This window comes from Paenibacillus xanthanilyticus (assembly GCF_042682185.1).
Lineage (GTDB): Bacteria > Bacillota > Bacilli > Paenibacillales > Paenibacillaceae > Paenibacillus_Z > Paenibacillus_Z xanthanilyticus.
The window spans coordinates 1,330,001-1,445,343 of the sequence record NZ_JBHUHA010000001.1; the positions used below are offsets into that span (position 1 = coordinate 1,330,001).

General features: G+C 58.1%; 96 protein-coding genes, 2 pseudogenes and 2 riboswitches (2 of these 100 running past the window's edge). Of the genes and pseudogenes, 18 read left to right on the forward strand and 80 right to left on the reverse strand.

The features are described 5' to 3' along the window. The 4 genes from ACFSKT_RS05450 to ACFSKT_RS05465 form a co-directional block, all read right to left on the reverse strand. Positions 1-25, reverse strand: partial view of an HD domain-containing phosphohydrolase gene (locus ACFSKT_RS05450; RefSeq protein ID WP_377717989.1) — the 5' portion only. It extends 1,373 nt beyond the left edge of the window; 25 of the gene's 1,398 nt are visible here — the first part of the coding sequence; the start codon lies at positions 23-25; its stop codon lies beyond the left edge, outside the window. A 797-nt stretch (positions 26-822) separates the two neighbouring features. Then, positions 823-913, reverse strand: a riboswitch (cyclic di-GMP riboswitch). 54 nt (positions 914-967) lie between these two features. Further along, complete coding sequence (locus tag ACFSKT_RS05455) at positions 968-1,279, reverse strand: STAS domain-containing protein (protein ID WP_377717990.1); 312 nt, start codon at positions 1,277-1,279, stop codon at positions 968-970. Positions 1,280-1,289: 10 nt separating this feature from the next. Continuing rightward, positions 1,290-3,383, reverse strand: a complete 2,094-nt coding sequence (locus ACFSKT_RS05460; RefSeq protein WP_377717991.1) for a flagellar assembly protein A — start codon at positions 3,381-3,383, stop codon at positions 1,290-1,292. 60 nt (positions 3,384-3,443) lie between these two features. Beyond that, a riboswitch (cyclic di-GMP riboswitch) is annotated at positions 3,444-3,526 on the reverse strand. Between the two features lie 15 nt (positions 3,527-3,541). Then, a complete protein-coding gene (locus ACFSKT_RS05465; RefSeq protein WP_377717992.1) occupies positions 3,542-4,675 on the reverse strand; it encodes a SpoIIE family protein phosphatase in 1,134 nt (377 codons plus the stop codon). A gap of 360 nt (positions 4,676-5,035) precedes the next feature. Here ACFSKT_RS05465 and ACFSKT_RS05470 point away from each other — a divergent pair, with 360 nt between their 5' ends. Continuing rightward, the gene (locus ACFSKT_RS05470; protein WP_377717993.1) at positions 5,036-6,748 is read left to right on the forward strand and encodes a methyl-accepting chemotaxis protein; all 1,713 of its coding nucleotides are present in this window, start codon (positions 5,036-5,038) and stop codon (positions 6,746-6,748) included. 75 nt (positions 6,749-6,823) lie between these two features. Here the strand turns inward: ACFSKT_RS05470 and ACFSKT_RS05475 are convergent, their stop codons facing one another. From ACFSKT_RS05475 to ACFSKT_RS05515, 9 genes are all read right to left on the reverse strand, one after another. Beyond that, complete coding sequence (locus ACFSKT_RS05475; protein WP_377717994.1) at positions 6,824-8,041, reverse strand: response regulator; 1,218 nt, start codon at positions 8,039-8,041, stop codon at positions 6,824-6,826. Continuing rightward, positions 8,038-9,879, reverse strand: coding sequence for a cache domain-containing sensor histidine kinase (locus ACFSKT_RS05480; protein WP_377717995.1), 1,842 nt, complete (start codon positions 9,877-9,879; stop codon positions 8,038-8,040). The genes ACFSKT_RS05475 and ACFSKT_RS05480 overlap by 4 nt, the downstream gene beginning before the upstream one ends. A gap of 49 nt (positions 9,880-9,928) precedes the next feature. Further along, entirely contained in the window at positions 9,929-10,945 is a 1,017-nt protein-coding gene (locus ACFSKT_RS05485) for a substrate-binding domain-containing protein (RefSeq protein WP_377718147.1), read from the reverse strand. Positions 10,946-11,084: 139 nt separating this feature from the next. Continuing rightward, positions 11,085-12,248 carry a multiple monosaccharide ABC transporter permease gene (gene mmsB, locus ACFSKT_RS05490; RefSeq protein ID WP_377717996.1) on the reverse strand — a complete coding sequence of 388 codons (1,164 nt, stop codon included), beginning with the start codon at positions 12,246-12,248 and terminating at the stop codon, positions 11,085-11,087. A 6-nt stretch (positions 12,249-12,254) separates the two neighbouring features. After that, on the reverse strand, positions 12,255-13,778 hold the full coding sequence (gene mmsA, locus ACFSKT_RS05495; protein WP_377717997.1) for a multiple monosaccharide ABC transporter ATP-binding protein: 1,524 nt from the start codon (positions 13,776-13,778) through the stop codon (positions 12,255-12,257). Between the two features lie 97 nt (positions 13,779-13,875). Next, positions 13,876-15,018, reverse strand: coding sequence for a multiple monosaccharide ABC transporter substrate-binding protein (chvE, locus tag ACFSKT_RS05500; protein ID WP_377717998.1), 1,143 nt, complete (start codon positions 15,016-15,018; stop codon positions 13,876-13,878). A gap of 188 nt (positions 15,019-15,206) precedes the next feature. Next, complete coding sequence (locus tag ACFSKT_RS05505) at positions 15,207-16,604, reverse strand: ABC transporter substrate-binding protein (protein WP_377717999.1); 1,398 nt, start codon at positions 16,602-16,604, stop codon at positions 15,207-15,209. Between the two features lie 38 nt (positions 16,605-16,642). Next, the gene (locus ACFSKT_RS05510; protein ID WP_377718148.1) at positions 16,643-17,485 is read right to left on the reverse strand and encodes a carbohydrate ABC transporter permease; all 843 of its coding nucleotides are present in this window, start codon (positions 17,483-17,485) and stop codon (positions 16,643-16,645) included. 35 nt (positions 17,486-17,520) lie between these two features. Continuing rightward, positions 17,521-18,402, reverse strand: coding sequence for a carbohydrate ABC transporter permease (locus ACFSKT_RS05515; RefSeq protein ID WP_377718000.1), 882 nt, complete (start codon positions 18,400-18,402; stop codon positions 17,521-17,523). A 345-nt stretch (positions 18,403-18,747) separates the two neighbouring features. On the opposite strand from ACFSKT_RS05515, the gene ACFSKT_RS05520 reads away from it, so the two are divergent. Further along, the gene (locus ACFSKT_RS05520; protein WP_377718001.1) at positions 18,748-19,467 is read left to right on the forward strand and encodes a hypothetical protein; all 720 of its coding nucleotides are present in this window, start codon (positions 18,748-18,750) and stop codon (positions 19,465-19,467) included. A gap of 385 nt (positions 19,468-19,852) precedes the next feature. Here ACFSKT_RS05520 and ACFSKT_RS05525 read toward each other — a convergent pair whose 3' ends face one another. The 5 genes from ACFSKT_RS05525 to ACFSKT_RS05545 form a co-directional block, all read right to left on the reverse strand. Continuing rightward, positions 19,853-20,746, reverse strand: a complete 894-nt coding sequence (locus tag ACFSKT_RS05525) for a carbohydrate ABC transporter permease (RefSeq protein ID WP_377718002.1) — start codon at positions 20,744-20,746, stop codon at positions 19,853-19,855. 27 nt (positions 20,747-20,773) lie between these two features. Next, entirely contained in the window at positions 20,774-21,664 is an 891-nt protein-coding gene (locus ACFSKT_RS05530; RefSeq protein ID WP_377718003.1) for an ABC transporter permease, read from the reverse strand. Positions 21,665-21,676: 12 nt separating this feature from the next. Further along, on the reverse strand, positions 21,677-23,407 hold the full coding sequence (locus ACFSKT_RS05535; protein ID WP_377718004.1) for an extracellular solute-binding protein: 1,731 nt from the start codon (positions 23,405-23,407) through the stop codon (positions 21,677-21,679). Between the two features lie 136 nt (positions 23,408-23,543). Next, positions 23,544-24,935 carry a response regulator transcription factor gene (locus ACFSKT_RS05540; protein ID WP_377718005.1) on the reverse strand — a complete coding sequence of 464 codons (1,392 nt, stop codon included), beginning with the start codon at positions 24,933-24,935 and terminating at the stop codon, positions 23,544-23,546. Further along, entirely contained in the window at positions 24,932-26,683 is a 1,752-nt protein-coding gene (locus ACFSKT_RS05545; RefSeq protein WP_377718006.1) for a sensor histidine kinase, read from the reverse strand. Before ACFSKT_RS05545 ends, ACFSKT_RS05540 begins: the two co-directional genes overlap by 4 nt. A 203-nt stretch (positions 26,684-26,886) precedes the next feature. On the opposite strand from ACFSKT_RS05545, the gene ACFSKT_RS05550 reads away from it, so the two are divergent. Beyond that, a complete protein-coding gene (locus ACFSKT_RS05550; RefSeq protein ID WP_377718007.1) occupies positions 26,887-27,681 on the forward strand; it encodes an alpha/beta hydrolase in 795 nt (264 codons plus the stop codon). Positions 27,682-27,919: 238 nt separating this feature from the next. On the opposite strand, the gene spoVG is transcribed toward ACFSKT_RS05550, so the two are convergent. The 17 genes and pseudogenes from spoVG to ACFSKT_RS05635 form a co-directional block, all read right to left on the reverse strand. Beyond that, on the reverse strand, positions 27,920-28,207 hold the full coding sequence (gene spoVG, locus ACFSKT_RS05555; protein ID WP_377718008.1) for a septation regulator SpoVG: 288 nt from the start codon (positions 28,205-28,207) through the stop codon (positions 27,920-27,922). Positions 28,208-28,375: 168 nt separating this feature from the next. Beyond that, a complete protein-coding gene (locus tag ACFSKT_RS05560; RefSeq protein WP_377718009.1) occupies positions 28,376-29,017 on the reverse strand; it encodes a nitroreductase family protein in 642 nt (213 codons plus the stop codon). A gap of 122 nt (positions 29,018-29,139) precedes the next feature. After that, the gene (locus ACFSKT_RS05565) at positions 29,140-29,613 is read right to left on the reverse strand and encodes a hemerythrin domain-containing protein (RefSeq protein ID WP_377718010.1); all 474 of its coding nucleotides are present in this window, start codon (positions 29,611-29,613) and stop codon (positions 29,140-29,142) included. 55 nt (positions 29,614-29,668) lie between these two features. After that, complete coding sequence (locus tag ACFSKT_RS05570; RefSeq protein WP_377718011.1) at positions 29,669-29,854, reverse strand: hypothetical protein; 186 nt, start codon at positions 29,852-29,854, stop codon at positions 29,669-29,671. Positions 29,855-30,103: 249 nt separating this feature from the next. After that, positions 30,104-30,658 carry a ribosome hibernation-promoting factor, HPF/YfiA family gene (gene hpf, locus ACFSKT_RS05575; protein ID WP_377718012.1) on the reverse strand — a complete coding sequence of 185 codons (555 nt, stop codon included), beginning with the start codon at positions 30,656-30,658 and terminating at the stop codon, positions 30,104-30,106. 125 nt (positions 30,659-30,783) lie between these two features. Further along, entirely contained in the window at positions 30,784-31,497 is a 714-nt protein-coding gene (locus tag ACFSKT_RS05580; protein WP_377718013.1) for a Crp/Fnr family transcriptional regulator, read from the reverse strand. Positions 31,498-31,541: 44 nt separating this feature from the next. Beyond that, positions 31,542-32,363: a uroporphyrinogen-III synthase gene (locus ACFSKT_RS05585; RefSeq protein ID WP_377718014.1), complete on the reverse strand. Its 822-nt coding sequence runs from the start codon at positions 32,361-32,363 to the stop codon at positions 31,542-31,544. Positions 32,364-32,385: 22 nt separating this feature from the next. After that, the gene (locus ACFSKT_RS05590) at positions 32,386-32,703 is read right to left on the reverse strand and encodes a nitrite reductase (NAD(P)H) small subunit (RefSeq protein ID WP_377718015.1); all 318 of its coding nucleotides are present in this window, start codon (positions 32,701-32,703) and stop codon (positions 32,386-32,388) included. Between the two features lie 29 nt (positions 32,704-32,732). Then, on the reverse strand, positions 32,733-35,162 hold the full coding sequence (gene nirB / locus ACFSKT_RS05595; protein ID WP_377718016.1) for a nitrite reductase large subunit NirB: 2,430 nt from the start codon (positions 35,160-35,162) through the stop codon (positions 32,733-32,735). Positions 35,163-35,329: 167 nt separating this feature from the next. After that, a complete protein-coding gene (locus ACFSKT_RS05600; protein ID WP_377718017.1) occupies positions 35,330-35,887 on the reverse strand; it encodes a DoxX family membrane protein in 558 nt (185 codons plus the stop codon). A gap of 293 nt (positions 35,888-36,180) precedes the next feature. Continuing rightward, a pseudogene (locus ACFSKT_RS05605) lies at positions 36,181-37,350 on the reverse strand (right-handed parallel beta-helix repeat-containing protein); the annotation flags it as partial. A gap of 99 nt (positions 37,351-37,449) precedes the next feature. Further along, a pseudogene (locus tag ACFSKT_RS05610) lies at positions 37,450-38,055 on the reverse strand (LamG-like jellyroll fold domain-containing protein); the annotation flags it as partial. 191 nt (positions 38,056-38,246) lie between these two features. Continuing rightward, a complete protein-coding gene (locus tag ACFSKT_RS05615) occupies positions 38,247-39,095 on the reverse strand; it encodes a carbohydrate ABC transporter permease (RefSeq protein WP_377718018.1) in 849 nt (282 codons plus the stop codon). 1 nt (position 39,096) lies between these two features. Further along, on the reverse strand, positions 39,097-40,023 hold the full coding sequence (locus ACFSKT_RS05620; protein WP_377718149.1) for a carbohydrate ABC transporter permease: 927 nt from the start codon (positions 40,021-40,023) through the stop codon (positions 39,097-39,099). A gap of 131 nt (positions 40,024-40,154) precedes the next feature. Beyond that, entirely contained in the window at positions 40,155-41,543 is a 1,389-nt protein-coding gene (locus tag ACFSKT_RS05625) for an ABC transporter substrate-binding protein (RefSeq protein ID WP_377718019.1), read from the reverse strand. A gap of 173 nt (positions 41,544-41,716) precedes the next feature. Further along, positions 41,717-43,345, reverse strand: coding sequence for a response regulator (locus ACFSKT_RS05630; RefSeq protein WP_377718020.1), 1,629 nt, complete (start codon positions 43,343-43,345; stop codon positions 41,717-41,719). Then, a complete protein-coding gene (locus ACFSKT_RS05635) occupies positions 43,338-45,071 on the reverse strand; it encodes a cache domain-containing sensor histidine kinase (RefSeq protein WP_377718150.1) in 1,734 nt (577 codons plus the stop codon). Before ACFSKT_RS05635 ends, ACFSKT_RS05630 begins: the two co-directional genes overlap by 8 nt. A 468-nt stretch (positions 45,072-45,539) precedes the next feature. On the opposite strand from ACFSKT_RS05635, the gene ACFSKT_RS05640 reads away from it, so the two are divergent. Beyond that, positions 45,540-46,328, forward strand: coding sequence for a TerC family protein (locus tag ACFSKT_RS05640; RefSeq protein WP_377718021.1), 789 nt, complete (start codon positions 45,540-45,542; stop codon positions 46,326-46,328). A gap of 166 nt (positions 46,329-46,494) precedes the next feature. Here ACFSKT_RS05640 and ACFSKT_RS05645 read toward each other — a convergent pair whose 3' ends face one another. From ACFSKT_RS05645 to cysC, 3 genes are all read right to left on the reverse strand, one after another. Beyond that, positions 46,495-50,148 carry a family 14 glycosylhydrolase gene (locus ACFSKT_RS05645; RefSeq protein ID WP_377718151.1) on the reverse strand — a complete coding sequence of 1,218 codons (3,654 nt, stop codon included), beginning with the start codon at positions 50,146-50,148 and terminating at the stop codon, positions 46,495-46,497. Between the two features lie 417 nt (positions 50,149-50,565). Further along, positions 50,566-51,945: a copper amine oxidase N-terminal domain-containing protein gene (locus ACFSKT_RS05650; protein WP_377718022.1), complete on the reverse strand. Its 1,380-nt coding sequence runs from the start codon at positions 51,943-51,945 to the stop codon at positions 50,566-50,568. Positions 51,946-52,534: 589 nt separating this feature from the next. Further along, positions 52,535-53,173: an adenylyl-sulfate kinase gene (cysC, locus tag ACFSKT_RS05655; protein WP_377718023.1), complete on the reverse strand. Its 639-nt coding sequence runs from the start codon at positions 53,171-53,173 to the stop codon at positions 52,535-52,537. Between the two features lie 180 nt (positions 53,174-53,353). On the opposite strand from cysC, the gene ACFSKT_RS05660 reads away from it, so the two are divergent. Next, positions 53,354-54,187: a DUF4915 domain-containing protein gene (locus ACFSKT_RS05660; protein ID WP_377718024.1), complete on the forward strand. Its 834-nt coding sequence runs from the start codon at positions 53,354-53,356 to the stop codon at positions 54,185-54,187. Positions 54,188-54,282: 95 nt separating this feature from the next. Here the strand turns inward: ACFSKT_RS05660 and ACFSKT_RS05665 are convergent, their stop codons facing one another. The 4 genes from ACFSKT_RS05665 to ACFSKT_RS05680 all read right to left on the reverse strand — a co-directional run bounded on the left by ACFSKT_RS05665 (position 54,283) and on the right by ACFSKT_RS05680 (position 57,680). After that, positions 54,283-54,810, reverse strand: a complete 528-nt coding sequence (locus tag ACFSKT_RS05665) for a DUF5381 family protein (protein WP_377718025.1) — start codon at positions 54,808-54,810, stop codon at positions 54,283-54,285. 271 nt (positions 54,811-55,081) lie between these two features. Then, the gene (locus ACFSKT_RS05670; protein WP_377718026.1) at positions 55,082-56,005 is read right to left on the reverse strand and encodes a nuclear transport factor 2 family protein; all 924 of its coding nucleotides are present in this window, start codon (positions 56,003-56,005) and stop codon (positions 55,082-55,084) included. Between the two features lie 87 nt (positions 56,006-56,092). Beyond that, positions 56,093-57,163, reverse strand: coding sequence for a DUF4179 domain-containing protein (locus tag ACFSKT_RS05675; RefSeq protein ID WP_377718027.1), 1,071 nt, complete (start codon positions 57,161-57,163; stop codon positions 56,093-56,095). Beyond that, positions 57,144-57,680 (reverse strand): sigma-70 family RNA polymerase sigma factor, encoded by a 537-nt coding sequence (locus ACFSKT_RS05680; protein WP_377718152.1) that lies wholly within the window; start codon positions 57,678-57,680, stop codon positions 57,144-57,146. The genes ACFSKT_RS05675 and ACFSKT_RS05680 overlap by 20 nt, the downstream gene beginning before the upstream one ends. Positions 57,681-57,984: 304 nt before the next feature. Between ACFSKT_RS05680 and ACFSKT_RS05685 the strand changes: the two genes are divergently transcribed. Both ACFSKT_RS05685 and ric read left to right on the forward strand, forming a co-directional pair. Continuing rightward, positions 57,985-58,566 carry a hemerythrin domain-containing protein gene (locus tag ACFSKT_RS05685; protein WP_377718028.1) on the forward strand — a complete coding sequence of 194 codons (582 nt, stop codon included), beginning with the start codon at positions 57,985-57,987 and terminating at the stop codon, positions 58,564-58,566. Then, positions 58,563-59,261, forward strand: coding sequence for an iron-sulfur cluster repair di-iron protein (ric, locus tag ACFSKT_RS05690; protein WP_377718029.1), 699 nt, complete (start codon positions 58,563-58,565; stop codon positions 59,259-59,261). The genes ACFSKT_RS05685 and ric overlap by 4 nt, the downstream gene beginning before the upstream one ends. 41 nt (positions 59,262-59,302) lie before the next feature. Here the strand turns inward: ric and ACFSKT_RS05695 are convergent, their stop codons facing one another. The 4 genes from ACFSKT_RS05695 to ACFSKT_RS05710 form a co-directional block, all read right to left on the reverse strand. Then, positions 59,303-61,645: an ABC transporter permease gene (locus tag ACFSKT_RS05695; protein ID WP_377718030.1), complete on the reverse strand. Its 2,343-nt coding sequence runs from the start codon at positions 61,643-61,645 to the stop codon at positions 59,303-59,305. Continuing rightward, positions 61,645-62,349: an ABC transporter ATP-binding protein gene (locus tag ACFSKT_RS05700; RefSeq protein ID WP_377718031.1), complete on the reverse strand. Its 705-nt coding sequence runs from the start codon at positions 62,347-62,349 to the stop codon at positions 61,645-61,647. Before ACFSKT_RS05700 ends, ACFSKT_RS05695 begins: the two co-directional genes overlap by 1 nt. A 363-nt stretch (positions 62,350-62,712) precedes the next feature. After that, the gene (melA, locus tag ACFSKT_RS05705; RefSeq protein ID WP_377718032.1) at positions 62,713-64,221 is read right to left on the reverse strand and encodes an alpha-glucosidase/alpha-galactosidase; all 1,509 of its coding nucleotides are present in this window, start codon (positions 64,219-64,221) and stop codon (positions 62,713-62,715) included. A gap of 126 nt (positions 64,222-64,347) precedes the next feature. Beyond that, positions 64,348-65,235 carry an AraC family transcriptional regulator gene (locus tag ACFSKT_RS05710; RefSeq protein ID WP_377718033.1) on the reverse strand — a complete coding sequence of 296 codons (888 nt, stop codon included), beginning with the start codon at positions 65,233-65,235 and terminating at the stop codon, positions 64,348-64,350. 109 nt (positions 65,236-65,344) lie between these two features. Between ACFSKT_RS05710 and ACFSKT_RS05715 the strand changes: the two genes are divergently transcribed. Further along, positions 65,345-65,563 carry a small, acid-soluble spore protein, alpha/beta type gene (locus ACFSKT_RS05715; RefSeq protein ID WP_377718034.1) on the forward strand — a complete coding sequence of 73 codons (219 nt, stop codon included), beginning with the start codon at positions 65,345-65,347 and terminating at the stop codon, positions 65,561-65,563. 123 nt (positions 65,564-65,686) lie between these two features. On the opposite strand, the gene ACFSKT_RS05720 is transcribed toward ACFSKT_RS05715, so the two are convergent. Next, the gene (locus tag ACFSKT_RS05720) at positions 65,687-65,815 is read right to left on the reverse strand and encodes a hypothetical protein (RefSeq protein WP_377718035.1); all 129 of its coding nucleotides are present in this window, start codon (positions 65,813-65,815) and stop codon (positions 65,687-65,689) included. A gap of 144 nt (positions 65,816-65,959) precedes the next feature. On the opposite strand from ACFSKT_RS05720, the gene ACFSKT_RS05725 reads away from it, so the two are divergent. Further along, positions 65,960-66,583: a hypothetical protein gene (locus ACFSKT_RS05725; protein ID WP_377718036.1), complete on the forward strand. Its 624-nt coding sequence runs from the start codon at positions 65,960-65,962 to the stop codon at positions 66,581-66,583. A gap of 135 nt (positions 66,584-66,718) precedes the next feature. On the opposite strand, the gene ACFSKT_RS05730 is transcribed toward ACFSKT_RS05725, so the two are convergent. After that, entirely contained in the window at positions 66,719-69,520 is a 2,802-nt protein-coding gene (locus ACFSKT_RS05730) for a glycoside hydrolase family 3 N-terminal domain-containing protein (protein WP_377718037.1), read from the reverse strand. A 196-nt stretch (positions 69,521-69,716) separates the two neighbouring features. Between ACFSKT_RS05730 and ACFSKT_RS05735 the strand changes: the two genes are divergently transcribed. The 4 genes from ACFSKT_RS05735 (at position 69,717) to lspA (ending at position 75,179) form a co-directional block, all read left to right on the forward strand. After that, the gene (locus ACFSKT_RS05735) at positions 69,717-71,453 is read left to right on the forward strand and encodes a sensor histidine kinase (protein ID WP_377718038.1); all 1,737 of its coding nucleotides are present in this window, start codon (positions 69,717-69,719) and stop codon (positions 71,451-71,453) included. A gap of 17 nt (positions 71,454-71,470) precedes the next feature. Then, positions 71,471-73,090: a response regulator gene (locus ACFSKT_RS05740; RefSeq protein ID WP_377718039.1), complete on the forward strand. Its 1,620-nt coding sequence runs from the start codon at positions 71,471-71,473 to the stop codon at positions 73,088-73,090. A gap of 6 nt (positions 73,091-73,096) precedes the next feature. Beyond that, a complete protein-coding gene (locus ACFSKT_RS05745; RefSeq protein WP_377718040.1) occupies positions 73,097-74,611 on the forward strand; it encodes an ABC transporter substrate-binding protein in 1,515 nt (504 codons plus the stop codon). A gap of 106 nt (positions 74,612-74,717) precedes the next feature. Further along, entirely contained in the window at positions 74,718-75,179 is a 462-nt protein-coding gene (gene lspA / locus ACFSKT_RS05750) for a signal peptidase II (protein ID WP_377718041.1), read from the forward strand. Positions 75,180-75,289: 110 nt separating this feature from the next. On the opposite strand, the gene ACFSKT_RS05755 is transcribed toward lspA, so the two are convergent. Continuing rightward, positions 75,290-76,261, reverse strand: a complete 972-nt coding sequence (locus ACFSKT_RS05755) for an aldo/keto reductase family protein (RefSeq protein ID WP_377718042.1) — start codon at positions 76,259-76,261, stop codon at positions 75,290-75,292. 307 nt (positions 76,262-76,568) lie between these two features. Between ACFSKT_RS05755 and ACFSKT_RS05760 the strand changes: the two genes are divergently transcribed. Beyond that, the gene (locus ACFSKT_RS05760) at positions 76,569-76,943 is read left to right on the forward strand and encodes a MerR family transcriptional regulator (RefSeq protein ID WP_377718043.1); all 375 of its coding nucleotides are present in this window, start codon (positions 76,569-76,571) and stop codon (positions 76,941-76,943) included. A gap of 81 nt (positions 76,944-77,024) precedes the next feature. Here the strand turns inward: ACFSKT_RS05760 and ACFSKT_RS05765 are convergent, their stop codons facing one another. Both ACFSKT_RS05765 and ACFSKT_RS05770 read right to left on the reverse strand, forming a co-directional pair. Next, complete coding sequence (locus tag ACFSKT_RS05765) at positions 77,025-77,948, reverse strand: DMT family transporter (RefSeq protein ID WP_377718044.1); 924 nt, start codon at positions 77,946-77,948, stop codon at positions 77,025-77,027. 225 nt (positions 77,949-78,173) lie between these two features. Next, positions 78,174-79,541, reverse strand: a complete 1,368-nt coding sequence (locus ACFSKT_RS05770) for a cytochrome P450 (protein ID WP_377718045.1) — start codon at positions 79,539-79,541, stop codon at positions 78,174-78,176. A gap of 297 nt (positions 79,542-79,838) precedes the next feature. On the opposite strand from ACFSKT_RS05770, the gene ACFSKT_RS05775 reads away from it, so the two are divergent. Further along, on the forward strand, positions 79,839-80,021 hold the full coding sequence (locus ACFSKT_RS05775) for a hypothetical protein (RefSeq protein ID WP_377718046.1): 183 nt from the start codon (positions 79,839-79,841) through the stop codon (positions 80,019-80,021). A 338-nt stretch (positions 80,022-80,359) separates the two neighbouring features. Here ACFSKT_RS05775 and ACFSKT_RS05780 read toward each other — a convergent pair whose 3' ends face one another. From ACFSKT_RS05780 to ACFSKT_RS05865, 18 genes are all read right to left on the reverse strand, one after another. Continuing rightward, the gene (locus tag ACFSKT_RS05780; RefSeq protein ID WP_377718047.1) at positions 80,360-82,390 is read right to left on the reverse strand and encodes an ATP-binding protein; all 2,031 of its coding nucleotides are present in this window, start codon (positions 82,388-82,390) and stop codon (positions 80,360-80,362) included. A 492-nt stretch (positions 82,391-82,882) separates the two neighbouring features. Next, positions 82,883-84,373, reverse strand: a complete 1,491-nt coding sequence (locus tag ACFSKT_RS05785) for a glycoside hydrolase family 43 protein (protein WP_377718048.1) — start codon at positions 84,371-84,373, stop codon at positions 82,883-82,885. A gap of 182 nt (positions 84,374-84,555) precedes the next feature. Next, positions 84,556-85,380: an MbnB/TglH/ChrH family RiPP precursor modification enzyme gene (locus ACFSKT_RS05790; RefSeq protein WP_377718049.1), complete on the reverse strand. Its 825-nt coding sequence runs from the start codon at positions 85,378-85,380 to the stop codon at positions 84,556-84,558. Next, the gene (locus tag ACFSKT_RS05795; RefSeq protein WP_377718050.1) at positions 85,377-86,165 is read right to left on the reverse strand and encodes a hypothetical protein; all 789 of its coding nucleotides are present in this window, start codon (positions 86,163-86,165) and stop codon (positions 85,377-85,379) included. Before ACFSKT_RS05795 ends, ACFSKT_RS05790 begins: the two co-directional genes overlap by 4 nt. Positions 86,166-86,552: 387 nt before the next feature. Further along, positions 86,553-87,131 (reverse strand): response regulator, encoded by a 579-nt coding sequence (locus ACFSKT_RS05800; protein WP_377718051.1) that lies wholly within the window; start codon positions 87,129-87,131, stop codon positions 86,553-86,555. Between the two features lie 362 nt (positions 87,132-87,493). Next, positions 87,494-89,461 (reverse strand): sensor histidine kinase, encoded by a 1,968-nt coding sequence (locus ACFSKT_RS05805; protein ID WP_377718052.1) that lies wholly within the window; start codon positions 89,459-89,461, stop codon positions 87,494-87,496. A 151-nt stretch (positions 89,462-89,612) separates the two neighbouring features. Continuing rightward, positions 89,613-90,311: an ABC transporter permease gene (locus ACFSKT_RS05810; protein WP_377718053.1), complete on the reverse strand. Its 699-nt coding sequence runs from the start codon at positions 90,309-90,311 to the stop codon at positions 89,613-89,615. After that, a complete protein-coding gene (locus tag ACFSKT_RS05815) occupies positions 90,304-91,227 on the reverse strand; it encodes an ABC transporter ATP-binding protein (RefSeq protein ID WP_377718054.1) in 924 nt (307 codons plus the stop codon). The genes ACFSKT_RS05810 and ACFSKT_RS05815 overlap by 8 nt, the downstream gene beginning before the upstream one ends. A 456-nt stretch (positions 91,228-91,683) precedes the next feature. Continuing rightward, entirely contained in the window at positions 91,684-92,619 is a 936-nt protein-coding gene (locus ACFSKT_RS05820) for a sensor histidine kinase (protein ID WP_377718055.1), read from the reverse strand. A gap of 2 nt (positions 92,620-92,621) precedes the next feature. Next, positions 92,622-93,320 carry a response regulator transcription factor gene (locus ACFSKT_RS05825; RefSeq protein ID WP_377718056.1) on the reverse strand — a complete coding sequence of 233 codons (699 nt, stop codon included), beginning with the start codon at positions 93,318-93,320 and terminating at the stop codon, positions 92,622-92,624. A 145-nt stretch (positions 93,321-93,465) separates the two neighbouring features. Continuing rightward, entirely contained in the window at positions 93,466-93,876 is a 411-nt protein-coding gene (locus tag ACFSKT_RS05830) for a DUF6157 family protein (RefSeq protein WP_377718057.1), read from the reverse strand. A gap of 132 nt (positions 93,877-94,008) precedes the next feature. After that, positions 94,009-94,638 carry an ABC transporter ATP-binding protein gene (locus tag ACFSKT_RS05835; RefSeq protein ID WP_377718058.1) on the reverse strand — a complete coding sequence of 210 codons (630 nt, stop codon included), beginning with the start codon at positions 94,636-94,638 and terminating at the stop codon, positions 94,009-94,011. Continuing rightward, positions 94,628-95,554: an ABC transporter ATP-binding protein gene (locus tag ACFSKT_RS05840; protein WP_377718059.1), complete on the reverse strand. Its 927-nt coding sequence runs from the start codon at positions 95,552-95,554 to the stop codon at positions 94,628-94,630. The genes ACFSKT_RS05835 and ACFSKT_RS05840 overlap by 11 nt, the downstream gene beginning before the upstream one ends. Before the next feature lie 19 nt (positions 95,555-95,573). Next, positions 95,574-96,389: an ABC transporter permease gene (locus ACFSKT_RS05845; protein ID WP_377718060.1), complete on the reverse strand. Its 816-nt coding sequence runs from the start codon at positions 96,387-96,389 to the stop codon at positions 95,574-95,576. Continuing rightward, positions 96,386-97,387 carry an ABC transporter permease gene (locus ACFSKT_RS05850; RefSeq protein ID WP_377718061.1) on the reverse strand — a complete coding sequence of 334 codons (1,002 nt, stop codon included), beginning with the start codon at positions 97,385-97,387 and terminating at the stop codon, positions 96,386-96,388. The genes ACFSKT_RS05845 and ACFSKT_RS05850 overlap by 4 nt, the downstream gene beginning before the upstream one ends. Further along, positions 97,387-99,009 carry an ABC transporter substrate-binding protein gene (locus ACFSKT_RS05855; protein WP_377718062.1) on the reverse strand — a complete coding sequence of 541 codons (1,623 nt, stop codon included), beginning with the start codon at positions 99,007-99,009 and terminating at the stop codon, positions 97,387-97,389. The genes ACFSKT_RS05850 and ACFSKT_RS05855 overlap by 1 nt, the downstream gene beginning before the upstream one ends. Positions 99,010-99,097: 88 nt before the next feature. Beyond that, positions 99,098-99,571 carry a nickel-responsive transcriptional regulator NikR gene (gene nikR, locus ACFSKT_RS05860; RefSeq protein WP_377718063.1) on the reverse strand — a complete coding sequence of 158 codons (474 nt, stop codon included), beginning with the start codon at positions 99,569-99,571 and terminating at the stop codon, positions 99,098-99,100. Positions 99,572-99,817: 246 nt separating this feature from the next. Then, a complete protein-coding gene (locus ACFSKT_RS05865) occupies positions 99,818-101,218 on the reverse strand; it encodes an MFS transporter (RefSeq protein ID WP_377718064.1) in 1,401 nt (466 codons plus the stop codon). A 116-nt stretch (positions 101,219-101,334) separates the two neighbouring features. On the opposite strand from ACFSKT_RS05865, the gene ACFSKT_RS05870 reads away from it, so the two are divergent. Continuing rightward, the gene (locus ACFSKT_RS05870) at positions 101,335-102,249 is read left to right on the forward strand and encodes a LysR family transcriptional regulator (protein ID WP_377718065.1); all 915 of its coding nucleotides are present in this window, start codon (positions 101,335-101,337) and stop codon (positions 102,247-102,249) included. A 4-nt stretch (positions 102,250-102,253) separates the two neighbouring features. Here ACFSKT_RS05870 and ACFSKT_RS05875 read toward each other — a convergent pair whose 3' ends face one another. The 3 genes from ACFSKT_RS05875 to ACFSKT_RS05885 form a co-directional block, all read right to left on the reverse strand. After that, complete coding sequence (locus tag ACFSKT_RS05875) at positions 102,254-104,764, reverse strand: hypothetical protein (protein WP_377718066.1); 2,511 nt, start codon at positions 104,762-104,764, stop codon at positions 102,254-102,256. Positions 104,765-104,915: 151 nt separating this feature from the next. Continuing rightward, complete coding sequence (locus ACFSKT_RS05880; protein WP_377718153.1) at positions 104,916-105,626, reverse strand: response regulator transcription factor; 711 nt, start codon at positions 105,624-105,626, stop codon at positions 104,916-104,918. A 271-nt stretch (positions 105,627-105,897) separates the two neighbouring features. Beyond that, positions 105,898-107,034, reverse strand: coding sequence for a DUF2264 domain-containing protein (locus ACFSKT_RS05885; RefSeq protein ID WP_377718067.1), 1,137 nt, complete (start codon positions 107,032-107,034; stop codon positions 105,898-105,900). Between the two features lie 126 nt (positions 107,035-107,160). Between ACFSKT_RS05885 and ACFSKT_RS05890 the strand changes: the two genes are divergently transcribed. Continuing rightward, the gene (locus ACFSKT_RS05890) at positions 107,161-107,943 is read left to right on the forward strand and encodes a helix-turn-helix domain-containing protein (RefSeq protein WP_377718068.1); all 783 of its coding nucleotides are present in this window, start codon (positions 107,161-107,163) and stop codon (positions 107,941-107,943) included. 7 nt (positions 107,944-107,950) lie between these two features. Here ACFSKT_RS05890 and ACFSKT_RS05895 read toward each other — a convergent pair whose 3' ends face one another. Together ACFSKT_RS05895 and ACFSKT_RS05900 are read right to left on the reverse strand one after the other, a co-directional pair. Then, positions 107,951-109,171 (reverse strand): MFS transporter, encoded by a 1,221-nt coding sequence (locus ACFSKT_RS05895; protein ID WP_377718069.1) that lies wholly within the window; start codon positions 109,169-109,171, stop codon positions 107,951-107,953. 114 nt (positions 109,172-109,285) lie between these two features. Then, the gene (locus ACFSKT_RS05900; RefSeq protein WP_377718070.1) at positions 109,286-109,867 is read right to left on the reverse strand and encodes a LysE family translocator; all 582 of its coding nucleotides are present in this window, start codon (positions 109,865-109,867) and stop codon (positions 109,286-109,288) included. A gap of 127 nt (positions 109,868-109,994) precedes the next feature. Between ACFSKT_RS05900 and ACFSKT_RS05905 the strand changes: the two genes are divergently transcribed. After that, a complete protein-coding gene (locus ACFSKT_RS05905) occupies positions 109,995-110,873 on the forward strand; it encodes a LysR family transcriptional regulator (protein ID WP_377718071.1) in 879 nt (292 codons plus the stop codon). Positions 110,874-110,984: 111 nt separating this feature from the next. Here the strand turns inward: ACFSKT_RS05905 and ACFSKT_RS05910 are convergent, their stop codons facing one another. The 6 genes from ACFSKT_RS05910 to ACFSKT_RS05935 form a co-directional block, all read right to left on the reverse strand. Continuing rightward, the gene (locus ACFSKT_RS05910) at positions 110,985-111,350 is read right to left on the reverse strand and encodes a hypothetical protein (protein ID WP_377718072.1); all 366 of its coding nucleotides are present in this window, start codon (positions 111,348-111,350) and stop codon (positions 110,985-110,987) included. Positions 111,351-111,367: 17 nt separating this feature from the next. After that, positions 111,368-111,814, reverse strand: a complete 447-nt coding sequence (locus tag ACFSKT_RS05915) for an acetyltransferase (RefSeq protein ID WP_377718073.1) — start codon at positions 111,812-111,814, stop codon at positions 111,368-111,370. A 40-nt stretch (positions 111,815-111,854) separates the two neighbouring features. Further along, positions 111,855-112,769: a GNAT family N-acetyltransferase gene (locus tag ACFSKT_RS05920; RefSeq protein ID WP_377718074.1), complete on the reverse strand. Its 915-nt coding sequence runs from the start codon at positions 112,767-112,769 to the stop codon at positions 111,855-111,857. Positions 112,770-112,974: 205 nt separating this feature from the next. Beyond that, a complete protein-coding gene (locus ACFSKT_RS05925; RefSeq protein WP_377718075.1) occupies positions 112,975-113,133 on the reverse strand; it encodes a dienelactone hydrolase family protein in 159 nt (52 codons plus the stop codon). A 153-nt stretch (positions 113,134-113,286) separates the two neighbouring features. Continuing rightward, a complete protein-coding gene (locus ACFSKT_RS05930) occupies positions 113,287-114,336 on the reverse strand; it encodes a glycoside hydrolase family 76 protein (protein ID WP_377718076.1) in 1,050 nt (349 codons plus the stop codon). After that, positions 114,333-115,343, reverse strand: partial view of a glycoside hydrolase family 76 protein gene (locus ACFSKT_RS05935; RefSeq protein ID WP_377718154.1) — the 3' portion only. Its footprint extends 60 nt past the window's final position; only the last 1,011 of its 1,071 coding nucleotides appear in the window; its start codon lies off the right edge, out of view — the gene reads right to left on this strand; it ends in the stop codon at positions 114,333-114,335. The genes ACFSKT_RS05930 and ACFSKT_RS05935 overlap by 4 nt, the downstream gene beginning before the upstream one ends.

The window sequence follows — 115,343 nt, forward strand, 5'->3', positions numbered from 1 at the left end:
ATTCCTCGCTCGTCTTCTTTCTCAACTTCGCCTGGCGCAAGTATCCGCTCGAGAACAATAATACAATAGTAAGAAAGAACAGCGAATAGATCACTTCTCTATATAGGCTGATCACGTCGGTTTTATCGATGTAGTTAGGGACAACCAACATGCATATACCAATTGGAATAATCAGCTCAGCCAGCTTTTCCCTTTTCATCTTGGTACCGTACGCCGTATTTAGACCGAAAGTTGTCATGAGGATGCGTACGTATTCGAAGACGAAGCTGCCGATCAAGATGTGGAGAATTGGGTTACCCTCTGGCAAAAGCCCAACAAAGAAAGCAGAGGCTAAGACGCAAACCTTGTACATCCCCATCGTGGAGAACACACGAAACCACGAAATGCCGGACGGCCGAAACCCCGCTTCCTTCAAAAAAATAGCGAGGGCGCTAAAACTGACGCCAAGAAGCGTCTCAGGAATGCCACACATGAGCAGCAAAATCACAAAACCAACAATGCTGCCGCTGTACGGTCTTCCGCTCATACTGCGAACCGGAAAAAAATCGAATAGCACGATCAAGAGCAAGATGGGCAGCGTCTGTCCCCACGATAAGTGGTTATGTTGGTAAAACAACCAGCCAAGGAGAATAACGCCGAACGAAAACAACAAACATGTGTACACGTTTTTTGTTTGCATGGACTCTCCTCCCCTCTGGTTGTATGTTGGAAAATTAGAATAGCGTAATAGAAAAAGGGACTGGTAAAACCAACCAGCCCCCTATCGCAAGTTACCCCATGACATACTGAACACGCAGAACTCGGTGCTTCATAGGTTCCTTCTCCGGCAGCTGGCAAGCGTAGCAAGCGTATGCTTGCCTTAGCCCCTATAGTTTTGCGCCCTACAGTTTCCTGTAGATTGCCCACTTTCTATATCGACATGATTCGACATGCTTATTAGTATATTACGGCTTCCAAATTCTTTTTCTTAACTGAACACCTCTTCACCCAATATATCCTGGATATGAAGAAGCTCGAACACTTCGTTCACTTCGGGCCGCACATCCTTGATTTTCACGATCTTGTCCGATTCCTGCAGCGTTTGCACGAGTTTGATCAGGAGACCGATCCCGGATGAGTCCACAAAGTACACTTCCGACATATCGATCGTGGCCGCATCGTATGCCATAAGCGCCGGCAGGATCTCGTCTTCCATTAACTCGGTTCCGTCGATGTCGATATCGCCCACGATGGCGATCAGCGCCTTGTTCGCTTCGGCGTTTAGTTGGTATTGGAACATGTCTTTCCCCCTAATGAATGTGTAACACGCCGTCCGCATCCAGCTTAGCGCGAATATGAGACGTCTCCTGCGTCAGTTGTTGGACGCGCGTGCCGATTTGCAGGATCGTGGACTCCATCGCCTTGGTCAAATGAATCTCCGCTCCGGCCGGAACGCGGATTTTCGTGATGCTTCCGCTAACCGAACCGACTTCCGCCGCGCGAACGCCGTTCTTCGCAAAATACTCGCCGCCGCGCAGAAACCCTTTCACCACGAGCAGTCCGCTGCTGTAGATGGTCGTATTGTAGCAGCCTTGAAGCGCATTGATGTCGCCCTCGCAATAAATCGTGCTGTTCTGGGCATACGCGAATTGGCAGAGCAGCGATTGTTCCTGGGACGGCTGGGCCTTCGACATCCAAAATTCCGTCTTCTCGATAAAACCGTCCAAGTCTTTCAATTCTTTGATCGTGCTCGACACTGGATTCAAAAAGGCTTTTCTTAGATATCCGGCGTATTCGGTCCACTCGGGATCAATCTCCGCCGTCGCGTCCATGACCATCTTGGTCAAATCCACGATCGTTTCGCGAAGCAATTTGAATTTACCTTGCAGCAGTACCTTGATGAGCGGCCCAAGCCCTTTCTCGTTATAATCGGTCGCCTTGAATGCGCTGGCATTGTTCACTTGCACGACCGCATTGCGCAAAAACTTCGCTTTTTCGTGAATGTCAAGTAGCAGCGGGTACGCTTCCGCCGTGAACATGCTGCCTTTGCCTGCAACAACATCGCTGCCGATCACGTTGGCATGTATGATCAAGGAATGGCCTGTCTTAATCCGAGCAATGTTCACGTTCCCGCGTACCATGACGCTGCCCTCTGCCTCCACGGTCATCCCGTCTTGGACGGTTCCCAAAATATCGACGTCGCCTTGAAAGCGGATATTGCCCGAGGCAATGTCTACATCAGCGCCATGCACCAGTTTGGGGACGATGGAGAGTTCGGCGTGAACGCCTTTCTGCACAAGATTCGGCCGTCCGGATTGAATGGACAACACCTTCGTTGGGTCGTCCAGCAGGGTGACGCCCTCGCCCAACTTCAATTGCAGCTCGTGCACCGGTTCCGGCTCCACGCGCCTACCCATGACATCGAGTCCAGGCTTCCCGGGCTCGGGCGGCATAATTAGCCCAATGACCCTGCCTTCCGTTACGGATGGGAACTCTTTGATTTCGCGGTAATCGATCGTGCCGTCCGGACGCGTCTTCGGCATGATGGCCTGATTCTCGTTCGTCTCGAACAAGGGCTTCAAATAACCGTTTTTGCCCGGGACCGGCTCCTGCCCAATCGCGATCTCGAAACTGCCGCGGACGACGCTTTTGCACGCCATGGCGATATTCTCGGATAGAATGCCGACCGTTACGCCCCGCGCTTTGAGTTCGTTCAAGACATCCTGCATGTTAATGGCGAGCGGCTGTTTATCTTCGGCGGCGAGAAGTGTCAGATGCGAGGTCGGGGCCTGATCTTTGAGCGTGCGAGTGATGCGAAAACCGGGCTCTACGTTCAGGCGAGCCTTCATGTTCCGGTCGTCAATTTCGATTGACCAGACGGGGCGTTGATCCTCATTGATCAGTTCCACGCGAAAGACGTCTCGCTCCACGATCGTCGTCGTTTGCTCGACCAGGTTCCCATTCTTGTACAGCTTCCCCTCTTTCATAGGGCTTATTAACGGAAATTGGTCGGGCGCGTCCAGGGTGCCGATGATGCCATTTTCAATCCACGCTTTGCCTGAATAGGCCTTCGAACGGGAACTGTGCGCCTCGGTAGCCTTCGTATGATTCGGTTGTTTCGATTGATCCGCTTGATCCGCTTGAGTGCCGGATAACTCCTCCGATATGTATTCTTCCAGCGCTACGGACATCGGGGAGCGGCTCTCCTCCTTGGAGATCTCGGTCTTTCGGGTCACGCGGACGACCGCTTTTTTGGCCATGAGTCCCAGAACGCCGCGCGTTTCCGACTCCAATATTTCAATATGAACGTGATCTTTCGTTGTGCCGAGCAGCGTTAATGCCGTTTCCACCGCATGCTGAACCGTTTTGCCTCTCGATATGACGCTTGCTTCCACTGCAATCACCGTCCTTATTCGCCTGTAAAAAAGGAAGGGACCGCCAGAATGGCAGTCTCTCCGGCCCCATTCGGTAACCCGGCTGCCGACGTAATGACGTAGGCCCGCCGCTTTGCGTCCCCGACTTTCGTACGAGTTTGCCTTTATCATGATGTATCTGCCAATATCTAGGATAAGAGGATCGATATGATACAGATATCGTCGCTTCGGTTTTGCTTGATTACGGCCACTTCTTCCAAGAACGATTCATTCGACTGGCCGCGCAGCAAAGAGACATAGTCGGACAGCTTATTAATGCTGACCGATACCGGCACGCCCGGCGTCTCCACGAGCCCATCCGTATATAGAATGATCCGCGTTTGGTTCTCATAGTGAAGCATTCCCGTTTTGACGGGCGGATTCTTCTTCACGCCGATCGGAACCGTCGTCGTGGTTAACCGGTCGATGACCTTGTCATTGGACAGCACAAGACCCGGCGGATGACCCGCGTTGAAATAATGAATCATTTTCGTTTTCACGTCGACGAGCAGATAGAGGGCCGTAAAATAAATCAGCTTCTTGCCGCCGCCGAACAACTGCACCATTTGCTCGTTTAATTCCGTAAAGACGCGTTCAGGCTCGACTTCTTGCCTAATCGTCCGCTCGAGCAATGACCGAACCGACATCGTGATGAGCGCCGATGACAAACCATGACCGGACACATCAAGCACCAATATGGCGTATTGATCCTCCGAGACCTGAGCCCAGTAGAACATATCGCCCGAAACTTCGTCGGACTCAAGATATTTGCCATGAATTTGGATGTTGCCGTCGACAATCGGTTGACTCAAGACGCTTTTTTGAACCTGCTTGGCCAACTGAAGCTCCCTGCGAATTTTGATCTCTCTGGCAATCCGGGCATTCATCTCTCTCTTCAGACTCAGCGCGGATTTGACCCGAGCCAGCAGTTCGTACTGCTCAAAGTCTTTTTGGATGAAATCCATTCCCCCCGCCAAAAACGCATCCATAATTTGGCTTTTGCTGGCCGTAATGAAAATGATGGGCGTGTCCTTATACGTATCGTGTTTCTTAATGATTTTACACGCTTCGATTCCGTCCATGCCGGGCATGACAATGTCCAGCAGGATTAAATTGATCTGCACCGTGGTTTTCTTGGGACGTTCCTCGTCATGGATACCCAAAAACATAAAGGCTTCATCAGCGGAGCTAGCCGTGTGAACATTTGCGTAACCTTCTCGTACTAAGACATCCCGGAACAAATGCTGCATCATCGGCGAATCGTCAACGATCAGAATACCCATGAGCCCCTCCCCTCTTGGCGCAATTACCTCACTTCGACATAACCCGACAATTTGACCGTATTATCCTTTATTTTGACCTCATCCGTTAAAAATAAGCCCTATCAAAAGGCCAAGCAGCTGGAGCTGTCCTTGTACGTCAAGGAATCGAACACATCCGGATTGCCGATCATCTCGCCCAATCCTACACTGGCGGCGTAAAGCCGTTATCGTCACCGCCCTTTCACCTTGTTAGCGGTCCGCAAAGGGAGCAATTCCCCTCCTATTACCTATTATCTTCGCGCCTCACCTGACGATAAATAGAGCATATACAGGACGTAAGTTATCCGTTGCGTTCTCATCTATATCGAAGGGGATAGCGAAATGAAACTTCTACGAAACCTCAGCATATCGAAAAAACTGACACTTCTGATCTTCGTAAGCGCGGTAGGACTCGGGTCGGTCGGCACACTGGGCATCAATTATATGAGAGACATTGCCCAAAACTCGGAGCATATGTACGAGCACAATTTGATCCCGCTGAATACCATCATGCAGATTCGGGTCAACGCCAGAGCAAGCGACGCGTACACGCTTGAGCTGCTGACGACAGAGGACCCCGCTCGCAATCAGGAGCTCATCGACGAAATCGCCTCCGCTTGGGAAGAGATCGATGCGATGATCGACGAACTCGCCAGCAGCGAACTTACGGCTGAAGAGAACAAACTGCTGACGCAATACCGGGAGCATGCCGCGAATTTGGCGAAGGCCCGCAGCGAAGTGATCCAGTTGGCCGCAGCCAATAAGAACGCCGAAGCGTACGCGCATTATCACGAGAACGTGGAAGCGATGCGCAAGCTGGTGAACGACACGCTGAAAGCGCTGCAGAAGTACAACGTCGAAAATGCCGGCATCATTAACGAAACCAACCAGCAAGATGTAAAAGACGTCACGGTGTTCGTCTCCTCCGTCGTCGCTGCCGCGCTTCTCGCTCTCGTGGCGCTCAGCCTCGTGATCTCGCGCATGATCGTCAAGCCGGTTAAGGAAGTCAAGCGATTGCTGACCGAAGCGGAACAAGGCGATTTCACCGTGAAAGGCAGCTATATTTCGAAGGATGAAATCGGCCAGCTCGTCGCATCCCTGAACAGTATGACGGCGAATCTCCAGACGGTGTTCGGCTCTGTCCACGAGTCGACCTTCCAAGTCGCCGCGTCAGCCGAAGAGCTGAGCGCCAGCGCCGTGCAGAGCAGCAAGGCGAGCGAACACGTCACGCTCACGGTGCAGGAGCTCGCGGTCGGGACGGATAAGCAAGCGCAGCTGGTATCCGATAGCACGAACGCGATATCCGACATGGCCGGCTATACGCAATCGATCGCCGACTCGACGGACCGGATGAAGCAGGACGCCCTGCACGCGTCGGCCGTGTCGTCCGAGGGCAACCAAGCGATCAGCGAAGTGGGTACGCAGATGAACTCCATCTACGCCAACGTGAGCAGCTTGTTCGACGCGGTAAAAAGCTTGAACGAGCGCTCGAACGAAATCGAGCAGATCACGAATGTCATCTCCGGCATCTCGGCACAGACCAACCTGCTCGCCTTGAATGCGGCGATCGAAGCCGCGCGCGCGGGCGAACACGGCAAAGGATTCGCCGTCGTCGCGGGCGAAGTGCGCAAGCTCGCCGAACAGTCCAATCAATCGACAGACCAAATCTCGCAGCTCATTCAACTGATTCAGCAGGATACGGAGACGACGCTGCGGACGATGGAGAAAGCGGCGCAAGAGGTGAACAGCGGCTTGACGGTCGTGAATCATGCAGGCGGCTCGTTCCAAAAAATCGAGCAGGCGGTCAGCAGCGTCGTCGCGCAAATCGAAGACATTTCCGCGGATCTGCGGAAGCTGGCCGACGGAACGGCGAACGTGAACGCCTCGATCCGGGACGTTCACGCGGTCGCGAGCGACTCGGCATCGATGACGCAGAACATCTCGGCCGCGACGGAAGAGCAGCTTGCCTCCATGGAAGAGATCTCGTCTTCCTCCCAAGCGCTTGCCAGCTTGGCGGACGATCTGCAGCGCATCATCAAGCAATTTAAAATCTGACTACAATAAATAACAATAGGGTATCCTCGTCATCTAATGACGAGCGATACCCTATTGTTGCATTTTGCGATTCCCTTATTTTCCGACCCCCGCGACCGAGCTCTTCCGATACTGGTTGGGGGATACGCCCACCGCCTTCTTGAACGCCGTGCTGAAGTAATGCTGGGTCTCGTAGCCGATGCGCTCCGCAATCTCGTGCATGGCCAAGTCCGTCTCGCAGAGGAGCTGAAGCGCCTGCTTGATCCGGGCGCCGGTGAGCATGCCGACGAACGAGATGCCCGCCTCCTGCTTGAAGATGCGGCTTAGGTAGACGGTCGAGACGCACAGCTCCGCGGCCACGCCCTCGAGCGACAGGTGCGGTTCGAAGTAGCGGGTCTCGATAATCTCCTTCGTCCTGCGCACCAACGGCGATAACCGGCTTGCCCGATAGACGGCCGTCTTCGCCTCGCCGTACAGCTTCGGAATGCGCGAGAGCTCCCCGCCGGTCGCCTGAAAGCTGGTCAGTACGTGGATTCTCAAATAGTCCGCGATGCTGCTCGTTATCCGCTCCAGCTGCGCGGCTTCCGGCACGCCCCAGATCAAGAGAACGATCAGTCCGCTCGGATCACGGAAATGAACATGATCGAAATCGCGCAAACATTCCTCCACGATATTCTCCATCGCGAAGAGCAGCAGCTGCCGGTCACGCTCCGAATAGAACGAGCGTCCGCCCGCTTGCTCCGGCCATCGCAGCACGCCGACGAGCCGCGGCGCTTCAGCCGGCAACCGGAGGAAAGCCAGCTGTTCCAACACCTCTTCCCGCGCCGGATGATCCTGGATCCACTCCAGGCAGAACCGTTCGCGCAGCTGCGTCATGTTCTTCTCGATTTGCTTCGACGCCATCTGCAGACGCTCGTCCTGCATGACCGCCGCCTTGAGCTTGCCGGCGACGCGCTCCAGCACAACGGTTAACGCCTCCGGATTAACCGGCTTCAAGATATAGTCGTCCACGTTCAGCTTGATCGCTTCATGCGCGTACGCGAATTCGTCGTGGCCGGTGATGATCACGATCTTGCAATCCGGCTGCCGCTCCCGGATATGCGTAATGAGCGTCAATCCGTTCATGATCGGCATGCTGAGGTCGACGAGCATAATATGCACGCGGTGGCGTTCGGCCAGCTCCAGCGCTTCTTCGCCGTCCTCCGCTTCGCAGACGACCGTAAGGCCGAGCTGCTCCCATGGAATCGAGCGCCGGATGCCCTCGCGTATAATCGATTCATCGTCGGCAATCATGACTCTCCAATTCTCGATCACGATACCGCTCCCTCCTCTCTGGACCAGATGACGGGAAGGTCGATCGTCACGACCGTTCCCGCTTTCGGCTGGCTGGCTACCGATATGCCGTACCGCTCGCCGAAGCTGAGTCGAATGCGTTCCTGCACGTTGCGCAGCCCGTAGCTGCCGATCGGCTTCGGCGCCTCCGGCCGAAGGCCGGAATTCGCGTCGTTCCTCTCGGCCTGCGGCTTGCCGCAAGCATCCAGCATCCGCTGCAGTTCGGCGCGCCGCTCCTCGCTCATTCCCGCCCCGTTATCTTCGACCGCGAGGCGGATGACGCCGCCATGGGCGGACGCGCGGATCGTGATCAGCCCCGGACCGCGGCGCTCTTTGATCCCATGATAGATGGCGTTCTCCACGATCGGCTGCAAGAACACCTTCGGGACGAACCAATGGCCGAACGCCTCTTCGTCGACCTCGATCGCGTAATGGAGCTTTTCCTTGTACCGGGTCTGCTGAATGTTGAGATAGCTTCGGATGTGCGCCAGCTCTTCGCCGAGCGTAATCATCTCCTGCCCTTTGCTAAGCCCGATGCGGAACAATCTGGAGAGCGACTCCACCACCTCGGCGGCCTCCCGTGCGCCGTCCTTGCGGGCTAGCCATTGGATCGTATCGAGCGTGTTGTACAGAAAATGGGGCTGGATATGCGCCTGCAAGCTTCTCAGCTCCGCCTCCCGTTTCTGCCGCTGCTCCTCTCCGACCTGGCCGATCAGCCGGTTGATCTGCGTCAGCATGGTGTTGAAGCTTTGCCCGAGCATGCCGACCTCGTCCTGGCGCGTTCCGTTGATCCGGATATGCAAATTGCCGTCCTCCACCTTGCGCATCAACGAAGCCAGCTGCGAGATGGGCCGCGAAATCGAGTGGGATAGATAATAAGAGGCCGCAATGCCGAGCATGCAGACGATGAACACGAACGATACCAAATACAGGTTTAAGTCCTTGTTCTCCTGCACCGTATCGGCGACCGGGAACACGCCGACCGTCGTCCAATTGGTAAAGGGGGAGCGCTGATAAATAAACTGCAGATCCGTCCCGCCCGCTTCCTGCGAGAAGGTGCCTGATGAGCCGGCCAACCGGCTGGCGTCGAACAGTCCGGCGACGGAGCTGCGCGGCGCGTAGATGGTCTCGCCCTTGTCGTCGAGCACCATCAAGTACCCCGACTTGCCGAGCGTCACGTCGCGCAGCGTCTCGGCGATCACGCGCAGCTTCAGGTCGATCAGCACGACGCCTTCCGTCCGCTGGGACTCGGGCTGCAGAATCGCACGGACGCCGGAGACGATCTCGCTATCCTTGTAATTGGCATGCGTGATCACGCCTCGTCCGGCCGGATGGCCGATTAAGCGGAAGATGCCCTGCGCGCCGACCGCCTCTTGGTACCAGCTCTCCTCCGTCAGCTTGCGGTTGTTGCGCGCGTACATATCGTTGCTCACATATTCGCCTTTCGCGTTGACGACCATGATGCCGGCCACCTCGCTGTACAGCGTCGTGAACCCCTCGAGAAATTTGCTCGTCCGGTACTGGACCTCATCGCCCGCGATCGCCGAAGGGCCATCTCGCAGAAAGGCTTGCATGTCCGGATTCATCGCAATGAAGTACGTTATGCTCTGCAGATTCGACGCGTAATGATCGAGCGACTTGTTCACGTTGCCGATCAGCTGCCCGGTGTGATCGTTGACCTGCTTCTCGATCGTCCCGTTCGTCGCCCAGGCGATAAGAATGCCGATGCACAGGGCCGGAAGGGTACTGATCAACAGGAAGTGAACGATCAGCTTGTAGCGGATCGACCAGTTATGATGCTGAAGCCATTTGATAGGCACGGGGCTCTCCCTTCCTTTCGATCGCCTAGTTGGCCGAAGCGCCTCAACGCTACTTGGCGTAATAGCGGTCGACGTTCGCCCGAGTCACGACGCTGATGCCGGTATCGACGTAGGCGGGCAGCGGGAACGCCACCGAGCCCAAGTCCCGCGACTCCGGCATGCCGTCGCTCCGCTCATGATGCGCGTGGAAAAGCTGCATCAGCGACCAGTAGCCCATGTTCCATGTCCCCTGCGCCAGCGTCGCCGCGATCGTGCCGCTCTTGACCATGTCGAGCGTCCCTTTGTTCGTATCGAAGCTAATGATGCGAACCTGCCCGAGCTTGCTCTCCTTCAGCACCGCGTTGCCCGCGCCGACGCCGCCGTTGGCCTCGGTGACGAAGATGCCGGCCAGGTCCGGATGAAGCCGCATCATCGCCAGTGCCTGCTTCTCCGATTCGAGCTGGTCGCCTTTGCCGTCGGCGATGCTGACGAGCTCAAGCCCCGGGAATTCCGCGCGCAGCGTTTCGTCGAAGCCCTTCGTTCGTTCCTGGTGATTCAACTGGTTCGGGTGGGTGATGATGCCCACTTTCCCTTCCGAGCCGGCCAACTCCGCTATATGGCGAGCCGCCGTCGCGCCGGCGCTGTAGTTGTCCGTGCCGAGGAACGACAGCGCCTTGCTGTTCGGCGCGTCGGAATCGAACATCACGACGGGGATGCCGGCTTCGGCTGCCTTGGCGATGGCGGCGTTCAGCGCCTCCGAATTAATGGCGCTCACGGCGATCCCGGCCGGCTTGCGCGCGATGACCTGCTCGAGCACCATCGCCTCCTCGTGCACGTCGTATCGCGTGGAGCCCCGGTATTCCACCGACACGCCGAGCGCCTCCGCCGCATCCTCGAAACCCTTGAGCGCGTTCTTCCAATAATCGATTCCGGTCAAAAAATTGACCATCACGTACTTCTCGTCCCGCTCGCCATGAAGACCGGTCACCGTATTCATGCCGCCGTCGCTCTCCCGGAAATATGCGGTGTAAAGGTAAGCCATGAAGGTGACGATCAACACCAAATACAGAAGCAGGAGCTTCTTCACCACGATCCCTCCCGGTATGCTGCTTAATCGCATCCCATTATAGCATCCTCGCATGAAAGCGCATACGTCATCGAAACGGCAAAAGCGCGGCTTACGCGCATACGTGCGCCTTAGCCGCGCCTTTCCGATGGCGAGAAACTTAGGAAGCTTTGTTTTTGTTATACAAATCGAACGCGACCGCCAGCAGCAGCACAAGTCCTTTAATCCCCTGCTGATAATCGATGCCGAGTCCGATGAGCGACATGCCGTTATTCATGACGCCCATCACCAGGCCGCCGATGATGGCGCCGATGACCGTGCCGACGCCTCCGCTGGCCGAAGCGCCGCCGATGAACGCCGCCGCGATCGCGTCCAGCTCGAAATTGACGCCGGCCTTCGGCGTGGCGGCATTCAGTCGCGCGGCGAACACGAGGCCCGCAAGCGCCGCCATGACGCCCATATTGACGAACACCCAGAAGGTCACTTTCTTGGTCTTCACGCCCGACAGCTTCGCCGCCTTCTCGTTGCCGCCCAGCGCGTAAATATGCCGTCCCATGATCGTTTTGCGCATGACGAATGTATATACCGCGACGAGCGCGAGCAGCAGGATGAGAATGTTCGGCAGTCCTTTGTAGGAGGCGAGCACGTAGGTGAACAGATTGATCACGAGCACGATGACGATCAGCTTGGCCGCGTAAAGCGGGGTCGCCAACACCTCGAATTGATAGCGCTGCTGAATCAGCCGCCCCCGCCATTCCATGAAGACGTACAGCATGGACAGCACGATGCCGATACCCAGCGTGACCATGTGGAGGCTCCATTCCCCAGGAAGGTTCGGGATGAACCCGGTGCTCATCGCGCGGAAGCCGTCGGAGAACGGCGCGACGGATTTGCCGTCCAGCACGAGCATCGTCAATCCCCGGAACAGCAGCATGCCCGCCAGCGTCACGATAAAGGAAGGGATGCGTACGTAGGCGACCCAGAAGCCCTGCCAGGCGCCGACCGCCGCGCCGATCAGCAGCGACAGCACCATGGCGATCGGGAAGGGCATCTGGTGATTCACCATCATAATGGCCGATACGGCGCCGACGAACGCCGCGACCGAACCGACGGACAGGTCGATATGGCCCGTAATGATCACGAGCAGCATGCCGATCGCGAGAATGAGAATATAGCTGTTCTGTAGAATCAAATTCGTAATGTTCAGCGGCTTGAGCAGTATGCCGTCCGATAGAAACTGGAACAGCAGCATAATAAAGATAAGGGCAATAATCATGCCATACTGCCGAACATTGCCGCGAATGGCGCGAAGCGCGGTTGCCATGCCGTTCTACCCCCTGCTAGTCATGTATTTCATCAGGACCTCCTGGCTCGCCTCCGCGCGCGGAACGACGCCCGTGAAGCGGCCTTCGTTCATTACGTAGATGCGATCGCACATGCCGAGCAGCTCCGGCAGCTCGGAGGAGATCATGAGAATGCCTTTGCCTTGATCGGCGAGCTCGTTGATGATGGTATAAATTTCGAATTTCGCCCCGACGTCGATGCCGCGCGTCGGCTCGTCGAGGATCAGCAGGTCCGGTCCGGTGAACATCCACTTGCTCAGCACGACCTTCTGCTGGTTGCCGCCGCTCAAGTTGCCCGTCTTCTGGTGAATGCTCGGCGTCTTGATCTTCATCCGGCTGCGGAACCCTTCCGCCTCGATCACTTCGCGGTTATCGTCGACGACGAACCATTTGGAGATATGCTTCAAGTTGGCCAGCGTCGTGTTGCGCTTGATGTCGTCCATCAGAATCAAGCCGTATTCCTTGCGGTCCTCGGTCACGTACGCGATGCCGGCTTCGATCGCTTGGCTGATGTCGGTCAGCTTGAGCTCCCGACCTTCCTTGAACAGCTGCCCGCTGATCCGCTTCCCGTACGCCTGGCCGAAGATGCTCATCGCAAGCTCCGTTCTGCCTGCCCCCATGAGACCGGCAATGCCGACGATCTCGCCTCGCTTGACCTCGAAGCTGACGTCGTCGACGACCTTGCGGTCTCCCTGCAGCGGATGATGGACCGTCCAATGCTTCGCTTCGAACAGGGTGCCGCCGATCTTCGGTTCCCGCTCCGGATAGCGGTGCGTCAGGTCGCGGCCGACCATGCCGCGGATGATCCGTTCCTCGGTAATGTGATCGGCTCGCACGTCCAGCGTCTCAATCGTATGGCCGTCGCGCAGAATGGTGATGGAATCCGCGACCTTCATGATCTCGTTCAGCTTGTGCGAAATGATGATCGAGGTGATGCCCTGTTCTTTGAACGCGAGCATGAGCCGCAGCAGGTTCTCGCTGTCTTCCTCGTTCAAGGCGGCCGTCGGCTCATCCAGGATAAGCAGCTTGACCTTCTTGGACAACGCCTTGGCGATCTCAACGAGCTGCTGCTTGCCGACGCCGATCGAGCCGGCCTCCGTGTTCGGATTTTCGCTCAAGCCCACCTTCTGCAGCAGCTCCCGCGTACGGACCGTCGTTTCGTGCCAATCGATGATGCCTCGCTTCGCCTGTTCGTTGCCGAGGAAGATATTTTCTGCAATGGACAGCTGCGGAATGAGCGCCAGCTCCTGGTGGATGATGACGATTCCGAGCTCTTCGCTGTGCCGGATCGAACGGAATTCGCACACCGTTCCATTAAACAAAATATCGCCTTCGTAGGTGCCGTGCGGATAGACGCCGGAGAGCACCTTCATGAGCGTCGATTTGCCGGCGCCGTTCTCGCCCATCAGCGCATGGATTTCGCCTTCCTTGACCTTCAAGTTGACATTCCCGAGCGCCTTGACGCCGGGGAAGGTTTTGGTGATGTTGCGCATTTCCAATAAAACGTTCATCGTAGCCGTCACCAGCCCCTCGAAATATGAAGGACGGATCTGTCGGGCGGTATAGCGCGTCCCTCGAGATCGCGTCCGTTCTGATCGTGCCCCGCGATTAGTTCAACTCATCCTCGGAATAGTAGCCCGAATCGACGAGCACTTGCTTGTAGTTCTCTTTGTCCACCGATATCGGCTCCAGCAGGAAGGAAGGCACGACTTTCACGCCGTTGTCGTACGTCTTCGTATCATTGACTTCCGCTTCCTTGCCTTCGATGACCGCCTCGGCCATTTTCACCGCGACCTTGGCCAGCTCGCGCGTATCCTTGAACACGGTCGACGTCTGCTCGCCGGCGATGATCGACTTGATCGACGCCAGCTCTGCGTCTTGGCCGCTGATGACCGGCATCGGCTTGTCGCCGGAGCCGTAGCCCACGCCTTTCAGCGAGGAAATGATGCCAATGCTGATGCCGTCGTAGGGCGACAGCACCGCGTGAACGACGTCGTCCGCATAATTCGCGCTCAGCAGGTTATCCATCCGGGATTGGGCGGTGGCCCCGTCCCAGCGGAGCGTCGCGACCTGCTCCATGCTCGTCTGCTTGCTCTTGACGACGAGCTTGCCGCTCTCGATGTACGGATTCAGCACCGACATCGCGCCGTCGAAGAAGAAGTACGCGTTGTTGTCGTCCGGCGAGCCCGCGAACAGCTCGATGTTGAACGGCCCTTTGCCGTCCTTGAGCCCCAGCTTCTCTTCGAGGTAGGAGGCTTGAAGCACGCCGACCTTGAAATTATCGAACGTTGCGTAGTAGCTGACATGCTCCGAGTTCTTGATCAGCCGGTCGTAGGCGATGACTTTAATGTCCTGGTCGGCCGCCTTCTGCAGCACGTCGGTCAGCGATTCGCCGTCGATCGATGCGATGACGAGCACCTTGGCGCCCTTGGTGATCATGTTCTCGATTTGCGACACTTGATTCTCAATGACATCCTCTGCGTACTGCAGGTCGACCTCGTAGCCGAGCGCCTCGAATTCCTTCTTCATATTGTCGCCGTCCGCCACCCAGCGTTCGGACGACTTGGTCGGCATCGCGATCCCGACCTTGCCCTTGTCGCCGCCACCGCTCTCGCTTGCGGTGCCTTCCGCCGCCGTATTCCCTCCCGCGTTGCCGCCGCTGCCGGCGTTAGTGCCGCCGTTATTGCCTCCGCAAGCCGCGAGTACGATGACGAGCATCGTCATCATGATGAGCGTAAGCGCTTTTCTCATCTTGTTCGTTATCCCCTTTCGGTTGGTGATGAAGCGATAGGTCTATCTTAGGAGATTGGGCCGGCCTGGGTCTTTGCAATAAATTTACGGATTTTTATAAAAAATCAACGTGGGCCGCAGTCATCGGGCGTTAAGGCAGGAAACGAAAAGAGAGCCGACCGGATTGCTCCGATCGGCCCTCGTCATTCTTATTTCAGCCGGTCCAGCTCGCGCTGCGCCGTCTCCTGCGCTTCCTTGAGCGCTTGCGCCGCCGGCACGTTCTCGATCTGCACCTTGTCGGCCGCGATGGTCAGCGCGTCGTTGATCTTGCCGCCCGTCGGATCCTCGAACGGCTCCGAGCCGTGCGTCGCCTGCTTAAGCGGCACCTGGGACTGCGGGTTCTGCTCCCCGAACGCCTTGAAGGCCGGGTCCTCCAGCGCCGATTGCCGCACTGCAATATAGCCGGTGTTCATCGACCAGAGCGCCGTATTCTCGGCGCTCGTAAAGAACGCGTACCACTTCATGGCCGCCGCCTGCTGCTCCGGCGATGCCGCGGCCGGAATGCCGGCGCTGATCGCTTGGGCGACCGGACGGCCCGGCCCGACGCCTTCCCAACCCGGCTGCTCCATCGCCGCGACGATGGAGAAATCCAGATCCCCTTGGTCGCCGCTCGAGCCGGTGTAGCCGGCCGCCTGGCCTTTCATCACGTCGTCGATCGTCTTGTACCAGTACTCCCAGCCTTGTCCGCCGGAATGAATGCGCATGATTTTATCGTCATGAATCCACTTGCGGAACAGCTCCCACGTGTCGACCCATTCCTTCGCGTCGATCGTCACCGTCTTGCCGTCCTCGCTCAGGATGCGTCCGCCCTTGCTGAGCGTGGCGTCGATCATATTGGCCGAACCCCACATCGGCTCCCACCCGTAGAACGTCGTCTTGTCGCCGTCCTTCACGGTCATCTTGGCGGCCGCGGCGGCCAGCCCTTCCCACGTGCTCATGTCCTCTGGCTTGATTCCCGCCTTCTCCAGCGCATCCTTACGGTAGTACATAATTTGCGTCGTGCCGTACATCGGCAGGAAATACTGCTTGCCGTCCACCTGTCCCTGCTTGAGGAACGTCGGCACGAAGTCGTCGGCCTTGAAATCCGGCAGCGCCGCGATCAGCTCATCCATCGGGGCATACAAGCCTTTGCGGGCCCATGCCGAGTTGGCGGTCAGTACCGCGGCAGGCACCTGCTTGGCGGCGATGGCGGCCTGCAGCTTCTTCTCCGTCTCCGAATAATCGGCTTGCGCGATGCCTTTGACGATAACCTCGTCCTGGGAGGCATTGAACTTGTCGATCTGCGTCTTCATCAGCTCGCCGAGCTTGCCGCCGAGTCCGTACCAGAATTCGATCGTCACCGGCTCGGATGCCGGCGCTGCAGCCGGTTCGGCTTCCGTACCCCCGGCGGCCGTGCTGCTGTTCGCCGCTTCGGCGCCTGCATTCGCGGATGCTCCCGAGTTCGCGTTCTCCGAATTCGCGCTGCCGCCGTTCTGGCCGCATGCCGTCAAAAGACTGATCGCGATCAGCATCGTGGCGGCGATGGTTGGTTTGGCGTTCTTCATCATAGATAGACCCTCCGTTATCGATATATTGAGTGCTGCCCTCAGCCCTTGGCGGCGCCGGCGGACAGATTGAAGCTGTTCATGATCGTGCGCTGCGTAAGCAAGAAGAGGAGCAGCAGCGGCGCGATGGTGAAGGCGCTGGCCGCCATGATCAGCGGCCACTTCAGCCCGTAGGCGCCGCCTTCCACGAAGAAGCTGCGCAGGCCGGCCGAGACGAGCTGAAGCTCGGGGCTCTTCGTGATGAGCGAAGGCCAGAAGTAATTGTTGTACTGATCGATGAACGTGATGAGCGCCATGACGGCGAACGTCGGCCGGGTCAACGGCACGAGGATCGTCCATAGGATCCGCCCGTGCGACGCCCCGTCGATCTGACCGGCTTCGATCAGCTCGTGCGACACTTGCAGGAACGCCTGCCGCGCGAGGAAGATCGCGAACACGCTGACCATGTTCGAGACGATCAGGCCGGCGTACGAATCGAGCAATTGCAGCTTGGAGAGCACGACGTAGCCGGGCAGGTAGACGGCCGTCGCCGGGATCATGAAGCCGAGCAGGATCGCCCCGGAGAACAAGCGCTGCAGCCGGAACTTCATATGGGTAATCGCATACGCCATCATCGCCGAGTTGATCGCCTGCAGGAGGACGATCGCCAGCGCCACCCCGGCGCTGTTCGCCATGTACCGCCAGAACGGCGCCTCGAGCCAGGCTTCGGCGTATTGCTCCCATTGCGGCGAGGCAGGCCACAGCACCGGCGGGAAGCTCCAAATTTCATCGTTCGTCTTCAGCGCGCTCGTCGCCATCCAATAGAATGGGAACGCCATGGCTAGCGCGATCGCGAGCAGGATCGCGTGGCGGAGCGCGGTGCCGGCTTTGCCCCAGGCGTGCATCTTACGTGTCGTGTGCACCTTGCATTCTCCTTCAATTAATAATGGACGCTCCTGCGGCTGACGAAAGACGAAGCCAGCGACAGCAGCAGGCAGCTGATGATCAGGACGACCGCGACCGAAGACGCCTCCCCGATATTGAACGATTCGAAAGCCGACTGGTAGTACATATACAGCAGCGTCCGCGTCGAGCCCGATGGCCCGCCCTGCGTAAGCACGTTGATCTGATCGTACGCCTGCAAGGCGCCGATCGTCTGGACGATGAACAGGAAGAACGTCGTCGGCGACAGCAGCGGCAGCGTAATGCGCCGGAGCTTGTCCATGCCGCTCGCGCCGTCCAGCTCGGCCGCCTCCAGCAGCTCGGCCGGCACGTTCTGCAGCGCCACCAGATAGAACACCATCGCCCAGCCGATCGACTTCCAGATCGTCACGATCAGCACGCCGGGCAGCGCCCACCGCGGATCCTGCAGCCAGCCGACGGCATCCAAGCCGATCGCCTGCAGCACCGTATTCGCAAGCCCCACCTCGGGCTCGAAGATCCACGACCAGACAATGGAGACGGCGACCGTCGGCGTGACCCACGGCAGGAACATCAGCGTGCGGTAGACGCCAGCCCCTTTCATCGCCCGGTTCAACAGCAGCGCCAGCGCAAGTCCCCCCGCCATCGCCGGCAGCACGCTTCCCGCACAGAATAACAGCGTCACGCCCAGCGCCTCGTAGAACGCCGGACTATCGAACAGATAACGGTAATTGTCGAGGCCGACGAACGTTTTCTCCGGACTCATGAAATCCCATGCCGTGAAGCTTAGATACACGACATATCCGAGGGGAATGAACCAGAACAGCGTCAGCGGAATCATGGCCGGCAGCGTGAACGCGAACGCCAGCGCATCCTTCCGAAGCTTCTCGGCTCGTGTCATACGGATAACACTCCATTCCATTTTCTTTTCATCCAACTGATCGTTCGGTACCCATCATCGCTCCCTCGTCTATCGTTCAATTATTTTTGTACACTCAATGTACCGTTCGTTTGTCAACAGAGCATCAGGCACAATTAAAGGCTTTGTAAATGGGGATGGAGGAAGAATCGGCGAATGCACACGGGGGCGGATCTTTCACTTGAGGCGAGTCCTTGCCTGCAGCGCGGAGGCGGATTGCTGCTTCGATCGCGCGGTTTTGCGTGTATTAACGAGCAAACGCGGGTTCGGCCCTTTCTTTCCGCCAATTCGTGCCGTCCCACTCCCGCTACCACCGAGGTGATTCGCATGTCCGGACTCGTATTCATACTCATTTACTTTGGCATCATGGGTCTCGTGGTCGAAATCGCGAGCGAATTGTTCGTCGTCACCGGCCTCGAGCGAAGCATCTCCCGCTTCCAGGTCATCTCCATGCTGACGGGAACGGGCTTCACGACCAAGGAATCCGAGCTTATCCTTCGTCACCCGATCCGCCGCAAAATCGGCATCGCCCTCATTCTGTTCGGCGCCTTCTCCTTGGCGGTCGTCATCTCGTCCATCACGAATATTCTGGCCGACGATTTCCGCATTCCCCAGCTGCTGGTCGCGACTGCCGCGCTCACGATCGTCTGCGCCATCGTCAAGAACCGCCGCTTTCACGCCCGGACGCGCCCGCTGTTCGAGAAGCATCTTAGACAGGATTTCCAGCTGCACGAGCTGCCCGTCCAGGAAGTGCTCTATATTCACGATCACGATCTGCTCGCATCGGTCTCCCTGCATGAGCGCTCCGTCTATATTGGGCGACAAGCTCGCGATGTACTTCGTGACGAGGACGATATCCATCTGCTCTATATCAAGCGGGGCCACGTCCATCTGCGACAAGGCGTCCGGCAGGAAACGCTGGCTGAAGGGGATATGCTCATCGTGTACGGCGATAAGCAGCTTATCGAGGAGAAGTTCAAGGAGGAGCTGCGTGAAGAGCTGCGGCAGGCCGAGGACGAGAAACATATCTCGACGCTGCTGGAGTGAAGCGCAGGTGTCGACGCCCATGCGTCGCACCGCAGCGCAAATAAGGGCAGTCGGCCTTTTTCGGCCGACTGCCCTTTTGATATAGCATCCATTCAACCCTGTTTCGAGCGCGATTGCCCTCGGTCTACTGCTTGAATATCGCTCCCCCAAGCCACTCCGCCGAGGGGGCTCCAAAGGGACTAAGCGTATGCTTCCGAAGCAGTTTTCCTCTGGAAAACTTTTACCTCTGGACACCCGCTTTCGTGCTGACATGATGGGCAGTGGATGGCGGGTGCTTTCGATCGGGGCACGCTTTTGTCCTGCGGACAAAGCTTACGTGGGTTCCTCCCCCAAGCATCTATGGAGACTCCGGAGGTGAGTGCCCTCGCTAGACCGCCTCTGCCCCCTACTCCTTCACCGACCCCAGCGTGATGCCATGAATGAAGAAGCGCTGGATGAACGGATAGATGAGCAGGATCGGAATCATCGAGACGATGATCTTCGCCGCGTTGAACGTCCGGTTGGACACGGCCATTGCCGCTGCCAGCTCCTCCGGCGACATGCTCGTCATCGCCTGCGCGCTGATCTGCGTCACGAGCGTCTGAATATACGTCTGCAGCGGGTAATGATCCTGCTTGCTCATGAGCACGAGCCCGTCGAAGAACGAATTCCAGTGAAACACGATGCTGAACAGCGTCACCGTCGCGATCGACGGGAGCGACAGCGGGATATACAGCCGGACCATGACGTACCACGGCCCCGCGCCGTCCATCTCGGCTGCTTCGTTCAGCTCCTTCGGCAGGTTGCGGAAGAAGTTCATCAGCAGGATGACGTTGAACACCTGCACGGCATGCGGCAGCACGAGCGCCCAGATCGAATCGAGCAAGCCGTAATATTTGATCGTCATGAACCAGGGCACGATACCGCCGCTGAACAGCATCGTGAAGACGAGAAACCACATATACACGTTGCGCATCGGGAACTGCTTGGCATCCTTCGACAGCGCGAACGCCATCATGACCGTCAGCACGAAATTGAGCAGGCCGCCGAGCAGCACGCGCTGCACCGAGATCAGGAACGCTTGGAAGAACTGCCCGTCGTCCAGCACCTTCGCGTAGCTGGCCGTCGTCGCTTTGATCGGCGTCAGGAACACGCGGCCCGCATCGGCAGCCGTCTTGTCGCTGAACGACACCGCGACCGTATGGAGCAGCGGAATCAGGCAAGCGATCGTGATCAGGAAGAGGACCGCCAGAATCGCACCGTCGATAACCCGGTTTCGTACGCTGTTTTGGCCTACCACAAGAAGTCACCTCTTTGCATCATACAATTAGAAAATCCGGTAGCCCGCGAATCGGCTGGCCAGCACGTACGAGAGCACGACGAGAATGAAGCTGACGACCGATTTCAGGAGGCCGACGGCCGTGCCGAGACTGTACTGCAGATCGTTCAGGCCGACCCGGTACACGTACGTGTCGATAATATCGGACGACTGGTACACGAGCGGGTTGTACATGTTGAAAATTTGATCGAAATTCGCGTTCATGACGTTGCCGAGCGCCAGCGTCGCCAGCAGGATGACGGTCGTCTTCACGCCGGGCAGCGTCACGTGCCACAGCTGCCGGAAGCGTGATGCGCCGTCGATGCTAGCCGCTTCATAGAGCGCGGGATTTATCCCGGTCAAGGCGGCCAAGTAGACGATCGCGTTGAAGCCGAACTCCTTCCACACGTCCGTGGCGACGATGATCGCCGGGAACCACCGGTTGCTCGCGTAGAACAGAACCGGATCGACGCCGAACATGCCGAGCGCCTGGTTCACGATGCCCTCCAGCGAGAAGACGTCGAAGAAAATGGTGGCCAGCAGCACCCACGAGATGAAGTGCGGCAAGTAGACGATCGTCTGGATCGACTTGCGCAGGAAGCGGACCCGCACCTCGTTCAGCAGCAGCGCGAAGACGAGCGGCACGATCAGGTTCGCGACGATTTTGAGCACCGCCAGGAAGATCGTGTTGAAGAAAATGAGCCGGCTGTCCGGCAGCTGGAACAGATAGTGGAAGTTCTCCAGCCCCACCCACTCCGAGCCGGTAATGCCCCGGCCCGGCTTGAAGTTCTGGAACGCGATGACGGCAAACCCGATCGGCACGACGCTGAACAAGAGCAGCAGCAGAATGCCGGGGAGCACCATCGCGTGATAGTGAAGCGCGTTTTTGCGAGAATACATGGTGACACCGCCTTATTTGCCGTTTACGATGTCGGCGACTTCCTTCGTGATCTGGTCTCCGCCGAGCTTATGCCACTGCGCCGCGAAATCGTCGAAGGCGGACACCGGCAGATCGCCGACGATAATTTTGAGGAACGTCTCGTTCTCCAGCTTCTCCAGCGTCGTCCACTTCAACTCCATCGACCGGGTCATGCCGTAGAAGACGCTGTACACCTTCTCCATGTCCGTGCTATGCAGGACGCCGCCGCCAAGCTCGTAGGCTTTGGCCGCTTTCCACGCATCCATGTTCTTCTTCGGATTCTCTTTCTCCGTCACCGTATAATCGTAGACGAGCTTCGTATCCGGGTCGAACGAATTCGGGTCGAGCTCGCCCTTGAGCGCCTTCTGCACGTTCTCGTAACGCTGGACGACCGCGTCGGAGTAATCGAGCAGCAGGTCGAACGGATAGAAATTGCGCACGTGCACGCCCGTCTCGGCCGCGAAATCGTCGAGCTTCTTCACTTCCGCCGCGTTCGGGTCCTGCCTGCGCTCCAGACGGGTGAACGCGTTCAGCAGCTTAACGACCGCCTCCGGATGCTCGTAACCTTTACGCACGACCAGATAGCGGTCGGTCACCGGCGCCATGTGCGTGACGAACTTGCCGCTCTCGTCCGTCGGAGCCGCGTAAGCTTTCCAGTCCGCCTTCGTATCGTTGACGACCGAGTCGGCCAGCGGCCAGTACGGCATCCACCACGGACCGAAGAACAGGCCGGTCTTGTTGGCGACGATCGGCTCCTGCGTCTCCTTGTACAGGGCGAACTGCGGATCGATCAGCCCGCGCTTGTACCAATCCGCGAGCATGGCGAGCGCTTCCTTGTTCTCCGGCTGGACGGAGCCGTAGACGACGTTGCCGGAAGCGTCCTTGATCCAATTCTTCGGGAAAGCGCGGAACGCGCTGAAGATCGTATCGAAGCCGTTCGGATTCGGCTTCTGGCCGTAGACGACCATCTTGTCCCCGGTCAAGCCGACCGTATCCTTCTTGCCGTTGCCGTCCGGATCCTGATTGGCGAACGCGTCCGCGATCTTCTCCAAGTCCGCGAGCGTCTTCGGCGCGGGAAGCTTGAGCTTGTCGAGCCAATCTTGACGAATCCACAGCAGCGAAGGCGCATCCGCCTCGATCGCGACGTTGGGCAAGCCGTACAGCTTGTCGTCCACGGTGGCGTCGGCCAGCGCGAGTCCTTTCGTCGAATCGTACATATCCTTGACCAGTTGGGAGCCGTACTTCTCGTATTCCTCCGTCAAATCCTCGAGCATGTCGTTGTCGATCAGCTTCCGCAGCTGGTTGCGGTCGACGACGAGCGCATCCGGCAGATCGTTGCTCGCGATCGCCAGGTTGACTTTCTGCTTGAACGGATCCTCGCCCTTGGCTTCCCACGTATGGACGACCTTGATGCCGGTGATGCTCTCCAGGTAGCGCGAGACGATGTTGTTGTCATTCGATTCGCCTTCGGGCAGCTTGTCATCCGGCGCGCGGAACCCGATATTGACGGTGATCGGTTCCGTTACCTTCTCATAGGCGAGCTCATCGCCGGCTTTGGCCCCCGCTTCCGCATTGCCTCCGCCGGCAGCAGGCGCGTTGTTGTTCGCCGCCTTGCCGTTATTGCCGCCCTCGCTGGCGGGCGCGTTATTGCCGCCTCCGTTGGAGCAGGCGCTGAGCGCCATGACGAGCGCCATCGAGGTTACCAGCCATAATTTCGGTTTCATGCTATCCCCCGTTTCGATATGCATCGCGTTTGATTACGCTTTCATTGTATGGGATCCCCGGCTTCGCCCGAGAGAGAAAAACGACCGCAGCCGCGCGTTAACCGTACGGAGTTCGCCGACGAAATTCCACCCGCCGCTAAACCGTTTTCCCACCGCTCGCCCGGAAATCGGTCGGCAGCATCCCTACGCGGTCGCGGAACAGCCGGCTGAAATACTTGTCGTCGTCGAAGCCCGCCTGCGAAGCGACCGCATAGATCGGCTCCTCCGTCTCCAGCAGCAGCTTCTTCGCCCGCTCGATCCGCATGCCCCGCAATACTTCCCCGAATGATTCGCCCGCGAACCGGGCGAAGCATTGGCTGAAATAACTCCGGCTCATGCCGACGCGCGCCGCGACCTCATGCTGGTTGATCCGATTGCCGGCCTCCGCCCGCATGAGCTGCACGGCGCCGATCAGACACTGCATGACCTCTTTGGACAGCGACAGCTCGACCATGCGCCGCTGCGCGCAATCGGCGAAGCGCCGAAGCCACGGCTGCCACTCTGCCCACGACCGCAAGCCTAACAACTGTGCGGCGAGCTCGTCTGCCTCGCCCGGCGCGACCAGCAGCCCTTGCCATTCGTCGAGCAGCTTCCCCGCTTCCGAAGTCAGCATGGCGGGCGAAGGGCGCTCCGCTTCGATCCGCTGCGCGAACGTCCGGAATTCGCGCGAGGACAGCGCCCACGCCAGACGGTCGCCGAACTGGAATGACGCTTTCCCGGCCATCCCCTTCGCCTCCGCCATTGTGTCGTAACGGATCGTCGGGATCGCCTGTAGCCTGCCTTCGGCATAGAACAGCGCCGCATCCATCCCTTCCGACAGCGCGCGCTCGAACTCCCCGATCGATCGTCCGGTCAGCCCGGTCACGAGCGCCGCGCGCCAGCCGTGGAGCTTATCCGCCTCCTGCTGCCATTCCGCTTCATTCATCGGCTCAGCCAGCGGAATGAACCAATACCGTCCAGCTTGCAGCAGCCGCGGACCGCGCTGGATCATCGGCAGCCGGTACAACGCCTTGCCGTCCGCGTCCGCCGCATCCGGCACGAACACGACCGCCGCGTCCGCAGACGGATCCCCTTCCTCCTTCGCCTCCTCCCCTTTACGGCTCCCCTGCTCCCAACGGAAACGCTCGACGATGCGATTCATCACCTCGTCGGTGTTGTCCAGCTCGAACAGCGTTTTGACGATATAATCGATCGCCCCGAGCCGGAGCGCTTCCTGTACGTAATCGAACTCGTGATGGCACGTCAGCACGACGGATTGCAGCCGGGGATATTGCAGCCTCGCCTGCTTGATCAGCTCGAAGCCCGACTGCCCCGGCATCGTGATATCGGTGAACATGAGGTCTGCCGGCACGGAAGCCAGCAGCGCGAGCGCGGACTTGGCATCCGCCGCCTCGCCGGCGATGACGATGCCGTAGCGCTCCCATTCGATCATCGAAATAAACCCTTTGCGGACAAGCTTCTCGTCGTCCACGACGATCGCTCTTATCATGTCAGATGCTCCTTTCCTCTGGCGGGAAGCGCGATGATGACCTCCGTCCCGAACCCGGGCTGGCTCTCGATCGTCATCCTCGCTTCGGCGCCGTAATAACGTTCCAACAGCCTGCTCACATACGACAGCCCGATGCCCAAGCCTCTTCGGGCTTCCTTCGGATCATCCTGCAGCAGCCGCTTCGCCTCTTCCTCTGTCATGCCGCTCCCGTTATCCCGGACGATGACCTCCATTCGCTCTGGGCCCGCGCCGCGGATCGTCACCGCCACGCGGCCGGCCTGTTCGCTGCTCCCGTGATAGATCGCGTTCTCCACCAGCGGCTGCAGCAGGAACCTGGGAATCGCCGATCCGAGCAGCGACTCGTCCGCGTAGACGTCGAATTCGAATTCGTAATCATACCGGACGCGCTGCAGCTCCATATAGTGATGAAGCGCTTCCAACTCCTCCCGCAGCGTGACGATCAGACTTTGCTTGCCCAGGTTGTAATGCAGCACTTTGACGAGCAGCGTCACGAGCTTGTCGATCTCCTTCTGTCCATTCATCCGGGCCAGCCATTGCACCGAATTGAGCGTATTGTGCAGGAAGTGCGGATTGATCTGACTGAGCAGCTTCTCGATCTCAAGCTGGCTTCGCTGCTGTTCGTTCCGCTCGGCGGCATCGATCAGGTCGTTCACCTTCGTCTTCATCTCCTGGAAGTTCGCTAGCAGCAGATCGAATTCCTCGATGCGCGTGTACGTGACGGGCGCCGTCCGGTTCTCCGCCATTCGCACGATCTCGGCGTTCACCTTCCTCAGCGGGCGATACACCTTCCGCCAGATGAGCATCGCGATCAAGCCGGCGAACAGCAGCATCGCGAACGTGATCATGACCATCTTCGTGAACCACGACCGCAGCTCGCTGTTGAACGTCGATTTCTGTACCGCGGTGATCAATTCCCACCCCTGTTCGCTCTTGTAGCGGAACAGATGGTAGCCCTTATATTCCTCGTGCAGCATGGAGGCGTCCTGCCAGCTGGGTTGGCTTGTTGGAATCGGCGCTTCGTCGTTCTCGACGTACGCGACTTCTCCTTGCTCGTTGATGAGCAAATGCGACACCTCGACGCCGTAAGCTTGCGGATTCAGAATCTTGCGGAACAAATTGTAGTTCGATTCCAGATACACATAGATTTTGCGATCGCCCTCGATGCGCACGGGACGCACGGACGAGAAGACGATATTCGCCCCATAGTTGTACATCGTCCGGTGCGGCCCGTGGTAGCCGGCGCCGTTGTATTTGACGAACGGACGGAACGCGGCGAGATCGAATTCAGGCGTGACGCTTAGATTCGCGAACAGTATCGGGTCCTCCGCCTCCGGCATGACATAGGCGGTCAACCCGAGATAAGGGTTCGTGAAATTCACGAGATTCATTTTCTGGCTGATGCGGGTCATGATTTCGGACTTCTTGTACACTTGCTTCTCCTGGAGAAAAGCAGACACTTCGCCCGCCAATTGGTCGTCGAGCGCGAACTGCTTCGAGGCAAAATCCAGGTTGCTGATCAAATTCTCGAGCGCCCCCGCCTCCTGCTTCAAGCTCGCGCTGATCCCGCTCTTGATCTTGTTTGTCAAGATGTCGTAAATCGACGTGTACGTCACGATGCCGACGAGCGCGAGCGGCAGCATGCATGCGATCATCAAATAGACGACAAGCGTTCGCCGCAGCGATTGGGGCCCGAGCGGGTGTCGGGCGCGCTGCCATGGTTGTCGCATAAATACCCCCTTGTGCGCGTAAAGTGACCCCTATTATAAAGTCTCTTGCTACAAATCGGAACACGATTTATTAGAGAAGTTTTCATATACAAAAGCGCCGAGACGCGAATGCAACGGTTCATGCAACGTTCACGTTCAATTTAATTAACCTTAGGGTATAATATTCGTGATCGATAATCGCAACCTGAGGAGCTGCTGCTGCTATGTCCGATCCAACGAACGTCTTATCTCGAACAAACGATAAACCAGCCCGCCGCCGATGGCGCAAAGCGCTGTATTGGACGGCCGCGATCGTCGTCGTGCTTATCGTCGGCGTCTTGATCGCCCTGAACCAACTCACCTACGTGCCGAAGGAAGAAGCGTTGGCCGCGCTCCGAAGCGGCGGCGGCGTGACGGTCGCCGAACAATCGGATTGGACCCGATTCGAACCCGATTCGGGCGAAGCTCGCCAGCCCGCGGTCATCTTCTACCCCGGCGGCATGGTCGAACCCGAGAGCTACGCGCCGCTCGCCAGAGCCATCGCCGAGCGCGGCCATCGGGTCTACGTCGTCTCGATGCCGTTTAATCTCGCCATGTTCGGCGCGAACCGGGCGGATGGCATCATCGCGGAGCGGCCCGAGGACCGCTATGTCATCGGGGGCCATTCGCTCGGCGGCGTCTTCGCCGCCCGATACGCGGCCAAGCATCCGGATACGATTGCCGGCGCCTACTTCCTCGCTTCCTATGTCGACGAGGGGGGCAGCCTTAGCGATTCGGCGATACCCGCGCTGCAAATAACGGGGACCAAGGATGGCGTCATGAACACGGCCAAATGGGAGGAAGCCAAAGCCAACCTGCCGGCGGAGACGACGTACGTCGCGATCGAAGGCGCCAACCACAGTCAATTCGGCCTGTACGGCAAACAAAAAGGAGACCACGACCCGGACATTACGCCTGCCAAGCAAATCGATGCCGTCGCGAACGCCCTCACAGCATGGATGAATAAGAGCGGGGATTAAGCGCCAGGCGCCTCGAGGGAGATGTCACGCATCTGCCGGAATTTGGCCAGGATAAAGCCGAAATCCAGACAAACAGACGAAAGAGCCGCTGCGGATGCAGCGGCTCTTTCGATTGGCCTATTTAGGCTTATTTGATGATAAAGGTTCCGAACACGCCGCCGATTAAGATCGATAGCGCCAGGATTCAACCGGGTTCCGTTCCCGTTCGACGAGCTCGGGCTGCTTCATCCTTCTTCATCTAAGCGATCTCTTCTTCCGACTGATCCGCCCTATGGACCGACCGATCGTATTCGGCCAGCACGGCCGACTGGATCTTCTCCCGGGCCGCAGGCGTGATCGGATGCGCGATGTCGCGGAATTGACCGTCAGGGGTTCGCTTGCTCGGCATGGCGACGAACAGCCGGCCCTCCATTTCAATGACGCGAAGGTCATGCACGACGAATTCGCCGTCGAAGGTGACGGACGCAATGGCTTTCATCCGGCCGTCATTGTTCGCGGCGCGGAGTCGGATATCGGTAATTTGCAAGGAGGCTCCCACCTTTTCCATAGATGTCTAACCATTACAATACCATGCAAGCGGCTTCATTTCCTGCTCTCCAATCTTAAATTTTCGTAAAAAAAAGAACCCGCGATCCGCCGAGGGACGATGGGTTCTTGCATGGTTATGCCGCTCTGGTCATAGGCCTGTAAGCCATTATTGCTCCAGCTTATTCCAGGACGTCACCTTTTCGATCGGAAGACGAGCCGTCGGATAGCCCGATCCCGCCGCCGCTTTGCCGACCGAAATAAGCATAACCGGAATGAGATGAGCCGGAATCTGGAAGTACTCGATCAGTTTCTCAGGGGAGAAGCCACCCATAGGCACGGTATCGTAGCCTCTGGCTTTGGCAGCCAGCATGAGCTGCATCGCGACCAGGCCGCCGTCGATCAACGCCACGCTGCGCGCCTTCTCCGGGGACATCGTCCGGTAATATTCCTTCATCCGGGGTACGTAGGCATCGCGTGCTTCCTTCGGCATGCCCGCTTCGACGGACAGGTCGTAAATCTCGTCCGCGCGCTTGTACGCTTCGGTGTCGCCGAGCAGTATAATCGTCGCCGCCGCGTCGACCACCTGTTTCTGGTTATTGGCGATCGGCAGCAGGTCCGCTTTGACCGCCGAATCCGTTACCACGATGAAACGCCAAGGCTGCAAGTTCGAGGAGGACGGCGCAAGCGTCGCTTCCCGCAGCAGTTCCTTGAGCTCTTCCTCTGTAATAGTCACGCTCGGATCGTAGCTCCGAATCGATTGGCGTTCCCGAATGACCGAATAGAAATCCACGCCCGTTTTCTGAGTCATATCATGATTCCTCCGCATCCAAACTGTAATATTTTTAGTTACTGTTATAACTTTAGTTACAGTATAGAGAGGAACCATGCTTGCTGTCAACCGAAAAAAGAAAAGACTCTCCGGCATGCCGATTAGGTCAGCGCGCCTAGAATCTCTTCTTCCAGCTCTAGCTGCTCCCAAGTCAGTCGGCAGGCCTTCTGCAGATAGATAAGGCCTTTCTCGAACAGCCCTGGCGCATGGTCGTCCAGATAGACGCTCATTTGTCCCCAGAATAGACGGATATACGTGCTCCCCGGATAGTCGTTCTCCCGCATCCATACGGATGTCATCGCCAAGGGATTATGAGCGCGGGCCGCGGCATCTTGCAGTAAGGGATATAACACCTTCGCTTCCCAATTCACGTGAATTTGCAGCGATTCGGCTAATGCGTCCGTCTGGCACTTCAAATTCAGGATGTCGTGAAACTCCGGCGTGCCGCGATCCTTCAGCTCCCGGATCAGCTTTTCCACCTTGATGATATCCGCCCGAATCACTTCGTGCTCGTTGACCAACCGTTCAAGCCCGCGCGTCAATTCCACGGGCAGCTCCTCCTGATACGTAAACATGCGAACTCAGCTCCTCTTATGACTGTGTTGGCATTCCAATCTCGGCTGCTTTCGTTTATAAGGCATAGAGCGTCAACAGGTCCTTCGTCGTCACCGCGTCCCGCTTATCTTCCTCCCGGTTTCTCTTCTCCATGCAGGCCGCGCATTTCCGCTCGGTATCGCATTCGCCCGCTTCGTCGCATGTATAACAATAGTGGAGCATATATCTCGTCAGATCGGTATGTTTTCTTTTCGTTTCCATTTGGCTTCACCTCGCAAGTTAGTAACAAGCCTCTTCTCTACAACTCCACTATACCGCGCGCCGCCGTTATCCGCTGTGCACTTCCTCACATGTGGCTGCGAGGATTCGCGGTCGCGGAACGCAGTCGCCCCATCCGAGTACGAGACGGCCACGCCCGAAGTAATGCGCTTTTTGATCCGAAGAACGCATAAGAAGCCATCCGCAAAGTCGCGCGCGACTATTCGAATGGCTCCATCGTTTATTGGACCTTTATTCAGCCAGGAGATGGCCGTACGTACCGTCCTTGCGACGATAAATTACTTCCATGCGGTTAGACGCCCGATTGTGGAACAGGTGGAAGGAGTGGTCCGACATGTTCATCTGCAGAATCGCCTCTTGAATGTCGACCGGCTTCATCGCGATCCGCTTCACCTTCATGACCGGAAAATCCTCATCCTCCTCCAGAGCGCTCGCAGCCGACCTTGTCTGCTGGAGGTTGTACGCCATCTCGCGGCTTTGCGTTCTTAGCTTGCGGCGCGCCCGTTCCTTATATTTGCGAAGAATGCGCTCTATTTTGTCGGAAGCCTCGTCGAGGGCGGCATACATATCGATATCCTTGACCTCTGCGCGGAAAACCATGCTATGGTAGGGAATCGTCACTTCGACCGCGTGCTCCTGCTTATGCCCTAGCACCGCGAGCGTGACGTGAATGGTGACCGGTTCGTCGAACCAGGCCTGCGCGGTTCCGATTTTGCGTTCCGCGTATTCTTGAAGAGCCGGTGTAATCGTAAGGTGTTTGCCGTGAACGTGTATGGACATCATCATGAAGGCCTCCTTAGCGTTGCAAGCTCTCTTGCATGGCTTCATTATAGCCCCGCTTTCCGGCCGCTCGCTGTGACGATACTCACAACGAATTTTAGGAAGGTACTTCCACCTCCCATGTCCATGAATCACATCCGGCAGATCTCTTTCGGGCAATTGTCGCAGTGGCAAATTTCGCGCAAATATTCCAGATCATGGACGACGTAATACCCATTCGCGTAGTCGATGACGCCCTTCTTTCTTAGCTCGCTCAGCATCCGATTGACGCTCTCGCGAGTCGCCCCGATCATGTCCGCCATCTCTGTATTGCTAATTTTGAGGTTGATTTCGATTTTCCCCTCATCCGTCTTGCCATAGGAATTGCACAGACGAATCAGAAGCGAACACAAGGCGCCGGTTTTGCCGAATAGCATCAAATCGCGAAACTTCGTTTGGGTGAGACGGTGCATAAGCCCCATCCATCGCATCCATTCCAAGGCGAAATCCCCGTCCTGCCAGACAAGCACCTCCACGTCCTTGCGCTGGAGGGTGCCGATCGACGCGTTCTCGGTCACTTCGGCGCTGAAGCCATGGACCCCATCCTGAAAGGGATCAACCTGACCGAGCAGGTCGCCTGCCTGGTGAAGGTATAACGTTAGCGTTCTGCCGACGTCCGAAGACTTGGTCGTTCTGACCTGCCCTTGGAATAGGTAATAAAGTTTATCGGCTATCTCGCCTTCCCTGAACAGATAGGAGCCCTTCTCAGCTTTGCTTATGTACATGATGCCCCTTAGCTTCTCGAAATTCTCCACCGAGAGCGTTCGTAATAACCCGCCGCCGGCTTCCTCCGTCTTCGATTCCATGGATGGCCTCCTTCAGAAGGATGTGCAAGCCTACGTTTCCTGCGCTAGCCGCTTACGTTGTGCTTATCGAAATACCGGGCGATCTCGACGAGCATGCCGCCCGCTCGTTCCACGTCGGGCACGATTACCCGGCGAACGCCTTCCTCCTCGAGTCCCGTTGCGGTTACCTTCCCGACGGCGACGGCCAGCACGTTCTCGTCGAACTGTCGAATTATCTCTTCTTTCGCGCCGAGTTCCTTCACGTAATCGAACAAGTAAGCGATCTGCGCCCGCGTCGTGAAACATACGGCGTCCACTTCGCCGGCCCGGATTTCGCGCACAGCCTCGGCCAACACCTCCGGCTCCGGCGGCTGATAATGATAGGGCAGCGACAGCGTGAGCTCGGCGACCCCGCGCTTGCGGACAAAGTCCGCCAGCTCGGAATGAGATTGTCCGTGAAGTTGAATCCACACCCGTTTCCCGTTCAAATCGATCTGCTCGAGCTTACTGGCCACGCTGCGAAGCGAGCCGTCGTCGGCGATGATCTCCGGCTGAACGCCCAGATTCTTGAGGAATGCGAATGTGCGATATCCGCGGCTGGCGACGCGAGCGCCTCTCAGCAATGTCGTGAAGTCCGCCAGCAATCCGAGCGCTTCCGCGCGCTCGCGGAAATAGGCGAAGCCGATGCCGGTCGTGAAAACGAGCCAGTCCGCGCCAGTCGCGATCAGACGCCGAAGATCTTCGTCGACCGTGGCCTCATCCGCATAGGTCAAGCCCTGCAGCGGCCGCACGACGGGAATGCCGCCTTGCTTTCGGATGAGGTCGGACATTTCGTCGATTTTTTGCGAGCCCGCGATGACGATTTTTTTCCCGTTTAATGTAACCATGACGCACCTCCTTTTCTTTCGGTTATGGCTGCGGCCAACCGACGTACACTTCGCCGTCGCGAATATCCACCGGGTAACTTCGCACCTGACCTTCGTCTGGCGGAAGCACGCGGCCGTCCGCCAGCCCGATCTTCCAATCGCAGATCGGATCGAACAGCACCTCGCCCGAGACGATTCCTTCCACGATCGTGCCGCCTCTCGGTCCTGGGCTGCGGTTCTCCAGCGCGAACAGCTTGCCCTCCGTCGTCCGAAACACCGCGATTTCCTGCTCGCTCATCCGAACGACCCGCCCGATCCGCATCGGGAACTGATCCAGCGAGCCGACATGATAATACTCCATCCGTGTATCGCTCCTATCCTCATCCTCGTTTATTCCTGACGGACCGGCACCTTGATCTCCTCGAACAACTGCTCCTTCAGCTTGCGGTTGTCCAGGATATCCCGCCACGGCTCCTTCACCTGCTGAAGAGACAACTCGATCCTGCCGTTCAGCTCGCTCCGCTTCTCCGCGTTGTCCACCACAATCGCGACCACGTGATCGAGCCCTACCCGTTCCAGCCAATCGCTCGTGCGCTCCAGATAGTTGGCCGTTTCCCGGTAGTGCTGGATGAACGCCCCCACGATATCCATGACTTCGTCGTCGGTCTTCACCTTGCACAGCAAGTCGGCTAGACGGGCCTTGATGCCGCCATTCCCGCCGACATAAATTTCCCATGCGCCTTCGTTGCCGACGATCCCGAGGTCCTTCGTCGCGGATTCCGCGCAGTTGCGCGGGCAGCCGTTGACGGCCATTTTGAATTTCGCCGGCATGTCCAGCCGCTCGAACTTCTTCTCCAGCCGTACGCCCATATCGATGGAGTCCTTCGTGCCGAAGCGGCAAAATTGCGAGCCGACGCAGGTTTTGACCGTGCGCAGCGCCTTGGCGTAAGCATAACCCGACGGCATGCCCAGCTCTTCCCACACCTTCGGCACATCCTCGCGCTTGATGCCCAGGAGATCGAGTCGCTGCCCGCCCGTCACCTTCACGAGCTTGACGTTGTATTTCACGGCCACGTCCGCGATGAGCCTAAGATCCTCCGGCGTCGTGACCCCGCCGTACATTCTCGGAATGACGCCGAAGGTGCCATCCTTCTGAATGTTGGCGTGCATGCGTTCATTGACGAAGCGCGCGTCTCGCTCGTCCACATGCTCCGAAGGCCAGATCATGCCCAAATAGTAGTTCAGCGCCGGCCGGCACTTCGAGCAGCCTTCTTCGTTCTCCCAGCCGAGCGCGTATCGGACTTCCTTCGAGGTAATCAGACCCTTTTCTTTGATATTGCGGACGACCTCGTCTTTGCTGAGCGTCGTGCAGGCGCAGATACCTTCCTTCTTCGCTGCGGCCGAATCATACTTGTCGCCCAGGACGTGCTTCAAGATTTGCTCGACGACCGGCCGGCAGCCGCCGCACGAGCGGGACGCGCCGGTGGACATCTTGATCTCCTCCACCGTCGTGAATTCCTGCTCCTGGATCACGTCCACGATCCGCTTCTTGGTCACGCCGTTGCAGCCGCATACGATTTCTTCGTCCGCGATATCCGCGACCGAGTTGCCGGAATCGGACTCGGCCGTGCCCATAAGCGCCCCATGGATCGCGTCCGTCATGACCGTGCCGGTCCGTATCCATTGCTGCAGACGCGTCGATTCTTTGCCGTCGCCGATCAGCACGCCGCCCACGATCCGGCCGCCCCGCAGCAGGATCTTCTTGTAGATGCGCCGCCACTCGTCATGCATGCGCACGATCGCCAGATCCGGCGCGTCCGTGAACTCGCCGGCCGAGAAGACGTCGATACCCGAGATCTTCAGCTGCGTGGAGACGACGGTGCCTTCGTACGGCTTCGTCTCGGCGCCGCACAGATGCTTGGCGAGCACCCCGCCCTGCTCGAACAGCGGAGCCACCAGACCGTAGCACATTCCCCGGTGTTCGTTGCACTCGCCCACCGCATAGACGTCCGGCGCCGACGTGCGCATGTAATCGTCCACCACGATGCCGCGGTTCACTTCGAGTCCGCTCGCCTTGGCGAGCTCGGCATTAGGCACGATGCCGGCGGCCATCACGACGAATTCCGCGTCCAGCGTCGTTCCGTCGCTGAATTGCAGGCCCGTCACGCGGTCATCGCCCAGGAATGCCGTCGTTTTCTTGCCCATGGCGAATTTCAAGCCCTGACCCTCGAGCTCCGCCTGCAGCATGAGCGATGCGGTCCTATCCAGCTGGCGCTCCATGAGCTCCTCGACCAAGTGGACGACGGTGACGTCCATGCCTAATTTCAGCAGCCCCTTGGCAGCTTCCAAGCCCAGCAGCCCGCCGCCGATGACGGCGGCCTTCCGGTGCACGTTGGCGGCTCGGACCATGCGCTCGCAATCGTCGATGTCGCGGAAGCCCACGATGCCCTCCTTGTCCGCGCCCGGCACCTTTAGCCGGAATGGACGAGAGCCTGTCGCCAATATCAATTTGTCGTAAGCAACCTGCAGTCCGCCCTCGGCCTCCACCTGCTTGTTTGCGAGATCTAACCCCGTTACCTTCACGCCGGTATGCAGCTCGATCCCGTTATCGCCGTACCACTGCCAGTCGTTCAGAATAATATCCTCGATCGCTTTGCTTTTCTCGAGCACGTAAGAGAGCTGGATGCGGTTGTAATTCGGGTAAGGCTCCGCTCCGATGATGGTGATGCTGTATTTGTTCGGAGCAAGCTTGAGAATGTTTTCCACCGTATTGATGCCCGCCATGCCGTTGCCGACCACGACCAAACGTTCGCGTTCCACTCGACGTTCCTCCTCGTGTTGCCATTTGGAAATTAGTATTCGATGCCTTGCAGCGATTCATACTTCATTCCGGCTGTTCGGGGAAGTCTCGCATAACGAAAGAACCCTCGCACCCACCTGGTCAAGGCGGAGGCGAAGGTTCTATTAGCCATCAAGGTTTTCTTGGGTCAATGAGCCGTATGCGTCGGCGTACCCGGGAGCGCGTCCTCTTGCTCGTCGCCGCGCTTGTTGCCTTTGCCAAAACGCGTCGCGATCTTGCGAAGGAACGGCAGAAGGTAGTAGTCGATACCGAAGCGGCCGCCGTTCGTGCCGGCGATCATCACGATGCCGCCGAGAAGAATGAGCCATGGGTTCGTGCTGACGGTGCCGGCGAACAGGAACATGAAGTTCATCATCAGGCCGAAGAATGCCGCCACGGCGGTAAGTCCGCCCAAGATAAGACCCAAGCCGACAAGCGTCTCACCAAGCGGAATCGCGATGTTGATGAGCTTGACGTTCGGCAGCGCGAAATTCTCGAGGAAATTCGTGAAGGTCGGATAGATAAGTTCGTTCGTCGCGCGATCCACGACCGGTTTGGCGATCGCGCCCTGCAGGAAACCGCCTGCGTCGAAACCGTCCTTCAATTTATCAATACCGTGAGTCAGCCATTCGTAACCGAGATAAAGGCGAAGCAGGACAAGAAACCCGGCGGCATATACATTCTCGCGAAGAAATTTCATCAACATGATGGATACATCTCCTTGGTTTTGTGAATAAATTCACAATATAGTTTGGAAGCTGCTCATTCGCGGCGTTTTCCGCATCGCCATGAGCCGCGCGGCGCTTGTTGCTGTCTTCCATGGCTTTATTATAGGCGCGCATCGCGCGCAAAGATGTGATCCTTTTCACACCGCTAACGATTTTTTCGCGCATACACGTAGGAAGGCCTTTCAGGCCTTCATTTCGTCGATCCGTTTCCTGATGTAAAAGAGGACGCGGCGGAATCCCGCGCGTCCTCTTCGTCGATAACCGTCTCCCCTTACCTTGCCCCGATGTTCGTGCCGCTTGGCGTTCCCGCGCCCTTCAAATCACTGTTGTCCGCAAGCTTCAGGAAGTTGCCCAGATTCGGCGAGCCGTCCGCATTACGCGTGACCGTCGGCGTCAAGCTGACGAAATCGGCCGCGCTTGCCGCAAGCCCCTTCGCGTTCACGCTTGCGTTGTTCTTCCACCAGACGTTCGTGCCGCTAACGTCGGTGCCGCTCGTCTTGTCGCTCGATCCGCCGTCGAAGGACAAGTTGTTCGTGAACTGATGGGTGCCCGCATCGAACGCGAAATTGCTCTGCCCGTTGTCCCAGGAGGTGTTGTTCGTCATTCTGATGGAGCCCGGGTTGCTGTTATACGTAAAGCCATGCTTCTTGTTCTGATAGGCGATGCTGTTCACGACGATATGGTCAACCGGGATCTGCTCGCCGCCGAGCTTGAAGCCGTTGCCGTCGCTGTTGGTCGTCGATGTGCCGTCCGACGTCTGCCCGTTATGGTGCGCGATGCTATTGCGGATCGTGACGGCGCCGATCGGGCCCGTATCGGTCTTCGCATACAGATCCCAGCCGTCGTCGACGTTATACGCCGCGATGCAGCCTTCGAATACGTTGCCCGGTCCCACCGTCAGCTTCGCCGCGAACCCGTCCGCGTCCTCGCCGTTGTCCGGATCGTAATTGTCGTGTGAATAACTGTTGATGACCTGATTGTACTGCGGCCATTCGCTGTTGGCCGCGGTCGATGCGTAACGGCCCAGCTGAATGCCCGTATCGCGGTTGTGATGCGCCTCCACGTTGCGGATGATGTTATAATTGCCCCCGATGAAAATGCCGTTGTCGCCGGCCCCTTTCACCTCGATCCGTTCCACGTTCCAATAATGGCCGAACAGCTGCAGCCCGCGGTTCGCGGAGCCGAACGACTGACCCGAGAAGTCGAGCACCGGCTTCTCGCTGCCGTAAGCGACGATCTTCTTCGGGCTGCTTGCCGTTCCGTCGTTGCCGCGCGCGATCGTGATTGTCGAAGCGTAGTTGTACGTACCGCCTCGCATATAGATCGTTTTGCCGGCCGCGATGCGCGTCAGCGCGGATTCCAGCGTAGTCGGGCTATCCAGCGTGCCGGCATTGCTTGCGCTGCCGGTTGGCGCGACGAACAGATCGCCGGCTGCCGGAGTCGGCGGATTTCCTGGGTCCGTACCGGGATCGGTGCCCGGGTCGGTACCCGGATCCGTGCCGGGATCGGTCGTGCCGCCGCCCGTCGTGACGGTCACGTCATCGAATTTGGACGCCGTCTTGACCGCGAGCAATCCGACGCCGCCTGCCGTCAAGGCGGTATCCGTGGCAGTCAGCTCCTTCACGCCGTTGACGTACATCGTAATGGTCGATCCGACCATTTCTAATTTCACGGCATACCACGTTCCGGTCGACAAGGCATAGGTTTTGGTCGCGAGCGTCGTCGAGGAGCCGCCTACCTTCTTGCGAATCTCCAGCTTGCCTCCGCTGCTGTTATATAACGATGCGGCGTAATAATTATTCCCATCCTTATACCGGCCGGCGACATACGTGCGGTTCGTGCCGTTGAAATTGTCGACCTTCACTTTGGCCTCCACGGCGTAATCGGTCCACGAAGCGCTGCCTGCCGACGTACGGCCTTCGCTCGTGCCGGTCTGGGCGTACACGTAGTTGCCGCCGTCGGACACGACGGACCAGCTGCCCGTCGACGCGGTCCAGCCCGCGGCGTTGCCGTCGTTGAAATTATCGGCCAGCGGCGTCTCCGCGGCGGCGGTGCCATAGATGACGAACGGGACGGCCAGCGCCATGCACATCGTGACCACCGTGCCTTTGAAGGTTTTCGCTTGAATCGGATTACGTCTATTCATCGTTACCCTTTCCTCCTTTGAATGTTCGGTCTATCGGGCTGCAAGTGTAAGCTGCGGATAACCACCTCCCTTCAAAAGACGCGAGTTCGTGGCACGGTGCGGCAACGATCGATTGATGCGGCGACGGCGATCGATTGACGCGGCGGCGATCAGCTTCAGGCAAGCTCCGAGGCTACCACCCTTTTGTCCGATCAGCCCTTCAAGCCGCTCGTGCTAATCCCTTCGACGATATACCGCTGGAATAGGAAGAAGACGACGAATACCGGAACGACGCTCAGCGTCGACATGGCGAACAGCGCGCTCCAATTCGTGATCGAGTCGGGGTCGGAGAACATTTTCAACCCCAGCGACACCGGATACAACTGCGGCTTGTTCAAGTACAGCAGCGGTCCCATGAAGTCGTCCCACCGCCAGTAGAAGGAGAAAATGGCGCACGTCATCATCGCCGGCACGATCAGCGGCACGATAATGCGCGAGAAAATGGCGAACTTGCCGCAGCCGTCGATCTTGGCCGCTTCATCCATCTCGTGCGGCAGCGTGCGGATGAACTGCATGATGAGGAAGATGAAGAACGGCGTGCCGAAGAAGGTCGGCAGAATGAGCGGCCAATACGTATCGATCCAGCCGAACCAGTTGAACATGACGTATTGCGGCACCATGATGATCTCGAACGGCAGCATCATCGTCAGCATCATGCAGACGAACCATAGCTTCTTCCAGCGGAAGCGGATACGGGCGAACCCGTACGCGATGAGCGCGGAAGAGGCGACGCTGCCGAAGGTGGACAACAGCGTGATGATCGTCGAGTTCAAGAAGAAGGTCGCGAACGTCACGCCGCCGAACCCCTTCCAGCCCTCCGCATAGCTGGAGAAGTCGAGCCGATTCGGGAGGAGCGAATGGGCCGTTGTGAAGATCGTGGCGTTATCCTTGAAGGAGCCGGCGACCATCCACAGCAGCGGATAGAGCATCATGAACGTCAGCGCGAGCAGGAGCAGCTGCTCGGCCGCCAGCTTGATGACCGCCTTTCGCCGAAGATTCATATTACCGCTCTCCTTCCGATTCGTAGTGCACCCAGTGCGAGGAGCTCTTGAAGATGAGCGCCGTGAACAGCCCGATGACGAGCAGCAGCAGCCAGGCCATCGCCGACGCATACCCCATATCGAAGAAGGTGAAGGCGCGCTGGAACATATACAGCACGTACAGCAGCGTCGAGTTGAGCGGCCGGCCGTCCTCGAAGATGATATAGCTCGGCGTGAACGCCATGAACCCTTGGATCGTCTGCATGACGACGTTGAACAGAATGATCGGCGTCAGCAGCGGAATCGTAATGTTGATGAACCGTCTCCAAGCGCCGGCGCCGTCTACTTCGGCCGCTTCGTAATAGGAGGCCGGAATGTTCTTGAGCCCCGCGAGGAAAATGAGCATCGAAGAGCCGAACTGCCAGCCATACAGCAAAATGAGCGTCCAGATCGCGTACGACGGATCGCCGAGCCACGACACGGTCGGCAGCCCGAGCTTCGCCAAGATCGAGTTAAGCGCGCCTTCGTTGCCGAACAGCTGCCGCCACATGACCGATACCGCGACGCTGCCGCCGATGACGGAAGGCAGGTACAGCAGTGTCCGATACACGCCCTTCATCACGACGAGCCTCGCCAGCAGCAGGGCGATCGCCAGCGCGAAGACGAGCCGGAACGGCACCGCCGTGAAGACGTAGAACAGGGTCACCTTCACCGACTGCACGAACTTCATATCGTCCATGAGCATCCGCTCGTAATTGTCCAAGCCAATCCAGCGCGGCGTGCCGAGCATGTCGTAGTTCGTGAACGACAGGTACAGCGACATCGCCACCGGGAATACCGTCAGCGCGAAAAATCCGATCAAAAACGGCAGGATGAACAGATAACCGGTCAGATTATCGTTTTCCTTCCCTTTCTTTGCTTTGCTCTTCGCCGCCCCGAGAAGCGGCATGGAAGCCTCTTGTTTCATGTCATTCCCGCCTTCCTTCAGCCGCAAGAAGGAGCAGGCCGGCTCCGCCGTCGGACGCGCCCGCGCGTCGTCCGTCATGGCTCCGGCCTCTCCCTAGCGCTCGTCGCTCTCGATTATTCCGCGCCGCGCGCGATGATCTCTTCCGCCCGCTTGCGGAATTCGGCCGCCGCTTCCTCCGGCTTCAGCTGCTTATACATGACCTGCTCGTTGACTTCCTCCATCGCCTTCGAGATTTCGGAGGCGCCGGCCGGATAGACGCTGTCGATCGGGCTGCTGTTCGCGCCGATCATATCGATGTAGTCGAAGATCATTTTGTTCGTTTCGTCCAGGTCCGCCGCCAGCGCCTCGCGAATATCGGAGGTAATCGGCACGCCGCGCTCGCCCTTCATGATTTTGTTCGCTTCCGCGTCGTTGATGAAGAAGTTGATGAACTTCGCCGCTTCCTCCTGATGCTTCGACTGCTTGCTGATCGAGAAGAACAGCGACGGCTTCAAGTACATCCCTTTGTTAATATCCGGTCCCGGCAGCGGCGCCAGCTTCAGCGTCCGATTCGCCGCCTTCGTCAGCGCGACGACCTGGTTCGACCAGCGGAAGTCGAACGGCGCTTTCCCGTGGACGATCAGCTGGTCCTCGATCGCCTCGTGCTGCATGATCACGTCCATCGACGGGTACGTCTTCTTCTCCTGCTGCTCCAGCGTCATCGCCAAGTATTCGGTCAGCAGCTTGTCGTCGAAGCCCAGCCCCTTGCCGTCCGCGCTGTACATCGTCTGTCCGTGCTGGCGGGCGTAATATTCGAAAATATTCGTGATCTCAAGCCCTTGCGTGCCGTAGTTGCCGGACTTGGCGTGCACCGCTTCGGCCGCCTTCTTCCAGTCGTCCCACGTCCAATTCAGATCCGGCGGGGCAACGCCGGCATCCTGCAGCATTTTCTCATCATAGATGACCGTCAGCGCGTTCATCCCGAGCGGGATGCCGAGCAGTTGGTTGTTCGCGACGCCCGACGCCATGATGCCCTCGTTCGCTTTGCTGACGTCGATCGTGCCGTTCTCGGTGAACGGCTTCATGTCGAGCAGCACGTCCTTGCTCGCGTATTGCGTCAGGTACTCGCCGAAGTTCATTTGCAGTACGTCCGGCATGTTGTTGCCCGCGACCATGGCGGCCAGCTTCTCCCAATACCCGTCGAAGCTCGTGAATTCCGTCTCGATTTTCACGTGCGGATTTTTCGATTCGTAGAGCTTCACCACTTCGTTCGTCAAGTCGTGACGGGTTTGCGACCCCCACCACATGAGGCGAAGCGTGACGTCCTCCCCGCCGCCTTCGGCCTTGGCCGTCTCCGTCTTCGTCTGGTTCGCGCTCCCGCTTGTCTCCGCCGGCGCCGCGTTCTTATTGGTATTGGCGTTGTTCGTCCCCGCGCCGTTGTTGCTCCCGTCGCTGCAAGCCGACAGCGAGAATGTCAGCAGCACCGCCGCGGCAAGCGTCATGAACGTCGAGCGTGTTCTCATGGTATCGATAGACCTCCTTGGGCTTATCTCGTTTTGGCTTCCTCTTTATGGTAGCGCATACAACGCCGGGCGAAAATGAAACGAAACGGTCTTCTACGTTAAAAAAACCGATATCCGCAGAGGACATGCACCCGCGGTATCGGCTGACCGACGTTCATTATGGCGACTTTCGTTCATTTTTCCGGCATCATGATCAGCTGCTTCTTGTACTCCGACGGCGTCAAGCCCGTATGCTTCTTGAACACTTGGCTGAAATATTGCGGATTGCCGCGAAACCCGACCTGGGCGGCGATGTCCAAGATTTTGACGGACTCGGCGCGGGCGATCAGCCGCATCGCCTCCTCCATGCGCACGCGGATCATGTAGAGCGAGAATTTCTCGCCGGTCTCCTTGCGGAACAGCTTCCCGAGATAATCCACGTTCAAGTAAAAGATGTCATGCGCCAGCTTCGAGAGCGTCAGCGACTCGTCGTCCAGATGCTCCTCCACGTAACGAATGACCTGGGCGATAACCTTGGACTGCGTCTGCACGTTCGCTTCGTAATTGCGCTCCGCCGCCTCAACGGCCGCCTGAAGCAAGTAGTCCTCGGTCTGATCGAGCGTGTCGAACGCGTCGTCCCGAAGCAGGTACGCCTCGAGCCCGCGCATCGGCCTCGGCCGCGCGGCCGAGCTGCCTTCGGACCCGGCCGACCACGATGACTTGGCGCGTCCCTTCTCCCGCAGCAGCACCAGGTACAGCTCCAGCACGCACGATTTGACGAGCCCGACGTCCAGCTTGCTCGCCTTCAGACGGGCGATCGTCTCGCGGACGAATTCGCGCGCACGCTCCGTGTTCCCGCTTCGCACCGCGTTGGCGAACGCTTCCGTGTCGACCTCCAGCTCCATCGGAAGCGCTTCGGCCGGATGGAGAATGTCTTCCGACGTAATAATGCTCCCTTCGCCCAAATAGAACCGATGCGACAAGCAAGCCTGCGTCTCCCGGTACAGCATCCGCAGCTGCGTGATCGAACCCGGATGGCTGACGGCGATCGTCAAGTCCAGCCGGAAGTATTGCCCGTAGATCCGCTTGACCCGCTCCAGCAGCGCGAGCCATTCGGGCAGCTCCCCCTCCTCGACGAGCAGGACGAGCCGCTCGCCGATCGTCGTGTTCAGCAGCACGTGCCGGCCGGATTCCCGCACGAGCTCCTCGGCTATGTTGTGCAGCGCGAAGAGATGCTCGAACTCGCAGCTGCCTTCGATCTCGAACAGGAGCAGCCGGACCGACCGGTCTTCGATGTCGAGGCCGAGCAACCCGCTATAATAGTCCCAATCCCGCTCGCTATAGGTCTTGTTCATGAGGCATTCCTTCAGAAATTGCTCCTTGATCTGCGGCAGCACCCGCGCGAGCTGCTCCATCGTCGACGCCTTGAACGACTCCTGCCGCTCCCGCTCGCGCAGCTCTTCCACCGCTTCGTCCAGCACGCCCGCGATTTCGTCCTCCGAGCAAGGCTTGAGCAAATAGTGGCGCACGCCCAGCTTCATCGCCGTCTGGGCGGAGGCGAACTCCTCGTGCCCGGAGAGGACGATAAAATGCATGCGCGGATAGCGCTCCTTCGCCCACTGAATAAGCTCGATACCGCCCAGCTCGGGCATCCGGATATCGGTGATGACGATGTCCGGCGGCTGCGACTCGATTAGCCGGACCGCTTCCTTGCCGTTCACCGCTTTGCCCGCCAGGCGCGTGCCGTGCTTGTCCCACTCCACCACATTGGCGATGCCTTCGAGAATAATCCGCTCGTCGTCCACGAGCAGCACGTTATACATGGTCTGCCTCCCATCTGTACGGCACGCGGATGCGCACCGTCGTCCCCGCTTCGGCGCCGGGTTCGATCTCGACGCCGTACTCCTCCCCGAACATCAGCCGAATTCGCTCGCGTATATTGCTCAGACCGATCCCCGTTCCCTTCGACACGACGCGCCCTTCCCTTATGGCCGCAAGCGTCGCCTCGTCAATACCGGGACCATTGTCCGTCACGCATATGGTGATATGCGACTCGCCGGCAATGAACGCAAGCGCGATATCGCAAGGCGCGGACATCGCCTCCAGCGCGTGCTGGATCGCGTTCTCGATGACCGGCTGCACGGTCAGCTTCGGAATGTAGCAGCCGGCCAGCTGCTCGTCGCCTTCGATGTGCAGCCGCAGCCGGTCGCCGAACCGGATCTGCTGAATCGTCGCATAATTGCGGACGATCCGCATCTCCTCTTCGATCGTGATCAGCGGCTCCTTGCGGCTGATGATGCCCCGCAGCAGACGGCCAAGCGCCGTGACCATCGCCGAGATGTCGGGCTGACGGTTCGCTTTGGCCATCCAGTTGATCGACTCTAGCGTGTTGTACAGAAAATGAGGATTGATCTGCGCCTGCAGCGCCTTGTACTCCGATTCGTTGATCGCCAGCTGCTTGGCGTAATTCTCGCGAATGAGCGCGTTGATCGTCTCCAGCATGAGGCGAAAATGACGGTGGATTTGTCCCGTCTCGTCCATGTTCAGGTTGTCGCCTTGGAACAGATCGGCCGAGTCGATGTTCCCTTTCTGAACCAGCTTCATCTTGGCGGTCAGCTGCTCCAGGGGCTTGGAGATCGCGCGTCCGGCCACCCTGGCGAAGTAGAGCGCGAGCATGAACAGCAGCGCATAGAGGCCGAACAGACCGTATTTGATCATCTTGGATTGCAGGAACACGCTCCCGTACGGCAGAACGTTGTAGTAGGTAAAGGATTGGTACTTCGAGATCAGATGGGTGATGAAATACGTATCGCCGTTCAGCTTGGAGATCGTGTAGCCCTGCCGCTCGCGAAGCGGCAAATGGGCCAGCTGCTCGGCCGGGCCGGAGCCGCTGGCCAGCACGACGCGACCCGCGTGCTCCATGACGAAGAACCGGCCTTCGGCGAGCTCGAGCGACTGCCCCGCCAACCGCTTCATGTCGACGAAGACGACCATGACGCCGAGATTCTTCAAGCTCAGGCCGCTCATCCGGCGGATCTGCCGGGCGGCGATCAGCACGTTGGGCTCTTCAGCCGCCAGCCAGACGACCGAGCCGCCCGCCTCCATTGCCTTGCGCTCGTATGCTGCCGTGTCCAAGCGATAACGCGATGTAATGGCAGCCTGACTCTCGCCGCCGGAAGCATCGTTTACCTGGATCGCCGCGATGGCGCGCTGATGCTGGGCGAGCTCGACGAGTCGGTCCATCAGCTTGTCCTTCATTTTGAAATAATCGTATTCGTTCATCGTGCCGGATACGCTCGACAGCTGCGACTGGATCGTCCGGTCGCTGAGGATGTCGAACGTCAAATCCTCGATCTCCCTCAGCTTGCCGTCGACCGCGCCCGAGGACAAATTGAGCACCTGCGCGGCCTCGGCGTACACCTTATCCTCGTAGATGCGGGTCGCGAAATGAACGGCCACCATGCTGAGTCCCGACACGAGCGTCATAATGACGGCCGTGATGAGGAAAATTTTGTTCTTGATCAACTGGTTGTTGTAATACGCGCGCACCTGCAAGACGGACAGCTCCTCCTTTGGCCGATGCTTGTTTCCCGACCCATTCGACGTCGTCCTCTCTTTTTCCTGTGGAAGCGCTATCTTTTCCAACTTTGGCCCTAGTCTCTCATTTGATAGGGAAGAACGCGCTTGGCGCAATTGTTTCGGGCACTTGATTTTGCCGTTCGCCAATTGTTCGCCATATTAATTTTTTCGGAATCCGAAACCAAGCCTTTCGTCTGCCGTATCACCCTTCTATACGAGGCTTTACGCAATTGCATAGGAAGAACCGCTCCAAAGGGGAGTAGCTGGTACAATAACGTCGTCATTACGAGCGCGCGGTTTTAGCGCCTCCGGCTTTATTGGCACTGCCGTTCAGACGGCACTGTTAGCGAGACCTTTGCCTTTTAACAAGGCAGAGGTCTCTTTTCTTTTGTGCAGAAGCTGGAGTCGCGAGTTTGATTATTCAAAGGAGGATCCCACATGGAATTCGGATTGTTGCTGGAGTATGGTTGGGTATTGCTGGTATTGATTGCGCTGGAGGGTCTTCTTGCCGCCGACAACGCGCTCGTGCTGGCGATCATGGTGAAGCATTTGCCGGAGCAGGAGCGCAAGCGGGCGCTGTTCTACGGTTTGGCCGGCGCGTTCGTCTTCCGTTTCGCGTCGCTCTTCGCCATCTCCTTCCTCGTGGACGTGTGGCAAGTACAGGCGCTTGGCGCGCTATACCTGTTGTTCATCGCGCTGAACCATATCTTCCGCAAGGTGATCGTGAAGAAGGGCGAAGACGATGCCGCAAAGCGCGAAAACAAAGAGCGCAAGCCGAGCGGCTTCTGGATGACCGTGCTTAAAGTCGAAATCGCCGACATCGCATTCGCAATCGATTCGATTCTGGCGGCCGTCGCTCTGGCGGTGGCGCTGCCGACGACCAACCTGCCGAATATCGGCGGCATGGACGGCGGTCACTTCATCGTCATATTCCTTGGCGGCTTCATCGGCCTTGTCATCATGCGTTTCGCCGCCACGCTGTTCGTGAAATTGCTGGAGAGCCGTCCGGCGCTTGAAGTCGCGGCGTTCTGCATCGTCGGCTGGGTCGGCGTGAAACTCGCCGTCCATACGCTGGCGCACCCTTCGATCCATGTCATCCCGCACGATTTCGCCGAGTCGACGGCTTGGAAGCTCACCTTCTACGCCGTGCTGATCGTCATCGCGGTGTCCGGCTGGTTCCTCTCCGGCAGCAAGGATAAAGAGAAACAAGCGTCCCACGCGGCTTAAGCTTGATCTTCTAAATAAAGCAGTCCCGTCTTGACAAGGCGTGGCTGCTTTATTCGTTGCCGATGGATTGGCTCGCAAGGAAACCTGCTCTCGCGAGAAAAACGAAGAGGCCGCACCCGCCTTCCCGGGGCAACCTCTCCGACGCGCAAGCGCGATCTAATCCGACTTATTTCGTGAAGATCTTCACTTCTTTCGGTCCGAGCGTCGCGGTAATCGCCCCGTTGTTGACCGTCAGCGTGTCCGCGCCCAGCTGATTCTTGAGCTGCGTCCCGTTCGCCAAGTTATCCAGGTTGCCAATCGTCTTCGTCTGACTGCTCCACGAATTGTTGATTAGCACGACGACTTCGTCGCCATCCTTCGAGCGTTGGAACGCATAGAACGCGCTCTCGGCCGCCTTCTCCTTCTGCGTGCCGTTCTGCAGCGCCGGATGGCTATTGCGCACGCCGTTCAGCTTGGCGATGTGCTTGTACAGCTCGTGGTTCGCGTTCGGCACGACGTCTTCCCGGTTGCTCGGATCGTCGCCGCCGGCATAGCCGAGCTCCGTGCCTTGATACACGATCGGAATGCCGCGCGAGGTGAACAGGAAGCCCAGCGCCGCTTTCAGCTGCGGCCATTTGTCATTGCGATTGGACGGATTGCCGGTCGCCGTGTTCAAGAACCGCTTCACGTCGTGGTTATCGAGGAACAGTCCGTTGTAGCGGGTGTCCCGGTACTTGACGTCCTGCGCGTAGCGATCCCGGATCAGCGTCATGGAAGCGTCGCTCCCGAAGACATCCTTGAACGTGTAGTACATCGGGAAGTCGAGCACCGCGTCCAGATAGTTGCTGTAATCGCCGACATAGCTGGCGTCGCCGCTGTACACTTCGCCAATCGTGAACGTATTGGCCGCGGCGTCGAATTCCTTCAGCGCCCACTTCGGCACGTGCTTCACCGTATCCACGCGCAGGCCGTCCACGCCGGATTCCCGCTTCAGCCAGCCGATCCAATTCTTCAGCTCCGTCATGACCGCCGGATTCTCTTGGTTCAGATCGTCGAGGCCGGCCACGTCGCCGTTCTCGATCTTCCACTGATTGTTGGCACTGTAGTCCGCGCCCGTGATATCGCCGTTATGGTGATACCAATCGGCGTTATTGAACGGCGCCTTCGCATAGCCGCTATTGTTGAAATCGCCGGTGTGATTGAGGACGACGTCCAGCATGACCGCAATCCCTTTGCCGTGCGCCGTATTCACCAGCTCTTGAAATTTCGCCATCGTGCCGAGGTGTCCGTCAATCGCGTAGAAGTCGTATGTGTGATAGCCGTGGTAGGCATAGTCGCTGCGCTGCATCTGTACCGGCGTAATCCAGATCGCGTTGAAGCCCATGTTCTTGATGTAGTCCAGGTTATTAATGATGCCTTGGAAATCGCCGCCGTGCCACTTGGTCATGTCCGACTTGTTCGCGTTAAAGCCGCCGTAATTGTCGTTGCTCGGATCGCCGTTCACGAACCGGTCGGTCATGATGAAATAGATACTCTTGGTCGACCAGTCGGTCAAATCGACCGGCGTTCCGCCGCCCCCGCTGCCCGTGCCGCCGGAAGGAGCGCCGGGCGCAATTGCGCCCGCCGCTCCGTTCGTTCCCGGCGTATAAGTCGATGTGCCTGCCTGGAAAATGTAATTCTTCTGATTGTTGCTGTCCCACGTGCCGCTGCCGTTGTTGAAGGCCACTTCAACCGATGTCGCACTGCCGAGCGCGATCGTAATCGACGCATAGCCGCTCACATCCGAATCCGCCATCGCGACGCCCGGCGCCGTCGTCCATGTGCCGCCGGCTACCCGGTAATGCGCATAAGGCGTTGCGAACCCTTTCTTATAATAAATGACGGCCGTATTGGTCGTGCCCCCGCCGGTGCCCGAAGGCTTGCCGGACGTAATCGTCCCCGCTCCTCCGTTCGTGCTCGGCGTATAGGTCGACGTCCCCGACTGGAAGATATAGTTGTTCGACGAATTGCTGTCCCACGTACCGCTGCCGTTATTGAAAGCGACCTCGACCGTGGTGGCGCTGCCGAGCGCGATCGTGATCGACGCGTAGCCGCTCACGTCCGAGTCCGCCATCGCCGTACCCGGCGCCGTCGTCCACGTGCCGCCGGCTACCCGGTAATGGGCATAAGGCGTTGCGAAGCCTTTCTTGTAATAGATCGTCGCCGTATTCGTGCCCGTGCCCGTGTCGCCCGAAGGCTTGCCTGACGTGATCGTGCCTGCCGCGCCGCTCGCGCCTGGCGTGTATGCATAGGTGCCGACGCCGAACAAGTAGTTCTTCGTCGCATTGTTGTCCCATGTGCCGCTGCCGTTATTGAAGGCGACTTCCAGCTGCGAGGCGGAGCCGATATTAACCGTAAGCGCCGCATAACCGCTCACGTCCGAATTCGGCATTGCGACTCCCGGAGCGGTTGTCCATGTGCCGCCAACCGGACGATAATGCATGTATGGCGTCGCGAACCCTTTCTTGTAATACACCGTCACCGCGTTATTCGTGGTATTATCCGGCGTGGAATATTTCGTGACGTAGTTCTTGAAATTCGCCATCTCGCCCGTTGCCGAACCGTCGTTGTTCACCACGTTATTGATGCGCAGCAGTGTAAACCCGGTATAGCCGTATCTCGTCAGCTTCTCCTCGATCTTGGAGAAACCGCCCGATCCGCCGACCGGCAGCGCGTTCTCCCCGTTCAGGCGCACGCCTTTGCTGTTGGCGATCGCGGAAACTTGGTCGACGAGCGTGGAAGGCATGTTATAATTCGGCGCGCTGCCCGAATCATACATTTCCAAGCACGTGAACGTCAGATCCATATTCGTGTCCTTGAATTTCTGGATCAGCCGGTTGTAGTCATAATAACCCGCGGCATGTTCCGCGCTGTGCGGCATCGTCGGGTTCGTCATCTGCCAGTGGACGCCGGAGATTTTCGCCCCGATCGGCACGTTGAATACCGGATCGAAGCTATCGTGCGCGGCTTGAGCGATGACGCCGAGGTGGTTCTCCAGCACGCTTTGGTACCAGGAGAGGAAATCCTTGCCGTAGGTCGTATTGTAGCCGCCGCTCGTGTAGAAGCCGTCGCCGTCCGAAGGCGGGTTGATCTGGCTATCGGCGGACAGGCTTGTTCCCCATGCGGCATTGATCCCGGCGAGCGTGCCGTATTTGGTCTTCATCGCCGTTCGGAATGCTTGCTTCGCGTGCTCCGAGTACACTTGGAATTTGCCGCGGGACGGATAGCTCCAGCCGGCCGGCGGGTAGTAGGACGGGAAGCGAAGCTCGCCGGACGGACCGCCGCTCAAGTAGATTTTCGGAATGATCGATTTGTACTCGGTGAAGGCAGCCGCGAACGCGCTGTACAGCTCTTTGTACTGCTGGCCGACGCCGCTCCACAGCGGGGATACCGCTTCGCTGTTCACGTAGCCCGTCTCGCTCTTCAGCTTCATCTCATCCGCCGTGCCTTTGCTCCAGATCCACGATGGGATCTCGACGAAGCACGCATCGCCGACATTGTCGCCGCACTTATGCGTGGAGATGATCGGGATCCATTTCAGACCGACCTCTCGCACGACGCTGGCGTACTGCTTGTAATAGCTCCAGTCGAATTGGTTGTCGCCGGCGCCTTCCACCATGCCCCACCAGACGTCCTGCGTAATCGCGTACACGTTGTTGTTCTTCAGCGTCTGCAGCTGGGCCTTGAACGCGTTCCAATCGGTCACCTTTGACAGCGGCCCCATCACGGCTGCCTTGAAATTGCTCGCGACCGCCGCCTCGGAGTTCTTCACGTTGATCGAGAAGATCACCGAGAGCAGCATAACCGCGCTAAGCAGCAGCGAGATGCTTCTTCTCGCCTTCGATCTCAAACCTGACACACTAACCAGCCTCCTCGTCTATTAACCTGTACTTCTGACTGCGCTAGATGACCTTCTCCAATTTCCTCCCTCCGTTCGACTGCCTTCGCCTGTAAGCGCTATCATCTTCTATTGTAGAGAGCTTCCTGCGCGAACCATACCCAGAAAATTGAACAATGCCGGTGTAAAATATTGATGGTGTTCGTCCGTCATTCGGCAACCGCGGCGTGAAGCGAGCGAACAACCGGGAATCGCCGATGCCGATCCGCAAAATCAAACAAGGGCTCTCCCATCGCCGGCCTGATGCTGACGATGGAAGAACCCTTACTTGCGTTTAAGCTATATAGGCGGACACAATTCGCGCGGATGCTGCGCGAGTTGTTACTGTTCCGTCGCGTCCGTGACGAAAATCTCGCCGTCGTCGAAGAATACTTTCATCTTGAGCGATTCGCTGACGAAACGAATCGGCACGAGCGTGACGTTGTTACGCGTCATGGCCGGTGAATCGAGCAGCACCTTCTCGCCGTTCACGACTGCTTCCTTCTGATCGATGACGAGCTGGATCGTGCTGCTGCCCTTCGCGATCGTAATCCGGTTCGCCTTCTTATCCCAGTCCACCTTCGCGCCGAACGCTTCGCCGATAAAGCGGAGCGGCACCATCGTGCGGCCATCCAGCGAGAATGGGGCGACGTCCAGCTTGACGTTCTTATCGTCTACGGCCGCCTCCGTCTGGTTCAGCTTCAGCGAGATCGTCTTGAACGGGAATACGGTATTGTCCAGGTGAACGGAGTCTTTGTTCCCGAACTCGACCGGCTTGGAGATGACCGTGCCGAATTGCGTCTCCACCTCGATCACGTAGAATTGGCCGTTCTTGATCGAGCCGTTGTTGTTGGCATACAGCGTGAGATCGACCGTACCCCGGAACGTGCCGACCGGCGTCGTCACGTCTTTGTTGAACTCCGGATTGATGATCTTCTCTCCTTGCTTAAGGCCCAGCAGCCAGCCGACGCCGGCCCGGTTCGTGCGCCAAATGCCGGGGGCTTCCTTGCCGTCCTTATCCGTCGCGCGGAGAATGACGGAGAGCACCTTCGTCTTCTGCGCGAACGCCAGCTTCAGCTTGAAGGTGCCGTCCTCTCGCCCGTCTTCGCCGAATTTGGCGATCGAGATCTTATCCTCGGTCAGACCTGCCCCGCTGAATTCGCGGATGATGACCGGCGCATACGACGAAGCCGCATCCGCGAACGGCGTGATGTCCGACTTGACGACGCCCGAGCTCGTCGTAATCTCCACGTAGTAATACTCGCCGTCCTTCATGCTGTTGTTGTCGGAGGCGTAGAGGTCGAACTGGTTGATGCCCTTGAATTGCCCGAGCGATTCCTTGAACGTCGTGTTGAGCGTCTTGCCGTCATGCTCCACGGCGAGCAGGTATTTGCCGACGTCGCTCGGCTCCTTCCACGACGTCCAGATGCCATGTCCGGTATCGACGCCCTTCGCGTCGGCCGTCTTCATGACGATCTGCTTGATTTCCGTCCCTTCGCCCGCATCGATCAGCAGGCTGAGGTGGCCATCTCGCGTCCCGTCCGGTTCGCCCGTCTTGATGAGCGAGATCCGATCCAGCTCCTTATCGAGATACCGGAACTCCTTAACCGCTAGCTGCGATGCGACGATGTCGGCCCCGAAGGCCGCACCGCCCATGACCAAGCTATTGATGGCGATCGCGCCGATCGCGGCGGTTTGGATGGTTTTGCGTAAACGTTTCATGGATAATCCTCCTTAAAATGTGTGGCTCCTCTATCTCATGCAACCCATCCTAGTCGGCTCAATACCCGGCATGCGGCCAAGCCCGGCGATGCTTAAATAAGCATGGCGAAATCGTCGCCATTCGCGGAACGGAAACAACAGCAGGCGCACGGACGCCAGGATCGGACGACGGATGAGAGATAAGCGAAATGGTTGGGGGGTCAATCGATAAGGATGACATGCGGGATAACCGGGGTGCTCGGCCGCTCTTTCGCGGCATCGCGGTAAACGGATGATGACTTGCGGAATTGAAGAAGGTGTCATTGACTAGAACGCATACAGGAAATAAACAGAAAATCAGCATGCAGATGAAGCAAAGGTTTGGAAATGGGCGGTCAAAAGGAAGGCAAATCAATGGGTCTGGGATTTCGCTGCTCGGCAGCGGACGAATCGAGGGTGGTCGGTCAACATGCATCTATCCGAGGAGGGCTGGTAACGATGCCCATGTATACAATAGCGAGTTTGAGCCGCGTTGTAAAGCCCTTTTTTTCAAAATGAATAGAAAAGCACGGCGCCTTCGGCAGATCTCCTCGGGCGCCATCCTCTCGTTTTATTTCGCCATCCAGCCGCAAGCTGTCACATAACCGACGATTCGTCCAGCGGCTTCCGCTACGCTCTCCGCTTCCGTATCCACGGTAACTTCGGGAGACGGCGGCGCTTCGTACGGCGCGCTAACGCCCGTGAAATCGGGAATTTCGCCATCGCGCGCTTTGCGGTAATGCCCCTTGGGATCCCGGCGCTCGCACTCCGCTACCGAGCATTTCACGTAGACTTCGATGAAGGAACCTTCAGCGACGATCGCGCGCGCCATCTCCCTCTCCTCGCGGTAAGGCGAGACGCATGCGACAAGAACGATAAGCCCCGCTTCCTTCATCAGCTTCGCTGTCTCGCCGATCCGCCTCACATTCTCGCGGCGGTCCTCCCGGGTGAATCCGAGGTCTCCGTTCAAGCCATGCCGGAGATTGTCCCCATCCAGCAGGAAGACCTGCACGCCTCTGTCGAACAGGGCGCGTTCCACCGCGCCGGCCAGCGTCGATTTGCCCGAACCCGGCAGTCCCGTGAACCAGACAATGCCTCCACGATGACCGGCGCGCCTGGTGCGCTCCTCCTTGGTGACAGACGATTCATGACGGACGATATGGGATGCGGCAGCCGGTCGTTGGCCTTCACCAACCGATTCAGAAGGCATCGCGGACCTCCTCCTCTCTCTTCCATGCCTGTTCTGCGAACTCTCTATCATTTTATGAGAGAAGCCGATAGACGGAAAGGCTTTCTGTCCTCGAGTTTCGCCGCGAGGGGAACAAGGGCACGGACGAGGCGACCCCTATTAGAATAAAGTAGATTACACGATAGATAAGGAGGAAAGAAGATGTGGAGCGATGATAGGATGCTGCTTCTTTCGTCGCCCAACGGCGGCGGCATGGCCTATTTCGATCAGCGGCATTGGCATGTCATTGATCGGGTATCGACGACGGGAATCGGCATGGACGACGATTTCTTCGTCCGCTCGATCCAGCAAGAAGATCGGGCGGATTTGGTCGTGCAGAACCGGGTTGGCCGGACGAGACGGCTGAGGTTCCCGGAGTTCTCGGACATTCATGACGTCTATGTGAAGAACGGTCTCATCTACGCGGTATCGACCGGCACGAACGAAGTCGTCTGCATCTCGGCGCTTAGCGGCGAGCTCGTATCCACGCGGACATTTCCCGGCGAGTCCGATTCGATGCATCTGAATTGCCTGGACCAATGGAATGAGCGTCTCGTGGTCTCGGCCTTCGGACGTTTCGCCAAGCATCGCGAGTATAAAGACAGCTCCTCCTTGAACGGGATCGTGATCGACGTGCAATCCGGTGACAACGTATGGGGGCAGCTGACTGAACCTCATTCTCCTCGGCAAGCGGGCGCGTACTACTTGATTTGCGACTCTGGAACCGGGCGGCTCCTCGTGTCCGACGGGAAGGAGGTCAGGGCGGAACTCGCCCTCGGAGGCTACCCGCGCGGCATGGCAATCGAAGGCGAGATCGTCGCCGTCGGCATTAGCGGCCATCGCCGGCAGGAGCATGCAGGACTCGGCCGCGTGATGCTCATCGACCTTCGGACGCTGCAACTCTTGAATGAAATACCCGTTCCGTTCCGTGAGATCTACGAGCTGCGGTTCATTCCGGTCTCCCTCGCAACGAAGCTGAAGCCTCTGCGCCGCTGATCGCCCTCGACTTCGCAGCCACCGCAAAAACGCCGTCGCTCCAATATTGCGGAGCGGACGGCGTTTTGTTCTGATTTGCGGCGAGCCGGTTGGCCTTACTGCCTTGACTCGGTAGCCGCTCCTTGCTGCTCCTCCCACTTCTCTCTGCATGCGTTCGTTGCATAGGGCAATATGCGGGCTCGTACCAGCTTATCGATCTCCGTCTCCGGCACCATATTATACGTCGGAAAGAAATACCGCTTATGCTGTACCGTCCGAACCACAAGGTCCGCGAACACCATCCCCGCCGGCCGGTAGGCATGCCAGCCGAACGTAATTTCGTCGATGTCCGCCAATGCGACCTCCGTCCGTCTTCTCCTCAAGATGCCTTCCCGAATTTCAAACAAAGGCCGCCGGCTGCTCAATATGTAGAGCGCCTGAACAAGCGCCCCGCCAAAGAAGACGGTTCCGGTTAACCCAACGACCGCCGCCAGGATGCCTTTCACGATATGAAAATCCCGCGCCAAATAGAGCAGTACGGCGGAGACGGCGAGCATAAAGCCTGCTCCCGCGATGAGACAGCCTGCCTCATATTTGGAGGGGACGACTTCGACCCCGTACTCGGTTTCACGTAAATTGCTCATTCTGGCTGTCCCCCCCCGAATCGGCTTGACGTGCTGCCCAAGCCGTAGTGTCTACTCTACCATTCGTGACGGATCACAGGTTTAGGGGGGTTCGCGATCGACGCGGAACGCAGGAGCAGCCGCCCGCCGCGGTGATCGCAACGCGCTGGCGAACAAGAAAACGGCAAACAAGCCCGGATGGCCGGACCTGCGCGCAGATCCGGCTATCCGGGCTATTCCGCCCATTTGCCTCCTCACCTCTCAGTACCCGAACGATACCTGACCATCTTGGCTAGCCTGCCTCTTGATTCGCCGCCCACTCGTCCGCGATCCGAAGATCTTCTCCAGCCATCCGCAGCTCGTGCGTGCGTCCGCCCTCGTCGCGCAGCTCGAATCGGAATTGATTCTTCTGCTCGTCGTAGCCCTTCGGGACGATCTTCGCCGTCTTCAAATCGAGCGCATCCGCATACTTCCGAATCAAGCGCTCTACGGTCGCTTTCGTCTCGTCGTTCTCTTCGTATAGTCCCAAATGCAGCGGGATGCTCGCCTTATCCTGCTGGAGCAATGCCTGGACGTAGCGCTCGATCTCGCGCACCGCATACGGGTACTGTCCAATAAGCGGGGAATCGTACAGCGGCTCGCGGCGGGCGTCGTCCCGGATGACGTCCATTCCCTGCGATTTGGCGTAGCTGATGTCAAAAGCGAGTTCCCTCGCCTTGCCATCCTTCGTGCCCGTGACCGCATAATGCTCGATATAGCGCTCGTCGTTCTGCTCGCTGGACTCGAAACGCAGCTGAAGCTCCTCCAAACGGTCGAAGTACATTCGGAAGCCTTCCACGACCTTCGCCATATCCGCCTCGGTATATTCGTTCTCCGCGGGCGACATCAGGCTGGACAGCGCCTTCGTATCCTGCTGCTTCAAGGCGTCCAGGAACTTACGGCCATCCTTCGCCGACGCTTGCTCCAGCGATTGCGTGTCGTCTGGTTGTTGTGCGACTTCCGCCGGCTCATCCCCGGCATCGGGCGTCGCAGGTTCGTTCGCGGCCGCATTCTCCTCGGGCTCGGGCGCGTCGTTCTGCGGTTGCCCGGCTTCGGATACAGCCGGATCAGGCTCCGGCTTCGCCGTCTCTTCTTTCCCGCATCCCAATATTACCGCCATCAAGGTTAGCATTATGGCGAGCGTCGCTGTTTGCCCTACTTTTTTCGCGCATGTCATCTTCTCCACTCCCATCGATTCTTTGTCGCCCTATTAGACAACGGAGAATCCGGGAAGGTTCCCTTCTGAATGGAAAAATTGCGCAGGCTACTTCACGGGCAATTCGATCTCCGCTCCCTCGATGTAGCGCTCCTGGGCAGGTTGGCGCCTTTCATATGACCAAATGCGCGGCTTCACGATCACGTTGTCCGGCTTCTCGACGAACGGATCGAAGTCGATATCCAGCTTCGTCGCTCCCGTATTCATGATCCTTCTCCCGTGCCAACCGTTCGGCTCCAGCGGACGGCCATCCTGGTCGAAGAGCACGAAATCCAGCACCTCATTCTCCTTTAGCCGTTCCACCATCTCCCCGTATTGCTCCACGTTCACGACTAGTTTGGTCATGAGAGGCGTCAGCTCCAGCCTTTCGACGGTATAGCGAAGGTTGCCCGCTTCGACGGTTTGATCGAACTCGAGTATGGTGCTCAGCTTATCGTTCCGGGCGACATCGATCTTGAATTCGTAGTTCTCCCAGCCCATGCCTTCCAATCCGATTTTAAGCGTCAGCTCGAATTGATCGGGGAATCGATACGGCAAACCGGTGCGGGAATCGATCTCCGCGTGGCTGAGCTTGATGATCGCGGCGGCGCCGACGCCGGCCTGCCCGCCGTTCCTCATTCCTTGCGTCGAGAAGGAGAACGGACCGGGTTGTCCGTTGACCAGCGCGCCAACCGAGAAATTACGCTTATGGTTCTGATCCTCCGCCTGCTGATGCAGGATGAAAGAGATGTTCGAGCCGGTATAGACCAATTTGGAGATCGACACGGTCACCCCGTTCTTCGTGACGCTCTGATTGATATCGGTCGTCAAGCCCGCTTCATCCGCCGTCTTCAGGCCCATATTGTTCGTCAGCTCGAACAAATTCTCGATAATGGGAATCTCCCTTAGTTTGGAAGCCATCGCGGGCGAGACGAACACCGAGACGAGCATGGCGGCCCCGAGCATGACGGAAGCGGAGACTGCGCCTAGCGCGTAAATCCGTCTTCTGCGGCGGGTGCGATCGAGCTTCGGGAGCATGCGAAACGCTTCATTCATCTTCGCGTCCACGATCGACGGAATTGGCTCCGCCTGCGCGCGCCGTAGTTCTTTTAACCGCGACTCAAGATCGGGATGGTTCATGCTCTACGCCCCCTTCGCCGATATCCAAGGTGTGAAGCAGCTTTTTGCGCGCCCGATGAAGCCTCGTTTTCACGGCGCCTTCCGAGAGTTCCAGCAGCTCGCCGATCCTGCCGACCGGCATGTCCTGAAAATAAAACAAAATAATGACGATCCGAAGCTGCGGCTCCAACCGGTCCACCGCCTCGCGCAGATCGATATCGCCATACGCCGGATCGACGGCCGCAGCCGCGCCAATGGCTTCGGAATGCAGCGGCTTGCATGGGGGCCGCTTGCCCAGCATCCGGTTGCATTCATGAATAAGAATCCGGATCACCCACGTCTGGAAAAACGCCTCGTGCTTCAATTTTCGCAGCGACTTGTAGGTTCTAAGAATCGTCTCTTGAATCGCATCGGCGCTGTCCTCTTCGGACCGCAGGATGGCATAGGCTATGCTGTTTAACTGCGTCTTCATGTCCGTGATCAGCCCGATGAACGCCTCATGGTTCCCTTCTTTGGCCAGCTGCACCTGCTTCTGCATCTCCACTACGGTTACTCCTTTGCCTGGTCTTGATAACCATTAGACCCTGCGTTTCCACAATAGGTTACAGCGTTAGTCAAAAATGACGCCAACAAAAAAAAGCAACGTCAGCCCGTCACAGGCTGCCGTTGCCCCCCATTATCCCGCCGCATCCTTGCTCATGCCAGCCAGCCGATGAATTTGAATCAAGGCGTTCACGCCTTATTCACGATTTGTCCTTCAACGCTGTGATTGTAATCACCTCTTCCTCCCAGGTCGAACGTTATGATGAGAATAAATCTCAGTAAGGAAGGTGACCCCGGATATGACCACGCAAGAGAATGCACGCACGGAGGAATCCGCCTACGAGGCCGCGAATGGACTGCCGATCGCGCTTAAGGAGCCGCTCCAACAGCTGTTCGTGGAACATGGTCCTCTGCGACAAGAGATGGAAGCCATCTACGAGCTCGCCCATGGCATCGAAGACGCCCCCATCCGCCAAGCAGCGGCCCGGCTCGCCGAACTCATTGAACGTGTGGAACAATTCAACGCGAAGCTGCACCGCCATTCGAACAAGGAAGAAGAGCTGCTATTCCCGCTGATGGCCCGCTACATCGGACGGGATAGCGGACCGATCGCCGTCATGGAATACGAGCACGACCAGGCCAAGCGATGCTTACATCTCTTCTTGCAGCGGCGCGGCGACGGTTCGCAGCTAACGGAACGGACAACGATCGCGGAGATGGGACGTCTCGCCGCCGACGCGGTCGTCATCTTAATGGAGCACTTCTGCAAGGAAGAGCATGCCCTCTTCCCGATGGCGAATACGATGCTGTCCGCGCAGGAGCTGGATTGGCTGGAGAAGGAATTCGAACGAATCGATACACAAGGGGGAAACCACGTATGACGCAAACGATTCAACGCAACCAGATGGTGGGAGATATTGTCTCCGTTTATTCGCAAGCCAGCAACGTATTCAAAACGTATGGCATCGATTTCTGCTGCGGAGGACAGGTCACGGTAGCGGAGGCGGCGGTCAAGCGAAAACTCGACGAAGAGGAGCTGTTGGCCCGACTCAATCAGGCATGCACCGAACCGCGACCTTCCTGGCCGCTGGACTGGCAGCAGGATGACCGCAAGCTGACCAAATTAATGGCGCATATTACGCGGAATCACCATGATTTCCTTCGCGAAGAGCTTCCGGTGCTGCGCGACTTCGTAAATAAAGTGGCCCGCGTGCATGGGGACGACCATCCGGAGCTGCTCACGCTTCAGCGTCTCTATCACCAGCTGGCCGAGGAGCTGCTCGCGCATCTCGACAAAGAAGAACAGCTGCTCTTCCCCGCGATCCGCAATGCGGAAACAGAAGGCTCCGAGTCCGCGCTGACGGTGGCGCGCGAGCTGCTCGATACGCTGGAGCTCGAGCACGACGGCGCGGGAGATCTGCTCCGCCGCATGCGCGAAGTTACGCGAGACTATGAGCTTCCGCCGAGCGCGTGCCGCACGTACAGCCTCGCGTTCCGTAAACTCGAAGAACTCGAAGAAGACATGTTCACGCATATTCATTTGGAGAATAACTTGCTGTTCCCGCAAATCCGATAAGCCGGAAAAAGCCGATCGCGCGCCGATCGGCTTTTTGACGTTTATTCGATCGTTTTCAAGGCTTCGATCATGCGAATTCCCGAAACCTTTCGCCGCAGCAGCAAGCCGGAGAGAAACGTGAGCAGGCATGAAAGCGCGACGGCTGCCAAGATCGCCGGCATGTTCAATTGATCGGGTATTTGCTGATGCGTACTCGATAACGCTTCGATAATGAACGCGAATACGTAGCCGCTAATCGGCAGCGCCGCAAGGACCGATAGGACGGTTATCCAGCTATTCTCGACAAAGACGAGGCGGTTGATCTGGCTCCGCCCATAGCCCAATACTTTAAGCGTAGCCAGCTCCCGCTGCCGTTCATAGATATTGATGGACGATATCGTATAGATGGCGCCGAAGGAGAGGATGGCCGCGCACACGATGAACATGACAAAAACAAAGCTGTTTTGCCGCACGATATATTGCGCGGACTTCTGCAGATCCTGCTGGTCCGTAATGGCCTCTACGCGCGAATCCTGTTCGAAGAACGTACGGATTACCGGCACATCCGCGGCTTGATCCGCTTCGATTAACAGCGAGGTCGGGCTGTATGCGAGGCCCAATTGCGCTAGATAAGCCGGCGTGCAATAGAAAGACGGATCCGAATATTGCGCCGAGATGCTCGCCACCTTCATCTCCACGGACACCGGCTTGCTCTGCTCGGGCGTCGTCACGAGAAGCTGCACGGTATCCCCTACCGCGATTCCGTATTGGTCGGCATAAGATTGGGGAACCAGCACGCCGTTGTCGTCTAATTGGATGCTATGCTCGTTCGCGTCTACAAATAGAAGGAGCTTATTCTCGCTCTCCGTCACCGTTAACGTCGCCGGTTCCTTCGCATCCGCTTGCCTGAATTCTGCCGGCCACTCCGCTAAATAATAGCTGCTGGCAATGCCAGTTTCGGGCAATTGGGGCGATTGAGGCGCGGCGCCTATGGCATAATCGATTTTCAAATCATACTGGTTCGCTTCTTCGATCTGATCCGCGACTTGGAGCAAGGCGGTCTGCGTCCCGAATGCCGTAATTAACAACACCGTGCTCATGACCACGCCAGCCGCGCTCGCCAACGCTTTGCGCTTACGAAGCAGCACGTTTCGGAGGATGAGCTTGTAACGGTACGGCAGACGGCTCCATAGTCCCGGAACGCGCTCGATAAGAAGCTTCTTCATCGATTTCGGGGGCTTCGTCCGCATCGCCTGAGCCGCTCGTTCCCGTAAGATGGATTTTGCGCTAAGATAACAAGCCAACATGCCAAACGCGCTTGAGACAAGGACGGGAGGTGCGATCGATAATGGCGATAGCGCGAATTCGATCCCCGGCAGCGAATAGGCTCTCGCGCTGGACGCTGTGACGAACGGGACGAATACGGCCGCGGCGATCGCCCAGCCGATGATCGAGCCGATAATCCCGACAAGCACCGGATACCCCATGTAATGCAACAGAATCGTTCGATCTCTAACCCCCAGCGCTTTCATGATGCCGACTTGCTTGCGCTCGGCATCCAGCATCCGCGACATGGCCAGGAATAGAATAAGCGCTTCGATGAGGAAGAGCACGATAGGGATCACCCGGCTCATCAATTGGTTATTATGAATCGTCTCCTGAATTTTCGCATAGCTGAAGCTCCTCTCCTTCGGCACCTGGGCTGCTATTGGGAGCCGAAGCTGCTCGGAGGCGGCTTCAATGGACTCGCTTAATCGGTCGATCTCGTAGCCGTCCTGAGCATCGATGAGGATCTCATTGTAGGCGAAGCCGCCCGATACTTCAGGAATGGACGCTTCCACCATATAAGCTACGCCGTAGGCTTTATGGTCTTGGATCTCGTTCTTCTTGGCATGTTCGGCATTCTCGCCCAGACCGCTGATCGTAAAGGCAAACTCGCTCTCCTTCGCGCGCACCTGGATCTGGTCGCCGACTCGATACTGGTGCTCTTGTGCATAATGGGCATCCAGCAGGATCTCGCCTTTCTTGGTCGGAAGACTGCCCGATAAGACCGCCGGCGTATTGATTGTATTGTTGGCTGGGATCGAGTGGATTTTCAGCGTGGCCTTACCGTCTTCGAACGTTTGCGCGGCATCGAAGGTATATCGCCCCTCTGCACGATGGATTCCTTCGATGGCACGCAGCTTAGCGACCTCGCGTTCCGTAATTCGGTCGTAGTACACATGGAGGTCGCTTAGATTATGTTTCTTGAAATAAGCCGTCGCGTAGGCGTGCAGATTGCTGCTGTAGGTCACCAGCCCCGCGTAGAAGAAGGCGCCGACCGCAACGACGAGCACAAAGGCGAGGAATGAACCGGGCGATTGCTTCACGTCTCTGATTAACTTCCGAGCGAGCAGCGCCAGCATCACCATTCGATCCTTTCGACGCTTTGCTTATTCGGATTGATCGCGACGCTTTCGATTCGGCCGCTCTTCACCTTGATGATTTTGTCCGCCATCGGCGCGATCGCGGTATTGTGCGTCACCAGCACGACGGAGGTTTTCGTCTCCCGGTTCAAATCCTCGAGCAGCTTCAAGACGGACTTCCCCGTCACGTAGTCGAGCGCGCCGGTGGGTTCGTCGCAGAGCAATAGCAGCGGATTTTTGGCCACCGCCCGCGCGATCGCGACGCGTTGTTGTTCGCCGCCGGACAACTGGGACGGAAAGTTGCGGATTCGATCCTGCAGTCCGACTTTACGCAAGATGTCCTTCGCATCCAGATGGTTCTTGCTGACTTCGGCGGCGAACTCCACATTCTCGAGCGCGTTCAAGTTCGGAATCAAGTTATAAAATTGAAAAACGAAGCCGATCTTCTCGCCGCGATAGGCGGTTAGCTGCTTCTCGTTCCAGCTGGCGATGTCCTGATTGCCCACGAACACCTGACCCGAAGTTACCGTGTCCATGCCGCCGAGGATGTTTAGAATCGTGCTTTTGCCAGCGCCGCTCGCGCCCAGCATGACGACGAACTCCCCTTCCGCGATCGCAAAATCGACGCCGCTCAGCGCTTTGATCCGTACCTCGCCGATCGTGTATTCTTTCGTCACGCCCTTGAATTCAATTAACGGGTTCACCGATCTCATCTCCTCGTCTCTATTCATCGTCGTTCGCACGATCCCGTTCGGCCACGGATCGCCAATTCCAGCAATTGTCAATCCGATTATAAAAAACCGAAAGTCGCGCAGCAACCAACCTCCGTCCCCGCTGCGGCTGGACTTAAGTCGGGCAGCTCGGAGGAACCGCGGTCCGAGGCAAGTCGGTCTAGGAGCGGAGACAACGAGACGCATGGATGAACACGGATAGACGACAACGAATAGATCACAATGAATAGACGACAACGTATAAACGACAATGAAAAGACGACACAAATAGACCGCGTTCACTTAAACGCGGCCTTTAACATGCTTATGTCGCCCACACCGGAAACGTCCTGCGCCTTAATGAGCCGCCGCCGGTCTCTCCTTCGCCTTATCCGACTCCCCGGCGTTGCGGTTGGCGGCCTCCCGGTCGAGCTGCATCTCTTCGACCGACTTGACCGCGAGGCGCGCGGCCCCTCGGTAATCCTTGCGCGTCGGCAGCAGCGGCTGGGTCGCCAGCCGGTGCTTCGCCGCCGCGATCGCATCCGTGTACTGCGGCAGCCACTGCTCCTGCGCGACGAGCATCTCGTCGACCATCTGCCAGATCTCCTTCGGGTTGCAGACCGCGCCGACGAGCGGGTCCATCATCATCGCTTGGCGCAGCAGCCGGTCGTCGCCGTGAATGGCGGCCTCTACGGCGAGCCGCTGCACCGAGATGCTGGCATTGCAGACGGCCGCGCAGCCAAGCGGAAGCGCTCCGACCTGCGGAATATTAATGCCATTGCGGTCGACATAGCCCGGCGCTTCAATGATGGCGTCGTCCGGCAGATTGCTGATGATCCCGTTGTTCACGACGTTGAAGTGGCCGCGATAGACGCGTCCCGTCTCCAGGCCTTCGATAATATAAGAGCCGTGCTCTTCTCCGCGATGCTCCGCCGCGTAGACGAACGGCGCCTCCTTCATCCAGTTCGGGAAATCCGTCTCGAACCAGCTGCGTCCTTCCGTACAGACCCGGAGATAGCCGCCCGTCTCGCCGTTAATCCAGCTGCCGAGGTCGATCCAATCGTTGATCTCCTCCGGACGCTTGCGGTACCATGCGACGTATTCGCTCAAGTGGCCGTTCGATTCCGTCGAGTAGTAGCCGAAGCGGCGCAGCATGTCGATGCGCACCTTCTCCGTCTGGCTGTATTCGGGGTGACGCTCGAACGCCTCGAGCAGCTTGCCCGTCATATCCTCGCCCTTATGCTTTACCTGCACGTACCAGGTCTGGTGGTTGATGCCGGCGCAGACGATATCGACCTCGGCCTTAGCCAGACCGAGCGCTTTCGCGATTTGATGATGCCCGCCCTGAACTCCATGGCACAAGCCGATCGTGCGGACGCCGCCGTACGTATTGCATGCCCACGTGAGCATGGCCATCGGATTGGCATAGTTCAGCAGCAGCGCATTGGGCTCCGCCACTTCGCGGATATCGCGGCAAATATTCATCATTTCGGCAATACCGCGCTGGCCGTACATAATGCCGCCTGCACACAGCGTATCGCCGACGCACTGGTCGATGCCATACTGGAGCGGAATATCCACATCCGTCTTGAACGCTTCCAAGCCGCCGATCCGCACCACGCAGAACACATAGCGGGCATCGCGCAGCGCCGTACGGCGATCTAGCGATGGCGCAATCTGAATCGAGAGCCCATTCTCGTCGATGTCCCGCTGGCAAAGCTGCGTCACCATCTCCAGATTGTGCGCATTAATGTCGGTAAATGCAACTTCGATATCCCGAAATTCCGGAACCGCCAGCAAATCGCGCAGCAGCCCCCTTGTGAATCCGATACTGCCTGCTCCAATAAACGCTACCTTGAACGACATCAAAAACGCCTCCTCATCCTTATTTCGCCTGCAATAGGACTGATAGCCCCATTGTAGCAGAGCGGCGAGGAATACGTTTTCACTATTGAAACGAATTCACCTGACACATGTCAACTATTGCAACCTCTATTTCTTATCCCAACCGACCAGCTCCACCGATTTGCGATAAGCGGCAGGCGTCTGACCGATCGTCCGCTTGAACAATTCGTTGAAATACTGCCTGCTGTTGATGCCCACGTAGTCCGCGATGTCCGCGATCGGGATCGAGGTTCGGCCAAGCAGCATTTTGGCTTTGTCCATGCGGACTTGAATGATGTAGCTCGCCATGCTGATGCCCATTTGCTTGCGGAAGATGCGCTGCAAATAGACGGGATGCAGCTTGACATGCGCGGCCACGTCCTTCGCCTGGCATTCGCAATCGTAATGCTGCAGGATATACTGCACGGCTTGACGGACGTACCGGTCGGTCTGCGGGGCAAGGCCGGACCGTTGGTGCTCGGCGTACAGCCGCGCGATCTGCAGCAGCAGCTGGCCGATCATGAGATGGCTGAGGACGGCTCGCTCCTCGCTCCGGCCGTCCAGCTCCAGGACGAGGCTCTTCAATGTGATCTGCACGTCGCTCGGATCGGAGAGCACGAACCAAGGCTTCCGCTCGGCGAGCAGCGTTCGGAGCGCGGGCGACGCATCGGTCAGCTGGCGCATCGAAGGCGCAGCCGCGCCGGCGGCAGCGAAGGTGAACTCCACGTTCAGCATGCGGCACGGCTCCCCGGGGTACACGACAAGCCGGTGCGGCACCCAGGAATCCAGGACAATGAAATCCCCGCCGCCAAGCTCCACCGCCTGCTCGTCCGTCTCGACGACGCAGCGGCCGGAGATGACATACATAATTTCCACTTGCGGATGCGCATGCACGTTCATATGGAAATCGACCCATTGCCGATAGTAATAAGCATCGATCTGCGGCCGATAGTCGCCCTGCCGCCATTTCTCGTCAAAGAGGCTGAATGATTCCAACCGCCTCCACTCCTTCCGTATGCCGTGCTAGATGAGAACGAAAATCGCCGCATAGGGCCGTAATCGATTTGGCATATTATCAATAATCTTCTAACAAAGGAGTGGTCATATGTCAAGCAACAGAAGCAACAGCAACAGTCTGGTGGTACCGCAAGCGAAAAGCGCGCTGGAACAAATGAAATACGAGGTCGCTCATGAGCTCGGCATTCAAATTCCTGCGGACGGTTACTACGGGAATATGGCAACGCGCGATGCAGGCTCCTTGGGCGGTTACATTACCCGTCGTCTGGTGCAAATCGCGGAGCAGCAGCTCGGCGGTCGTTTCTAATTCTCGGCTTCCATGCGAAAAGGCTGATTCGGGCAAATGCCTGAATCAGCCTTTTTGGGTTTGGCGCGAAAGAATGCGCGGCTTAGCAAGCGGTCGGCATGGTTAAAAAACCAACAAAGCCGCCTAATTCAATCGAATGACGTTGGAGCTGATCAACAGATATAGAACCGCTCCCGCCACAACAAGAAGAACGCCTGCGCCAATGCTGCCATAGAGCAGCCATTTATCGGATTTGCTCATTTCGCTTTTCACCAGGGAGCCTCCTAATGCCTGTCATACGCGTTGTGATGGAACTGATAGGTTACCCATACATTACCATATAATGGTATGATTAGTCATGACGATGGGTAATCGTATGCCCTTCAATCTAACTGTACCGTCTCGGAGGTGACACGCTTGGCAAAAATGAAACCCCGATGGCTGGCGACTGTGGCTGTATGCGTACTAGCCCTCGTCATTGTTACTACGTTGCTCGTCCGGGAACATGATCGCAGCAACCAATACGAGCGGCACCTCTCAACAAAACTCCGCAACGATCAAAGCGCCTTGATCGCCGCGATCTATGCCTTGCGCGACGATGTCGGCACGCTTCTCGGCAGCGAAACGCCCGACGCAGATATAAAAGCGCGGCTAACCGATAACATCTATGCGGTTGTTCGCATTGCCCAGGATATGGATGGGATGGCCGTCGATTTCGATCTTGTCAGTCGAGATCGGTTAGCGAACTCGACGTCCTCCGCGGCGGCTCGAGCGGCGGTCACGTTAGATCGAATCGACGCGGAAGCGATACAGGCCCGCGAGCGCGACAAACTCCGCGTCATTAAGGACATGCTGACGGAATGGACGGGCGTCATCGAGCGCGTCTATCCCGGCTACGCGCCTGGAGATCCGGAACGCATGGCCAAGGCGCTGCATGATCGTATCGGCGATCCGGCGTATTTCATCCGCGATGAAGCCTGGCAAGAGCTGATCCTCGGACTCGAGCAGGCGTCCAAAGCTTATCACACAAGACTGCCCTAACCAAGGCGAAGCGGCTATCGCCGACTCTTGCGGTACATTGTTGTATCTCCAAGTAGACGGCATTCTCGCCGAAAGACAGAAAAAGCCGCAGTCGCCTGCGGCTCTCTCCAAGTGAAGAATCGTCGATCGTTCGCCTTACTTCCCGTACTTCGCCGTCCGCGCGTCTTGAATGACGCCCTTCCAGTTCAGGCCGAAGGCGAAGTCGTAAGCATTGCCTTCGCTGTCCACGTGAACCTCCATGTCGTGCGGCACATCTTCAAATTGCTTCTCCACCGTCTCCATATCCTTCGGCATCTGCATCGGCAGCAGTCCGGAAGGCTCCGCTTGACCGGACATAATGTCCATCAGCGCCTGATCCTGCACGCCGAAGTTCACGAGGATCGCGTCGGCCGCGCCTTCGAATTCCTTCATGACAAGCGGGTTGTCGGTGAGCACCGAGACGATAACCGGCTTGCCGTTCATCGCCTTTTGCGTGTCCAGCACATTCTCCAGATCTTTGATGTTACTCGCCGTGACGGATTTGCCTTTATACGAGCGGTTCGTGAACTTCTCCAGCGGATCGCCGCCGGCAAGACTTGTCTCGCGCGCCTGGTCGGCTTTGTAGGTGCTGTATTGCAAGCTGATCGGCACATACCCGTTCCCGCCTGCGGCCAGATCCGCCTTGCTATAGCCCACGCCGGTATCGGGATTCGTGATAAAGACGAGGCCGTAATCCGCTTCCGCCGGGTTATCCGTCACGTTGAAATATTTCTTCACCACGTCGAGGTTCACCGGATCCGCCGTCTTGGCCGGCGTCACGTTGTTGAACCAGCCGACGGTCTCCGGATAAAACTTCTTCGGAATGTAGACCGTCGCTTTGGCTTTGAGCGGCAGCACGTTATCCTTGTTCTTCAGCATGACGACCGATTTCAGCTGCGCCTCGTACCCGGCGGTCATATAGTCGGGGTTGCCGACGACTTCCACCGTGTTGTCTACATTCACATAGGCATTCTCGAACAAGCCGGTGCGGAAAATGTTTTTCAGCAGACGCACGGCCGACTGCTCGAAACGCTGGCGCATGAACGCCTCGCCGTGCTCCTTCACGCCAATCGCATAAGCTTCGATGATCGGCCCCGCCTCGTTGTTGCCGCCGAACTGATCTACGCCGGCCATGATCACCTTGTAGTGGCGCTCGGCTTCCGACAGCTGCTCTACCCCGAATGGCCGTCCCGAGAACGTATCCGGCGTCGGCCCGGAATCTTTCGTAATGCCCCAGTCGGTCGTCACGACGCCGTCATAGCCGTATTTGGTCCGCAGCAGATCCGTGATTAAATATTCGTTGTACGAATTGCCGACGTTCTCCCCGTTCACCGTATCCTGGTTGTACGAGACCGTATAGTACGGCATGACCGCGGACGCCATGCCCGTTTTGCCTTCGAGCTTGAAGGCGCCGTTGACGAAAGGCAGCAGATGCTCGGCGAAGTTGTTGCCCGGATAGACGGCATATTTGCCGTATGCGAAGTGCGCGTCGCGTCCGCCCTCGCCGGAACCGCCGCCTGGCCAATGCTTGACCATCGCGTTCACGCTGCCGTAGCCCCAGCCGCCGGCGATCTCCTCGCTGTCCGTCGAGGTTTGGAACCCATCCACATAGGCGCGGGCCATATCGGTCGCCAGCAGCGAGTCTTCGCCGAAGGTGCCATTGAATCGGCTCCAGCGTGGATCGGTCGCCATATCGATCTGCGGCGACAAGGCCGTGGTGATGCCGAGCGCACGGTATTCCTTGGCCGCGATCTCGCCGAATCGCTGCGTCAGTTCAGGGTCGAACGTCGCGGCAAGACCGAGCGTTTCGGGCCACATGGAAATTTTGCCGCCCGCCCCTGCGTTATATTCGGTGCTCGGTACCGTCGTATGACGCGGGTCGGAGCTGTTGTTGGCAGGAATACCCAAGCCTTCGCCTTCGACGAGCGCCTGCACGTTGTTGTTCCAGCGCGCCGCCACTTCGGGGCTCTCGACCGTGGTGATCAGCACGTGCCTCAGGTTGTCTTGAATGAGGAACTTCTTCTGATCGTCTGTCAAATCCGAGGATGCCGCACCGCTCTCGGCCCTCGTCTTGCCGCTGTATTTGGCGGTCGCACCGCCCGGAATGGATTGATGAGCGCTATACAGCATCAGCCCCGCGATTTGCTCCACCGTCATCTGGGAGGCGAGATTGGCGGCGCGCTGGTCCGCGGCCAAGCGCCAATCCTCATACCTGTCCAATTTTCCGTTCTGGTTCAAATCCTTGAACGCATGGCCGTCCGCCTGGATGACGCCGACGCCGGAAGCGGAGGAATAGCCTAACGTCGCGCCGCCTTTATTGATCACGCGATGGATGCCGCTGCCATCCGCTGCGGTCTCCAGCCACTTGGCGCCGTACCCGGCGACGAGCTTGTCGAGGAGCGCGAGGACCTCGGCGCGCGTCAGTGTATGGTTCGCGTTCGCCGCGGCAAGCGTCGGTATGCCATTCATGCTCGCCGTTACGTCCGACGTCGTGATGCCGAACGCCTTGGCCAGCATCGCGACCGCGGATTGCTTATTCAGCCCTTCCTTCGGTTTCGCGCCTTGACCAGCATCCTCGATATACCCCGCTTCCTTCGCCTTCAGCATGTCGTTCGCATACCAGGCTCCAGTCGGCACGTCCGCGAAGTTGGCGCTCGCTTTCTTCTCGAAGCCGAGCACACGATTCATTACCGCCGCGAACTCTGCGCGGCTCATTGGCTTATCCGGCCCGAATGTGCCGTCCGACAAGCCCGCGATGACCCCTCGGGCCATCCACGTCTCCACGCTGGACGAAGCCCAGTGCCCGCTCACGTCCTTGAAGTTCCGCGCGCCCTCCCCGAAGACGGTCGGACTGAGCGACGATAGCGCCAGTCCCAAGGACAGCGTGATGCCAGTCATGCGACGAATATTGGATTTCATAGGTGGTGCCTCCCTCGTGATCAGCTCTTATGTATACGCTTTCAGTATAAGAGCGGCACCACCGTCTCAACTATGACATTCCGGACCTGTTTTTGTTGCGATTCCGACTTCCTGCCAACGAGGAAACGCTTTCCATTCCTATTGAAATCGGGATCCGATACAATGAGTGAAAGCGTTCATAAGGTGGTTCGCAAGCATGCTTAAAATAAACAAACGGATGTTTCGCTCGCTGCGAGTTCAGCTCGTCGCCGGAGTTCTGCTCGTCACGCTGCCCCTCATCGCGCTGTTGATCGCGAGCAACCATTATTCGATCCAGGTCGTCCGTGGACAGATCGCGCAATCGAGCCAGAATACGGTCTCGCTTTATATGAATCAGATCGACAACAGCTTGGAGGAAACGGGCAACTACCTCTACACATTGGCCGCTCAAGAGACGAGCCTCATGAATCTGAAGCTGTGGGAAGGGAATTATCATCAGGCTTACAATCAAGCGAAGATCGAGATGTACAATAAAATCTCGGAAGAAATCGCGACCCAAAAGCAAGTGGATACGTTATTCATCTATTCGTCGGCCAATGACGACCTCATTCAAACGACGACGGGACGATCAACGTTCGAGGAACGCCGGCAAGTTACCGAGGAAGTCAAGCGGCTGCTCCGAGACCAGCTCGCCCCCGGAAGCGCGGCTAACGACAACTGGTCGGTGCTGAACGCCGGCGGCCATCATTACCTCTGCCTTATCGTGCGGACAGGCAATGTGTACGTCGGCGCGCTGGTGCACACCGACAGCTTGCGGTTCCCGTTCCATCTGGTCGATCTCGGGGCGGACGGAAGGGTCGTCTTAACGGATTCGCGCGACCAGCCGCTGTCCGACTCGGATTTCTTCGCCGCGGATCCGGCGCTGCAGCTCGCTTACGACAAGACCGGCTACCATTTGACCGGCGCGGAAGACCGCTATCTATTGGTCGGCGCGCCGTCCGCCCAAGGGAGCTTTCACGTTGTCGCCTTAATTCCGAACGAAGCGATATTGGAGAAGCTGCCCTTCTTGCAGCGAATATTCTCCGGCATCTCAGTCGGCGCGATTGTGCTGGTCCTCCTCTTGCTCACTTTCATGCGGAAGGTCATACTGGCGCCGGTCAAAAATCTCGTGCTGGCGATGCGCAAATTATCCGGCGGCCAGCTGGATGCGAGACTGGCAGAGCGTTCCGCTTCGTACGAGATGGAGCTGATGAACAGGACGTACAACAACATGGTCGGTCAAATTCAGGAGCTCAAGATCAGCGTCTATGAGGAGCAGTTGAATGTTCAGCGGGCGGAGCTTAAGCAGCTGCAGCTCCAGGTCAATCCGCATTTTTTCTTGAATGCCTTGAACATTATTTACAATCTGGCCAGCGTGAAGGAGTTCGCGCTCATCAAGGAAATGTCGCTCTGCCTGGTCAAATATTTCCGCTACACGTTCCGCAGCGCCATGGCGTTCGTGGAGCTGCAGGAAGAGATCGCCCACATCCGCAACTACTTGAATATTCAGGCACTCCGCTATCCGGATCAGCTCACGTACCGGATCGACGTCGACGAATCGTGCGCACGACAGCCGATTCCGCTGCTCATGATACAACCCTTCGTCGAAAACGCGGTTAAACATGCCTTCGTCATGGACAAGCCGCTCGATATCGCCATCGAGGTACGCGCGGAAGCCGAAGCCATGCTGAACATCGTCATTCAAGATAACGGCAAAGGGTTCCATCCCGACCTGCTCGCCAAACTCCAGTCGGGGCAGTCGCTGAGCAACGAACAAGGCGAGCATATCGGCATCTGGAACGTGCAGCATCGATTGAAGCTTATGTTCCAGGATCAGAGATCGGGCATCCGGTTCTCCAACAATACGAGCTGCGGGGCGCGCATCGAGCTATGGCTGCCCCAGGCCGAAGCGTAACAAAGGAGCATGTAAAGATGGTTCAATTACTCATTGTCGATGATGAAATCCATGCGGTACGCGGTCTCGAAGCGGATGTGAATTGGGAGAGGCTCGAAGTCTCTTCGGTTCACAAAGCCTATAATGCCCGGCAGGCGCAGGAGGTGCTGAGCAGCCATCCGATCGACATCGTCATCTGCGATATCGAGATGCCCGAGGTGAGCGGCCTGCAGTTGATGGCTTGGGTCAAGACGCATTACCCGGCGGTCGAGTCGATCTTCCTGACCTGCCATTCGGAGTTTACATACGCCAAGGAAGCGATCCATCTCGGGAGCGTGGAATACTTGCTCAAGCCTGCACCGGTCGACGAGCTGGAGCGCGCGATCGGCAAGGCGGCCGAAAGCGTCCGGCGCAGCCGGCAACAGCTCGAATTTCAAGCGACGTATGAAAAGTATGCCGAGCTGTGGTCCAGCCATCAGCCCCTGCTTATTGAACGCTTCTGGTCGGACCTGCTCCACCAGCGAATCCCTTCGAATGCCGACGCCATACGCAAGGCAGCCCTGCAGTTGGGCCTGCCCTTCGCGCAGGACGATCTCTTCCTGCCCGTCTACATCCAGGTGGATCGATGGCATCGGGAGTGGTCTTCCCGGGAAGCGAGCATTATGGAATACGCGCTGCAGAACGCTGCGGGCGAGATGATCGCGGGCGATGGCCGGCATGGACATACCGCGCGGCTTCATCAAGGGAGCTTCGTCGCAGTGCTTCGCCTTCCCGCTTCCACCGAGCCAGACCCCGACCGCTTGGCGGAAGCATGCAGGACCTATATCGCCTCCTGCGCCCGATACTTCTATTGCGACTTGTCCTGTTACATCGGAAGACCTGCCGCCTTGGAAGCCGCGACGGATGTGCTGCAGGCCTTGCTCGATTGCGCGAACAACCATGTGGCGCTGCACAAGCAGGTTATTTTCCTGGATCAGCTCAAGCCGCCCGCTTCTTCTCCCGCGCTGCCCGAGATGACAAGACTGCGGGAGCTGCTGGAAGCCGGCCAGAAAGACTTGCTGCACGCCGAGCTTCGCCGATACTTGGCCGCGATGCGGACCCTATCCGTGCCGGTAAGCTTTCTGCATCAATTCTTGCACGATTTCCTGCAGACGGTTTACTATACGCTGCAGCTGAACGGCTTGCAAGCACACCTCATATTCGCCGATCCCGCGTATGCGAAATTCGCCGCATCCGCCACGCGCTCGCTCTATCATTTGGAGGAATGGGCCGATGAGGTCATTCGCCGCGCATTCGAGCATATGCAGGCGGCCGAGGAAGCGCCGACGGTCGTGGACCGGGCGAAGCAGTTCATCGCGGACCATCTGGATCAGAATCTGACTCGGGAGCTGATCGCGAATCACGTCTATCTGAATCCCGACTATCTTGCCCGCCTATTCAAGCGCGAGACAGGCCTGTCGATCACGGATTACTTGACGGAAGCGCGCATCCAGCTTGCCCAGAAGCTGCTCGTGCAGACCGAGCTGCCCGTCAGCACCATCGCCGAGCGGTCCGGAATCCCGAACTTCTCGTATTTCTCGAAGCAGTTCAAGCGCAATACGCAGATGAGTCCGCTTGAATACCGTCAGCTCAGACGTAACGGTTATCGAAAGGAGTGATTCCACTTGAATGTCTCAATGAAGCGGGCGTTGAAGGCCGCCCTGCTGACGGGTATAGCCGTCATCTCGCTGGCCGGATGCTTGAACGTAAGCTCCTCTTCTTCGCCGACAAAGGAAGCGCCTAGTCCGGACGCCGCCATGATTCCGGAACTATCGTTCGTCTTCAGCCAAATGCAGCGCAGCGCTGATCTCCTGGACATCCAAGAGCAGATGAACCGGATTCTGGTCGATAAGATCGGCGCCAAAATCAAGCTCGTTCCCATTCCGTCCGACGATTACAGCCAGCAGCTGAACCTGATGATGCTGAAGAAGGAACCGCTGGATCTGTTCGTCTCGATTAATTCCCGGGAATTCAAGAATATGATCATTAACGAACATATTCGCCCCCTGCGCGAATTGGTCGAGCGGTACGGACCAGATATTAAGCGATTGATCGGGGATTCGATGCTGGACAGCCTGACGATCGGCTCCGATCTGTACGCGATTCCGAGCATGCGGGACTGGGCCTCGAGCCACGGCATCATGATCCGGAAGGATTTGGCGGAGAAATACGGCATCGCCCCCGCTTCCATTCGAACGTTAGACGATGTAGAGCGGATGCTTGCGATCATTAAAGCCCATGAACCTGATATGACGGCGATCGCCTCGTTCAACACCGCGTCCATCTACACGGGCTTGAGCAACGGCCTCTATGATGCGATGGAGGATCGATTAGGCGTCCTGCCGGATTTCGACCATGATTTGCAATTGGTGAATCTGTATGAGACCGAGCAGTATGCGGAAGATCTTCGGCGGATTCGCCGCTGGTATTTGAACGGGTATATCGGGGAAGACGCCGCCGTCAGCGAGGATACCGGGAGAGAGCTGGTGCGCGCGGGAGCCGCCTTCGCGTACTTCTCCTCGCTGAAGCCCGGCGTTGAAGAGCAGGAATCCCGGCTCACCGGCAGACCGATGGTCGCGGTGCCCTTGACCGAGGCCACGATGACGACGAGCACGATCAAGGTATTCGGCATGAGCATGGCGGCGCGTACGCCGCATCCGAAGAAGGCGATGGAGCTGGTGAATTTGCTGTACGCCGACCGCGAGCTGCTGAATCTGCTTAATTACGGGATTGAAGGCAAGCATTACGTGAAGACGACGGAGCAGTCCATCGCCTACCCGCCGGGGATCAACGCGTCGAATGTCGGTTATTCGTTCAACAACTACGAGGCAGGCAATCAATTCATCTCGTACACCTGGGACTCCGACAGCCCCGAGCTATGGGAGCGAACCGTCGCATTCAATCAATCCGCCCGCCAATCGCGCGCGCTCGGATTCTCGTTCAATCCCGAACCGGTCAAGAACGAGCTGTCCGCCATCGAGGCGGTACTGAAGAAATATATGTCCGGCTTGGAGACGGGAACGCTGGATCCCGATGCGATGCTACCCGCATTTCGGTCCGCGCTCCGGACCGCCGGCATCGAACGGGTCATTGCCGAGAAGCAGAAGCAGTTGGAAGCGTGGGCAGGGCGAAACGGATAATGTCCGTCTTCGTCCTGTTTGGCATATATTCCACAACCGTTGATGGCATTGTCCACCCGTTCATTTCTCGTTATAATTAACTTACGAAAAGAAAGCGGGTGACGCGATGTTTTATTGGCTCAGCATTTCCTTGACGGCTGTTGATCTGATCTCGAAATTATTCGTTCGCTATCATATGGACGTCGGCGACACCAAAGTTTTCCGCGAAGGCCTTCTGCACTTTACCTACTACCAGAACTCCGGCGCGGCAGGCAGCTCGTTCCAGGGCTACGGCCGTCTGTTCGGCGTCATTGCGGTGCTGTTCATCGCGTTCGTCGTCATCTACCGGAAGCGCAGAACGGACGCGTCCGGCGTGCGTCTTCAAGACGCCGGCTTCGCCTTCCTCGTCGCCGGCGCCGCGGGCAACGGCATCGAGCGGCTGCTTCAGGGGAAGGTAACGGATTTCCTGCAGTTCCGTCCGGACGGCGGCATCCTCAACATAGCCGATCTCTTCATCAACGTCGGCGTCGTCATCCTCATCGGCCAGCTCCTCTACGAATCGATCCGGGCGAAAATGAAAGCCGCCTAGTCACGCCGCGCTGCGCATCGACGATGAACAGCTCGCGTCACCAGACATCAAAAAATCCGCTGCAGCAGCGGATTTTTTGATGTGGCGCGGAAGTGCCGCTGTAATGCAGCCTATCGCATAGGCGCGAAGCCGCTAACCGCGGACATAATGTCCTCCACGCGCGCAAGCACCTCATCGGATAAGGACAATTCGATCGCTTTGATATTCTCCTCGATCTGCGCGGGACGGCTGGAGCCGATGATCGCCGAGCTGACTAGCGGCTGTCGCAGCACCCATGCGAGAGCGAATTGCGACAGCGTATACCCAAGCTCCCCGGCCAGTTCGGCTAACTTAGCGGTGCAGGCGAGCACATCCTCGCGCAAATAACTATTGATGACGAAATTCGTCTCGTCGTTGGCCGCCCGGCTGTCCTGCGGAATGGCTTGCCCGGGTTTGTACTTGCCGGTCAGTACGCCTTGCGCAAGCGGCGAGAACACGACCAAGCCCATCCCTGCCGATTCGCACTGCCGGATGACATCTTCCCGCTCGATATATCGCTCGAACAAATTATAGATCGGCTGGTTCGAGATCAGCGGGCGCAAATTCAAGCGCTTGCCGATCGAAGCCGCCTCCGCGATTTGCCCAGCCGACCACTCGCTGACGCCCGCGTACAATATTTTGCCCTGCGCCGTCAGATCGTCGAGCGCGCGCAGCGTCTCGTCGATCGGCGTGTCCGCATCAAAGCGATGGCATTGATACAAGTCGATGTAATCCGTGCCCAGCCGCTTCAGACTCGCTTCGCATTGCTCCATAATATGTTTGCGCGACAGCCCGCGGTCATTCGGTCCCGAACCTTGAGGGAAGAACAGCTTCGTCGCCAGCACATAGCTGCTGCGCGGATATGCCGTCAAGGCACGACCAAGCACCTCTTCCGCGCCGGGATAAGAATTCGACGTATCGAAAAAGTTGATACCCAGCTCGTACGCTCGATGGATGCACGCCTGAGCCGTTTCCTCCGCCGTCGCAGAGCCGTAGGTCAACCAGCTCCCCAGCCCGATCTCGCTTACCTTAAGTCCGCTTCTGCCCAATCTTCTGTATTGCAAAGCACTCACTCCTTATTGATCTTGTTATTGACCTTTCCATCATAAAAGTTAAACTTAACTTTAAGTCAAGTAAGCTTATTGGTTTGCGTTCACGATCGTAAGATCGGGAATGCAGCATTAAGCGGTAAGTGGGCTGATTGGTTTGCGTGCCCAATTCAAAGATTGGGCATGCAGCATTCAGCCACTGCTTATTGGTTTGCGTTCACGATCCTATGATCGGGAATGCAGCATTCAGCCACTGCTGATTGGTTTGCGTTCACGGTCAAGACCGGCAATGCAAGCCAAAATCTATTCAGGGGAGCGCACGATGGAGTACTCGATTAAGCAGGTTTCCGAGAGATTGCAGCTGCCGACGTCGACGCTGCGTTATTACGACAAAGAAGGCTTGATGCCGTTACTGAAACGAACGGATTACGGAACGCGCCAATATTCCGAGCTGGACGTCTGCTGGCTGGAGCTGGTGTGCTGTCTCAAAAACAGCGGCATGCCGCTCGACGACATCAAGCGATTCATGATGCTCTGTTTGGAAGGTTCGTCGACCTGCGAGCAGCGCAAAGAGGTGCTGGAGAAGCACAAAGCCAACATTCTCCGGCAAATGGAGGTGCTCAGCCGCAGCTTGGCCACGATTAATTTCAAATTGGACCATTATAATGAAATCGGCATTTTCCACATCGACGGATAGCGAGTATATGTACCAAACACCAAAAAGCACGCCGACACCCGGCGTGCTTGCTGCTGCTTGAACTGACGAACCCGTTCCGGCTTACGCCACCTCCGGCTTCGCCGCTTCCCCGCTTCCCCTGCGCTTCTCCAGGCTGATCCAGACGAGTCCGGCCGCCATGAAGAGCGCGCCGACGAGCTGCGATCCCGCGATCCCTTCGTCGAACCAGATGAAGCCGGCGATCATCGCGGACGCGGGCACGACGTAGCGGAAGAAATTCGCCCGCGTCGCGCCGATTTTGTACATGCTCGCGTTCCACACGACAAAGGCGAACACGGTGCTCACGAGCACGTTGAACAGTATGGCGGCGTAGCCCGCCGCGCCGAGATCGCCCCATTCGACCTTCCCCCACGATCCGAGCGTGAACGGAAGCATGAACAGGCTGCCGAACAGAATCATCCACGCGCTGACCCGCAGCGCCGAATACTGCTTCATGAGCGGCATGCACACCACGTTATACAGCGCGCCGATGATGCTGACGCCGAGCGCCAGCAGGTTGCCGACCATATTGTCGGACCCTAAGCTTATGCCCTCTTCGCCGCCGAGGATGATCAGACACACGCCGACCATGGCGACGATGCCCCCGACGATCAGACGCGAGGATATCCGCTCCCGGATAAACAGCGTGCCGAAGATCGCAGCGAAGATCGGCCACGGCGCCACGTTCAGCAGCGAAGCGTTGGCGAGCGTCGTATATTTGATCGAATACATGACGCTGATCTCCAAGGCGGTGATGCCGACTAACCCGATGGCCGCCAGCTGCAGCGCCGCTTTCAGCGGAATGCCGACGCTCCCTTCCGTCACCTTCAACAGCAGGAAGAAGAACGGAACCGCCAGCCCGAATCGCAGGAAGGTGAACAGAATCGGATCGAACATATCCATCGCATACCGGGATATACCGAAATTCGCCCCCCATATCGCGGCAACCGCGATTAGCCCTACATAACTCCACCATTTTTTGTCCATGCCCATCCCGTCCTATCCACGTTTCTCTCTCGATTTCATCTTGACATGCTTGCAACATCATATCACGGATTCGCGGGCTTTCGCGTAAAACATTTGCGAATCGCGATGTAATAATCGGGCTCCGGAGCACAGGTGGGACGAGGCGGGCATACAAAATCCCTCGCGGTCTCAGGCGCGGAGCGCCGAGACGACAAGGGACCATTGTCGTAAGTTTATATACGATAATTAGGACGATCTTCGGCTCTTCGCCTTCACGCGGATGCCGTTCTTCGGCCTCAGCGTAATCGACGGCTCGGGGATGACCGCATGCTCGGGGTCCAGCTCGAACTCGAATCGCTGCGCGATAGAAGCGAGGATGAGCGAGGCCTCCATCATGGCGAAGCTGTTGCCGATGCAGACGCGCGGCCCTGCACCGAAAGGAAAATACACATACGCGGGCAAGCTCTTCTCGTATTCAGGCGACCACCGTTCAGGCAGGAAGCGATCCGGCTGCGGGAAATGCGCGGCGTCCCGGTGCATGATCCACTGGCTCATCGCCACCTCGCAGCCCGCCGGCAAGCAATATCCGTCGATCCATACATCTTCGATCGGCTCTCTCGAAATAAACCACGCCGGCGGGTATAGCCGCATCGATTCGTTAATAACCGCGCGCGTGTAGGGCAGGTTCGCCAGATCGGACAAGGCGGGGACGCGGCCCTGCAGCTTCTCGTCCAACTCGGCCGCCAGGCGGCGCGCCGCATCCTCGTGCTGCGCGAGCAAGTAGAACGTCCACGACATCACGTTCGCCGTCGTCTCGTGACCGGCCAGGAACAAGGTCATCACTTCGTCGCGCAGCTGCTTCGGCGTCATCCGACTGCCATCGTCATCTTGGGCCGCGATCAGCATCGAGAGCAGATCGCCCCGGTCCCGATCCTCGCCGCTCCGCTCCTCGATGATGTCGTAGATCAGCCGGTCCAGCCGGTCGACGCTATCCTTCAGCCGTTTGCTGCCGGGCAGCGGAATCGCTATCGGCAGCGATTCGAGCAGCATGCGGGCGACGCTCGTGAATTGCTCCACATAGCCGCGCAGCACCTGATCGAGCGCATCCCCGACTTGATCGGAGCCCTGATAGCGCGGCTCCTTCAAGTCGATGTCGAACAGCGTCTTGGCGACGATCTCCATCGTGACCCGCATCATTTCTTTATGAATATCCAGCTCCTGGTCATCCCGCCATTCCTCGAGCAGACGGCCGGTATAGGCGGTCATCGTGTCCGCATAGCTCTCGATGCGGTGCTTGTGGAAAGCCGGCTGGACCAAGCGGCGCTGCCTGAGCCAGAAATCCGCCTCGCTCGTAAGCAGGCCGTTGCCGAGCACCATGCTCAAGATTCGGTCGCGATGATACCCTTTGGCGAACAGCCGCTGCGAATTCGTCAGCACGTACTTGATGTCCTCCGGTCGGCTGAGCAAATAAATTTCGCGGTGCTGCTCCAGCCGCATGCGCACGATGGGACCATACTTTTCGGCGCATGTCCGAAAAAACTCATGCGGTTTCGAGCCGACCGCGAGCAAATTGCCGACGAACGGAATTTGCCGAGGCCCGGGAACCTTCTTCATCCTGCCATCTCCTCTCGTTCGCTGAGGCGCCGGTCGCACCTGAGCTTCTAACGCCATCCTGCCTTCTCTATTGAATTCCCCGTCTCCTCGGATTATGCCTGGGATCGAACGCTTCCGCCTGCTCCGTGAGAGTATGTTGACATTGAAGCTGAGAGTTTTTTCGCCTTATTGTAAGTAACAGAAGCACGAGGACATCAAGGCCGAAAGACGGATGCCTTTCACCAAGCTCGTGCTTGGCCACGGATAGCCGAGGTTCCATCCTTGTCTATACATTACTAATAGAAGGAGGAAAATCCAATGAAGTTATTGCGCAGTCCTAAATTGTTGGCTACGTTCGCGCTCTTATTCACGATCAGCACCGTATCGGCAGGCGTATCCAGCGCCTTGCCTCGGCAGCCTCAGACGTCGTCGACCTACTACCAGTGCTCGGGTATCGGGGAGTGTCTGGAATTCGCGTACTGGGGTTATTTCTTGAGATAAGCTGATTGGTTTGCGTTCACAATCCGAGGATTGGGAATGCAGCATTCAGCTAAAGCGAAGCTGATTGGTTTGCATTCCAGTTCGGGAATGCAGCATTCAGCTAAAGCGAAGCTGATTGGTTTGCATTCCAGTTCGGGAATGCAGCATTCAGCTAAAGCGGAATGGTTTGCATTCCAGTTCGGGAATGCAGCATTCAGCTAAAGCGGATTGGCTTGCATTCCAGTTCGGGAATGCAGCATTCAGCTAAAGCGGATTGGTTTGCGTGCCCCATCCACAACGAAGAGGACTGCTTCCGGTAGTAGAGACCATCTACTGCCGAGGCAGCCCTCTCTTCATTTTTACGCGCGTCTCAAATCATGGGCCACGCGTTCAAAGCCTTTTTTGAGGTAGCGGTAGTAGGTGCTTAGGGAAAGACAGAGACGGGCAGCGACGACTTCGTGTGTCCCGATCTTTTGCAGATAGGAGAGCCGGATTGCTTGCGCTTGCAGCCGTTCTTCCTCCGTGCCGTCGCCCATCTTCGCGAGACATTCGGATACCGCTTGCCGGACGGCGCATGCCAAGGAGCTTTCGAGGGAATCCATACGCCGCTTGATCGCCTCCCATTGGTCAAGCGATCGCAGCAGCTTGGGATCGGATTCGAGCGCATGGGGATTCAGGAGCGCTTTCTTCAAGAGCGCTGCGGCTTCTTGGAGCGTCATGGAATTGGTCGGAGTATGGGGAGGCTGGACGGATAACGGTTCGGAAAGGCGCAAATCGAGTCGATAGGCATGCAGCTGCCCGCCGTCCTCGCAGCGTGCATCCGACGCGACAACACGTTTAAAGCCAAGCGATGCAAAAACATCCGCATAATAAGGGAAGGAAACGAAGAGTAGGATGGATTGACCGGCCAGCTCCTGGAAGAGGCCGCGAAGGAGGAGCCCAAAAGCGGAGAGATCGAGATGACGGAGCGTGCACCCCGTCCAAAGAAGAACTTCATTGCCTTGCGCCGGCGTTGCCGTCATATAGGCACGTAGTGCGGGGTTGAGCTCGAATAACGATCGGGTAGCCGGCGTCAACGGAACCCATGCATAGCATGCGGCCGGTTTGTCGTCGACCTCGAGCACCGAACAGGACGAAGCTTCCGCTTCCCCTATCGCGCGCAAGCAGGAGATGTGCACCGTCTCGTCAAGCAGGATCGGCGATATGGCCATGGAGGTGAGTTCGGCCACGCTTGCCCCTCTCACCTTCGCCTTCCAGACGCGTTCATCCAGATTAGGGCATCCGTAATTGCGCAGCAGCTCGGGATCGTGCACGTAGAGCAATTCGGCGGCCCACCGCCCTTGAAGGTCCGCCGGCGCAGCGGCCAACCTCCCCTGCAGAACGAGGATCGCCCTGCGCCGGTACGCGTCATACGCGTCGGGCATCCGGTTGCGCCAATCCGACCGGACCCACTCCCGCGCGGCATCGGCGACGCGCCAGCCGCCAGCCTCCGATAACTCGACGAACGGCAGACCGCAAAACTTACGGAACGCTTCATCGGTTAAGCGTTGACCCGATACGTCTTCCATTAACTCCTGATCGAAGCGCCAGAACACCGACGCCGCTTCCAGCAGCCGCCACTCACTGGCATCTTGCACATCGTTCTGCAGCATGCCGCACACGGCATGGAGCAATCTTCGCTTCATTCCGCCTTCCCGAAGCGCATCCGCCCCATGCTGCTTCACGGCGTCGCTGGCCAGCGTCAGCGCGAACGGCATGCCTTTGGCGAAGTGCGCGATGGCGTCACGAGATTCCCGATCCCTGATCCCGCGCGCAAACATATACCGGTCGACCGCGTGCCGGTGCAGCGGATCGAGCCGAAGGTTGCGCACGAGACCGGCCCATCCCGGCGACCGCTGCCACTCCTCCAGCGGATCCCTGCCCGTCGTGCAGACGCGAAAGTAGACCGATAACATCGGCAGCCAATGCTCGCGCAGCCATCCCCATATGGATCGAGAGGCGTCGAAGTCATCTAGAAGGATGATCAGGCGCTGCCGCTCGCCGGCTGCCCCGTTCAACCGATCTGCCAGCGCGGCGGCGTCGGCCGCTGCGTCCGAGGGGAGCGGCCAGCCTTGCCGAATCAGACTCGCGTGCAATTGCCCAACGAATTGATCGGGCGATCGGCAATCCTCCCCGTTCAACGTCACCGCGGCGATCCCCGTGTCGCGCGCCAAGCCTCGGAGCAGACTCGACTTGCCGATTCCGCTCGGCCCGTGCACGTGAACGAGCCGCCAGCCATCGTCATCCCCGGCCAACTCGCCGTGCAGCAGCGCCAGCTCGCGCCCGCGTCCGACGAACAGCTCCTCTTCCTTCCTCTTCAGCAGATCTTGTATGCGAACCAAGCCAACCATAATGCGGCCCTCCCCTGTCTGAATGTATACCTTGATGATACCATGAGCCGTCCGCGCCCATTGTAACGGGAGTTGTCATTACATTTGTCATGGCGGCTCATGACTGCGCCTCATGCCGATGACATGGACAAAGGGCTTCGCCCTTCAACCCTTCATTTTCCCTCGCCCCTTCCCCCTCCGCCGAGGGGAACCAAGGGCTTCCGCCCTCTGGACACCCGAATGAAGCGCACTCTTCCACGCGGCCGTCTTCGATGTGTTCTTTCGGGGTGAGCCCGCTTGTCCTTCGGACAGGCTCTTGTTCAAGCTTCGTTCGTTACGTTTTGCCTCGGGGAGGTATCCTGTGGAGTTCGTGCGTAGATGCAGCTTCGTGCTGACCGTCGCTTTCGTCCGCTTGCGCGGACACGCTTTATTTTTATCCGCAAAAGAGCCGCTTCACATTTTCTCAAGACATGCCAAAAAGCCCCAACCGGGGCTTCTTGCATCTACCATTGCTCATTCATAATCGCAGCTGAAATTCGAGAATTCCGCGACGGCGCCTTCACCCGTTGCATAAAGGCCGATGATGACGCCCGTGAACCCTCCCGCCACTTCGGAGGAAAGGTATTTGGTCTGCGCCGAACCGAGGAGCAGCTCTTCGCCGTTCGCGCGCAGCTTGAACGCATAACGCGTATGCGTCGCTTCGATGACCAAGGACGCGCGGGATTCCGGTCCAATGTCGATCGTCTTCTCGACGGATTTCAGATCGCCGACGTTCAGCCGTTCGATGACTTCATAGCCGCTCTGGCGTTGACGAATGGCAAGATCATAGTGATGGTGCTCGTCCATGTAGATCGTGATGCCCGCTTCGCCGCTCGTCAGCGAGACGTCGCAGGCGATCCTCGCCGTGAAATCCTTCTGCCGCAAACCGATAAAGGTCGGCGAAGCCGGCTGATCGAGCGTAATGACTGTTCCGGTCAGCGTAAGCGTGCTTGCTCCCAGCTCGTAATGCTCTCGGCGAGGGTGGCGAAGATAGCACCACTCCACGTTCCAATCCGTATTCTCGAACGTATACCGCTTCTTCTCCTGCTGAACGGTCCCCTCCGGCATGCGATCGGTCTCAAAGCGCGTCAGCGTGGTGCCTTGATGGCCGGCCGTGAACCAGCCATCGTCGCCGAACGTCACCGGCGTCAAGAACACTTCGCGTCCCAGATGATGGTAAGCGATCCATTGCCCGATCTGGCGGAAGCCGAGATGCAGCAGCCACCTCTGTCCGCCGTCATCTTGAATCAGGTCGCCGTGGCCGACGGCTTGAATTTCGTATCCGCCCAGATTCCGATTGGTCAGCACCGGGTTATGCGGATACGCTTCGAACGGTCCCGATGGCGACGTCCCCCGCGCGTAGGTGGCCATGTGGCCGAACTCGGTTCCGCCCTCCGCGGCCAACAAATAATAACAGCCGTTGATGTTGTACAAATGCGGCGCTTCGAGATAGCGTCCCCCAGTCCCCTGCCAGATCGAACGGCTCGGCGTCAGCTTCCGGCCCGTCTCGATATCGATCCGGCACTGGACGATGCCGCCGACGCCTTGGTCGTCCGTTCCGTTGCTCATGAAATAAACGTCGTCGCCCTCGAAAAACAAGTCCGGATCGATGCCGCCCTGGTCCACGTAGACCGGATCCGACCATTCGCCGTATATATCGTCCGTCCACACGTAGAAATTTTGCCGCGTCGTGTCGTTGGTGGTCGTCATGTAGAACCGTCCGTCATGATGACGGATCGTCGGGGCGAATACGCCGCCAGAGCTGTTCACGCCGTCCAGCTGGATTTGGCTCGCTCGGGTCAGGCAGTGGCCGATTTGCGTCCAATTCAATAAATCTTTGCTCTCGAAGAGAGGGACGCCGGGAAAATACTGCATGGAGCTGCACACGAGATAATACGTATCGTGTACCTTGCACACGCTCGGGTCCGGATAGAAGCCTTTAATGACCGGGTTATGGTAATTCATCTCTTCACCTCTGTATGATGAGCCGACAATCGCGCTCGTATCGCGAAACGTGCCGTATGTTCCCATGTTACCTGACTTATCCGGGCCGCAACACCACCATAATTAGCAAAGAAATCATGGCTACATTTCGCCAATCCCGCCGAATGCCGAAAGAAAACCCGTTCGCCGGGCAGGCAAACGGGTTAGACGGCCGGAGCAGAAGCGTTCCGGTATTTGTTATAGATGGCACGGCACAGGTTCAAGTCCTGCAGCACGTCCTCGAAGCTCTCCATGTCGGTGTCTCGCTCGATGGTGATCGCCTCGCACGTCGTGTTGTTCATGACCCACTCGGTCAACGCGAGCACCTTCGGATCGATGCCGCCCACATGGGAATCGTACAGCTCGCCATTCTGCTCGGTATGCCCGGCAACATGCAGCTGCAGCACGCGGTCTCTTGGAATCGCGTGCAGGAACGACAGCGGATCGTAGCCGATCGTCTCCGCGTTCAAGAACAGGTTCGTCACGTCGAGCAGCAGGCCGCAGTCGGCTTTCTCGAGGACGCGCCGGATGAACTCGCCTTCCGTATAGACGCTGCCCGGCCAAACGAACGAATGGGTCACATTCTCGAGCAAGATCGGCCGGCCCAGCGTCTGCTTCAGCGCGACGATATGGCCGACGACGACGTCGATCGCTTCGTCCGTGTACGGCAAGGCGATGAAGTTGTCGATCTCCATGTCGCCGGAGCGGCTGTACGACAGGTGCTCGCTCACCCAAGGAGCGTCGACGAGATCCGCCGTTTGCTTGAGCGCCTCGACCCGATAATCGGCCGGCGCTTCGATCGAGCCCAGCGACAGGTTCAGGCTGTGCACCACGATCGGAATTTGGCCGATGAACGGGCCAAGCTCCCGCTTCACGGCTTCAAGCGCCCGCTTCTGGCTATATTCGAGAAAATCGACATGCTGGCGCACCAGCTCCTCCTGGCCGACGAAATCCAACCGGAAGCCGACGCCGACTCCTTTTACCATCATTCATCCTCTCCTCTGGTCGATACAATAATATCCATGTCCATCAGCTCGTCGATCATGTCCTGCGGCTCCTTCTCCAGTGCATAAGCGCGGACAATCCGATCAGCGACCGCGGTCAACGCCTCCATCGCGACCGGTTCGCGGCACGCGGATAGCAATTCATAACAGGCTTGGTCGATCTCGTACAGGTCGATTTTGCCGCTGTCCGGACAGCACAGCACATAGCCGGTCTGGCCGTAGTGCCGCTCCAGCAGCTCCGGGTCGAGACGCTCTTCGATAATAAGCTCCGAGGGGTAAGGGAATGCGCGGAAGTAGACTTGCGGGGCGACGCAGTAGCCTGGCTGCTCGGGCAGCGGGGATGCGGGGAAAGTGGCGCAGGCGTACATCCATTTCTCAAAGCCGGTAATATCGGCGAACAGTCGGGCTTGCGCGGGTTCCGCCTGCGCCGCTGCATAATCGAGGAATGCTTCGAGCTGGGCGGCCCATTCGTTCTGATGCATGTCGCGTCCACGCAGGAAATCCCGCGTCAGCCGCTTCGTCTGCTCATACGTCAACAACGATAGCGTCCGCCGCACGAACGGGAGCGCCGATTTGCTCAGTCGCTTGTGGGCGACCGCGTATTGAAACGATTCAATCACCTTGCGCGGCAGCTGGCGGGCGGCTTGAAGCTCCTCCGCTTCCAGTCCGAAGCGGTCTGCCGCTTCCTCGGGCCGAACAAACAGCTCATCCGACAGATCGGGGGAGATGGTCACCTTCAGCATCATGCGTTGGATTTCTGCCAAAGACATCGGATTCGATCACCTGGCCTTATGCGATTTTAATCAGGGGGAGTGTTGTTGGAGCCTTGCTCGGCATTGTAGGCTGGCAAGGCTCCTGGTTCAGGGTTCAAGAGGGATCATGATGCGGGTAATCGAGGGGAGTGGCGACTTAGTGGCAGTAGCAGCAGGAGCAGCAGCAGACAACGATTTCGCGTTTCACGCTTTTCACTTTCTTGATCATGATGGCTTCACCTCCTTAGGTAAGGTTGGCGTGGCGCATCGCCTTGCCACAATTCGGATTATAAAGACGATAAGGCGGGCGGGGTAGGATGAACTTTCTTCACCCCTGTCGGGTGGAATCGCAAGATGAGCAGTTGAAGAGAAGAGCGGTTCATGCCGGGGACGCGCTTTTGGAGGTTAGTTCGGGTCGAAGAGCTTCTGTTTGATGCTTTTCCATTGCGTCTTGATCGTGTTCAGCGATTTGTTCAGCTTGCCGGAAATTTGAGCCTTGCTTAGCCCCTGCTCCCGCAGGTCGTACAGCTCCCGCTCCGAGGGGGTCAGCGCCATGAGCCGGAGTTCCTTGCGGATGAGCGCCGCGGCATCGGGATGGATTCCGCTTCGGTTCGCGTGCGCGTCCCGAATAGCCTGAGCGATATCCTTGTAGCTGGATTTGCTAATGAAATTGGCGGCCCCGCTCTGGAACGATTGGAGAATGAGTCCCTTCTCTTCCAGCGACGTGACCATGATCACGCTCGTGCCCCTCCCTTCGATGCGCAAAATTTCCTTGGCCGCTTCCAGGCCGTCCAGCCGGTTGTCCGACAAATTAATGTCCATGAGCACGACGTCCGGAGCGCCGGATCGGAAGCGTTCGAGCGCTTCCTCCTTCGTGCCGGCCACGGCTGCCACCTCGATGTCCGGCTCGGCGTTCAGGAACGCGGACAATCCCTGCTGCCAGATCAGGTCGTCCTCCACCAACAACACACGTATTTTATTCAACCTCAACGCCTACTTTCCCTAAAATAAACATTCCCCAGTATACTGGAAACCGTTGGCGCTGAAGAGGCCTAACTGTGGAGGCGGTGAATCCGTGACCGGGGTCCTGTGTGAGGCGAAGACAAACACGTGCTTTCACCGTTGTAGTTCAGTTGTCCTAATAGAAAAACGAAGCCCGCATCCATGCATGGCTTCGTTTACTTTGTTCAACCCGCTTCGAACCGGCTATTTCGTGAAGCCAATCGAACGATACGGTCCAAATTGCGATCGAGGATATATAGACCAACTAACCATAGAACAGGCTGCAGCAGCACGAGAACTTCAACGAATTCTATCTCGCTGCTCCATGTCGAAACTGATTCGCACTAAAGCGTTGACGCCAGCGGCAGCCGAACGCGCAGCTCGCAGCCCCACTCCGCGCTCTGCGAAAGGCGCAGCGACCCGCCGACTAGCTGGACGCGCTCGTTCATCGCTTTCAAACCGAACCCATAGGCCGCGTTGTCGTAAGGCAGGCCATTGTTCTGAAGGAGCAGCACAACCCCGTCCTCCCCCACGGTCAGCTCGCAGTTGAACCGCGTGCCGCGCCCGTGGCGCATGCCGTTCGTCAGCCCCTCGAGCAAGGCGTGGTAGAGGACCTTCGAGCACCCCGGCGGAAGTTGAGGCAGCGGATCGATGCTGTACTCGATCTCGACCTGGGTCGCTTGGGTCGTATTGCGCATCAGCACGATCATGGCGTCGCGCAAGTCATACGCGGGCGCCTCGTCCTTCATGAGACGAACGGAGGAACGCACTTGATCCAGACCGCTGCGCACCAAATCCTGCGCGGACGCCAGCCGTTGCAGGGCGGCCTCCCGGTCGATGTCGAACAGCCGCTTCGTCACTTCCATCTGCATGATGGTCGCCGTCAGGGTATGGCCGACGGTATCGTGCATTTCGTGCGCGATCCGGTTGCGCTCTTCCAGCGCGACGACCTCCTCCATCGTATCCATCGTCACCTGAATCGCTTCCTGCAGCTCCTCTGTCCGCTGCCGCAGCTCCTCCGCGCGCTGGCTGTTGATCGCCTCCAGCTGGTCGTTCTTCACGGCAAGCTCCTGCGCGTATCGTTTGACCTGCCGGTGCGTCTTGGCGTAACGGACGAGCAATACCCCCGCTAGACAAAGAATGAATGCGAAGACGGCCAGCTGCACGAACGCCTCCTTGAAGAGCGCGCCGGCAACCGGATACGGCTCGAACAAGCGCGATGAGATCGAAACCACGTTCATATCGATATAATGCACCGCCGTGAAAATGCCCAGCAGCCATATCCCGGCCATAATTAGCCGCGTCTCCAGTCGATTCTCGTGCCGGCCGGAACGCAGCAGCGCCAGCAGGATGTATAGGACGAGCGGAACGGCCGTCACGGCAAACAGCTGCTCGGCCATCAAATGATAAAGCCAATCGTCGATAAAGGCTGCTCCCAACACGATAGCCCCATAACCATAGTAGGCAGCCGCCAGCCGCCGGAACCAGATCCGCCAGCCGCCGGCGAAGGTTTCGGCCAGAAACCCAAGCAGCGCGCCCGTGCCCAAGGACAGCGCGATATTCTGGATATAGACCAGCAGCGGAATATCGGCGAACAGCTGCAGAGATGCGGCTCGTATGATGCTGCCGTAGGCGACGCATACGCTGAATAACGCGAAATGCAGGTAGATCGGATCCTTCCTGTTCAATGCATACAGAATGAAGGCCAGCATGCCGGCAATAAGTCCGACGACGCAGGACAGATAGCGGAACGCGTCGTGCCGCAGCATCTGCGTCAAGAAGTGCTCCATCCGACCTACCCGGAACAGGCCCTCGGCGGGATCGCCGCCGTCTTGATACACGCGCACATACAGATGATGGCCATAGTCCTCCGGTTTCAAATCCGCCATCCCCCAACGAAGCTCCTTGTTCATCAGGCGAATGCCGCGATCCATATTGAACGCGTAGATCTGGCCGGACCAGGTATACAGCTCCGCGTGCTTGAATCCCTGCACATGCAAATTCGGCTCGTCGCGCAGCTGCTCGGGCAGCCGGAAACGCAGCCAATAGTAACCTCGATAGCCATCAAGCCGCGAATCCGCGTCCCCAAACTTATACGGCATCCAGTCCGCCGATGCGGCAAGCGCGCCTGTCTCGGCCGTCAGATCGCCCAAATGCATTTGCCAGCCGCTCGACAGATGGAGCGAACGCGATTCGTCCGCCCCTTGATCGCCGAGCGTATTCCATGTGAGCAGCAGGCAAAAAATCGCGAAGAGCAGCAGCGAGAGGGAGGCCATCCCTATCGTGTACAACCAGTCCCGGATACGGGTCATGGCGTTTCGTTCCTCCTGAGTCCATGCTACAGGCCGTGTCATTCAACTTACGACCCTCTCCTGCAGCTTGGTTGCTCTCTCTATTAAAGCAGAAATTACTCAGGCGTTTTGCTAAAAAATGTTTAAAATCGTCAGTGCAGCCCACGAACCGCTACACATCCCCTAGTTTATTCACGAATTTCACGGTCAAATAGACGCTGACCAAGCCCAAGAGGCTGAAAATCGCATAGAGCAGATCCGAATTCAGCGTAATATTGAACCAGCCGAGAAAATTCTGAAGCTGCATGAGAACGATCGCGCATAGAACCGTCGGAATGACCGCCCGTCTCCACAAGCCGAACCAGAAGAGCGGAATCAACGAGGCAAGCGCAACCACGGCGGCGTTAATGATCGCCCTAACCGCATAATTCGCCAAATCCGCGACCGTCGGCACCCCTTGGATAAAATCAAGCGCGAGATCAAACCCGTAGGTCGTGATGCCTGCCAGCACGAAGGAGATGAGCGTGCACAGGAATACCGCTGCGGCGATAAACGACGTTTTCGCCATGACCAGACGCCGCCGGCTGAGCGGGTAACCGTACGAGAGCGCCATCGTTCTGTTCTTGAACTCTTCGATGAACACGTGATTGACGAGCGACGCCCCGAACAACAGGAAGCCCATTTGGATCGGCAGCATGATCTCCATCGCGGCTCCATAGCTTTCATTTAACGGGATGTTCGGCGTGTCCGCGAAGACGAATTGGAGGAAAATCGTCGGCAGGATCATGAGAATAAGCCAATAAATGACGGCTTCCCCGATGATTTTCCGGGTCTGCAGCTTTCTCCATTCGAGCTCCACTAACTTAAACATGCTTATCTCCCCCTTGAATTTGATTGTAGAAGTAGTCTTCCAGCGTGCCGGTATGCTTCTGGATTTCCTCGATCTCGATGTCCTGCGAGACGAGCAGCTTCGAGATCTGTGCCGCGGTGATGCCCGCATCGTAGATTCGGATTTTGTTGTCCTGCACGATCTTCAGGTTGGTCGCGCGGAGCTCGTGCTCGAGCAGGAATACGGAACGCTGCACGTTCGAGGTGACCAGCTCGAGATAGTCGGTCCGCTGCTGCCGAATCTCCGCCAGCGACACCTCGTCGACCAATTGTCCTTGGCGCACGACGCCGATGCGGTCGGCCATCTGCTCGATCTCCGCCAAGATATGGCTGGAGAGCAGGAACGTGATGCCGTATTCCTTGTTCAGCGTCCGGACCAAATCCCGCATGTCTTTGATGCCGATCGGATCCAAGCCGTTCGTCGGTTCATCCAATACGATCAGCTCCGGTCTCGTGATGGCCGCCCGCGCGATGCCCAGCCGCTGCTTCATGCCGAGCGAGAAATCCTTCACGCGCTTATCTTCGATGCTTCGAAGCTGCACCATGTCCAACGCTTGATGAATCGCCCGTTTGTCGTAAAAGCCTACATATTCGCAGTGTATCTGAAGGTTCTCCATCGCCGTGAGGTGCTCGTAAAAGATCGGGTATTCGATGATGCTTCCGACGCGCTTCAAGCCCTCTTTGGCGGTTTCGTCGAACTTCTTGCCGAACAGCATGATTTCGCCCGAGGTCGGAATGATGAGTCCGGTGAGCATTTTCATGATCGTCGTTTTCCCCGCGCCGTTCGGTCCGAGCAGACCGTAAATTTCGCCTTTCCTCACGTTCAGATTGACGTTCGATACGATGGTTTTCCCTTTCACCGCTTTTACCAGGTCGTGCGTTTGGATGATCGCATTCATCTTAACCGAGCCTCCTCGCGATTTGTTTCGCGTTCGTTTTGTTACTTTTATCATAGACCGGAGAATCGAGTTTTTCCTTTCCCGTTTCTTACATGTTTCTTAAGATTGCTATTCCTCCCCCTTCCCCCTCCGCCGAGGGGAACCAAAGGACTTCGCCCTCAGGACACCCGCCTTCGTGCTAGCTCGATTGTTCGCGGTTGGCGGGTTGCTACGAGTTGGCACGCTTTTGTCCTCGCGGACAAAGCTTCAGTTGGTGTTGAAGAGTAGTCCTATGACATAAGCCTGTCAACTGCCTTGGGTGGTCTCCTGATGGCGGTGTGCGCTTGATGCGACTCCGTGTTGACCTTCGCTTTCGTCCGCTTGGGGGACACGCTTTACGCTTCTTCTGTGAACAGTTGCAACCATTCCAACGCAATAAAAAAGACGTTCAGCGGGAGCCAAACGTCATGTAGTAAATTAGTAGGTCAAGGGCTTGAACCTGCAGGTAAAGGTCGTTTTCTCGTACGGAGTGCTGCTTAAGCGAATCGTGCCTTTCATCTCCTCGGTCAACCGTTTGGAGATGCTGAGTCCCAGTCCGCTGCCTTGGAACTGCAGGTTTCGGGCGTCATCCAACGTATAGAGCCGGTCGAACACGCGCTCTTGATGGATTTCCGCGATTCCTTTCCCCCGGTCCCACACGTCGACCGCCGCGTATTCGCCTTCTTCCCGGACGGTTACGCCGAGCACGCCCCCGTCGCTGCCATAGCGGATGGAGTTCGAGATGAGATTGCTCAGGATGCGCTGCAGCGCCTGTTCGTTCCCGAGGATATAAAAGGGGCGCTCCGGAATGTCCAGCTCGACCCGAATATTGCGGGAAGAGAGCAGATCGTAAAATTCCAGCACGCTTTGCCGGCACGCCTCGCTCAATGAGATTTTGCCAAGCGGGATATCGTAGTCCTCCGACTCGAGTTTGACCAGGTCGAAAAATTGATTGATCAAGGCGATCAGCGCGTTCACTTTATCGTTCAGCCGGTGCCTGATCTGCGTCTCTTCTTCCTTTGTCAATGTCTGCGATTGATTCAATTTCTCCGCATAGCCCAGAATAACGGTCAGCGGCGTCTTCAAATCGTGGGACATATTGGAGATCATTTTGCGCTGGCTGTCTTTCGCCTTGGCATAATCGGCGATCGCCTTCTGGTTATCGTCCAGCAGACGGTTGATCTGCACGAGCAGCTCCCGGATCGATTCCTGACCGGTCGGCACCAGCACCTTCTCGGCCGTTTCATGCGCGATAATGTCGGCGATCTTCCCGGTGATCTCGTCCACCGTGCGCGTTAATTTCCGTTTGGCGTACAGCTGCCAGCCGATGACGGCGAGCAGCATGCCGATGATGACCGATAACAATACAATCATGCCTACTCACCCATCTTATAGCCGATTCCCCAGATCGTCCGGATGTATTGCGGAGTCGACGGATCGTCTTCGATTTTCTCCCGCAGCCTTCGGATATGAACGTTAATGACGTTCTCGTTCCCGTAATAATCGTCCTCCCAGATGAGCTGATAAATCTGCTCCTTGGTGAACACCCGGCTGCGATGGCTGAGAAACAGCTTCAGAATATGAAATTCCTTGGCGGTGAGCTGCACGCTCTTGCCTTTGACGTTCGCGGTGAACGTATGCAAATCCAGCGTGAGGTCCTTGAACGACATCGTACTTGGAGCAGCCGGCTGGCTCTCCGCTTGCGTATACCGCGTCGCCCTTCGAATGGCAGCCTGCACGCGGGCGGTTAATTCGATCATGGAGAACGGCTTGCTTAGATAGTCGTCCGCCCCGAAACCAAGGCCCAATGCTTTATCCAAATCGCTGCCCTTCGCCGAGATAATCAAGACGGGGACAACGCTCGTTTCCCGAATCTGCTTGAGCAGCTCCATGCCGCTCACCTTGGGGAGCATCAAGTCGAGCAAGATCAAATCGAACGTCTCCTGCGCGAATAGACGCGCGGCTTCCTCGCCGTCGCACGCCGTATAGACCATGTAATTCTCCTGTTTCAGCTGACCCTCGATCAATCGGCTAATGTCGATGTCATCCTCGGCGAGCAGAATTCGCTTGGCCATCTCTTCGATTCCTCCTATGCCGCATCGAGCGGCCTCCCTCATCGTCGCTTCATTTTATCATACGGCGGAACATTTGGGATGATCTGGAGAAAAAAGAGCAGCCGCGGACGCGGACTGCTCGAGGGACGCTTCGTTAAATGCGTGTTCAAACACGCTTGGAGCGCATGGCTTTTACTTTTTTGACCGTCTCATCGCGAAGGAACGCCTGATACTCCGGCGATTCGACCGCATAGAGCGCCATCTTGCCTTCGGCATCGTGATGGATGCCCCATCCGTAGCGCTTACCCAGCGAAGAAGCGCGGAGGCAGGGCTGCCCTTTGGAGAAGAACTTCTCACGCGAGGCTGGCCGCTCGGACTCGGGAACTTCGCCGCGAACGGCGAAAACTTCGAACAGCACGTCCTCCTGCGTGTAGCGGTAAGGATGGTTCGCGATCAGCTCATACTGCATGACCGGCACCGTCTTGGCATCGCCCTTGGCCTTCGGAATCTCCGCGGCCGCCACAGGGCAATCCTCGGCGACTTCAATGAACGTCCCATAGTAATTATTGTCCTTCATCGCGTTTCCTCCTCGTCAACATCCGTTCGCGCCGGATCAACCGCGATTCATCGGCGAGGCATGCGTACCGGCACCTTGTCCAATAATACCATAAGTTTACAGCCATATCAGCATTTCGCCCAAGGCTCGACCCTAATCTCCCCAGTCATGCCGGTCACGACCGAGCTCATGGAAATCGATGACGCGCGTGCAGATCCGGTCGATCAGATGACGGTCATGACTGACGACCAGCATGCCCATTCCGCGGCGCTGCGCAAGGTCGAGCACGGTCCGCCATATTCGCGCTTGGGTAATCGCATCGAGCATCGTGGTCATCTCGTCGGCGATGAAGAATCGGGTCTGCGGCGCCAACGCGCGGGCGATGCACAACCGCTGCAGCTCGCCCCCGGACAGCTCGGACGGCCAACGCTTCAGCCACTCCCGCCTAATCTCGAGCTGCTCCAGCAGCGCTTCATCCGGTTGCCAGCCTTCGCTAATGATGGCGCCAGCTTTCCAGCGGGGATTCACAGCCCGCTCCGGATGCTGGAAGATCAGCTGGACCGGTCGATAGCCGAACGTCGGCAGCGGCGCGCCATCGAGCAGCACCTCCCCTTCGCTACAGGCATCGTAGCCGGAGAGCAATCGGCAGAAGGACGACTTGCCGCATCCGCTCGGGCCCAGCAAGCCGACCGTTTCGCCTGTGCGGAAGACGGCGTTCGCCTGCCGAAAGAGCCACGCCTCCTTGCCGTAGCGCTTGCCGACATGCCTCGCTTCAAGTCGCATGATAGCACCTCACCATTCCATCGCGAAGCTCGCGCAGCTTGGGCGCGGCCTGGGCGCATACGTCCGTAGCCATCTCGCAATGCCGTGCATGGGAGCAGCCTTCGGCCGACCAAGCGGACGGCTCGCTTGCCGCCACGGCCGGGACGGCGAAGCCGTTCTGCGGCAGCGCCTGCCACAATGCCCGCGAGTACGGGTGGCGAAGCCGATCGCCTTCGCCTTCGAAATCCACCGCCCGCGCGACCTCCAGCGTCGTCCCTGCATAGAAGACCGCGACCTTGTCGGCAATCGCAAGCGCCGCCTCCAAGTCATGCGTAATGAAGACGATGGCCGTACCGTTCTCCGCGAACGCCTTGAACGCCCGCAGCGTCTCTTGCACGACAGCCGGGTCCATGCCCGGCGTCGGCTCGTCCGCGACGAGCAGCTCCGCCCCGCTCACGGTCGCGATGGAGACGAGGACGCGCCTGGCCATCCCGCCCGATAACTGGAACGGATAGCGTCTCTCGGTCTGCGGCGCCAGGCCGTAACGCGCGAACGCCTTACGCTGCTCCTCGGCCGGATCGCCCGCGCGAACCGCCTGCCGCACCTGCCGGCCGACGCGCATGAGCGGATCGAGCGACTGCACGGACTGCGGAACGAACGCGATGCGCCTGCCTCTAAGCTGGCGGATTCGCGAAGCCGTGAGCGGCTGGCCGTCGAAGTGCATCTGCCCCGCGACCGACGCATTTCGCGGCAGAATGCCGAGGATGGCGTGGGCGAGCAGGCTTTTGCCCGAACCGCTGGCCCCTACCACCGCGACGATCTCGCCTCTCTCCACGGAGAGGGACAGGTCTTGGATCACCGTGGTCTTCTTCCGCCGCAGCCCTCTGTCGTATTGGGTGAATGTGACGGATAATTCTCTTACTTCAAGCAGCGGCATCTCACGTCAAGCCTCCTTTCTACTCCTGCGAACGGCTCGGATCGACGAGCGCGTGCACGCTCCCCGCCAGCACGTCGAATGATCGGACGAGAACAACCAGACAGAGCCCCGGGAAGAAGGCCAGCCACCACATGCCGGTCGACAAATAACGCATCGACTCGGATAGGATAATGCCAATGGCCGGCTGATGCGGGGACAGCCCCATGCCAAGGAACGTTATCGCGGCCTCGTGCAGAATGGCGTGCGGGAACAGCAGCAGCGTCCCGACGATGAATTGCGGCCACAGAAGCGGCAGCAGATGGCGCCTTGCGATCCACCAATTGGAACGCCCTATATGCCGGGAGACGAGGATGAATTCACTGGACTTCAGCTGCAGCGTCTCGGCCCGGATCAGCCTCGCCAGACTCGGCCAATGCGTGACCGCCACGGCGATAATGACGCCTTTCGCGCCCCCTCCCGTCACGAAGGCGATCAGGAGCAGCAGCACGAGATGCGGCACGCTTAGGAACAGATCGATGAGCCAGGTGATGACCCGATCGGCTGTCTTGCCCAGCGTGGCCGCCATCAACCCGAGCGCCCCCGCGATGAAGCCGCTGGCAAGCGCCGCGGTCAGCCCCACGCCAAGGCTCAGGGCGAGCCCCTTCATCGACCGCGCGAACATGTCTCTGCCGAGCCAATCGGTCCCGAACGGATGACTCCACGATGGAGGTTCGTTCCGCTCCGCAAGATGCGTGGCCAGCCGATCGCCGCCCAGCACCGGCGACAGCGCGGCCGGCAGCAGCAGCAGGACGAAGGCAACGGCTGCGTAAACTAACGTTCTCGTTCGAAGATTCATTCGCGCTGCCCCTCCCGAATGCGCGGATCGACCACGCGATAGATCAGCTCCGATAGCAAATTGCCGGCAAATACGAACAGCGTGCTGAACAGCACGATGCCGAGCAACAACGGGACGTCTCCACGCGTGCTCGCTTCCACCGTCGCCTTGCCCAGCCCGGGATAGGCGAAAATTTGCTCGACCAGCACGGCGCCGCCGAACAATTCGCTGAACGACGCAAACTGCAGCGAAATCGCCGGCAGCAGGATGTTGCGGAGCCCGTGACGGCGAAAGAGCAGGAAGCCCTCTTCCCCTTTCGCTCTGGCGAACAGAATATAGTCGCTGACCAGCACGTCGACCAGCTTCGCTCTCGTATGGAGCGCGATATTCGAGAGGCCCGTGACCGACAGCGCCAGCGCCGGAAGGATCATATGTCGCGCGCGGTCCAGCCAGGTCACATCCCCGGCGAGGACGCCGGCCGGAGTTCCCAGTCCGACCGGGAATATCGGCAGCCATACCGTAAAGACGATGAGCAGCAGCAAGCCCGCCCAGAAGGTAGGCGTCGACGATAAGGTGTAGCAATACCACTTGATCGCGCGGTCCAGCCACGTGTCTCTGCGCATGGCTGCCAAGACGCCGGCGGCGAAGCCCAGGATGCCGGACAGGAACCACGCGGCGATCATTAAGGCAAACGAGCTCAGGAATCGATCCACGATCACTTCGCTAACCGGCGCCCGGTGTATCATCGAGGTGCCGAAATCGCCTTGGAGCAGGGAAACCAACCAAGCCAAGAACCGCGCAAGCGGCGGATCGTTCAGCCCCCAATACTCGGCGATCGCCTCTCGCTGCTCCGTCCCGACACGCAGCAGGTCCGCGCCGATGTAGGCCTGCGTCGGATCGATCGGCGATTGGCTGATCAGCGCGAACGTGACCGCGCAAGCCGAGGCGAGCAGCAGCGCAAGCTTGCCCGCTTGCCGAAGCGCGAATCGGCCGATTCCGGGACGTCTCTTCGCCGCCATTATTCCGTCCACGCCCACTGCTCGATATTGCTCGTCACCGGCCAGCCATGGCCATGCGGGTGGATGGGCTGCTCGCCGATATCGAGCTTCTCGTCGACCAGGTACAGGTGATTCACATTCACCAGCCACGCCCACGGCGCATCGCCCCCGCCGCTCATGCCCGTCGCTCCGTCCCACTGCGCTTTCTTCCAGAAGGCGTTGGCCTGCTCCTCGTCGGACGCAGCCAGCGCTTGCTCCATGTAGCCGTCCACCGCCGCGCTGCGGTAATGACCAGGATTGAAATAATCGACGCCGGCGAATTTGCTGCTATATACGTTGTACATCTCGAGCGGATCGAGGCTGCCCCAGCCGAACAGCACCGCCTCCGAATACATCAGCTTGCCGATTTCGTCCCAGCTCTTGCCTTCCACGATCGCATCGATGCCCAGCGGCTTCATCATGTCGGCCGATGCGAGAGCCAGCGACTGACGGGTGACGTCTCCGGCGGGATAGAGGAGCGTGAATCGCGCCGCTATTCCGCCCTTCTCTACAATTCCGTCTCCGTCGTCGTCCTTCCATCCGCCTGCGGCCAGAATCCCCTTCGCCTTGGTCACGTCGCCGTCGGCCAGTACGGTGTCCGGATTCCACCATGGCAGCTTATCGGCGATCGAATAAGCCGGCGTCCCCTGCCCCTCGAGAATGCCCTCGACCAGCGCTTGACGGTCAATGCCGACGTTGATCGCTTGGCGAATGGACAGATCCGCCGTGACGTCGTTGCCTACCGGATGGCCATCCTTCGTCGCGCCGCCGGCAGGCACGTAAGGAAACATAATGCCGCGGTTATCCACGGATGGCAGCGATTCGAGACGCATACCGGCGACCTGCTCCTGGCTGAACGCGGATGGGATATAGGCCATGTCGACCGCGCCCGCCTTGGCTGCCGCGAACGCTGCGTCCTCGTCAAGGAACAGGAAGGTCAGCTTCGCGAATTTCGGCTGCTCGCCGTAGTAATTCGCGTTGCGTTCCACGATCAGTTGCTGCCCCTTATCCCATTGGACGAATACGTAGGGACCCGAGCCGATCGGATGCGCGGCGTAATCGCCGGCATGCGCGTGCTTCGGCACGATGCCGAGCGTAGCCAGTATATCGACGAACGTCGATTGCGGTTGGTCGAGCGTGAATACGATCGTATCGCCGTCCGCCGCCTTGGCTGACCGGAGATTGGTCAGATCGACGACGGAGCTGCTCGCCTTCGCCGTCTCGAACGTATAGACGACATCGTCCGCCGTCAATGGCTCGCCGTCGCTGAAGCGGGCGTCGCCGCGCATATCCACTGTCCATGCGCGGCCATCCTCGCTGATGGTGTACGTCGTCGCGAGATCGTTCACGATCTTCATGCTGCTATCGCGCTTGAGCAGCGTGCTCTGAAATAGCGGCGAGCCGTATCGTCCCCAACCCGTCGTCGGATCGAAGCCGCCGTCCGGCTCGCCGCCAACCGCGAGAATGAGCTCGTTCTTGGGCTTGGACACATCGCCCGCGGCGTTGTCACTGGCATCGTTCGCCGCCGAACATCCCGCAAGCAGGAGCAGCAGCGACGTAAGCGCGATACGTAGAGGCATCCCTGTTGCTGTTATCTTGGTCATCTCAACTCTCCCCTCTTCACGTCATGATTCATCGGATATCGCGGCGATTCTGATTCGTCCCGCAGGGCTAGTGCCGCATCGCGATCATTCAAGTATGCTCATCGTCATGCTGGCGCCCATGATGTCCACGATGCTCGCCTCCGCGTGCCGGATCGAGATGCGTCACCGACAGCTCCGCGTATAGCACCCCTTTCAGCACGCGTATGCGATCGCCGAGCTCCCGAAGCCGCCGAACTTCGCCGCGCACGACGAGAATCTCCAGACACAGTTCGTGACTCAGGTGGACATGCATGGTAGAAATAATGTCATGGTGATAGGCATGTTGAAGCGCAATCAGCGACAAGGGCAGCTCGCTTGCATGGTGGTCGTAGACCATCGCGATCGTGCCGGCAACGCACTGGGTCGCCGGATACTGCTGTGGCTGCAGCAGCGATTTGCGGATCAAATCCCGGATCGCCTCCGATCGGTTGCCGTAGCCCTGCTGTTTGATTTGCTTGTCGAACTGCATCAGCAGGTCGCTTGGAATCGAGACGCCGAACCTGTTCAGCTCGTCATGCTGCATGATTAACGCTCCTCTCCCGCGTAAGTCGTAGCACGAATTGGAATAATCGTAACACAGCAAACAAATGTTTTGTAGTGAAATTTAACTTACAATGTAATTATATATAACACCCGTTGTTACTTAAATCGCCTTCGTCCAATCAAAAAGGATCATTCCATCGATGGAATGATCCCCTACACCGCGATTATTCGAATACCGGCCTCATAAGCTCGGACGGGATTAACCCCTACAAAGCGAATTGCTCCATTATGATGAAATGCCTTGCGGCTCCTGCAGCTGCCCTGGCTCCCGGCGACGCCGGCTCATCGCGACCAAGATCAGGGCGAGCAACGCCAGAATGATGCTCAGTACCCGGAATCCGGAGAAGCTGAACGCCCCTCCCATGACGATGCCGATCAACAAGGAGGAGAGAATGGTTCCCAGGTAACGCGATGTATTGAACAGTCCGGATGCGACGCCGACGATGGATTTGGGCGAGCTTGCGAATAAGGCCGCCTGCATGCCGACGCTGTTCAGCCCGTTGCTGACGCCGAACGCCGCCAGCGCGATACATACGCTGATCACGGGCGTATACGGCTGGAGCGTCAGGAGCCATAGGGACCCGAACGTCATAAGGATCGCGGAGAGCAGCAATGCCGGACGCGGACCCGAACGATCGATCCATCGTCCCGCAATCGGCGATACGACGAGCGAGCACGCGCCCAGACTTAGCATGAGCATCCCCGTATCGAATTCGTTGATCCGGCGCACCGTCTGCAGATAGGACGGTAGCCCGAAGAAGATCGAGTAGAACAGGAAGTTCGCCAGCAGGAACTCTACGTTGACCCACGTCATGGCCGGGTATGTCGCGAATGCGCGCAGCGGGATGAACGGCGATGCGGCGCGCAGCTCATGACGGACGAAGGAAGCCAGCAGCGCGAGGCCGATTAGTCCAATCGCGGCATGCATGATCGTAATCTGACCGGACGACTTAGCGGACAGCAGCCCAACCAGCAGCGCGACCAATCCCGCGGCGAAAAGCACAATACCGGGCGCATCGATCACCGCTAACCACCGGCGGAAGGATAGACGCTCTCCAGCTGCCGCCCCCTTGTCATCCTTGGGAATATGCCGCCAAGCCAACAGGAAACTCGCCGCCGCGAACGGAATGTTGACCAGGAAGATCGCTTGCCAATCCCAGAAATGGAGCAGCACGCCGCCAACGAAAGGCCCGACGGCGGCAGCGCCGGACAGGAAGATGGACAGGATCGACAGGGCCGTCGCTTGGTTCTCCGTCATATGGACGCGCACCAAGGCCATCCCCACCGCGACCATCATGCTCGTGCCGACGGATTGGACGATCCGCAGCGCGATCAGCCAGCCGAAGCTGGGCGAGAACGGCGCCAACATGGAAGCCGCGAAGGCGACGACGAGCCCGAGCAGGAAAATATTCCGGCGGCCGAATAGATCGCTCGCCTTGCCCATCACCGGCTGCGCGATGGCGCTTGCGATGTAGAACGAGAAAATAATCCACGACACGACGGTAAAATCGAGCCGGAACGCCTCCTGCAGTCTAGCGATCGCGACCGAAACCATCGAAGAATTCAATGGATTCAGCAGGATCCCGAGCCCGACGGCCATGAGTAACCCCCTGCTGCCTGCTTTCATATTTCGTCCCCCTTCTAACGGTGTTGATGTCATCTTAAGGGACGCGCTTCATTTATTCCAATGCATTTTATGTTATGATTTGATTACTTCAAAGGAATGAGAGGGGAATCTAGCGCATGGAGCTGCTGCAGCTGCACTATTTTCTGGCGGTCGCGCGATCGGAGCACGTGACGGAAGCGGCTCGGAGTTTGCACGTGACGCAATCGTCGCTGAGCAAAACTATTCAACGCCTGGAGGAGGACCTGGGCGTCCCCCTATTCGATCGAATCGGTCGCAAGCTCCGATTGAACGACTTCGGCGTCCGGTTCCTTCGGCGCGCCGAGCGGGCGTTATTCGAACTGGAGCAGGGGAGGCAAGAGATTCAAGATTTGTCCGGTCCGGAGCACGGCACGCTCAAGCTGGCGGTGACCGCTGCAAGCACGCTGCCCCACATCTTGAGGGAGTTCCGCAAGAAACGCCCCCACATCCAGTTTCATGTGCAAATGTTGACCACCCAGGAGATGACCGCGCTGCTTCATCGGGGAGAGGTGGATGTATGCTTGTCCTCCCCCCCGGTTCACGGCGAAGACATCGATTGCCAGATCGTATACGTCGACCCGATCCTGGTCGCCGTTCCGGTCGAACATCGGCTGGCGGTCCGCCGCAGCGTCTCCTTAGCCGAACTGAGGGAAGAGTGGTTCGTCGGCGTCAAGCGAGGCTACGGCACCCGCGATCTCGTGGACGGCATGTGCATGGAAGCCGGCTTCGCGCCCAACTACGTGTATGAGGGCGACGAGCCCGCGCGGCTTGCCGCGCTGGTGGAAGCCGGGATCGGCATCGCCTTCATTCCCGGTACGGCGCGGCATGCGCGCGAGCACATTCGCTATCTGCAGGTGGAGGACCGTGAATTGACGCGGGAAATCGCGCTGTTGTCGCATCGGAGCCGGTACCTTTCGCGCGCCGCGCAGGAATTCCGCGAGGTGGTGCTGGACTATTTCGAATCGTTAGCGCAGCCGCCAGACGCGGCGAATAAGTCGGCGAAACCGGGATAGAAGATTACGATTCGCTGATCGGCTCCACCTCATCAATAGAATACCAGTCCATGTCGTTCAGCTGCATATACGTTCCGTCTTCCGGCAAGAACTGTACCTTCACCATTCTCGTCTTCTCGTTCAATCTGCCGCAGATGATACCGATTCGGCCGCCTACGCGCACCTTCTGCCCGATTTTCCACCCTTTCGCCCTCACCATGTCGGCGAGCCAATGACGGTCTTGCAATTCGTTGAGCTGCACGTCAAGGTCTTTCTTATTCTCTTTCTCTTGTTCTTTCCTGCTTACACCGCTCTCTTCCTCTTCCATGCGGACGACAGCTTGCTCGTGAAATTTACCATACAAGAATTCGTGGAAATCGGCGGCTTCGAATGCTTTCGGATAAGCGGTCTCCAATGTATGCACCAGGGTGTTTAACGCGTAATACCACTTGTGCGTGTCCAGCTGTTCGATATCGCCCCCGCGCTTGTCTTCATCCGGGGCGAATTTATCGACCGAACCCGGATCGAATAGACCAAACAACGCCTCTTGCAGCCTCACCTTCAGTTCAGCCGTAACGGGAGGTTCATTCTCCTCGAAGGACAGCAGCAGCTGGCGGTGCCGCCCTTCGTTTCGGCCGCCCGGAACGCCGCCCGTCACCACGGTCGATAGCGGCGTCACGTTGACGAAATTCAAATACGCGAATATGAGCTCCTGCAGATGCTTGATCCCGTCGTTCGTTTGGCTGTAATCGACCTCCAGATCAGTCAAACGCCGAAGCTCGGCCGATGCCTCAGTCAGCATCTGGATCTGCTTGCCGCCGACTTGATCGCCGAGCATCGTATACGCTGGCGAGCTCAGCGCCTCCCACGCCAACCCGTCCAAAGCAAACTCCGCGTCCTCGAGCGATCGACTCGTCATGCTTCTCCGAACGGCATCGACATGCGCGGTCCATGCGGTAGAATGTGCTCCCATCCCTTCGCTGCTGGCAAACGGGCTGTTCGTCCGGCCTTTGATCAACACATCGCCGATCAATCCGTCTTCATTCAGGAAAATCATGCTCATGAACGTGCCGCTGTTCTCCGAGCTATAATCGGAAGGCCCTATCGCATCGGCGGATGGAGCTGGCGCCTTGCCCAGCACGTCCTCCAGCGCCGCCGCGCCATCCTCGCCGAGCGTCTCGAATTGGCGCTTGCCTCGAAGCAGATCGAATATGTAATTGTGGGCATCGGTCGAGGCGTTCATAAGCTTGAAATGCGTCACGACTTCTTTCGCCGATTGCTCCTCTACCAAGAGGAGGCGGATTTCCTCCAACAGCTGCTGCCCATCCTGCCATTCCGCAAATTCGTACGAATAGGGATACGCCAGACGAACCGTATCCAGAAAGTGCTGCAAGCCGAGCGCCCACGTCTCGTAGAGCGCCTTCGGTCTCGGATCCCTGATCCTAGACTGGGAGAAGACGCCAGGCGTCTCGGCGGCGAACAGCTTGCGCAGCTTGCTCCGCACTTTGGTCTTCAATGATTGTTGCTGCGTCAAATTCACGGCTTTGTTCTGCCGCCTGATATCCGCCAGCACATTCTCGTAATCCTGGATCGATTCCGCATACCTCTGGATGTCTTGCTGCTTCTGTTCATCATCTTCCGCGAGCATCTCGTCATTCTCCGCACTGTGCTTGCCGCTCCGCGCATCTTCGAGCAGCTCATTGGTCGAAGCGGCCGATTCGTATAAATTCAATAATTCGCGGGCCTTCCCTTCGCCGTTGCCGCCAGGATCTCCGCCCGCGACCGTGGCCATCGGCAAATAGTTGACGAAGGTTAGCAGCGTGCGGATAAGCTTTTGCAGCTGCACGATCACGGCGTGAGCATCCGTGATAGACGCTTCGTCCGTATAGGTCTGGGCATCGATAACCGCCGATTGCAAGGCGGTATCCGCCTCTTCCAGCTTCTTCCGATGCTCGGCAGCGAGGCGGGATTTCAGCCGGAGAAGCGGAGAAGCGCGTTGGTGCTCTGCGTAATCGATCAGATAGTCGCACGCCTGGCTAAGCTGGTAGCCGATCAGGTGCCGCCGCACGGCGTCGATATGGGCGACCCACGCCGTAGAATGCGCCCCCATCGTGGAGGGAAAGGGCGACGGCGTGCGTCCCGCGATCAGCACGTCTTCGATCACGATATTGTTCGGATTGGTTTCCGAGTGTCGATCCTTATCGATTTGAATTTGCGACAGGACGCGCTGCACGACCTTCTTCTCGCCGGTCGCAGAGAAGCCCCGCAAGAAGGAAGAAGGCCCGGCCTGTTCCGCCGTCGCGATAGCCGGAAGCGGCATCCGTTGAACGATTTCCCGCGTAAGACTATTGCCGAGCGATCGCTGCCAACCGAGCAAGCGCGCCTGCATGACGCTCATCGAAGGCAGCGTCTTTCCGGCGGCGCGTGCGCTCTCCGACTGTGCTGCCGTTCGCCCATCCCCCGTATATGCGGCCGCCCGGTCACCGGCTTCCGATCGCCTATCCGGATGTTCTTTCATCAACTCACCTCGATTCATCCAAATATCTCCATTATCCGGCATCCTTCAGATAGCTGCAACGGCTTTCTGATTGCGGATACGTTCGGCAAGGGAAGCGCAATAGCAAGAGCCGCGATGACTTATCCACCGCGGCTCTCGCCTTACCGAAACTCAATCGTGACCTCATCTGCTACGGGCGCAAGCTGTAGCCGAGTCCCCAAACCGTATAGATCATACTCCCGGCCTCGGCCGCGGCCGCGTTCAACTTCTCGCGAATGCGCTTGACATGGGTGTCCACCGTGCGCAGCTCGCTTTTGTTCGCGGTCTCGTGGCGCCACACTTCGCGCAGCAGATCTTCTCTGGTATACGCAATCCCTGCGTTTCGAGCCAGGAAGTTCAGCAGCTCGTATTCCTTCAAGGTGAGCCGGATCTCCGTTCCCTTCACAAGGACCTGACGCGCCAGCGTGTCGATCGACAGAAACGGGAACTCCAATTTGTGCGCCGGTCTGGTCAATAGTTCGGGGTCCATGCCAGCAGTCCGGTTCAAGATCGCTTTGACGCGGAGCACAACCTCTCTGGGGCTGAACGGCTTCGTCACGTAATCGTCCGCCCCCGCTTCGAATCCTTTGAACTTCCCGAAATCATCCCCTTGTGCCGTCACCATCATGACAGGGGTTCGTTTCATCTCCCGGATCGACCGGCACACCTCGATCCCGTTCATGCCTGGAAGCATCAAATCCAGCACGATCAGCTGATAGTCATGGGCGCGTATTTTCTGTATCGCCTCGATGCCGTCGGCCGCCTCCTCGATCATGAAACTCTCTTTCTCCAAATACAGTCTCAGCAGGTTCCGTATCCGCTTCTCGTCGTCGACTAGCAATATTCGCTCGGATTGTCGCATGTTCATCGTTCTCCACTCTTTCCCAGCCTTATCTTGGTCGTTCCCGCCGGTGGTAGGATTGCAGGGCTTGGTTTCTCTCTATCTCTCGCTGCATAGGCACAATCTCCTATACGAGCAACCTCGCGCGCAGGTGTCGCTCGCAATCTCGCGAAATCGGGGCAAGATGACCGTATTCGTGACAAAAAAACGACAAAAAGTAAAAAGACCGCGCACACAGCATTCGCTGGATAGCGGTCTTTCCATCTGCTTATAGAACCCCCGGTCGCTGATTTTAGCCGGATATGGCTTTATCGATCGGGAACGCCCCGCCGGACCACGCCTTACGCGACGTCCACTCGGCCTCGCCCTGCCAGAAGGATGCATCTTCGGGCAGTCCCAGCGGGAGAAAGACCGTCGTGCACAGATACAGGCTCCCCGTCGAAATGTACGCTTCGCCGATTTGCGGCTGACTGCCGGCGAATCCGATTCGCAGCCAGCCTGCTTCGTCGAACGTGCCCGGCAGCTCGATCTGCCGCCGGATAACGGCCGTCAGCGCGCAGCGGACTTGTGCGGGCGCAAGCTCCGCCGGCAGCTGCTCGCGGAGCGCCATCAGCGAAAGATGCTGGAACGCGCCGAACCGGTACGCCAGCGACCGGCCGAGCGGCGGATAGGTCCCTTCCGGCGAAATAAGCCGCTCCAGAACGGCGGCATGGCGAACGGCGCGAGGAAGCGTCTTGTCGCGAAGCGCCGTCCATTCCGCGTATTGATCGCCCAGCTCATCCAATAGCTCCACAAGCATCGGTTGGATGACGAAGCTGTTGTAATAATCCCAATGGAAGGCCGGACCATCGCCATACGTCCCGTCGCCCGCATACCACTGCTCATGCTGCCGGAGCGCATAATCCACACGCATACGGTCCCAATCTTCGCCCATCCGATGCAGGGCGGCCTCGATCATGGCGCTGAACAGCAGCCAGTTGCTGAATACCGGGCGAATCACCCGCGTGGCGCGCAGTGCCGCGGTCAAATTGGCTTGGACGCGCGGTTCCAGCCGCTCGTACAGCTCGCTCGGCGCGCGCAGCACCGCGTTCGCGAGGAAAGCCGCGTCGACGAGCGGCTGGCCGCCCCGGTCGAAATTCATGTAATCCGGCGATGCCGGATCCGTGGCCGCCTCGATGGCCGCTCTTGCCAAGTCCGCCATGCGCTGCCGCAGCTCTCCTTCGCTGCCGGAGCGCGGTCCCCGCTCCAGCCACGGCGCGATGCCGGTCAGCGTACGGCCCAGCGCTTCCAAATGCGAGCAGTCCGCGCGATCGTCATGCACCGCTTCGACGGGCATATCAAGACGAAGCCGCCTAGCAGCAAGCGCCTCCAGCACCGGTCGCGCAATGCGGACCATCGTCTCGACCCAGTACATTCTGTCCTTCGCCATCCTCTAATCCCCCCACCCCAAGTCGTTCTTTCCCCACAAGTATAGACGGTTGCCCGGACTGGTCCAATGCCCTATAATGGTCAAAAACTGACCTATCGTGCTTTCATATCGGGGAGGAAATAGCGCATGCTGACATTGCTGTCATGCGGGTATCATGGTGTTCATCATGACGGGATTGTAAGGAATCGGCCGAGCGGTTCGGGAAGCTACACCTTTGTTCTATTTAAGAGCCGCGCGGAAGTGACGATTCACGGCAGCAGATTTACGGCTTTCAAAAATACGTTCATCCTGTTTCGGCCTTCGACGCCGCATGCTTACCGTGAACTTGAAAGCCCGTTCATTAATGATTGGTTCCATTGCAAGGGCGAAGACATGCAAGCCTTCCTGCACGAATTGAACTTCCCGGCGGACACGCCCGTCGTCGTCTCCGACCCGATGCTCGTCTCCCGCTGCATCATGGACCTGCAGCGTACGTCACGTCTGGACGGACCGCTGCGCGACCGCATCTTGGATTGCGATCTACGCTCTTTCTTCATGAAGCTTGGCGATTTGCGGGCGCGGACGGCGCCGGACAAGCTCGGCCGGTATTACGTCCCGTTCTCCGAGCTGCGGGATGAGCTCTACCGCGCCCCGCAAACGCACGTATCCGTGACGGCGCTCGCCTCGCGCTTCAATATGAGCAAATCTTATTTCCAGCATATTTATAAGGACCTGTTCCAATGTTCCGTCGTGACGGATCTGATCCATGCGCGGCTTGAACGCGCCAAGTATCTGCTGGATCATAGCGAATTGTCTGTTTCGCGCATCGCCGAGTTGTGCGGCTATGAGAACGACACCCATTTTATGCGCCAATTCAAGAAATTCGTCGGCCTCACGCCCAAACAATACAAGAACGGAAGCGACGCGTAGTTGCCGGTCAATGTTCAGCGCGCTTCCCGCCAGCTATGAGCAGCGGTACGCTAAGCGCGAAGGCGCCCGCGGCGAGCCAGATCGGCAGCTGCGGATCGATCGAATACGTCCATCCGCCGATGATGCCGGAAGGCGAGACGGCAAGCAGGACAAGGACCGACAGAATGGCGAACATCTTCGCTCGCCGCTCGTCGTCGATGGCATTGGCGACCGCGGCCTCGAGATAAGGAGCCGTGATCATCATCGCGCCCGCGGACAACACCGTACTAACGGCGATCCAACCCAGGGAGCCTGCCGGCGATAGCGCGAGCATCCCGTTCGATACGGCCGACAAGACGAATCCCCACAGCATGGTGCGATTCGTCAGCCGCTCCGGGATGCGCGGCATGACGAGCCAGAGCACGAGCAGCATCACGACCGAAGAGACGGCCGGCACCATGGAGATTAAGCCCTCATCCATGCCAAGATCGTCCGCCAGATACAGCGAGAGATAGGTTCCTTTGATCGTCATTTGAAAATTGAACAGAATGTAGACGCCGAACATGAGCAGCAAGCCCCGGTCGGCCAAGACGGCCCGCAGCGTCGCCATGTAATCTTGCAAGCTCGCTTGAAGTCCGAGCTCGCGCGCCTCCCGCTTCTTGCGCAGCCCCATCTCCGTCTCGCGGGTCGTATAGTGCCGACCCAGGAATTGCGCGGTCATCAAGATGAACGCAAGCACATACATAATCCGCACGCCGCTGACCATCCCGTACGCGTGCACGAGAAGTCCGCCCAGCGGCGCGAATAGACCGCCGATGACGCCGATAACCTGCAGCAGCGTAAACACGTATGTACGCTCCCGCGGCTCCGTATCCTCGACGAGCAGACAGTAGAACGCCGTGTGCGGAACGCGCTGCAAGCCGTTGATGAACGCGGCGGCAATGAAGAACCAAATATTCTGGGACGCGGCCCAGAGCAGCGTGCCTGCCGACCAGCTAATAAGATCGAACGTCAGCAGCGCGGCCTTCCGCCCCATCCGGTCGGTCAGGTAACCGCTAAGGAACGACGAGAATACTTGGACGACGAGCGTGAGCGTCGTCACCCAGCCGATCTGCGTCTCGCTAAGCCCGAGCTCATGCATGTAGATCGTAGCGTATGTGGCGAACATGCTGTATGGAATGAGAAATAAAGGCTCGAACGCGAGACAACCTCTGCTGTTGCCTTTCAAGCGGGGGAAAAAGGTACGCATGAAACAAGGACCCTCCTAAGGCGTTTGATGTGTCCCTTTCATCCTAACCACGCCAGGCGCCGTACGTCCAGCCATCCATTTCCATTTTTGACCAGATCCCGCGTAATGTGCGGTTCACCGCAATAAATAGATGGCGACAATCAGGAGCACGCTTCCGGTCGAACAATTCAGAATTCGCACACCTCGCGCGGACGTCACCAACCCTTGCAGCCGGGCTCCCAATAGCGCCCATGCCGCTAGCGAGAGGTAACAAATCGTAAAGTAAATGGCGACAAAAACCGCGAGCATCGCATGCGAGTCGTTCAGCCCAAAAGCCGATGCCCCGGATAGACAGGCGATCCACGCTTTCGGATTCAGCCACTGCATCAGAAAGCCGTGACGATAGCGCAGCGGCCGGCCCTCGGCAGGTTGGAGTTCCGGTCGTGCGGTTATCATGCGACACCCCACGTATATCATATAGCCGGCTCCGATATAACGCAGCAGCTCATGAAAGAACGGGACTTGCTCGACGAGATTGGCGATGCCCAAGCCAACTGCGGCCAACAGCAGCGCGAATCCGAACGTCGCGCCCGACACGAAGGATAAGGACCGTTTGAATCCGTATTGGATGCCCAAAGAGAGAATGGTCAAATTTACAGGCCCGGGCGAGATGGACATGGAGAATGAAAATAAACACATGGCAATAATGATCGACATTGCGGTTGCCCTCCTTGAAATAACATGGGGTAAATATATCCCGCGCGAGCGTAACCGTCCAATTGGAATGTCGGATGAACGCGATCAGAAAAACGGATCGAGATTCCAACCGAAATAGGGGGCAAACATGGAGCTATATCAATTGAAAACCTTCCGCGAGGTCGCGTCGACGGGGAATTTAACCGAAGCGGCCGCCCGGCTAAGTTTGAGTCAACCGGCGGCGAGCGCGCATCTGAAGGCGCTTGAGCAGGAAGTCGGATTCCAGCTGTTTTATCGCACGCCTAAAGGTATGACGCTCACGCCAAAAGGCGCCAAACTAGCGGCAGAGTCCAACCGCATCATCGACGCCATGGAGCATTTTCGCCAAATCGCGAACGAGCTTCGCCATAACCCGGCAGAACGCATACGGATCGGGCTGAACACAGATGGATCGCTGCTGCGCATTCAAGATGTCGTAGAAGCGTTGTCCGCACGGTTGCCGCAGGTCGAAATTCATTTCCTTGAGACGAAGAGCGAGAATTTCGTCGCAGATCTCGATAACAGCGTCATCGAAGCAGGCTTCTTCTACGGGGAAGTCAGGGACCCGTCCATTTATTCGATCAAGCTTCGCGCATTCCCGATGGCCGTCGTGTACCCCAACGGCTGGACAATCCCGGAGGAAGAATCCGCGATGGCGTTTTTCGCGGGGAAGCCTTGGATATGGACGACGCAAGGCTGCCCGTTCTATCAGCGTTCGATCGATTATTTCGCGCGCGAAGGCGTGTTTCCGCGGCGGGTCATGTATGTCGACGACGAGTTCCTGATCGGAGAGCTCGTGCAAAAGGAGCTCGGCTGCTCCCTGTTGGCGGAACCGATCGCACGGCAATTCGCCGAGGCGAACAAATTGAAAATGTGGAACGGCCTTGATCTTGCGATTAACCTGCATTTCGGCATGGCCAAGGACACGATGTCGGACCCGATCCGCCAAGCACTCGCGAGCATCGTGGCAGGCGTGTGGACAGGTTAACGCATTCCTTCATGGAACAAAAAACGAGCGCCTCTCCCCACGCACCGGGGATAAACGCTCGTTATCTCGCTCTCTTTCATCCAACCCTGCCGCTCACTTCTCCGCCGCCGACTAGAGATCGAACGCCGGTACATCCATGATCAGATCGGGCTCATCGTGCATGAAGGTCAACTGCAGCGTACCTTTTAAATCCGCGTCTCTGCGCTCGGACTTAGGCTTGTCACTGAGCAGGGTTAACGTTTCGATGGTCTCCGCTTCATACTGGATGTTGATCGTCGGCAGGATGTGGAGCAGCCTGCGTACATCCTGTGGCTCGATTTCGAAGAGGAGACAGATCGACCGATTGGATAGCGGCTTGAAATCAATGATCCATCCGCCGGCCTCCCGAATATGAAGCTTGGCTTCTTCGATGCCTGCGTGCCGATTGCCGTGCCATACGGCATTTAAACGCAGCGGCACATTGCCACTTCCCGCCATCTCCGATCCCTCCTTATCTATCGCCGGAGCTGCAGATGGAGCAGCGGGAAAGGTCTGCCCGATCCATCTACCTCCGAACGCCCGCACGCCACGAACCCGTATCGCGCGTAGAACGTGCAAGCACCCTCGTTCTGCTCATTCACGTCGACCTGCAAGCAGTTGCCTTTCAAGCGCTCCGCATGCCGGATCAGCGCGCTGCCGATCCCCCGTCCCCGATAGTTAGGATCGACGAACAGCATCTCGATGCGCGGGCCGTCCAAGCCGATGAAGCCGACCGCATGACCATCCTCATGCCGCGCCAGCCAAAGCTCGACCGCATGCAGCGCGTGATCCCGCACCAGATCCCGATAGAAGACGATGTCCGCTTCTTGCAGAAAATGGTGGGTAGCTCGCACCGCACGCTCCCAGATGTCGACGAGCCGCTCGTGATCTTCCATTTGGCCGCGCGTCAGCTCTTCCTTCATTCCCTTCCCCTCCTTCTTCCTCGTCAAAAGCATGCCAAGCTTAAGCGGACGACTCCTCATCGCCTATTTCACGGCCATACCAAATGGACAATACGCGTTCTTCGCGAAATCCGATTGCGCGATACAAGCCAATTGCCGCCACATTGTTGCTCATCACGACCAGCTTCACGCAGCGGGCCCCCATGCGCCCCAGGCGGGCAATCAAATCGTCCAGCAGCTCCCGCCCATATCCCCGCCCTTGGCACGCGGGATCGATGCCGACGGCATGAATCCACCCTTCGTCTCCGATCAGCTCCAGCTCGTGAAAGCCGATCAACCGATCTCCGCGATAGACGACACCGAGCAGATCCGGCGAAGCGGCATGCTTCGCGATCAGCTCTTCCATCTCTACGTCGGTCACGGCACCGCCGTTCGGCACGAAGCGGAATACGTCGTTGTGCAGCGTCTGGTACTCGCCGCGGGAATTCTCGTCTACGCGCCGATACGTCAATTCCCCTTCGCGTCTGAATGGCGGAGCCTTCGAGGCGGCGAGATCCATGGACAGAACAAGAGCCCGATGGCGCTCGTCGAAGCCATGCTCCCGCACGAATCGGCCGACGAACGCATCCGTCGGCGCGATGCCCGCTAATATCCGCGCGGCCTGATGCGCTTCACACACTTCCGCCGCCAGTTTCAGCAGCCGCGCGGCGACCGGGCGACTCTCGCTCTCGACGTGAAAACGGACGAGATACGCTTCGCCCTTCACCGGAATCTCCCGCGTAATGACGCCGATGCATCCCGCGATCCGCTCTTCCTCGATCTCGATCAGAACGTTCGCGCCGTTCTCGAACAGTTCCCCGCCCAGGTAAGCCATGTTGTCTTCATAGCTTTGGTCGTCGTCAGGGCGATGAGTTTTCAAAAATGCATGCAGCTGCCGCCGATCGTCGTCGGTCAGCTCGTGAAACCGATATATCATGCCATCCCCACTTCAATTCAAATTGGGCTACGCTCACCGCTGCTGCCCCCATGCTTAGCGCGAGGGGCGTCATTCCGGCTCGGCAGATTCCGTCGATGATGCTGCATGCCGCCAGGAAGCGAATTACTTGTCGTAATGTCATTATAAACAATCCTTACATCTATGACGATGCATAAACGGCAGCAGGGGTATACCGTTAATCAGGCTACCGCTTCGCCAGAAAATCGAGCATGAGATGAAGAGCCTGCGCTGCCGATGGCGCTGCATAGTTCGGGGAATACGGGTCGGCGAACCCATGCCTGCCCGGCAAAATCAGCGCCTGCACGCCCGTCTTCCGATTCAACGCCGCTGTTAAATCAGGCACATGGAACGTGCCAGGCGTTCACCCCTATCTTATTCGAGTGCGGGGCCCGAGACTAGTGCCCATTCGGGGACTCTTCCAACTCCACTGGATTCGCATCAAAAAAGACGCCACAGGGTTCATCCCGTGACGTCTATTCTTTGGGGTGCGCTGCGGCTAGTCCAAGAAGCCCTCCCGCTCCAGCGCCGCCATCGCTTCGAGCAGCATGATGCCGCTCAGCTGGCCGCTGAGCTGCACGGTCGGCTCCGGTTCATCCATCCACGACAGGCTGAATAAGCCGGTCTCCGAACGCCCCTGCCGCCACAGCGTCTCCGCGTTATGGCGCAGCAGACGAATCCACGGCTCCGCCAGCTCGGGCTGGACGCGAATGAGGTGGACGAGGTAGCGAACCAGAATGCCCTTGAACAACCCGCAGTCGTCGTTGCCTTCCCGAGGCAGCATCCCGGTCTTCGGATCGACCAATTCGCCTACTGTCGCATGCGCGGTGCGCTGCGCGTCCGCAAGATAGGCGGCATCTCCCGTGCAATGGTACAGCTCGATGCCCGCCCCGAGGAAGACGCCTTGGCAATACGTATACTTCCAGTCGTAGTCGATCTGGCCGTCGCCCAGCCGGTTCATGCCGTCCCAGACGAAGCCGGTATCCGGGCAGACCAGCCGCTCCCGGTTGAACCGGTAGATGCGCAGCGCCCATTCGAGATCCTCCGCCCGGCCGTCCAGCCGGTAAAGGCGCGAAGCAAGAATGGAAGCCGGCGCATTAGCGGGCGTATTCTTGTAATCGAGCTGATCCTTCTTCCACGCCATGCCGCCGCCCATGTGGTCGTTCCACGCGGTCTTGATGTCGTCCCACAGCTCAAGCGCCCCTTGCTTATAGACGTCCTGTCCCGTTGTCTCGTAAGCGCGCAGCAGGGCGAGCGCCATCCATTCCATATCGTCGTAATAATTATGCAGCAGCGTACCGCCATTCCACCGGATCGTATCGCGCAGCACCCGCTCGAGGAAGGCTTCCCGATCCGGATGGCCGTCGCGCCGCAGCTCGTCGACGAGCACGTCGATCACATGGGCATGCCACCAATAGATCCAATGTTCGTTCGCGCCATCCCGCGGCACAGCCTGATCCATGACGCCGCGCTCCTCGTTCCAGAAGAGACGAAGGAATTCCTCCTGCGCTTGCGCGGCCCGGCTTGCCCATAGCACGCTTCCGCTCATCCCTGATGCACCTCGCCCGGCGTCTCGGCATGCCGTCCGCGTTTCTCCAGCAGCGCCATCTGCTCCAGCAGCATAATGCCGCTCAGCTGGGTGCTTAACGTCACGCGATCGCCGGGCGTGGCTCCCCATGAGGTGCTGAATACGTTCCGCTCAATATCGCGCCCCGCCTGCCAAAGCGTATTCGCCTGATGCGCCAATAGCTCCGCGACTCGATGCTCCTCCGGCGCGACGGCAAGCAGCTCGCCCAGATACCGGACCAGAATGCCCTTGAACAAGCCGCCGTCGCCATCTCCTTCGTCCGGAAGCAGGCCCGTCTCCGGCGCGGCGAGCTCCGCGCGCGCGGCCTCTGCGGTACGTACGGCATCCGCGAGATACGCCTCATTGCCCGTGCATCGGAACAGCTCGACGCCCGCGCCGATGAATACGCCTTGGCAGTATGTGAACTTCCAGTCCTTGTCGATGCTGCCGTCACCGGTACGATTCATGCCATCCCAGACGAAGCCGGACGCCGGATCGACCAGATTGGATTTCAGCCAGGCGTATATGCGGAGCGCCCAATGCAGATCCTCATCGCGGCCGAACTCCCGGTACAACCGCGCGGCCAGAATGACGGCCGGCGCGTTCGCCGGCGTATTCTTGTAATCCAGCTGCGACTTCTGCCACGCGATGCCTCCGCCCATATGGTCGTTCCAGCCGGTCTGGATATCCTCCCATAGCACGAGAGCGGCGTCCTTGTACCGTTCCTCGCCCGTCGCTTGATAAGCGCGAAGCCACGCGATCGCCATCCATTCCATATCATCGTACAGCTCGTTCGGGAACGCGCCGCCGTTGCGGGCGAGCAGGCCGTCATGTATCGCGGCAAGCCGCTCCTTATAGACTCGCTCCCCCGTCCGCTCCAACCCGTCGACCAGCACGTCGACCGCATGCGCCATCCACCAGTAGTGAAATATCGTATTACATGCGCCATCCGGGCAAGGAATTTCGATATCGTACAGCTCAATGGAAGG

Excerpts from the sequence above, each read along its gene's own strand:
- ACFSKT_RS05455 (WP_377717990.1), bottom strand. The coding sequence starts at position 1,279 with ATGTTCCAATACCAACTAAACGCCGAAGCGAACAAGGCGCTGATCGCC.
- ACFSKT_RS05465 (WP_377717992.1), bottom strand. The coding sequence starts at position 4,675 with ATGGGTATTCTGATCGTTGACGATTCGCCGATGATGCAGCATTTGTTC.
- ACFSKT_RS05470 (WP_377717993.1), top strand. The coding sequence starts at position 5,036 with ATGAAACTTCTACGAAACCTCAGCATATCGAAAAAACTGACACTTCTG.
- mmsB (WP_377717996.1), bottom strand. The coding sequence starts at position 12,248 with ATGGCAACCGCGCTTCGCGCCATTCGCGGCAATGTTCGGCAGTATGGC.
- mmsA (WP_377717997.1), bottom strand. The coding sequence starts at position 13,778 with ATGAACGTTTTATTGGAAATGCGCAACATCACCAAAACCTTCCCCGGC.
- chvE (WP_377717998.1), bottom strand. The coding sequence starts at position 15,018 with ATGAGAAAAGCGCTTACGCTCATCATGATGACGATGCTCGTCATCGTA.
- ACFSKT_RS05505 (WP_377717999.1), bottom strand. The coding sequence starts at position 16,604 with ATGATGAAGAACGCCAAACCAACCATCGCCGCCACGATGCTGATCGCG.
- ACFSKT_RS05510 (WP_377718148.1), bottom strand. The coding sequence starts at position 17,485 with ATGCACGCCTGGGGCAAAGCCGGCACCGCGCTCCGCCACGCGATCCTG.
- ACFSKT_RS05515 (WP_377718000.1), bottom strand. The coding sequence starts at position 18,402 with ATGACACGAGCCGAGAAGCTTCGGAAGGATGCGCTGGCGTTCGCGTTC.
- ACFSKT_RS05520 (WP_377718001.1), top strand. The coding sequence starts at position 18,748 with ATGTCCGGACTCGTATTCATACTCATTTACTTTGGCATCATGGGTCTC.
- ACFSKT_RS05530 (WP_377718003.1), bottom strand. The coding sequence starts at position 21,664 with ATGTATTCTCGCAAAAACGCGCTTCACTATCACGCGATGGTGCTCCCC.
- ACFSKT_RS05535 (WP_377718004.1), bottom strand. The coding sequence starts at position 23,407 with ATGAAACCGAAATTATGGCTGGTAACCTCGATGGCGCTCGTCATGGCG.
- ACFSKT_RS05540 (WP_377718005.1), bottom strand. The coding sequence starts at position 24,935 with ATGATAAGAGCGATCGTCGTGGACGACGAGAAGCTTGTCCGCAAAGGG.
- ACFSKT_RS05545 (WP_377718006.1), bottom strand. The coding sequence starts at position 26,683 with ATGCGACAACCATGGCAGCGCGCCCGACACCCGCTCGGGCCCCAATCG.
- ACFSKT_RS05550 (WP_377718007.1), top strand. The coding sequence starts at position 26,887 with ATGTCCGATCCAACGAACGTCTTATCTCGAACAAACGATAAACCAGCC.
- ACFSKT_RS05560 (WP_377718009.1), bottom strand. The coding sequence starts at position 29,017 with ATGACTCAGAAAACGGGCGTGGATTTCTATTCGGTCATTCGGGAACGC.
- ACFSKT_RS05565 (WP_377718010.1), bottom strand. The coding sequence starts at position 29,613 with ATGTTTACGTATCAGGAGGAGCTGCCCGTGGAATTGACGCGCGGGCTT.
- ACFSKT_RS05570 (WP_377718011.1), bottom strand. The coding sequence starts at position 29,854 with ATGGAAACGAAAAGAAAACATACCGATCTGACGAGATATATGCTCCAC.
- hpf (WP_377718012.1), bottom strand. The coding sequence starts at position 30,658 with ATGATGATGTCCATACACGTTCACGGCAAACACCTTACGATTACACCG.
- ACFSKT_RS05580 (WP_377718013.1), bottom strand. The coding sequence starts at position 31,497 with ATGGAATCGAAGACGGAGGAAGCCGGCGGCGGGTTATTACGAACGCTC.
- ACFSKT_RS05585 (WP_377718014.1), bottom strand. The coding sequence starts at position 32,363 with ATGGTTACATTAAACGGGAAAAAAATCGTCATCGCGGGCTCGCAAAAA.
- ACFSKT_RS05590 (WP_377718015.1), bottom strand. The coding sequence starts at position 32,703 with ATGGAGTATTATCATGTCGGCTCGCTGGATCAGTTCCCGATGCGGATC.
- ACFSKT_RS05600 (WP_377718017.1), bottom strand. The coding sequence starts at position 35,887 with ATGTTGATGAAATTTCTTCGCGAGAATGTATATGCCGCCGGGTTTCTT.
- ACFSKT_RS05615 (WP_377718018.1), bottom strand. The coding sequence starts at position 39,095 with ATGAATCTTCGGCGAAAGGCGGTCATCAAGCTGGCGGCCGAGCAGCTG.
- ACFSKT_RS05620 (WP_377718149.1), bottom strand. The coding sequence starts at position 40,023 with ATGCCGCTTCTCGGGGCGGCGAAGAGCAAAGCAAAGAAAGGGAAGGAA.
- ACFSKT_RS05625 (WP_377718019.1), bottom strand. The coding sequence starts at position 41,543 with ATGAGAACACGCTCGACGTTCATGACGCTTGCCGCGGCGGTGCTGCTG.
- ACFSKT_RS05630 (WP_377718020.1), bottom strand. The coding sequence starts at position 43,345 with ATGTATAACGTGCTGCTCGTGGACGACGAGCGGATTATTCTCGAAGGC.
- ACFSKT_RS05640 (WP_377718021.1), top strand. The coding sequence starts at position 45,540 with ATGGAATTCGGATTGTTGCTGGAGTATGGTTGGGTATTGCTGGTATTG.
- ACFSKT_RS05645 (WP_377718151.1), bottom strand. The coding sequence starts at position 50,148 with ATGCTGCTCTCGGTGATCTTCTCGATCAACGTGAAGAACTCCGAGGCG.
- ACFSKT_RS05650 (WP_377718022.1), bottom strand. The coding sequence starts at position 51,945 with ATGAAACGTTTACGCAAAACCATCCAAACCGCCGCGATCGGCGCGATC.
- cysC (WP_377718023.1), bottom strand. The coding sequence starts at position 53,173 with ATGCCTTCTGAATCGGTTGGTGAAGGCCAACGACCGGCTGCCGCATCC.
- ACFSKT_RS05660 (WP_377718024.1), top strand. The coding sequence starts at position 53,354 with ATGTGGAGCGATGATAGGATGCTGCTTCTTTCGTCGCCCAACGGCGGC.
- ACFSKT_RS05665 (WP_377718025.1), bottom strand. The coding sequence starts at position 54,810 with ATGAGCAATTTACGTGAAACCGAGTACGGGGTCGAAGTCGTCCCCTCC.
- ACFSKT_RS05670 (WP_377718026.1), bottom strand. The coding sequence starts at position 56,005 with ATGACATGCGCGAAAAAAGTAGGGCAAACAGCGACGCTCGCCATAATG.
- ACFSKT_RS05675 (WP_377718027.1), bottom strand. The coding sequence starts at position 57,163 with ATGAACCATCCCGATCTTGAGTCGCGGTTAAAAGAACTACGGCGCGCG.
- ACFSKT_RS05680 (WP_377718152.1), bottom strand. The coding sequence starts at position 57,680 with ATGCAGAAGCAGGTGCAGCTGGCCAAAGAAGGGAACCATGAGGCGTTC.
- ACFSKT_RS05685 (WP_377718028.1), top strand. The coding sequence starts at position 57,985 with ATGACCACGCAAGAGAATGCACGCACGGAGGAATCCGCCTACGAGGCC.
- ric (WP_377718029.1), top strand. The coding sequence starts at position 58,563 with ATGACGCAAACGATTCAACGCAACCAGATGGTGGGAGATATTGTCTCC.
- ACFSKT_RS05695 (WP_377718030.1), bottom strand. The coding sequence starts at position 61,645 with ATGCTGGCGCTGCTCGCTCGGAAGTTAATCAGAGACGTGAAGCAATCG.
- melA (WP_377718032.1), bottom strand. The coding sequence starts at position 64,221 with ATGTCGTTCAAGGTAGCGTTTATTGGAGCAGGCAGTATCGGATTCACA.
- ACFSKT_RS05715 (WP_377718034.1), top strand. The coding sequence starts at position 65,345 with ATGTCAAGCAACAGAAGCAACAGCAACAGTCTGGTGGTACCGCAAGCG.
- ACFSKT_RS05730 (WP_377718037.1), bottom strand. The coding sequence starts at position 69,520 with ATGAAATCCAATATTCGTCGCATGACTGGCATCACGCTGTCCTTGGGA.
- ACFSKT_RS05735 (WP_377718038.1), top strand. The coding sequence starts at position 69,717 with ATGCTTAAAATAAACAAACGGATGTTTCGCTCGCTGCGAGTTCAGCTC.
- ACFSKT_RS05740 (WP_377718039.1), top strand. The coding sequence starts at position 71,471 with ATGGTTCAATTACTCATTGTCGATGATGAAATCCATGCGGTACGCGGT.
- lspA (WP_377718041.1), top strand. The coding sequence starts at position 74,718 with ATGTTTTATTGGCTCAGCATTTCCTTGACGGCTGTTGATCTGATCTCG.
- ACFSKT_RS05760 (WP_377718043.1), top strand. The coding sequence starts at position 76,569 with ATGGAGTACTCGATTAAGCAGGTTTCCGAGAGATTGCAGCTGCCGACG.
- ACFSKT_RS05765 (WP_377718044.1), bottom strand. The coding sequence starts at position 77,948 with ATGGACAAAAAATGGTGGAGTTATGTAGGGCTAATCGCGGTTGCCGCG.
- ACFSKT_RS05770 (WP_377718045.1), bottom strand. The coding sequence starts at position 79,541 with ATGAAGAAGGTTCCCGGGCCTCGGCAAATTCCGTTCGTCGGCAATTTG.
- ACFSKT_RS05775 (WP_377718046.1), top strand. The coding sequence starts at position 79,839 with ATGAAGTTATTGCGCAGTCCTAAATTGTTGGCTACGTTCGCGCTCTTA.
- ACFSKT_RS05780 (WP_377718047.1), bottom strand. The coding sequence starts at position 82,390 with ATGGTTGGCTTGGTTCGCATACAAGATCTGCTGAAGAGGAAGGAAGAG.
- ACFSKT_RS05785 (WP_377718048.1), bottom strand. The coding sequence starts at position 84,373 with ATGAATTACCATAACCCGGTCATTAAAGGCTTCTATCCGGACCCGAGC.
- ACFSKT_RS05790 (WP_377718049.1), bottom strand. The coding sequence starts at position 85,380 with ATGATGGTAAAAGGAGTCGGCGTCGGCTTCCGGTTGGATTTCGTCGGC.
- ACFSKT_RS05795 (WP_377718050.1), bottom strand. The coding sequence starts at position 86,165 with ATGTCTTTGGCAGAAATCCAACGCATGATGCTGAAGGTGACCATCTCC.
- ACFSKT_RS05805 (WP_377718052.1), bottom strand. The coding sequence starts at position 89,461 with ATGACCCGTATCCGGGACTGGTTGTACACGATAGGGATGGCCTCCCTC.
- ACFSKT_RS05810 (WP_377718053.1), bottom strand. The coding sequence starts at position 90,311 with ATGTTTAAGTTAGTGGAGCTCGAATGGAGAAAGCTGCAGACCCGGAAA.
- ACFSKT_RS05815 (WP_377718054.1), bottom strand. The coding sequence starts at position 91,227 with ATGAATGCGATCATCCAAACGCACGACCTGGTAAAAGCGGTGAAAGGG.
- ACFSKT_RS05820 (WP_377718055.1), bottom strand. The coding sequence starts at position 92,619 with ATGATTGTATTGTTATCGGTCATCATCGGCATGCTGCTCGCCGTCATC.
- ACFSKT_RS05825 (WP_377718056.1), bottom strand. The coding sequence starts at position 93,320 with ATGGCCAAGCGAATTCTGCTCGCCGAGGATGACATCGACATTAGCCGA.
- ACFSKT_RS05830 (WP_377718057.1), bottom strand. The coding sequence starts at position 93,876 with ATGAAGGACAATAATTACTATGGGACGTTCATTGAAGTCGCCGAGGAT.
- ACFSKT_RS05835 (WP_377718058.1), bottom strand. The coding sequence starts at position 94,638 with ATGCGACTTGAAGCGAGGCATGTCGGCAAGCGCTACGGCAAGGAGGCG.
- ACFSKT_RS05840 (WP_377718059.1), bottom strand. The coding sequence starts at position 95,554 with ATGCCGCTGCTTGAAGTAAGAGAATTATCCGTCACATTCACCCAATAC.
- ACFSKT_RS05845 (WP_377718060.1), bottom strand. The coding sequence starts at position 96,389 with ATGAATCTTCGAACGAGAACGTTAGTTTACGCAGCCGTTGCCTTCGTC.
- ACFSKT_RS05850 (WP_377718061.1), bottom strand. The coding sequence starts at position 97,387 with ATGGCGGCGAAGAGACGTCCCGGAATCGGCCGATTCGCGCTTCGGCAA.
- ACFSKT_RS05855 (WP_377718062.1), bottom strand. The coding sequence starts at position 99,009 with ATGACCAAGATAACAGCAACAGGGATGCCTCTACGTATCGCGCTTACG.
- nikR (WP_377718063.1), bottom strand. The coding sequence starts at position 99,571 with ATGCAGCATGACGAGCTGAACAGGTTCGGCGTCTCGATTCCAAGCGAC.
- ACFSKT_RS05865 (WP_377718064.1), bottom strand. The coding sequence starts at position 101,218 with ATGAAAGCAGGCAGCAGGGGGTTACTCATGGCCGTCGGGCTCGGGATC.
- ACFSKT_RS05870 (WP_377718065.1), top strand. The coding sequence starts at position 101,335 with ATGGAGCTGCTGCAGCTGCACTATTTTCTGGCGGTCGCGCGATCGGAG.
- ACFSKT_RS05875 (WP_377718066.1), bottom strand. The coding sequence starts at position 104,764 with ATGAATCGAGGTGAGTTGATGAAAGAACATCCGGATAGGCGATCGGAA.
- ACFSKT_RS05880 (WP_377718153.1), bottom strand. The coding sequence starts at position 105,626 with ATGCGACAATCCGAGCGAATATTGCTAGTCGACGACGAGAAGCGGATA.
- ACFSKT_RS05885 (WP_377718067.1), bottom strand. The coding sequence starts at position 107,034 with ATGGCGAAGGACAGAATGTACTGGGTCGAGACGATGGTCCGCATTGCG.
- ACFSKT_RS05890 (WP_377718068.1), top strand. The coding sequence starts at position 107,161 with ATGCTGACATTGCTGTCATGCGGGTATCATGGTGTTCATCATGACGGG.
- ACFSKT_RS05895 (WP_377718069.1), bottom strand. The coding sequence starts at position 109,171 with ATGCGTACCTTTTTCCCCCGCTTGAAAGGCAACAGCAGAGGTTGTCTC.
- ACFSKT_RS05900 (WP_377718070.1), bottom strand. The coding sequence starts at position 109,867 with ATGTCGATCATTATTGCCATGTGTTTATTTTCATTCTCCATGTCCATC.
- ACFSKT_RS05905 (WP_377718071.1), top strand. The coding sequence starts at position 109,995 with ATGGAGCTATATCAATTGAAAACCTTCCGCGAGGTCGCGTCGACGGGG.
- ACFSKT_RS05910 (WP_377718072.1), bottom strand. The coding sequence starts at position 111,350 with ATGGCGGGAAGTGGCAATGTGCCGCTGCGTTTAAATGCCGTATGGCAC.
- ACFSKT_RS05915 (WP_377718073.1), bottom strand. The coding sequence starts at position 111,814 with ATGAAGGAAGAGCTGACGCGCGGCCAAATGGAAGATCACGAGCGGCTC.
- ACFSKT_RS05920 (WP_377718074.1), bottom strand. The coding sequence starts at position 112,769 with ATGATATATCGGTTTCACGAGCTGACCGACGACGATCGGCGGCAGCTG.
- ACFSKT_RS05930 (WP_377718076.1), bottom strand. The coding sequence starts at position 114,336 with ATGAGCGGAAGCGTGCTATGGGCAAGCCGGGCCGCGCAAGCGCAGGAG.